A 115,343-nucleotide genomic window follows, 5' to 3' on the forward strand; every position below is an offset into this window, starting at 1 on the left:
ACAGAATGCAATCACCAATCGGAATGTATTTAAATTCCTCTGTTTTGACATGGTAAACTTCTTCTTCACGTTGAGTGAAGTTTGAAGCTCTATTAGCTCCTTGATTCTGAATTGGGGATGTATCAACTTCATCACCACTGCTACTAATACCTTGACCATTTCCCATTGCCCAAGTTGTTTGTTTATATAAACCGATCTCATCTGCGGCTTGTTGCGCTGATAATGTAGAAAGCTGTTTAAAGAAGATTTTGAACAAGGTGTTACCCATTACAACCTCAGACAGTGTTTCCAAACCGTTAGGTTTTAGGTTGGCGTAAGTCTGGTAACAAGGGGCAAGGAAGATTTTTGAAGAACGGGCTTGTTCGAATATCCGCCCCCATGTCTCATCGATATACGATCCTGCTTCATCCGGTAATATCATAAACGGTGGGTTTGGTAGCATGTGTGCAGGCAATCTTTGGAAATGTGAAATTGCTGTTCGCATATCCGCGATTAAGATTTTAGCAAGTGCAATTGATTGTTCATTTTTAGCCATCGTTGGAAGCATGACGTAAATGATTTTATTTTGAAGAATACATTCTTCAAAATCGATTTCAGGATTGTAGCTATTCATTACTTGCCCGAATGAACCTTCACTGAATTGTGATAAACGCGCTGCGAGACCTGAAAGTAAATTTCGGAACATATCGAAGTCAAAGAATTTGTTTTTAACAAAACTTTTCATCAAAGAGAACCATGCAACTGTCTCCGCAGAATCAGGATATTCTAGCTGTAATTTGCTTTCTACATATTTGAAAGCATCAAAGTCTTGTAAACAAGCTGTAATGTCTTGGAACGAATAGGGTAAACCAATTCGCTGAAAAGCTGCGACAATCACCTGTAGAGCAATTAAAGCACTATTACGATAGTGTTCCGCACCACCTGATACTTCGGGTAACAACATCATAATTCGGCTAGTTACTTCTTGTGGATCGCCTCTCAAAATAGGGTTAATGCTATTAGACATTGAGGGATCGCCGGCATTGATAATAAGTAGGTCTAATTCCCGTCCTGCCCAACAAGCAAGTTGCCACACGGCGAGTAATTCTTTGTTACTCAACTTACCATCAATAAAGCATAATCCGCCCCCATTTCTCATTTGCTGTGCCATCATCGATGTCGCCAGAACTGATTTACCGGTACCAGTCGATCCATTGATAGCTATATGTTGAGAAATAAGGCTATATGGAATAAAGACAGGTTCTCCAGTATCAGTTGTATAACCAACGCAAATACCATTACCGATATTTTCTTCTGGCGTTCCAACAGGATTACTTGAAGGTAATCTAAAAGGTCGAGCCTTATCCTGCTGCATTATAGGATCGAAAGTGAAAACTTTATCGTAGAAGTATTTAAACTTCCCATAAAAGAGCAACGTTGCGCACGGGACACCGCAAACTATAAGTACTAATAATCGATAATAAATATTTTCGATTAAATATGGATTTGCTGCTAAACAGCCAATAATAAACAATAACAGCATCCATCCATCTTTAGGTCCACCAAGAGCCAGATGGCGCAAATCTATTAGATTGAAATCAGCTTGTATTGAGAAGAATCGTTTTAAGCCATCAAATGTTCCTGCCATGATCACTTATACCTTTTCAAATTTAATTGTAGATTTGCCGTCCAATTGGATGGCTGTGAGTTTATCTGCGTATGGTGCTAAATCTTCTGAAATCTCATCTTTAAATTGTTCACAATATGAAAGGAAGCTATTTATATTCACACCGGTACGTCTAAATTGCCCAATATGGTGTTTTGGTATTAAGTACAGTTCTGAGTTCGGGTCCTTAAGAATTTTCAATTTTGCTTTAGTTGCGCTATCCATACTATTTAGGCGATTTTCAATTTCCTCAAACAGTGCTTGGGCTTTATCTTCATTCCACATTGTCTTGCGGATTTGTAGATAAATTTCTTCTTCTTTAGACTGGTCAATCGTTAAACATTCGATAACACTTATTTGATTGAACTGGTCCTTCGGATTAGTTCCTTTGATTTTGCAACTCTCTTGTTTCACAGACCAGAATGAACCGTTTCCTTTTTTCTGATATAGAGCCATTTGCTCAATAACATTAAATAATGTGAATATTTTGGTTTTATTAATCAAAATATTCTCACTAGACGTTGTATGACTTAAGTGTTCGGTTTTGTAATTTTTGCTTCTTGCAGCGTCAAGCACTTTTAGAATGGTAAAGTCTAAGTTTAAGGATGCTTCATTAATAGCATCACGACTACATTGAATGAGTTGCAGCTTGTGCTTATGGAACTCATTTATAGCGAATCGATAACCTCCATTTTTTGCACGTTCTTGTTTATCTGCTTTTTTAAGTGAAACGACTTGAACCTCACGGTTTATATATTTAAACGCATCTTGGGCATCGTCATCACTATGTTGTTCTAATGCATGGTTACTGATACCTAAATCTTTTTCAGTAGCAGATAGTGAAAACTCTAAAATCTGGTCTAAAAGGTCTGTGTCAGCTTCATTCAATTCAACCATTGCAGGGGAGTTGGTAACTGCCTCTATTGGCTTTTGATCAATGTTTTCGTGTTGTGTTGGCTGTTTACCGGAATTCACCGGTTTTTCGACTGGATTAATAAGATCGGTCGGTAGGGTTTGTTGCTGAGCCAGTGCCTTATTCATATCATTGACGATCGAATTATGCGTTTTATTGACCGAAAGCTGATCCTTACTCTTTACTGTTGCCATGATCTCTTTAACACGGCGTTTTTCGTTTTCTGCTGCTTCAATAAGAGGTTTAATTTTTTCAGCATAATTTGATAAAGGAATTGCCTTGGTTTGACTGACCCCTAAAATTTTGGCGTTGGCTTGATAATCCTGATAATTTGAAAGCAAATCTTTGAACATCTGAGCAGCATGAATGATCAACGTATGATCGATAGTGACAGTTTTATTTTCTTTAAACTCCCACAAAACCTGTAATAGCTCTCCATCACTTTTATGTGAGTATGTCTCTACGGCATTATCGGCATTATCATCTCGAATCCGCATAGCTAATAAGCCCATTTTCTTGATTTTGTCATAGAAAACTTTAAAGGCTTTTTGGTATTCAAGGTGATTTGCTAAATGTGGATATTTCTCTTTAAAACGACCATTAAACTTAGGATAAAAGTCATCAAAATCAACATAAATTAGATCATTCCTAATGATCCCAATACGATCAAATGCACTTGTTGTATTGAATCTATTTTTCTCAGAAAAGATCGAATATACAAGCCTGATGATGTCATTTTCAGTGTAAATGGGATTTTTCTTATTATTTTGATTTTGCTTATTTTTCACTTGTCGAATTGTTTGAGATGAACGTAAAAGTTCACATAATGCAACAGTTTCTTCAAGGGGATTATATTTCCTCCCGTTGCTATCAAAACTTACTGGCATGTTATAGACACTCTTACCATGAGCCGCAACATCTTTATCTCGATGAATATAGATGTCATACATGCGGCGTGCATTCCATAAAACACGTTTATCACGTAAGCTTAAACCGAGTTCTGAATTGTCCAGTTTATTTAATTCTTCACTAGAAAGATTCTTCTTAAACTCTGGGTCCAATGCATTTAAGGCTGCACTAGACCTTAAAGACAGCCAATCGATATACGGAAATAATGCCGCGAAAATAATGAGCTGATAGTCTTGTAAGTCCAGTTGACGTTTGGTTTTAATTTCTGGTGTAGTAGTGGTGATCCCTTTGTATTTAAACTTTGGCAATTCTTCTAGTATCTTTGCAAGCGTGTTTTCAATTTCTTTCTGTACTCGTAAAGACTTGTCTTTAAGCTGCTTCTTTTTTAATTCTAGTTCATCTTTTGAGTAAACATCCAAGCCTTTACTCACTCTATATTGTAGGTGAAAAAGATCAAAATTTACGACTTGGCTAAATAGCAGATTGAATTGATATTTATAAGCCAATATACCTTTATCTATTCTTCTACTTTCGTGATCATTGGTAAATTCACCTGAAATAGCCTTAAAACCTATATTTGCTTCTTTTCTAATTTCCTCTATCGATTGGTTTGTTGTGCTGTCATACGGGTTCCCTTGTTCCTCGTCACCATACAACTCTGAACCGCCTTCATTAGCCTTGAATAAGCTTTCTTCTGAAAAGTTGAACGTTGTAGCATCTGGGGTATCCAGAATTTCTTTTAATAATCGTCCCGTAGACTGAATGTAATCTCTTTTGGACTTTTCTGTATGAGGATTATTTTCTTCATATTTATTTAATATTTCGGATTCAATTTGAAATGCTTCTGGTAGAACTGGAAGAATTTTAGTGTGTCCACCAACCGTAAAGACCATCCCATCTTCAACTACATTTTTTGTAATCTTTTCTTTTGTATTGTTTTTCGTTTGTCTATAACTACTTGAAATAAATAGTAGAAACATAACAATGATACCAATGAATATGGACCATCCTACCAATGTCTCTATAGCCACACCAACGAATGAAACTTGGTACTTCCTGACTTCCAAGATGTAAAGAATAAAAGACCAAAAGCCAATGATGTATAGTGCTTTTTGGAATAATTCAAATGTTTTATACATGGCAAATAAATCAAATATAAAAAAAATATTTTATTATGTTTTGTGGAAAAGGTGAAATTATAATTATAAAATGTATTTAATTTTTATAATGGGTATATTTTTGAAATGTTTTTTAATAGAAAAAATGTTAGTAAAATATTATTGCTTGTATCGGCAACTGCACCATTGATTTTGCCCATTCAATCTGTGCAAGCCAGTGATCTTACATTGACCGATGTAGGCAACCTGATGCAACGTCCCAAATGGCTTCCTGAACTGCCAAAAATTGAAACAAGCGGATTTGCTCCAGATACGGCGATTTATTTGGCACTAAGAAAAAGAATTCTTGTTCAACGGGATAAAACGGCTATTCCTGAACTGCATAAGCTTGCTCAACGTGGTCATGCGAAATCCATTATTCTGATGGGCTATCTGTACGATCAGGAACCCAAATTAATTGCAACCAATTCTAAATATGCTGCTCAGTATTGGGCGATTGCCGCAAAAGCCGGTGATTCAGTGGCAATGTACAACCTTGGCATTCTTTATTTGAACGGACGCGGGGTCCCTCGTAACCTTCAAACTGCCCAACAATTATTTGCGCTCGCAAGCGAACAAGATATGTATCGAGCCACTTTTGTCTTGGGTCAAATGTATGAAGCTCGGAAAGACTGGATTCAAGCAATCAATGTATATTCCAGATGTATAGCCGCCCAATACATACCACAATGCAAAACACGCTATGGCATCCTTTCGATAACTAAAACCAAATTAAACCCTGCTGATGCTAAGACTGTAGTAGATCAATTGGTTGAAGCCTCCTCATCCGGCGACTTAGAAGCAACTTATACTCTTGCACGCTTGTCAGCCGAAGGGATTGTAATTAATCGCAGCCGTGTGGCTATGGTTTACTATCTTGAAATGATGGTCAAATCTCCCAACACTAATTCACACTATCGGAAATTAGCTGCCGATATGTACAACGTCTATAGACCAACTGAACAAGAAATCACTGAGGGTAAAAATAATTATCGTGTCGCGAATGCCGGTGGCATTTCAGATGCAAAACTTGGTTCATTCAGAGTTGTTGACCTACGCAAAACTGTAGTTGAGGCAGGGGGAAATCTTGAATGATCCAGACAGATAGTTTATTCCTCGCATGTGTGGACCAAGGGAAAATTCTTTCTTTAGTCATGCTTCCCAATCTTAAACACATACCTGATCCAGAAGCCCGTATGAGTATAAAGAATAAGCTAAATGATGTATTGGCATTTCATAGCACGCGCAAGGTAACTTCTGGTCGATTGGTTTTATGTTGTGATGATGACAGTCGGGAGGTGAATCTCTATGCAAATTCACCTTTCAAATCAAAAGAAATCAACAAAACTTTATTTGCTTTTCAAAAGTCTAAAAAGAGATTTTTAGCACATGATTTGATGGATGATGATGGTAATTTAGGGGCGATTCATCCCCGTCAACAATCATATCTTGATGGTAAATTAATTTCACATTGTTGGGCTGCTGTACACAAAGGGCATGTTGTAGGGCTTATCTCTTATCCTATTCTACGCAGCAATAAGATTCATGATAAGAATTTTGAGAAATATAAGACTCTGGCTCGAATTGCTCTACAGTCATTCGGTTATGTAGTCGCTTGTGACTTGGTTCTGAATGACGATAATGAATTAGAAATGTATAACATTCATAAAGCCTTTGAAAGAAAAGGGAAGGTACATTCATACTTCACAAGAATCCTCCCTTCAACTAGCCACTTAAAATTTAGTAATCAGGCACCGGCACCGGTTGATAGCGTAAAAATCCATCACTAAACGTAAATTTTTAAAAAGGAAATGTCATGGAAAATTTAATAAGTTTTGAAACCAAGAAAAATACATTTGTTTTTCCGCATAAATCTAGTAGCTCTGAATTAGATATTGAGAGACGTGCTTTAACAGAAGCGTTAAATGAAAACTTAGGAATTATTTATTCAACATCAACAACGGATAGTAAAGTCCTTGATTCAATTAAAAATCAATGTGAAGAAGCAGGAAGGAAGGTGTTTCTTGTCAGTTTTACAGAGCCATCCATACATCATGGTCTTAATCCATTCTTAAATTTAAAGCCCACAGAAATTGCACAGCTTTACTTTAGTCCAGATTCCAAAGAGCATAAGCTTTTAACGGCGGTATTTGAAAATCAAACGGGTCCTATCACCCCAGATGTAGTACTAAAAATAGTGCATCAAAACCATACTTTATTTAAATCATTTTTCGAGCCTTTGCTACAGAACATCAATGCTATCGTTTCTTCAATTAATCCATTTAGCAATATCGACAAAGACAGAAATGTAGATTTAAGTTCAATAATCAATAAAGGGCATGTTCTGATTCTTGGAGGGTTAAATGATGCTGATCCTCTATTAGCTGAACAGATTAAAACGTTTATTAATGACTATTTGATAAAACCTCTATTTTTGAATAATCAGATCAATTTTGAACGTTCCACTAGAACTTATACAATTACATCAAGTGAATCTGCAATTGATCCTACCTTTACAGAGAAAGTGTTTGCTTATGGTTCTCAACTTAACATGCAAGGACTATATACGGAACGCCGTACAAAACGATCTGAATATGAAAGTATGCATTTAATATACGCAAACAGTCATAATAAAATTAAAGGTGATTCTCCAAAACTGGACTTATTCCTTGGCGAAATGGGCTTACCTGTATAACCAAATTCAAAAATTAAAAGTTAGGAAATTGATTGATTTAAACGGGTTTTATGTAATAATAGCCGTACATTCAATATATTTCATTTTAGATGATCTATAAGTGGACATATTGTTCTTGTAGCAATATGAATGGTATTAACGTACCAATCGAAAAAAGCTCCTTCCTTGTGTTTGAGCTTTTTTTTTGACTTTTAGAAAATTGCGATGCCTGTTTGTTACACAAAATTACTTATTAAATAATTATTAGTATGCTATATATGCGGTATATGTTTGTGTTTTTGGAAAATAGTAAATCTGTTCTTAATTGTTTTGTTGATAGTGAGTAATGTAAGATGGCAGCTATAGTTTTAAATCAGCAAATTGAATCCATGGATAAGAAAGAAGTTCGAAATAAGAAACCATTCTTATATTTGCTACCTTTCATTGCGGTTGGGATTGCTTTTTCCCTTGGATTTAAATCCATAGTCATTCCTATCTTTGTCGCTTTTTTTATTATTAGTGTTGTTTTTGATCTGGCTATATCTGGTAAAGGGTCAGAATCGTACGGCGATTCCAATTTTCTTAAAAATGTAGAAGATCAGAAAGAATTTGATATTAATGCCGCTAAGAAGCTTTTAAAAGCTCATAACGCCGTGATCTACCGTATTGATAGTAAAAACCATACTATTCAGTTTTTCATCAATGACCAGAAATACACCATGCGTATTAAGCCAAAATCTTAAATTTTAGAGAAATATATGCTACATAAAAAAATCGTCAATTATCTTATGTATCCCGCAGCATTTGGTATGGCTCTAGTGGTATTCCTTGGGGTAGAAATTATACCTAATGTTCAGGAACCATTAGACAAGCCAGTGAAAGACTTTAGCACCATGGCTGTTGATCTTAATGAATTATTGATTATGGGATTAGGCAATAAGGCTTATACCGGCTCTGCCAGTGATGTTGTTAATTTGGGAATTATTAACAATTGTGTTGCTCAGAAGCAAATATATGCTACAGAGTACTTGGGTGGTAGTAAAAGTTATATTCGAAACAAAGAGCAGGCTATTGATTGTTTCAAGCGTGAGGTTGAAACATACTATCTTTCAAAAGCGATGGTGAATGAAATGTTGGTTGACGGCAGTGCATTTAAACGTACCTATGTGGATGGTAAGTGGCAGGCTCCTTATGACGCATCAAAACAATATAAGTACTTGAAATACACATCATTTGTAAAATTAAGCCAACAAAAAAAGAAAATGAATTTATCTCAGGAAGAATTGGTGGAATTGGTCCAAAAAGAAGCTGAACGTAGTTAAAATATTAGACTAAGAAAAAAAGCTCTATTGAGAGACATAGAGCTATGTTTTATTAAAAGTAGCCATCAAGAAAAGCGGTAATTATGTTACTGCTTTATTTCTTCATTCTTTCTACTTCCTTTATGGAGTAACTTTAATCCGACAAACCCGCCAATTACCATGATAATTGCGATACCTAAAAATATATAGCCCAATTGCTCATTATCACCAAGAAAAATAAACATCAGCGCAGTCAAGAAAACAATGAATGAAACTAGCATCGAGGTTAATGAAGCTAATGCCACAATCAGGTCTTTCTTATTTTTAATAAATGTAGGTTTAGGTCTTGACTCATCAGAGATGGGCATAAGTAGTTCCATATATAAATAAAAATAATTTAACAGGTTAACTGCTTACCCTCAATAAAATTCGAGCAATTAAACAAAAAGATAAAAAATATTAGCACTCTTTTAGAACCCTTTTTTTCAATGCCAACAATTGCTTAAAAAAGAATCTTACATTACTATTGACCTTGAAGATCGCTTAATTCTTTAAGTGTTTTTCATCAGTTGTTTCTTACATTAACTTGTACGGATAACTGATGATCGCTAAAGCGCATCTTCCGTTATCCGTACGCCAACGGAGTTCACAAAATGAAATATCTTTCCCTTGTGGTTTTCGCAGTTTGTTTTTTGGTTTTCATGTTGTTTACTGAAAACTTCATGATTGCAATGAATCAGAAAATCCTTTTCTGGGACTACATGACTACTGTACTTAATCGAGAATCATTTATGCAGGCTTTAGGTTGGGGTGTTGCTCTAATCTTCTGTGTTTTTACCTCGTTCGTACTGTTGTTTGCAGTGTTCTTAGCTCTGAGTTTTACTAAGCCTAAAATTGTAATTCAAGTTCGCTTGAATTCTCTTGCATCGGCTCATTTGCTCATGATCTATGCGATTTCGATCTGCTGTCTTTGTGGTCAGCCTGTATATCAAATCATTAGTAATGTTTTTATCCTTCATGGATTTGCAAACTACTTGATCTGGTTTATGTTGCCTATTGCTGCCGGTATCGCTTACTCTGCAATTGCTGCTCTCGTAGCCGCTTTTAAAGGTGTGATTAACGCTTTTAAAAGCTAATAATAACTAACACTTATTATTAATCTGTAATAAAAAAGCCAATTAGAATTTATTCTTTTTGGCTTTTTTTTCTGTCTAATTCATCGGAAAAAATTGCCTAAAAATAGAACCTCATTTAATATTCTTCTTGAAAATCACTCAACTTTTTATGTGTTCTCATCAGCTTTTATTCTTATCAATTTTTTGAACGGATAGCTGATGATCACACTATGTGATTTTCCGTTATCCGTATGTCAACGGAGATTTATTATGTTAGCTTGTTACAATAATTCTGGTTATCTTTTTTTCTGTATCATCAGTGAAGAAGTATTTAATGAAGATGTTAAAGCTGCTGCAAATGGTGACTGTGAACCTGTTCATCAGGCTCAATTAAGTGAGTTAGTTGCTGCAATGAAACATTGTCGTGATCCAGAAGAATACCAACAAATGTTGGAAGTATATTCTCAATTGTCTAGTGAATCTTTTCCTCATCCATCTGTACAGGATGTTAGAAAAGAAATGAGCAATACAAGAGACCCAGAGGAATGTGCCAGACTTGTATCATGGCATGACTCACTAATTAACCCAAACAATGCTTAACTCTCATTGTTTTTTTTAAAATAAAAGCCTCTTAGATTTATCTATTTGGCTTTTTTTCCGTTTTGGTCCCCCCAGATTTGCCTAAAATAAAAACCTCATTTAATATTGCTATTGAAGATCGCTCAAATTTTAAGTGTTTTTCATCAGTTTCTATTCATATCAAATTTTTTGTATGGATAACTGATGATAGCCAAAGCGCATCTTCCGTTATCCGTACGCCAACGGAGTCTTTACCATGAAAAATTTCAAAACTAATGCAGAAGTAAAATTTGCTGAACTTGTTGAACAAATTGAATCAAAATTCATTACTGGTCAATGGGTCATGCCATTCAAAGCTGCACGTCCACATTTTAATTTGTTATCAAATAAACGGTATAACGGCATCAATGCTTGGGTACTGTCTGTTATAGCAATTCAAAATGATTTCAAGTCAAAAGCTTGGATTACATACAAGCAAGCACAAACAAAAGGTTGGCACGCAAGAAAGGGTGAAGTTGGTACACCGGTTCAATTTTGGAATACCATTAAAGATAAAGCCGATCCAGAGAAAGAAGTATGGTTTGTAAAATACTATACAGTTTTCAATTTGGATCAGCTTGAAGATGAAGATGGAAAACCAGTCGAATTTGATACTGCGACTCTTTTAGACCTGCCTTCTTTTAATGAGCAGCTTACTATGTTGGAATGCATCATTAATGATATGGGTGTAAAAGTACATCATGTTGAAGGTATCGGTAGAGCTTTCTATCGGAGAACTGAACATGCTATCTATTTACCACCAGTGGGCGAATTTAATTCTCAAACTGCCTATTTAGCTACCTTGCTGCATGAATTAGGTCACGCGACTCACCGTTACGTTCGACCAAATTGGGAAAAAGGACCATTTGGATCAGTTCTTTATGCAAAAGAAGAATGCGTTGCAGAGTTAACTTCTGTATTCGTATCTTCCATGTTTGGAATTGAGAAGATTGCCTTAGATAGTCATGCAGGATATATAGCAGATTGGCTTCAAACTGCAAAAGAGGATGATCCAAAATTTTTCGCTAAAGCTGTTAAAGAAGCGACAAAAGCATCATTCTTCATGTGGGACATTCTGTATCCAGAAAAATCTATTGAGCCTTCTGATATGGAAAATATTGCAACAATTGAAGCTTAATAACTTCAATAACTTACTAACAAAAGCCAACTAAGATTTTTCTTTTTTGGCTTTTTTTATTTGAAAAAATATTATATATAATGATTTTAATGGATTATTTGGAATATTAATTTTAAATATTTAATATAATCATAAAATATATTATTAACTTTTTGTAAAAGTTAATGCAATTTAATAAAAACTATACTATGATTTGTCTTGAACAGTTGTTCCGCTTTCCGGCGTTAATGGAGTTCCTAATGAACAAGTGTTTGTAGGCTTACCTTTAAAGTATTGCGCTTCAAATACGATTGTTTGTGTACTTAGGTACATAAACAGAATTGATGGCTAATTCTATCAATAACTCTCTAATAGTCGCCCGTTGATTAACCTCTCGGGCGATTTTTACTGTGCCTACCATTCGTTGATAACAAGTTTTTTGAACAAAAACCTTTGAGATACACATGAGCGAAAAACAAAATACAAGTTCTGGATTTCCATTCTTCTCATTACTGATACTTATAACGTTTCTGGGCTATGCTTTGCTTCGTTTATATTTCTTTTTAGTACCGACCCCTGACACAACCTTATACTTTAAAAAAGAAGCGTGTGATCTCATCGAGATTATAGGTGGTGAAAAGAATGATCGCTGCATTATGAAAGGATCAGTTCGTCAAGACCTTTTTACGGATGGGTATTTGATTAAATTGGACAATGGGGAAGAAGTTTATATCAACAGCCAAGCCATTGTGTCTCGTTCTTTCCCTGTAACTAAGTAAGGTTACAAGGAAAGAATCTTAACAATACAGTCGGGAGATGGGATTATTTGATCTCTAATGTATTTCCTTCTTTTAAGCTATTAGAAAAACCTTGTCCAATGGCTCTACCAATATCGTTATACGCCGTATTAAATAAAGCCCCAAAACCGGAGTTTACATAAGTATAGTTTTTAACGGTATCAATTTTTAATTCACGTTTTATTGTATTCATGTCACCAATTTGATCAGCGATACCGATTTGAACAGCTTGTTCTCCAGTCCAGACTAATCCAGAAAACATATCATCCGACTCTTTTAATTTTCCATTTCTACCATCTCGGACATACTGAATAAATGTATGGTGAACGTTGTTCAGCATATTCTGGTAATAAGTCATTTGTTCATCAGTAACTTTTTTTGTGAAAGAGAATGCTGCTTTGTTGGTACCGGCAGTTAACGTTCTGTCGTTGACACCAATTTTATCCATCATCTTCGTTAGGTCGTAATTGCTCATAATCACACCGATAGAACCGACCAATGATGTTTTACCCACCACGATGAAATCACTCGCAGATGCGATTTGATAAGCTGCTGACGCACCTAAATCTTGAATCAGAGCATACACTTTCTTTTCCGGATACTTTTTCTTTAAAAATTGGATCTCGTTCCAGACCATTTCTGCTTGATAGGGCGATCCGCCGCCCGAATTTATTTCCAGAACAATATATTGACTGTCCTCATTTTCAAAAGCACTTTGAAGGGCTTTAGAGATACTTTCACCATTAGCATTAGTATCAGCAGAAATAGTTCCATTTATGCGTATAACAGCAATATGCTTCCCTTTGACAAATGAGTTTTTAATGTTTTCATAAATTTTAAAGTTTTGATTTAGGCTATAGATAACCAAGAGGGTGAGAAGAATGCCTAGCATAGTTGAAAGAATTTCAAGCCACGTTCGTTTCTTCACTTTATAAGTTACTGTCTTGGGAAGATCAGGTTCTCGATTAAAAATTCTTTTAAAGTATTCTTTTATACGGTTCATACGGCGCATCCATTTTTATAAGCACTTTTAGAAGTAATAACAATAATATTATTAAAATTTAAATATTACATTAAATATTAGGATTATCTTCCGCCGTAGAACAGGTTTTATTGTACAAAGAGTAGGGGGAGAATGTCTTTATTTTTCCACTTGGCAAAATTCTTGAAACGAAATTTGGGGTCTAGGAACCGAAAAGTATGGACCCCAATAGATGATACTACCTTCTTGTTCAATATGATTTTTTATATCCCCAAAGAAGGAATCATAAAGTTTGAAATAGTTATATGCATTTAGGTTTTTGGGATTTCCATTGCAGACTTGACGAATGCCTGATTGTAAATCAGGAGCTTGAAAGCTCGAATTTTTATCCTTTATTTCCTCAATGATTGAACTCAAATAGCCTATCTGGAACTGAGGTACTGGAACTAAAAAAAGGAAGGAGAAATAAATAGTTGCAACAACAGCTAATAGTTGAATAATGCTTTTATTTTTTTGGGCTTTATCCTTGTATTTTTTAATAAAAAAATAAAAAATGAGGCTCGGAATAGCCAGTATTACTAATATAAAGTACCAGTCTACATAAAGAAAACTTATTAAACCTTCCAATCTCTTTCTCAACTTATCGCGTCAATATAAATATTTGATTAACTACACCTAGTGTACACAAAACCATTAAGAGTAATGAGGGTATGTAAATCTTAAATTTACGATAAAACCATAAGGCTGCGATAAACAAAAAAATTAAAAACATCATAAAATTAACGTTCAACTCTGTAGGTCCATCTACGGCGTAAATTGATGTCCATGTTAAGAGCATGACTAACATTAATGTTAGTGGAATTAAGTAATAAATATGATTTTTTAATATTGCATATTTAAATTTCATTGAAGTAAAACTTTTTTAAAATATTAATAATTATATCACACCTAAAATTGCCCAACCAATTGTCAATTAACATTTGCGTGGTGCTGCGAGTTGAATTAACATTGGCTATGAAGAAAGCCTATTTCAAGTATTTATTTTCAACAACTATCCTTACCAAAATTTTAATTTTGTATGGATAGCTGATGATTGCTTTGAGCATTCTTTCGTTATCCGTACGCCAACGGAGTTTTAATCATGAACTATTCTGTATTCACTTTAGCTGTTGTTGTTCTTGTTGTTTATCTTAAAGATTCAATTCTTTTAAGATTGAAAAACGCTCATTTTCCTTTCTCTGGTGCCAAACCTATAGTATTGGATAGTGTTAACTTTGGTTTGAAATACATGATTTATATCCTTATAAGTTGTGTAGTAGTCTCAGCTCTTGTTGCTTTGACTCAAAAAATCAAAAAAGAACAAGCTTCTAGTAAAGTTATGAGTGTAATCAATACTCATGCTTTGTTAAGTATCATTTCTTTCCTTGTGGTCATTGTAATTATCCCATGTGTCAAAGGAATCTCTATCTTGTTAAAAGATGGTACCAATGATCTTTATACTGCTTGGATCGGTGTTGTACTTTTCCTTGCTTTTACATTTGCCGTTACAGTTTTCGTAAGTTTGAAAGCTGAATGGTTCAAGGTCATTGATAAAGCTACAGACTAAACATCTGTTTGCATTTTTTTTAAAAAACCATTTAGAGTTATCTATCTGGTTTTTTTTTGTTCTGAGGTAGGGGATTTGCCGATCGGCAAATTTTCACTCAACAAGAGAAAACGTAAACATTGGTTAAATTCCAATTATTACAAGTTTAGTTTATCTAGTGATTTACACTTACAACTTTAATTTTATGTTGCAAGCGAAAGTGACAAGTTTAGTTAATTAAACAGGTTGTTTCAAAAATGAAACTTTAAATTTGGCAGTAATATTTGCCTAATATTAAAACATCTATTAATATTAATTTTGAAGAATGCCAACGTAGACATGCTTTCATCTAATGCTATCAATCAAAAATCAAATTTTTGTATGGATAGCTGATGATCGCTTAACGCTTTCTTCCGTTATCCGTACGCCAACGGAGTTCCCCTCATGACTAATTTAGCTATTTCCGCAAAGCTTGAATCATCTTTAGTTGCTAATCGTGTAAAAGCGTTTGTTCAACATAAAGGTTTCTCAAAAGCACAACCTGTTGGTTGGGTAAAAGATAATGTTTTTGACCTTAACGCAATTCTTTGCAGCGTTAAAAATAATTATCCTTTTGGATATTGTCCTTCAAATGAACGTTATGTAAGTAACGTTGAATGGAACTGGACAAAACTTCCAAAAGATTTACCTATTACTAAACTTGCATTTAGCTTGGTTCTCGGTGTTGAGTGTTTTTCAACATGTGTCCTTCAAAATGTCGGACGCAAGAAGATCAAGCTTGATGATAAATGGTCACATAGACTATGCAAAACTGGTGTTTGGTATGAAGAATTAACTTCAACTGTAGATTTATCTAAGTTTACTGATGAAGCAATCATTCAAAGTACACAAATAGCACAGCAAATTATAAATGAGATTTGCACAGTAGAGTTTAGTGATGTTGCTCAACTTGTTGAAGAAGATCGAAGCTTTAAAGGATACAAATACGAAGCGCGTAGAATTCTTTCATCTTTATACATGTTGGATATTTCAACTGAAATGCCAATATCTATAAATGATCGAATTGATTTTGTTAAGTTGCCTAAGCCTTACGCTTATAAGACTCAATACTATTGCGAATCGGAGTATTCACAGTACTTTTCTAAATTATTGAATCGTTTGCCTGTTAAAACAGTTGCCGATTTAATGCTTGATTTGATCCCTTGTCAACATGATGCCGGATTAATTCTCGCTGTACTGACCAGTGTAGACAATGATCAGCTTTCAAAAGAGCTTTTTCAAAGTTTGCATCCTGTGATTATTCGTCAAATAGATGAGTATGAGCAGTTGGTACTAAATTATGAAAAGCCTTCTTCTAAACCAGAAGATGTGTTGGCAATGAATCGTAAGATGCCAACTCCTGTTCTTACTAATTATTTGAACAGAGTTTCATGATAAATAAAGCCTTTTAGAATTTTTCTAATTGGCTTTTTTTTTGATTCTATATCGGGAGAACTGTAAGAAAGTACTGGTATGTCAGGAACAGGAATGGGTGGTGGTTTCATCCTGTTATTTGTAGGCAAACCTGCCAATGATGATCTTAAGGCAGTATTATACCTGTCAGCTATTCAATAAAATGCACGAGAGCAACATGAAAAAATCTGTTTTAATTATTTCAATTTTTTTAGGAACGATGACAATGAATACATGGGCTGAGAGCAGCAGTAGTAGTAAGGAAAAGGTTATCGAAAGTACTAATATAAAAATTCAACCAGACAAACAAAAAGATGTTTTCGAATCGCCTAAGGAAGATGTGTTTGCTAGACCAGATCAAGATGTATTTGCATCACCTAAAGCTGACGTGTTCGCTGAACCTAATCAAGATGTATTTGCCTCACCTAAAGCTGATGCATTTGCTAATTCAACACCAGATGTTTTCGCTACTCCTAAAGTCGATAAATTTTCTGAACCCAAAAAAGACGTTTTCAAAAAGTAATGTTTTGAATTGATTCTTAAGATACCTCTTAGAAATTTTCTGAGAGGTATTTTTTTATAATATTTATTTAAAATAAAACATTAAATTAATATTTATATTATATACTGATATTTTAATAATATATTGGTGTAATTCATGAGCTATCTTACGAACAATCCTACACTGGCTGATTCAATTGAGAGCCTACACTCGGTGGCTGCAAATTTTGGAAAGGTTTTTTATCTTCCAGTTTTAGACCCACACAATGTACAAGATGATTTTATTGAATTTTTTGACGATCTTGATGATTACAATGTCGAAAGTTTAAATGAACAATATGCCGGATTTCAGGAAATAGCTGATAGTTATGAGAAATGTTCCCGTAATGATCGTAGAGATTTTTTTTGTGAATTTATCTCGGAGCTGCATCAAAAGTGCGAATTTCCAATGTTGGTCGAAGTTAGATTATGTCAGACAATATTAAGTGTAACCTTAGATAAAAATCAGGAACCAGTTGGTTTTGGCGGTGCATGGAACTCTTATCACTCTAACTGGATTTTAGTTGAAAATTGGGAACAGGCAATTGAAAAGGGGATTACACTCGGTAAGCAAAACTTGTTAGAACATCACAAACTAAAAACTGCTTAAGTCGGTAAAGTTGTTTTGACAGGATCAATTGATAGAATTATTCCAAGGCGCATTATTATGACTAATTTACCTGAAAATAGTCCAAAAGAAAGCGGATCAAATCATTTTATTCTTAAACATCACTATGACATTGGTGATCGATCTGTTCTCTTTTCTCTGGATGGATTAACTGAACATGAAGTTAAAGATTTGGCTGTCTATTTGCAATTTAAGGCTGAGAATCTATTAGATGTTACGATTTCTCTTGATAACATTACCATTGTACAATTCTTGGAACATTATGGTGCTGTTATTAAAAGTCGTGATCAATCGAATTTGATTGATCCATCAAACATAACGCCTATCGAAATGTATTACGAGCGAGAATCAAGAATCTGTGGTAATAACTGGTATGCAGAGCATTACTCTGAGTTCGATGCAAAATACGGCGTTCAGGCAACCGTTTTTTTAAAAAGTAAAAGTGATGGAAAAAAATTAGATGGTGCCTTGATCTAAGGTATTCTTAAATGTGAAATCCCAAGAGTGAGTTATAAATGATCAAATGTCAAAAGTATCAAATATCCCGACCTACTCTAAAAAGTAGCTTGGAAGAAGATTTGCAAAAAGTTAATGCGCTATTTGAAAATAACCCCGAACGAAAAATTATTAATATTGAACACGTAATTTCACCTTCTGAAACCACTTATGGTTACAATGACTATTTTATTTGTGTTTGGTATTCAGAGTAGTAATTTTAAATATCGTATTAAAAGTGATAAGAATCCCTATCTGTGAATAGGGATTCTTAATTAAAATAAACTTAAAAGTAGTTAAACAACAAGTGATTTCGTACATCAAAGTTTTAAACTTACAGAAAATAATTCAATAATTTATATTCAGATTGACCAAATAATTAAATTGAAAAACTGCTTGAGCTGATCCAAGATTTATTGCATTTTCTTCCATTACTTGAGGAGCAATTAAAAGAAACCGCTTAACCAATTCCTCATAGCTTTTGGCTTCTGTAGTTACATTGACTGCATTACAATCTGCGATCCACACTCCTTTTTCTATATCTCGCGTTACATCTACGTTTATCACTATGCTTAAAGTGGAGCTTTCATCACGTTCTAACTTTCCAATCGTAGTATCTGGTATGGAAGTTATTTGTTCTTTTGAATTGTGGGGTATATCAAGCCAACCATGGGGTTTTCCAAACTCAGCTTCAATCTGTCTGGCAATTTTATTACCAATACCCTTGATTGGTGTCTCACCGGCAAATTGGCTCGCTTGAGATTGGCTTTTTTGAATTCTCTTACCAAAATTCGTAATGCCTCCGGATTGTTTCACCAAGGTTCTAGTATTTTGGTATCTGATTGTTTTGCTATCCAAGTTTTGTTCCTTAAATGTCTTCACACATTAAATTCATAAACTGATAAAGCGTGAAATAAATAACTTACATCGAGTGTAACTGAATAAATTTACATTATAGTTCTAAAATCAATCTAAAGTGAATTTAGAACTTTTGGCAATTTTTGACATAATAGTTTTAAACTGGCTCGTTAGATTCAAACACTTATTTCTGCTGTTATCCATTTGATTGAAGATATAAAAGTCAGTGTGGCGAATACTGTAGCAAGAGCATTATTTAAAGCTTCATAAGGCGTAGCTAAATTCGTTTTTAGGAGCAAAGTAATGCCTAAAAATAAAGCAACTTTAATTCCAAGAATTAAATGCTGTTTTTTACTCATTTCAATATTTATGATTTTGCTCATAATTTGCAACTCTACAAATTTTAGTTTGAAAACTGGATTAGAATATTGATCGTAAACTTATTCAGTTTCAGTAATTTTGCCTTCTTCAACAAGACGTTTGAACTTTAAACGATTGAAATGATGTGCAGCCGCGCATAAATCACCATTTTTAAGCCATTGCTCGGTAGAAGGTTCCTTGCCACCTTCATAAGAAATCTTTCCATCTTTGAAGAAATTGTCCATATCTCTGTGATATGCATCAATGACATCTTGGTACTTGTAGCCACGTACACCTTTTAAATTTTTATCTTCACAAGCGAAAAGAATGTTATTGATCGCAGCATTTGAATCAACTTTGTTATGTTCAAGTTCGCCCAGAATAGAGATCAATTGACGATCGAGTGACGGAGGTAATGGAGAAAATTGAATTGCAAAATACAGTACGAAAGTGAAAGCAATGACCAACCCAAAATCAAGTTGACGTTTTAGTAATACTTGTAATAATGCAACGATTCCAAAAGATATAAAAGCAGCCACTAAAATGGCTGCAACTGTACTGGAATAAATTAAGTAAAAAAACGGTTCCATAAAATGCCTGATTGAATTTATCTTAATGTCACACGAACCGGTCCTTTGCATTGTTTGTTTAAGGGGATACCTTCTTCATTAACACGGCGAAAGTATCCACATTTCTTACAAACTGTTTTGCCAACCAGTCCTTTAGGGGTTTGCAGTATTTTAACCCATTCATGACCATTTTGGTCATCAATATCAAGTTGAAGGTAATTTGAATTATCCATTAATGATCAGACTCTCTATTCTGATAAAGACAAAGCAATCGGATCAAGCTCAGATGAAGCATGTTGCCGCTCCAACTTTTGAATAATGTCTAATAACTGGCTTCGAACATTCTGAATTGCTTTACGTGGGTCAGCGTCTTTGGCTGAGAAATAGTAGTTGCTTTCCAATTGGAATTGCAGAGTTGCACTAAAGCAGCCCTCCGGATGTGCCGGTCTTAATTCAAGATCGCCTTTTTCAATTTTCCAGTACCAACCTAGATTTTCAAACACTATAGGTTTCCAACCGGCACCAAGTAGAGAAGCCATTTCATTTGAATCAACTACAGCTTGATCGTATGCTGATTTTTTACATTTTCCACCGCAAGCCGGTGAGCAGTAAATATCTCCATTAAGTACAGGTACCCATCTCGGATTTGAGTCAACCTCGCCAACGGCGGTTTCATCATGTTCATAAATATTCATATTCCTAGTATCCTTAAACCTGTATGTATTAAATCGACCAATTAAGATTGCTTGCTTTCATTATCGTTCCATCCATAAATGATGGAGATACTCATAAAAAGGACGATGAATGCAGCGACAATGCATAAGAAACAATAGAAATAAGAGAATTGCACCGGTTCAAACTTATATAGATACGCTGCAAGTCCTATTAAGATAAATTGGACAAATAATCCACATATAGCAATATTTTTTAGCATGGTGAGGCTCCATTAATTTCTGTAGGAATTCATCAATTGAATGAACTGATCTTCATTTAAGACGGGTATATTCAATTGCTGAGCTTTGTCTAGTTTGCTACCGGCTTTTTCTCCTGCGACTACACATTTTGTTTTTGCTGAAACACTGCCTGACACCCGTGCGCCAAGCGACTGTAGTTGTTGAGTTGCTTCATCGCGACTCATGGTTGATAAGGTGCCTGTTACGACCCAACTTTCTCCATTCAGAGGCAGGTTGGAGGATGCCTGAGGTGCTTCCCACACAATTCCAGAGGCAATTAAACGAGCAATAATCTCAAGGTTATGACTCGCCCTAAAGAAATCATATATCCATTCTGCTGTTATATCGCCCACATCGGGTGTTTTCTTTAGTTCCTCTAGGTTGGCACTCATTAAAGCTTCTAAGCTTAAAAATTGATTTGAGAGCATTTTAGCGGTAGTCTCTCCAACTCCTCGAATACCTAGCGCATAGATAAAACGATGTAATTGAGTTTGTCTACTCGCTTCAATTGCTGCTAATAAATTTTGGACTGATTTCTCGCCCATTTTGTCGATCGTTAATAATTTATCCTGATGTTCGTGTAGATGATAAATATCTGAAACATTGTCGAGAAGATTCAGTTTTAATAAAGACTCAGCCCAACGATCACCAAGTCCATCAATATCGATGGCTTTCCGCGAAACAAAATGTCGGATAGCTTCGATACGTTGTGCTGAACAATACAATCCGCCAGTGCAACGAGCCAGTGCTTCGCCTTCTGGCATGACTACGGGAGATTCACACTCAGGACAATGCGTAGGTAACTGTACCATTTGAGTAATCTCAGGACGGTATTCATGCCAAACCTTCTCAATTTTAGGTATGACATCACCCGCACGGAATACACTAACTGTATCCTGAATTCGCACGTCTAAACGATGAATTTCACCTATGTTGTGGAGTGTGACATTTGATACCGTGACTCCTCCAACGGATACAGGTTTAAGTCGGGCAACAGGTGTTATTGTGCCTGTGCGTCCAACTTGCCACTCAATATTTTCTACTGTAGTGAGAGCAGCTTGTGCAGGGAATTTATATGCAGTAGCCCAACGGGGTTCACGGCTTAAAAAACCAAGTGTTTTCTGTTGTTCTAAGCTATCTACTTTAATGACCATCCCGTCAATCTCTACAAGAAGATCAGGGCGGATGCTCATAATGTACTGATAACACTCCTCTACCTCTTGAATACTATTTACAAGCCACTGGCGTTCAGCAATTTCAAATCCAAATTGTCTAAGCCAGTATAGGCTTTCAGACATTGAATCAAGACCGTGAGCAGGATTACATTGAGCAATGCCGTAAGCATAAAATGCTAGGGGGCGACTAGAGGCAATCTTAGGGTCCAATTGACGCAAGCTGCCCGCAGCAGCATTACGAGGATTTGCAAAAGTCTTTTCACCAAGTTCTATTGAACGGCGATTAATCATTTCAAAGCCGGCTTTTGGCATTAATACTTCGCCACGTACTTCTAAAAGATCAGGAACGTTATCAGCGTAGATATTCAAATCAATAGGAAGATTACGAATCGTTTTGACATTTTGAGTAATATCTTCTCCATTTTCACCATCACCACGAGTAACTCCACGGACTAGAACGCCGTGTTCATACCAAAGTGAAATTGCTAGACCATCAAGCTTTAGCTCAACGTCATATTGAATTTTTTGATTCGGCAAACGTTCGGTTATACGCTGATCGAAACTCTTTAATTCATCGAAGTGGAATACGTTACCAAGCGATAGCATTGGAACAGTATGTTTGATTGATTGAAATTTCTTTAATGGCTCTCCACCTACTTTCCGAGTCGGGGAGTCTTTTTGAGCAAACTCTGGATGTAATTCTTCCAACTGCTTAAGTCTAAAAAAAATTTGATCGTATTCAGCATCAGTGATTAATGGATCATCCATTACATAGTAAGCATGATTATGCTTTGAAATAGATTGAATAAGATTCTTCATTTGTAAGACAATGGGTTCAGAACTCATTTTTTTCTCCATTAAACGATTTGGAAATATTAATTTTTTACATCCCGCTAGAGAAAATTATTTTAGTGAAACAATAAATTGATAAGGACAATATTTATAAGAAAGTAAGTCGGCTGTAATCTTTTCTTTAGGCGTAAATGTCTTTATTACTTCGCCGTTTTTTGGGTTTTCTTGAATTAGTTCCAATTTTAAGGAGAATTTACGACCTTGACTCCGGATAAATTCAAGTATTTGAATTTCAGTTTGATTTAATTCAAAAATGCTCTCGCCATTAACAGTTGCAATAAAATTATTAAATAATTCTTTTGTAATTGGTGAATTTTGCTTAATGGCAGATAGAATATTAGAGTAGGCTGTATTGTTCATTAAAAATATCCTTTAAAAAATTAGGGAAACACTAATTTAATTAGACGCAAATTTGGCAATCTTATCGTGAGTTTTTTCTAAAGAGGATTTCTCTGCATCTTCTTTAGTACTTGGAGCAGCGATGATTTCGTTCATTGAACGGATGGTATCAACTGGAGTTGAACCAGTGAGGTACCAAAGGATAAAAATACAAAACGCTGCCGCTAAGACTAAACAACCAAAAAATTTCACTGCTACAGGTATACCAGTTGTAGAGTTTGGTTTTTTTATTGAACTATTATTCATAGAAATCAATCCTCATAATTTTTCAAAAGTGCCACTATTCTTTCTAAAGAATTTTCAATAATTTCAATTTGTTCAGTATTTAAAGTGGTTGATTCTCCTTTAATTTTGGAGTCATAAAAATTTCTAATAATCTTTTGCATAGAACTTGTTATACGGTGTAAATCATAAGGGTAAATATCCCCCCGTGACTTATAGAGATATTGAATAGTATTTACCAGTTTAGAGTCCTTACATTCATTAATTAATTCAAAAGCCTCCTTTTTCTTAATCTTTGGTCTGAAAGGATTTAAGATATGAAGTACCGGCGCATTGTAAACTTCTGGATTAATGTATAATTCTTGACTCATAGGACTATCCCATAAATGTAAATTAATTTGAGAATGGTAATGCTTGGATCATGGCATAAATGTCGGCACCATCTTCCTCTGAAACGTATTTCTTAAGATCGGGTCCTAGCTCAATCAAAATTTCTTCAATTTCTTTTCCATCCAATACTTGTTGTAAAACTTTTGCTGCAAGTTTGAAGGATGTGTGTTTTTTATCCAATTCAATCGAAGGGGAGACGATAGCAGGGGATGGGGGAGTCTGCACAATATCTTTATCATTCGCAGTGCTTTCGATATTACTGTTTTCATTTCCCTTTTTAGTTTCGCTTGAATCTTTTTCCTCAGAAATTTCTCCTTGATTACCATGGCTTTCAGGCTTTACTGAACTATTAGCCGGTTTGAGATCAGAGGGACCAGATTTGATCGCCGTTTCACTACTGCTTTCATTCTCAGAAGTTTCATTCTCTTTGAATGCGTTTGGGCTGATACCTTCTGCTTGAGGTTTGGCACTTGGTTCAACCGCTTCTTGTTCAGGTTCCGCAGGCTCAGTTAATTCTTTGATAATACGTGTCAGTGTACTTTCATAAATCAGTTCCGGATTAAACTCACCATCAGCATTTTGAGCGTATGGTTTAACTTTGGAGAGCCAATCTGAGTGTCCCATTTCGATTAATTTTGAAATGCCAACAAGGACCCGTTCAGAGTTAATGTTATGCTCAAGGACAAACTGATTGTCTTTTTCAGTAAAGTATTTTGCAACTCGTAGCAAACGACTCACCACTGAATTAGTAATACCTAAAACTTGACCGGCTTCACCTTTTGAACATTGCGCCGCATCCATATAATCAATTAGGGATTTTGCTTTTTCAATAAAATGCATGTCTGCACGAATATTGTTTTCAACAAACTGATACTTGATTACATCGGCTTTTGTTTTAATCAAACTCGGCGGTACGAATTTGAAGTCGTGTTCAGTGAAATTTAGTTTTGCCAATGCATGAAAACGATGTTCACCAGTTAATAGAACATACTCAAAACCATCAGGCACACTATCGCCGTCAATTTCTGGGTCTACCTTTCTAATTTCTGGATAGTTGCGCAATGGGTAGGTAGCGGCAATCTCATCAACTTTGTCTTGATGAATCTTAAGACGAATCTGTTTAGAAACATAAATCTTGTTGAGACTGACTTTGATCAGTTGTTCAGTATTCAGCAAAGACTTATTAAGCGTATCAGTAATACGTTCACCTTGTTTGGCTCCTAATCCACCAACAAGGTCATCAACATTTAATTTTCTTCCGCGCATTGTTTTCACCTTATTCTTGATCATCTAGTTCGTCTTGACGTTTTTCTTTACTTGCATTCTGACGAGTAGATTGCAAACTGGAGATGATGTCCTCAACAACATCACGCTTTTGGCTTTCAGAGATCAATCCTAACTGTTCACGGATTTCCAAAAGGGCTGAAACATAAGCCTCAGTAACACGTTCGATTTTGCGAGGAACAAAGGCATTGCCACCACGCTCGTGTGCTTTAACAAAAAGTCCGCTATATGGAATATAAGTTTTCATTACAGTCCATTCAGAATTTGAAGGAAGGCTTAAAATTGGCTCTAATAGAGCAAGAGCGTAATTTGTGCCTTTTTCCCCACCCTTAATATCGGAAAGTAATAATAATTTTGGAATATTAAGGTTAATGTTACGGCTGAAATGGTTGATGTATTCAAGGGTATCTTTTGTTGCGTTCAAATCAAATTTAGACGCTTTAAAAGGTGTAACTATAAGGTCAACTAAAGGAAGGATGTCATTAAGATACATTTGGGCAGTATCTTGCGAGTAACCTACAAAGCCTGCTGTATCAATCCAGATTTCATCCATTTGATCTAACAGACGATTAACGATCTGTGATGGCATTACATCTTGCTTCGGCGCAACCACCTGTGGAAGCACGTATTCAAAGGCTTTTACCTTATCATCACGATTATCATCTTGCCAGAGAGTTGCAGAACGCTGAGGGTCGCAATCTAAAATTACTACATTACGAGTACCTTGGAACATAGAAGCAGTCGCAAGATTGATGAGGTTGGTTGTTTTACCGCAACCACCTTTTTGCGAAACAAACAGGATAACTTTTGCTTTATTTTGAGTCATTTTGAAACCTTTTGGTAATAAGTAAACCTATCATACGATGGATATAAGTATAACTCAAAAATATGGGTGTATCAAAATTTAGAACACTCAAAAAAAGGGGTTTTTTTGATTATTTTGTGATTAATTGTAAATAACATTAATTTAATATTTGATTTTAATTGTCGTTAATTATTTGAATAACTATATTTATAAAACACTATCAAAAGAACGGTGAAATAAATGTCTGAGTTAAAAAATGTAGAAAATGAAGAATTTTGGAAAAACCGACCCGCATTTGTCATGGAGCCTAACCCATTAAAGCTTGATACTCTGAAAAAGACGGGGAAAAAAATTGGCTTATTTGTTGTCTTTGCTCTTGCATTCTTGTTTGTGATGGAAGAAATAGTTATACCAAAATTAAGTAAAGCCCAAGCTCAACTGAATAGCGACACTATAAAGCCGGAAATGCTTAAATTGGCAGATTCTGGAAAGCCACAAGCAGCTATTTGGATGGCGTTAAATTATCCAAAAACGGATGCTTATCGATTGGATCAATTGATCGCACAAAAAGATTCGAATGCGATGATGGCAAAAGCTACTTTGCTCTGGTCAACTGATCCTGATTCTGCAAAATTATATATTAAAGAGGCTGCTGCGGAAGGTAATCCTGCGGCAGTAAATTATCTTTCAGAAAAAAAACCTAATGATATTGGCTTTGGACGTTTCATTGTGGAATATGTATTGAAATAGAGCATAAGAAAAAAAGAGCCTTTAAGAAGGCTCTTTTTTTGTTTTAAATATTATCGGACAAAGTGACAGTAGCTTGGATTAACTCAGAATTGATCCGGTCTATTTGTTTTTTTAGAGGAGCAAAAATTCTCACGAAGGAATCTTTAGATTCTTTTGACGATGGTGATTCACCTGTAAAGGTAATACTAAATAGGGGTTTAACTAAATGTAGAAGCTCTGTTTGCAGCTCAATATATTTTTCAATAAATGGAAGGATAACTTTTGCATATTGTTTATCTAGTTCGATTACAGCATTAGTAATGGATAAGCTATCGTTTTTGAATTGCTGCACAACATCCTCAATTTTACAACTATCTGTTTCAACTGTTTTGCAAACATAAATCGAGCGGTCGGGGAGACCTAAGCTGTTTAATAAAATTTTGAAATACATTCTTTTAACAATTTGATACTTAACAATATCATTACCCATTAATCGTTTAATAGGTGAACTGGTTATACATGCAACTTTAAAAAAAGTTTGAAATGCAGAGTTATAATGCTTGATGTACATATCAAGTAAAGCATCAATTTTTTGGCTCGCTAAATTCTGAATTTTGATAACATTGGAGATTAGTTTTAACTGTTGAGCTAATTCATGAGACATAGTTATATTAACCATGGAGTCTTGATGTTTATCAAAATCTAAATGACCTGAACTTGCCTTAATAATATTAGAAGAATTTAGTAAATCTTCAAGGTCGATTACAACATCACGGACTTTATGTATATCATTGATTTTGTGTGGATAAAACAGACTTATAGGCAAGCCAAACATAGTGGTGTTTTCAAATTCAATAAACTCCAACTGGTCATAGTACTCTATGATCGTTGAGAAAATTACATTAAATGTAACTTCATGAAGTTTGTTTATGAAATATTTTGATTCATTGCCGGTCCATTCAAAGATAAATTCTAATGAATAGAATCGATTTGGTATTTTTATTTTATCTACCGTGGGATAAGCACGAAGGTATGGCAATACATTTCCTACATCCGTGATTATTTCACCTAAAACATCAGGGTTATTAATAATATTTATAATTTCTACAATACCTGAACTATGATTAACATTTTCTCGAATAAGAAACTTCGCAAGAGAATTTTCCATTCTTTTAGTATTGAAATCATTCAAACTAATTGCAGTCTTATCATCATTAGAAAGACTGCACAGACCATTGTATGTATTAAATCCATAGCCATGAGCAATAATTTCATAGCATTGTTTGAGAGTAGGTGATTTAAAACTTGGTTCTAATTGATTTAAGCAGTCGGTGTGTGGCAAGACTAATTTTAGTGTTGAATGTAAACGTTTTGCTTCTTTCTTTACACGACCATCTAAAGGGTGAATGTTAGTATTCATGACGAATCCTTGATATATTCTGCAAAGGTGTGAATTTAAGCTGAGCAGGGTCAAGGCTCGGCTATATTAAATGAAATAGCTAAATGACTTTTACGTTCACACAGGTAAGGCGCACAAAACCTTTAATCAAAATAATATGATTGTAAAGATTTTGCAAATCTTTTTATAAAGGTCATGGTATTTGAAAAAGGAAAATAAAATTAAAAGAACAAAAAAAAGCACTTATAAAAAGTGCTTTTATGGAAAGCCTACAAATAAGAAAAGGCTTAAATATAAGTTTTGTATTTTTCTAAATCTTCGCCAGATGCTTCAAGTTCTTTAAACCAAAAAGGCTTACGTCCCAAACCATTCCAACGCTGTGTAGGTTTTTTAGGATTGAAAAAGTACAATTTTCGTTGATTGTCATTTTCGTTTAATTGAACCGCAAAATCTTCAATATTTACACCTTGTTCAACTTTTTCACGAATCCAATCTGGACGGCGACCAACACCAGTCCATGTGTTCATAGAGTTGTTAGGATCAATATAAAGCTTACGATATTTACCATTCTCAGAATGACTACCGTACACGGCATCCGCACTTTCTAACACATGCGTGATCTCATCAAATGGAATATTGTAACGCTTTACAATTTCCAAAATTTTGAGAAGTGCGCCATCTTTTTCAATCAATTTGCGTTTTTCTAGCTCTTTTGCTGCATGAGCTAACATTTGGTCAATTACACTTGATGGTAACTGACTAACATTAACAATTATGCCGGCTAAGCTATTTTGGCTTTCATTGGTGTCGAAAACAGCTTGGAGCAAATTGCTAGAATCTGATGTCTGTTTATTCATGGCTAACCCTATCTATACTGCAAACAATCCATGGCATTAAATTACCACTTATTTGCTTTATGTTCACCTAAAATTAAACTAATTTTACCTAAAATAATTGACCCAATAATTTGAACCTTAAAAGAGAAGAAATTTTTTAATATTAGATCAAATAAATACATTCAAAACCACTTTACTTAGTTTAATTTAACATATTGATTTAATGTTTAATTAAAAGAAATGTTTGAAAAATTTTATTAATGTAAACGACCTATTAGGTCGGTTCTTGACAGAATTTGGCTCAAAACCTTATGAAAAACAAGACTCCCCCTAGTACTGCACATAACTGAAATTATATGCAGTACTCTACATTGCCTTACTATGTAATCTTATGTAATATAATTTGATAATAGTCGTCTACCTCTAAATTGAATCCAAAGTTTTAAAATTAGAGTGGAACGACCTGTATATTTTATTCTAAATTTATAAGCTGAATTAATACTCTAAAATTTCAAATTTTAGCTATTGCGAATAAAATTTAGCTAATGCTTTAAACAGAATTTTTAAACTATTTTTGAACGTATGATAATAAAAATATAATTAAATCGTTATTCGATTTTAATAATGTTTTGACCAAACTTTGTTCTTTATATGTGGATCAGTTCACGGAAATTTAATCTTATTTTAAGCTTTGTACATGTATGACCGCTACTCCAATGATTGAGATCGCATGTTCATTAGATGTAATCTTGGGGAAATCAGGATTAAGTGAAATTAGCTCAAATTCAGGTTGTCGATAATTCGTATAGCTTAAGACTCGATATTTCTTAAAAATAACTGAATTGTGTCCCTCACTTTCTGCTATAACAAAATCACTTGGTGCCGGCTTTGCTGTAGGATCGATGATTAGCTTATCTCCTATTTGGAAACGTGGATACATGCTCGGATCATTAACCAAAACACAAAATATTTGATCAATTGAAGCACCTGTATAATCAGTAAAAGTATAGCTCGTTGCTCTGAGTGTCCCTTTTGTATATTCTCTCCATTTCTTTGCTTGGGTCATGTTAAGAACAGGAATCATTTTTACTTGAAGTTCTGGAGGTTGTGTTTGGTCATGAACGCCTTGTATGGTTGTTGGATTATCAAGGCTTTTTGGTGTCAGCCCAATTTTTCCCTCTAAATTTCTTGCTGAACGTTCACCAATGTTTCTGTGTCCATGAAGTATCTGTGATAAATAACTTGCCTCTAGCCCTTTTACAGCACAAAACTCGGCGTAGTTCTTAAATTTTCCCGAATCTATATACTCACTAATAAACTTTTTTAGATTCATTCTACGAATAATCGAAATGTCCATTTGCCCGTATCACAGAATTAAAGCTAAATTCTTGCTAAATTGAATAAAATGTAAATTGCATAATGCTAATAAAATTAAGCACTTGCTAAATTATTATTGAAAAACAATGTGAAATATAAAAAATATATCAATAAAATCAATATAATAAAGTGACTAAAGGAGAACTTGAAAAAATATTCATGATCATATTTAAATGTATGAATATAAAGCAAATATAATTATTTCAATGAGGTATAGGTTATCCAGAAGGTTAAATACCTATACTTCATTATTTTTGTACTACTCTCTTTCTGATAACAATTTTGTTAATTTATCGTTTTCCTTGAGTCGATGTTCATCTGTTTCGCGTATATAGACCATGGTTGTGTTTAGATTTTTATGCCCAAGATGTTTTTGAGTAGCTACTACATCTATCCCCATATTCAGCCAATGAGTAGCACAAGTATGTCTGAATGTGTGTGGGGTTGCATTACCAAGCTCTTTTGCTATGAAGTAATCTTCACATTCCAAGGCTGCTTTTTTAAGTGATTCTTCAATAACGTAGTTGATCCCTCTATCTGAGATAGGTTTAGTTGCTTTTAAGATACTGTTGGGTTTAAGTTTCACCGCAGGGACCACAGGTATATGTTCTTCATTTTCACTAGGCAACTCTGTTAAACCGATACTTGTTCGATAAAATTTTAATTCATTCAACAGTTGTTCGGTCAGTAATACAGTATGTTCCCTATTACCTTTCATTAAGAAATTAAGGACCCAAACTCGCCGATTTGCTTTCTGCTCAACTGAGAAACAAGCCATATTAATTTTTGAAATAGATGAACGCCGCGCACCAGTGTAATACAAGAGATGCATTAGCCATCGATCTCTAACGGCTTTACTACGGTTATGATGGTTATTCGACTTTAAACTCTCATGCTTTAGCCAAGAGCTGAGGAAATCCCACGCATCAAAGCTCAGTGACTTGCCTGTAATGTTGTAAGAGGTATCGACTTTGATTATGGTTGATAACGCAACCGGATTTGAGCGAATAACCCCTGCTTCTTTTATGTAACTGTAAAAGCTGTTAAGCACCATTTGACTATATTTAACAGATTCACGTTTTAAACCTTTCAGAAGAATTTGGGTTTTTGCTGTCGGTTCACCATCTTTAGGCTTAAGCCAATCTTGATTTGGACTGAATAGTATTCCCAGATACTCATTAATATCATTAGCAGAGATATGATCGAACCGGATGTTCTTCGAATCGCAGAATATCAAAAAACGTTTAATCTCTTTGACATAACTGGCGAGAGTATTGTCTGAATTACTACAAGTGCGTTCGATCCATGCTTTGATGACATCAACACCCGATTTCGCCCCGATCGGATTGCTTACACTCCAGTAATCAAAATTCTCAGACAGTTCTTGCATTGTGTTAGTAGTCATAGAGCAATAGAAACATTAAAACTTTAAAACATGTTAAAGCATAAATCTAAATAATAAAAGATTAATAAATATTATCATCATGGATTATTTGTTAAATATATTTAAAATAAAATATTTTTTAAATATAATTATTATATTGTTGAGGAATAAGATTTTATGATGCCAATGTTCTTTAAAATTTTGGGAATTGTTGCTTTGATTTTGTTAATACTAATTATTGTATTTGGACCCAACTTTAAAGCTAAGGAACTTGAACCCAATGAAGAACAAGAAGATTCAGGGAACGAAGAATGTGCATCTGACTTTGACGGGAATGTTTCCCCTAAAAGAATTTTAACTGATAGTGAAGCTTACAATCTTGAACGAATCATTAACAACATGCCAGAAGGATTACTGATTTGTCCTCAGGTCAGTTTCAATGCTTTTATTAATTGCAAAATTACAAAACTCCGAAACCAATTTAATCGAAAGTCGGTGGACTATTTGATCGTAGATCATGATTTCAATCCACTTCTTGTTGTTGAAATTGACGATGATTCACATACAAGTAAAAAGGTAAGAATGCGTGATTTAAAGCGGGATGAGATTGCAGCAGCAGCCGGTATACCCACACTTAGAATAACTAATAAAACTCCAACGGAAAGTCTTGAGAATCTAATAAGGACCCATATACGAGAGGCTGCTTAATTATCAATCTTCGAGATATTCTGCTTGTGTTAGAAGTGATTGATAAATTGCTTCTCCAAGAAGCTGTTTGGAAAACATTAGTTGAGATAGATCAAAAATATACGAAATTTTATCTATGTTTAACCATAGTCGTCCTTTAGACAAAAATGAATCAATTTTGTATAAGTGTAAAGAGCTGACTAATTCTGTATCCAAGAAAGTAATACACTCCCATTCTTCCTTTTCCTTTTTTAGCAACTGGAAATAGAATAATGGAATAAAATTAATTAACTCATCCAAAAGGGTTATAAGATGAGGTGTACCATTTAAAGTAATGTTAATTTTAAAGACAATATTCCCTTTGGGATTTACAAATACCTCGCCACAAGCTCCATCCATTGACCTAAAACTTATAGCTTCGCCTATCTTGTCTATTAACATTTTCGTAACTCCTATGAGTCTAATAAAAAAGCGGAACTTATAAGTTCCGCTTTAAAAATTAGTTTGCGTTCGAGAAAATTTCAACAATTTCCTGAGGTTCCAAATAACGAGAAATAATTGGGTTATTCTCAATCAATTTACTCATAAGGACATGGTTTTGTTGAGTTTCCCTTGGAATTGATCTAACTTGGCTAGGATATTTTTTTAAAAATATTTCTGTACGATCAATTGTTTTGGCATCATCGGTGAAAGCAATGTATGACTCAACATTTTTTTCAAAAAATATTGCTGCTTTGTCAGTCGGGATGGATTGTTTTAATAATCTGTATTCGTCTATTGAGCAGTCAAATTTTTGTAGTTGGTCCCAATCCAGTTTATCCGCTTGCGTGATTAAATAAGCGAATGACTCTCGGCTTCCAAGAAGTGACTGTCGCAATTCTTCATTATTTACAACCTCATCAATGAAGAAATATTTTGGGAGCTGATCGATCCACCCTTCTTTAATTGCTTCTGCGACTGTTTGAACAATTCGATCTGCTCCAACAGATTTTAGTCTATTGTAAGGAAGATACCTGAAAGCCTTTTTATTCAACGTATAAGCACTGGCAATTATTTCACCGGTCCAATTGAAACTTTCTAATTTAGGATATACGTCATTTTGAATAGCGATTTCAAAAATGTCTTTTGTGATAAAGCATGGTTGTAAATGTACTATCCACTCAGGTTTTTGTGAGAACAAATGTACGAAGGCTTCGTATTTTTCGTGATGCATCAGGACTTTTGGATCACAGTTGTCAAAAATGTATTGAGGCGAGTAACTATCAAGATTTTCAATGAAATAAATTAATTCATTGATTCGGTGTTGATTGGGTATCAAATTTGCTGCAATGAGGTGGGTAGCCCCCTCAATTGGAAATTTTATAAGCTGCTCTATGTAAAAATCTGCATCCAATTTACTTCGATCTATTTTGTCGAGTAAGAATGCATCTTCACTTTCTTTGGCAATTTCAATTATTTTCGAATCAATAATATTTGGTGGTACAAACTCTATGGCACGCCAATCCAGTGAAACGGCTTTTTGACAAATATAGAAATATTTAAGGTCATCACGCACATACTGTAGAGCTAGTGGTTGTTTATTTATCACCTCTTGGACTATTTCTTTAGTCTGGTGAAATTCATTCAAAAGACCGAGCAATCTAGGCTCTAGCATGACTGCTGTAGCATACATTTTTGGTTGAATGTATGAGTCGTCTAAATTTATTAAACAAAGAGGATTTGCATAAATTAAATCCCAAACATCATTTTCATTGAATACTTCGGGGGGTACATAACCTAGAAAAAGAGGATTTTTTTTGATTTCGTTAATAAAATCAGCAGATTTTAAAAAGTAAATATTAAACGCCCGATTGCTTGGATCATAAAAGCGATTTGACGTGTATTCTTTGTAAATATTATTGCCATACGGAGGCTTGATGTTGGTCGCCAAAATTTTGCCACTGTGTAGTAGCTCGTTATAAAGCTCCTGATTTGTATTTGACTTCATAATATAATTTTCACAGCAAATAAATATAAATATTATAGTATTATTTTAATAATATAAAATAGAAATATAAATAATATTTAATAAAAAATCCCCATTACGGGGATTTTAAGGATTCCAATTTATTGCTTTGGTTCAGCACTTAGGAGATGTTTGGTTCTGTTGTGGACCTCACTATTCGCATCCCTAGCTTTCTCACTGTATGATTGCGGATCAACTGTAACCATGTTCGGATTAACCTTTTGAGGTGCGTGAACAGTATTCGAGCTTGGACCTTGTACATTGCTTGGTAATGATGTAGCACTCGGAGATAAATTGGTTCTTTCTTGTGCTGCTTCTATTTGAGACTGAGCATTTCCTGTCTTTTGATCAACACGGTTGCCAATGTCTTGGACTGAAACATTACCCACTGATCTACTCATTTCATTGTATCGTTCCGCACCTTGTGGATTTAAGAACTCCATTGCAGCATTATTAATTGCAGGGTTTCTGGATTGTAATGCTGCCGCTACCAACGCTACATTTTGTCTGTCATTCGGATTTCCGAGTGATGTTAAAGCGTCTTGTTGTCTACGCATGTCATCTTGGAATTTAGGATCATTAACACTATTCACAGATGATTTTAAATTCTCAAATGCTTGAGGATTCATATTAATCATCCCCTGAACATCTGGAGCTTTAGCTGAGACAGAGCTTGAGAAATCCATACTCTCTTGTTCAATGTGTTTAAGGGACTCAATTTTCTGTTGAATCTTATTAAAGTCACTAGAGAACTGTTCTGTATACCCACTACCTTTAGTTTGTGTAGCAGTATTTCTTAGCTCTTGTAGTCTTTGAGAATAGTCAGACGATGTGTGTGAAGTGGTTTTACTATTTCCGGTTGTAGCCGCCGTTGAGTTAAATTGTGCGTCATTTTTAGCAAGCGTGGTAGACTGATTTGTAGTCAATGCTGTACCGTCACTATTCACATTAGAGGTTGATCCAGAAACTTGCCCCCCAATTTGCGCTCCTGCCTGAACATTTAAAGCAGCAGGATTTTTGCCATTCTTTCCAGAGTTAGCATCATTTTTGTTGCCAGTATCGCCACCAAAATTTTTGTTCCCTGTGACACCACCAGAAGCCCCAACGCCACCACTAACCCCACTTGACGAAACATGTTGTTTACTTGCTGTAGTATCCAAGCTAGTTCCATCAGCTTTACTTAGTTGAGTTGTATCACTTGTTCCTCGTTGCGTTACACTACCGCTACTTATAGAGGTGCCAGAAGCGTAATTAGCTTGACTACCTGTAGTTGATGAATTAGTTGTTGAACTCCCAACTTCCACTCCCATGCGGCTCTCAAGGTTTGCTATATCAGAAGCAATTTCACTTCTGGTCGCACTGGCAGATTTAGAAAGTTCAGTTGCACTCTTTTGTGTATTTGATGAAGATAAACTGACTTGTGGAACACCATTTACAGTTGCAACATTTTGACCGGAAATTGTCACGGCTGAATTTGTTGTTGCTAATGGTGCTGACTTTGAAACATCCGGAGTATTTACTTTAGCGTCATAATTACCTGCATCAGCACTATTCATTCGGGCAGTGATTTGGCTCATACCCATCATCATGCCAGTAAATAGCATCATGCAGAGCATTGGGACACTGGCGAGTAAGGAATTTGCTAGGGAAAGTTTTTGTGACACAGCCGCATAAAATTGTGGACCTGTAATCAAGTTTAATGTGTGAATACCTGTGGAAGTTGCAACTTTGTACCACTCGTCAGCTAAGGTATGCTGAATATAAAAATTGATCATTGCTGCTACAGGAAGCCATAAATATGCTGATACAGTAAAAGCCATATAGTTGCCTAACAACTTAAATGAACTTGTTCCCTGAATCATCACGAATAACACCATAATCGGGAAAAATAAAAATGAAATCATTATGAGAACATTTTGACCATCTCGCATTACTTGTAAAAAACCTGTGCCTGCCGCCGCATTTTTTTCTTCCCATTGGCTACGTGAAGCGATCCAAGCAGAACATTTTGACATTCCAGACATGCCATCTGCTTTGTCATAACAGTAGCTTGCAGTTTCTAGCATTGGATTGAATATCGTAGCCATCATAAAGCTACGGGCATTATCCTGAGAAGTATTACCCATCAAACTTACATAATTGACCATATCATTAATGGTGTAATTACTTCCGCCTGCTGTTGGTTTTGGATTGAAGCCTGCAACTTCACCATTCGCTGTCATCTGACGTATCATTGCATTCCTCAAGTTGTACAATGTCACATCGCCAATAATCTTATTAACTTGTGTGGCACCACCAGTTGAGTTGTTTATCCCATCAACATAAGCTTCCATTGCTTTTTGGACTTCATCTGCTGCTGACGAGCAAGTCATAATATTGTCAGAAGTACTACCTGTAGCAGCTAAAGTTACATATACGACAGAGTTACTACTGGTTTTTGCAGCATCCGTAAAATATTTAACAGGATTCGCGTCTTTCTTATAGCTTTCAACATTAAAATTCGGATTGCCGGCAATACATGACTGATAAATATTTTTAGTAGTTTGTAATAAGGATTGTGACGGAACGATAGATGCAGAATCACGTAAAGCATTGATGAGCTTAAGAGGAGTTACATAACCTTCTTCTGAAATTTTAGGCATATAACCAGTAGGGCTGCCGCCTACGACTTGATAGGCTTTTTCAACAACTTCTGTAAAAACAATACTAAATCCACTAGCGACTGCTGCCGGCAAGCCCAAACCAATTGGAACATTCGCGACCGTCTTTACATTACCTGTTGAGATTTCTTCGATTGCGATTGTTGTTTTTGGTACCGTTAAGACCATGTAAACAATTAATGGAGCCAATAATGCTCTTAAATCCATTTGCTGTTTGAATGCAGCGTTATAAAGCCAAACAACAAATAATAGCATTACACCAAAGAAAGCCCCGATACCTAAGTTACCCAGACCCGTACCATGGAATAAACCCGTATCATTGAACAGCATTGCTACGCCGTTCAATGCACTAGCAAAAAGCCCTGATTCGCCCATCGTGTAAATTACAAAAGGATCAGCCATCAGAAATCCTATTAATATTTTTTAAAATTAATCAATTATAAATCTAATGTTATGGAATATAAAATAAAACAATAAAAAAACTTTAAGAAAATAATATAATTATTTTTTCATTTTTTATCTGTTATATTTTTACAAGATAAAAATACTTATTTATCAATCAAAAGAGGAATTCTATGAAAAAATCTACTAAAGCACAGCTTTGCGGCTTAATATTTTCACTATCACCACTGTATCTTTATGCGGAGCCTGTCAATGTTCAAGAAAGTCAGTACACTGACTCAAATCCAGAACAAAATTTTCGCACTTTACATAAAGATTTGAAAATTTCCTCTTTGTCAGGTAGGGAGAAGGCACAGAAATCCATACTTGAAGGTGTAAATAAGAAATTAGATGCCTTAGAAAAACCTGATCAAAAGTTTTCCTTTCTTATGGCAATGAACCAAGTTTTCAAGGACAGATTCCATGTAAATTACAATGCCTTTGTTCATCTGAATGATGAAGATAAAGCATTTATGGATGGTTATTACACGACAATGTTGGTTCTATTAGATAATGAAATTAAAGAAGGTAAGAAAACAAAAGCCGAACTTATTGAAGAATATGAAAGTAAATATCCTTTTAAAGTATTTAATCAAGACTTAGATAAAGTCCACGCCGCAAATCGATAAAAAAAGCGGCAAAGCCGCTTTTTTTATTTCTTGGGTTCAGCCCCAAGTTTTGTATCTAATTCACTCGTGATTTTGTTAACTGCTTCACTATTACCTAATTCTAATTGTTGCTTTTCATTTAACAAACGAATGATTTCTTCATTGTTCCCATCTTTCTGGGCATTCGCAATTTGTCGATCATACTCAGTTGGATAATCCGAAAATGACGTAACAGTCGGGGTGATTAGCTTACCATTCGAATCTTTTATTACTGGAGCATTTGATGCTATTTCGGAACTTACATCGCCATACTCTTTATTAATGTTCTGGATTTTCGCTTGTTTATCAATCGAAATTTGATTTACATTGACCTGTTTTATTGGGTCAAATTCTTGACCGGTCAGATTGTTTGATTTTTTGACTAAATCGCCAGTGCTTGAGATTAGCTCATCTGCCTTATCAAATGACGTGCCATACTTCTCTTTTGCTTTTGAAATGGTCTCAGCATCAATTGTTGATGAAATTGAATTAAACTTTTCATCTTCGGCTTTCATTCTTGAATTTGCGGAAGATAAGTTCGATAACGTGTCTCTTTCTCTAAAAGTATCAACAACTGTAGTAGATGGCGCAATTGCGTCCATTGCCGAAAGCATGACTTCCGAATTACCAGACTGCCGAGCAGCTAAAAAAATAGAAACACGTTCTATGGCATCAGGCGTAGATTGCCCACCAAGTCTAAGAATTTTTTCCGCATCACCTTTTAACTGATCCCAATTAGTAACATTTGATCGACCTAACTCATCAGTTTTATCCAAAGCGGCATTTACGACTTTACTATTTGGGGCAAGTACATTGGTTCTACCGGAAATATCACTATCACTGATACTGTTAGATATGACCCATTGTAATGCCTGAGATTTTTGTCCACTTAAGCTTTGCACTTCACTCGCTAATTGGGCAGCTTCTCTTTTTTCAGCTATTGAATAATTATTTGATTGATCTTGTTGAATAATTTCGTTCAAAGCTGTTGCTTTGAAGTTTGCATCTTTACTATTCTTGATTCGTGATATTAAGTTTTCAGTCGTTACAGCTTGATTATTCTTTGATTCTCCCCCCTTGATACCATGTTCATTATTGACGGTACTATCGAAAGTAGGATTCTCAGTTAATTGATTTACTACAGTACGTTTACCCTGCACTGCACTTGAATTGACAACATTAACATCTCCGCCAATTGATACGCCCGCAGCAGCTTTTACCTTATCTTTCCCACCTATACCACCCTTCGCCGTGGCTGCAAGTGTAAGGTCTCCCTTAATAACAGTATTACCAGATTTTTGAGAATTCGTACTCAAAGAATCTGATTCATTAATATCTTTAGTGGTATGCGTATTACCATCAGTAATAACCTTGTCAGAATTACCTGTACTATCATTATAAGTAGCTAGTTTTTCTGTTCCTGTTTCAGTTGAGTTCCGATGTCCTTGTGCATTTGATACAGAATTACTAAATCCATCAGACGATCGTGCAGATAACTGTTCTAATCGTGATAACTTTTGGCTGATTTGATCATCATATTCAGCCGCTTTTGATCTCGCAGCACTGATTGATTGATTCATTTTTATATCAGTTGATCCAACACCCTGAATAGTCGCGGCACCAAAACCATCCTTATTGATAATACTCGAATGCGAATTAAGAGGAGCAGAACTAATCGGTGTCTTACTATTTATATTTGCATCGTAACCGCCGTCTGCCGGATTGATACCTTTAGCGAATGCATTCATACCCCACATCATTCCGCCGAAAAGCATAGAGCATAATACAGGAACCATTCCCATAGCGTTATTTGCTACGGCAAGCTTGGTTGTAACCACGCTATATAATTGTGGGGCTTGACTAATTGTGAATATGCCATTCGGATTGGCTAATTTCAGCATGTACACAGCATCTTGAAACGTATATTGCCCATAAAAGTTGATAATGGCAGCCATTGGCAACCATAGGTAGTTTGATAAAATAAATGCTATATATCCGGCAACCATTTTTTTACTTGCCATACCTTGAAGCATTATCATGAAAACCATAAATGGAAAAAGCATGAACCCTACAAGTACCATCATGTTCTGACCATCTTTCATTTTCTTAAGAAAACTTGTACCACTCGCAGCAGATCGATCTTTCCATTGTTCGACAGTACTGATCCAAGCAGAACATTTTGAAATTTGGTCGAGTGAAAACTCAGATGTACACTTTGATGCTGTCCTTACCATTGGGTCAAAAAGAACATTTACTAAGAATGAGCGACTCTCGGATGCACTTTGACCAGTAAGGCTACTGATCATATTCGCTACCTGTGCATAGTCGTATTTAATTGTACCCGTTGGACCTTTTAATTTTCCATAAGTGTTATTCACCGCCATGGCTCTAGCCATTTTTTCAGTAAAAGAGTTCTTTTTAAAATTGGAGCCTAACAATCCCGTTGAATCGTTATTTTTATCAGTTAAATGAACATCTAAGGCTATTCGTATATAGGAACCCGCATCAGCACATGACATGGTTTTGATTGAGCCTTGTCCTGCTTCACTGACAGTGAAAGAAACTAATCTTTCCGTTGAGTTCAATACACTTTGAAAATATGCGGATACATCCTTCGAGCGAGTGTAGGTTTCTGGATTCCATTGATCATTCCCGACAATACATGTGGCATAAACTTTATTAAATGCTTGTTGTAATAATGGGTGATCCGTATTCAAGTTGTCATATCGAACAGAGTTCAATACTTGTAAGGGGGTTAAAAAACCATCTTGGGTTAATTTTGTTGGTGATCGCATTATGTTATCGACCGGCAAAACATAGAAAGCCTTTTCAATATATTGAGTGATTACTGAGGACATTCCACTGATCACTGAAACAGGAATTGCCAACCCAATCGGCACATTATCAACTTTCTTCGGTGCCTCAACATTATAAATATCACTAACTACAACAGATGTTTTAGGAACTGTAAGAATGATATAAAAGATGAGAGGGACAATAAGAGTGTGCCAATCGAATTTCTGCTCAAAAGCAGCTTTATATATCATTACTGCGAAAAGGATTACTATTCCTACGAAAGCCCCAAATCCTAGTTGTAAGGGACCATTTCCCTTAAAAATAGGGCTGTTACTAAACATCATGGCAATGCCATTCAAAACTTCTGCAAAAGTCTGGGTATCCCCCATAGAGAATATTTCAAACATATCTTATTCCTTATCTTTTGCTTCGCGTTTCGCGTTATATCGTTGAACAGCTTCGACCATGGTTATATTATCTGCGGTCAACATTGAACTATCTGGGTCTGGCGTATAGTTTTTGGCGACAAGTGCTGAGTTTAATGATGTAGGACCATGACGCTCTCTTGGAACAGGATTATCCCTTAGCTCATCCTTAATCACTTCAAACCTACGCTCTTTTTCTTGTTGCACTTTCTCATTTAGACCTTTCTGCAAATCCGCTCTACTTAGGTCATTATTTTCCTCAATTTTTCTACGGTCTTGCCCAACTTCTTGACGATTTAATCCTGTTGATTCCGTCAATTTTTGGTCATTCACTTGTGTTTCTTTTTCAACGTATTTTTGTCGTGAAAGATTAAAATCACTATATTGAGGAGTTTTTTCTTCATCAGTTTTTGACATAGCCCGATCTAGGTGCAAATTTGCAGGCATAGTTTTATTACGCTCAATAGTGTTCATAACATTTTCTTTGAGCATTTTTACTGCTACATCACCTGAAACAATCGGAGCATTCAAGTTCTCAGCTAGTTTTCCTTTGTCACCCACCGAATAATGCAAATCTTCACCATTTTTATCCGGAGAGACAGTTATACCGTGCGTCAACAATGTATTTTTATTAAATTGTTGTTGGCTTTGTTGCCTGTTCTGCTCATGACGTACTGCCAAATCAGACGCATTTGGTCCACGATAATCCGCACCATGTCCTTGGGGAATAAAGCTACCCACATCACTTTTAACGGGTCGAGCAATTTGTGTTCTGGTTAAATCTGCTTTATTTAGTGAGCTTGCAGCAGCAATTTGTCTTTCCTCGATTTCTCTTGAAATCTTATTCTGGTAGCCTCCATCACGTCCGAGGACCGAGACATGTAGATGCTGTCCAGTAAAGTCCTTGGATTTAGATTCATATTCATTAACAAAAGCTACTTTATAACCGTGTTTTTTGGCTAATTCCTGCATCTCTGAAATTGCTTTTTTTGCATCACTAGGATTACTAAGTACTATATCGAACGCTTTTCCTTGTACATGTTTGCCAGTACTGCCAACGTTTTGATGATATTCATCATTAAACCCAGAAAAGTATTTGATCTTCCCTCCAAGGTGTTGATTTGTAAGATGTGCAAATTCAACTGTGTAACCTCGGGACTGACCACCGCCGTAAGCTTGGTCCTTATTGTGACTTGGAGCTTTAATCGGAAGTCCTGCATTAGCAATGTATTTATTATCGACTAGCCCATCACCCAAAATTTGTCCTTTTAGCCCTGTTTTTGAAAGTGCTGATGAAAGGCTTGGATTATTTGCTGCCGCGAAATCTGCCGATGACATTTGACTTATATGACTAGGTTCAAATTTTGCTTTTGATTGTGAGACCAATTCATTATTTAGACGTTCAGCAAAATCCTTTCTATTTTTTTCGCCGTTTTCGCGATATTTTTCATCATCAATGCGCCAGACGATGTAATTCTTACCAACAGCATAATGAATTTGATCGATTGTATTGGTATCACTATTTAATGCAGCCCAAGCTGTTGCGTAACGTTTATTACCTGAAAGTTCTTTATGCATGAATTGAGCCATTGCATCTAAAGAAGCTTGACTCTCTACATAGGATGCAGAACCAACTTTTCCTCGTGAAACCAGTCCTTTTGCCATCATTTCTTGATCTAAGGCGATTTTACGATCTTGGTTAAAGCTGATCATTCCCCCATTGGTTAAATGTTGTTTTTCTGGGTCATAGTGTGTGCCATACAAAGATGATGAATTGAAGCTATTTTCGCGTCCTACTTCGGCTGTCAAAATAGCTGCTTGTTTAGGTGTAAAGCCTGCATGTAAAAAAGAGTTATACACCATAATCATATTTTGTTGCTGTTTATCCCCTCTAACCTCCAACTCTCCGGCTAAATAGGCATATTGCCCATCCAAATTAGCATTTGAACCAAAGTATTTTGCAAAAGTACCGGCTAAATCTCTATGGTCTACATTCATTTTAGACCAGTCGGTGTTAACTGATCTTAGATTGTCATTTAACTCATGAGATGGAGCATCAAATCCTGTTAATGCTTTATATGTAGCATTTGCAGACTCGTAGTTCATGCTCATGCCTGCCATTACTATTGTGTAATAAGCAAATTGTTCAGGGTTAGCAAATTGAGATACAGCTAATTCAGTTACTTGAGCATGAGCTGCTGCAATGCGCTTCGCATCTTCCCATTTATCCCCATAACGTTCTTTATTTTCACGATCGATACGGTCTAAGTCCGCACGTACAGATTCATGTCTTGTTATACGATGCATTACATCTGAATCAAGCATGTTCACAGTAAAACTAGACGCTGCTATTTGTGAAATAGCATTATTCACTTGCTCTAATTCTGCTTGGGTTTGTGATAGTGCTTGTGTGAGAGAAGCTTTATATGCTTGACTTTCCTTTGTCGTTTCATTTGATGCGACACTCACATTTTTATCTAAACCATGTGACTTTCCATCAAGTACTTTATTATCTTGATAACCGCCTGTTATCTGGTAGTGGCTATCTGAATATTCTTTCTGCTGATTCCCTGACCCTTTATAAATGGTATTTTTTTCGGTACCACTCATTACACCCCGATCCGCATCTTGATAGCCTGCCTGCGCAATTGTTGCTGAACCGGCTTTAACTTGTACGAAACCAAGAGAATAGGCATTATCTCCAGAACCTTTTGCAGCAGTTTGTTCTGTACTCGCATTCTGTAATGCAGCCGGTGTTCCATCTGCTGCTAATGTAGTATCAGCAAATGTGGTCCCTTTTCCTGCCTTTAAACCAATGCCTGCACCAGTATTTACGCCTACTTGATTTGTAGCAGTTACTACATCACTTTCATCACTTTTAAGCTGCGTGCGTTTCCCATTTTGAGTATAAATACCACTATCTGTTTCAGAGTATTGTTGGTTATAACCTGAGCCAGAACTTATATCTTTCCTAGTGTGATCTCGAACGTTACTTAGATTATTCTCAGTTGTTCCCCCATTTGTTGATAGGGAACTTAAACTATTAATTTGAGCTGTGAGACTATCAGAACGACTTTCTAAAATAGACTTCTTTTTTTGCAGCGCAACCATTTGAGAGCCTGTTGCTTCAAATGATTGAGATGATGACGTTGTAAAAGCTTTACCACCATTTGAATCAGTAACCGCCCCCAAGCCATTTGATGTTGTCATTGAAGTTTTATTTGCAAAAGGCGATCCACTAATAGCATCTGGTACATTTTGTTTAGCATCATAATATGAGGATTTAGTTACATCTGAACGTCTCATGAATCCAACAACAGCCATGGTCAGCCCAGAGAAAAACATCATAGAAAAAATTGGTATGATCGCAGTTAAACCATTGGCGAGTGATAGTGAATCACTTACGGCTTGATAGAATGCAGGATAATCTGAAATACCAAACAGATTTCCAGAATTAGAACCAGAAAAAGTAAAGATTGTGTCCGTAATTCTTATATAGGAGTAAAAATTAATAATGCTCGCGATCGGCATCCAAAGATATACGGATGCGAGATACATACAATAACTGGTTACAACTACTACTGATTTTGTTCCCATGTATACGATCATGATCACTACAAGTGGGAAAAGAAGGATTGCCAAAAATAGTAGAATATTTTGACCATCTTGTAGCATTCTTACGAAGCCTGTTGCTGCCGCAGCATTATCCTCTGCAAGCTGAGCTTCACTTTGTACCCAAGATGTACAATGAGCCATATTTGTTGAAGTAGAATCAGTTGATCCTTGATTATTTGCACAAAATGAAGCTGATTGAAGTGGCTGATTAAATAAAGTGTTTAATAGAAACTGACGACCATCTTGAGCTGTCAAATCTGTGATTTGAGCGAAACTATTCATGACATCGTTATAGTCACGGGTTTTACTAAGTGAACCAGAACTGTTTGAGAGCAATAGTGCGCCGTTTAATGCTCTTTTAAAATTATAATTTAGAGTTCCGGCTGTTGCCCCATTTCCATATACAAAAGATTCAAATGATGTTTGAAGTTTGTTAGCTGCCTCATAACAACTAAAAGTTTCAGAGGTACCATCAATATTGCGTAGTGTTACGATGCCGGCAGAGCTTGTATATAAAAAATTGATAAAATATGTGTACGCATCAGGTGAATTTTTATATTCATCAGGATCAAACCTAGAATTACCAACGATACAACTTTGATAGACTTGATTAATCATATTTGAAATATAAGGGCTTTCATCACTAATATTTATATAGCGCAATGCGTATAGTGTTTTTAAAGGTGAAGCGAAGCCGTCAGTCAGCAGTCTTGGACTATTAGGCGTACTGTATGCCTTCTCCATGGATTCTGTGAAGCCATACGCGACACTACTCGCTAAGTTGAGTGGTAAAGCTAACCCAATTGGAATATTCGAAACTTGTTTAGTAGGGGCTTGATTGTAGACATCAACTACTGTGACGGTAGTTTTAGGTAGAGTAAGCATGACATAGAATATCAATGGTGCGATCAACATTTTTAGTTCAAACTTTTGCGTAAATACCGACTGGTACAGCGCAATTGTGAAAAGAATAAAAACGCCTAGGAGTACACCATAGCCCAAGCCAAATGCAGCATTCCCCGAATATAATGGGTCCTGAAAGATCAACGCAACACCCTGCAACATAGCCTCAAAAGTATCAGTGTCGCCAAGTGTATAAATTACAAAATCTGCATTTGCCATCGCATATATTCTAAATTATTAGCACAATATTATATTATAGAATAATAAGCCCTTAATAAATAATTATTACTGAAATGTTTTTTAATTATTAAAAACAAAAAGCCTAATATTAATTAGGCTTTTAAGGAGTTGAACTTAGATTGAACTTAAAAAAGATCGTTACTAGAAGAATTGAAGTCACGCATGTCATCGTTGAGTGTCTCATTGATTGAGCCTGTAATTGTCTCATCAAACATGGTGGTGCTTGAGTCAACTGCACCCATCCCTAAGAACACGGCACCCATTGCAGAACCAGTTGCTAGGTTATATTGATTTAACGTGTGCAAACCAAATTTATTGGCTGCATGATATACGCCAAATGGTGCGAACATTCCAAAATCGTAAAACTCATTTAGTAATCCATCAATGCGTTTAGACTTGTTATGACTTTTCTTTTCTTTCAAGCTTAACCGGTTGTCCATAGCAGACTTCTTGGTGATTCGCTTTGCATTAGATTTGAATGCTAATTGATTTTGCAAATCTTGCTGTGATTTTCCATGCACATAATATACATAGTCATCAATGCTAAGATTTAATTTTAAAAATTGATCTAAATTTGGAACTGAGTTATCTCGATTACGGTACACATTGCCACTTAAGATAAAATGTTGTTCCATTAACGCAATTTTTTCATCAACAATAGATGTCTTGCTATTGTTTTCAACGCTTTTAAATAGTTTGGAAATAATACCCATAGTGACACCTCACAATTTAGTGAAATCGAAAAAAACTCCAAGTTTTGATATGAATGAATTAATATTATATAAAAGTATTATAAAAAACTAGGAAATTATTGTTATTAAATATTAATGTAATCTGAAAATTAATAAATAAAAAACGCCCTATTGGGCGTTTTGTTTTAATCCAATATATTATATCGCATGTACTTTGTCTTAGGGTCGATATAGTACTCAGCCTTTTTTGTCACTTCATTGCCGGTTCCGTCATCCACTTTTATTGAATGAGTGACAGTTTTTCCTTTGAATAATTTTGACATCTGGGCAGTTGAGAAAGGTTTAGTTGCGATTTTAGGCTTAGATGTATACCAACTTTCACATGTATTGCACTTGTAACGATTACCTGCGATTAAATAAAGTCCTGCACAACCATCCTGCATACATTTGTCTTTACTTTCTTCACCAGTATTTGCAGCGTCTACACCATCAAAACTAAAACCCACTCGCTTTTGTTCATGGTTTATAACCAATTTTCCTGCAAAATTATTTCCTTGCGCACTTTTAAAACCATTCAGCACGTCTGTAGTTCCGTTTTGAATTAGAGTCCTAATTTCATCTTCTGACAACTTTCTCTCATTGATGGTGCGCCAGACGCTAAAATTACAATTCTGGTTGTCTGTACAAACCACGCTCGAAACTGTAGATTCCATTTCAGACTTACACAACGGACAAGCTAAATCATATTTAGATTTAGGGAAATAAAACTGAATAAAGTAACTTCCATCTTCTTTGACTTTTAAATCCAATGCGGCACTAAAAACTTTATTTTTTGAACCTTTAATTTTGGGATCAGCTTTTTTTACAAAACCAGACAGAACGCCAGTTTGTTTATTTTTGATTAGGACCTGTAATTCTGCATCTGAAAGCACTTTGTCAGCCACAATACGTTGAATTTTGAAACGACATTTTGTATTTGAACACATTACAAATCGAGGTTCTAAATTCAGTTCATTTGCACATTCTGGGCACTCACAACCGGCTAATTTAAGGATTGGAATATTCTTATGAGCAGTTTGTAGCTTGGAAATGAAATCTGTAACAATATCATTAGTATGCTTCATAAAATCTACGGATTTTTCCGCATTTTTATTCACTGTTTCTAATTGTAGCTCCCAATCTGCTGTAAACTCTGGCATCGTTAGAGAGGAAATCCCATTTTCTTCCAAGAATTCAATAACCTGTTTTCCATATTCAGTCGGGATGATGTATTTATTGCTACCCGATTCTTGAAGCATAGCTTTTTTAGGACTGCCATTCGAAGCTGTTGTAGATAACAACTCGTCAATAATGTTTGCGCGGGTTGCCGGAGTACCAATGCCACAGTCTTTTAATGCTTTTTTCTGGTCCCCTTTCATTAACCGAGAAATGTTTTGCATTGTTCGTACTAACGTACCATTTGTGAATGGTTTTGGAGCTGTAGTTTTGCCATGGTTTAAGTTTACTGATAAAGTTTTAATTTCATCTTTAGTTGTAAAGGCTGGTAAAAGAACATCTTTCTTTTTAGCTTTTTTATCATTTTCTTCTTCATTCGCTTCAACTAAAGCTTTCCAACCTTTATTTATGATACTTTTCCCTACTGACCGGAATGCATTATTTTCGATAAAGGTGAACCGTTCAGTTTCGCTATATTCCATAGGTGGTAAAAAAGCAGCCTTGAACCTTTCCACGATTAAGAAATAAATTTTTTTTACCGCATCAGTGGCACTTGGATCTAATTCTTTACCAGTTGGAATAATTGCGAAATGGTCAGTAATTTTTGAATCGTCAAAAATATGTTTACCAACAACATTTATCCGATCTTTGGCTTCCTGAGCCATAAATACTACAGAAGCGTTATTCTTCTGTTTAGTCATAAGATCATCAAAAATACGAGCGACTTCAACAGGATAATCTGACGGTAGATGGGTTGATTCAGTACGAGGATATGTAACAGCTTTATGTTTTTCATAAAGCTCCTGTACTAACTCTAGTGTTACCTTACTACTAAATTTAAATTTTTTATTTGCAATGTATTGAATGGTTGTTAAATCAAATAAATTTGGAGCGTTAGACTTCTTTATAGCCTGATTTTCAATAACATTGGAAACAGCTTTAACATTCTTACCATTATGACATGATGCCAAAATCTCGTCTGCTTTAGCTTTATCAAAAAATCTCGAAGTACTGCTTTGATCAGAGTTGTTTTCCTCCTCCTCCTCATCACTCGATGATTCTTGATCGTCATTATGATTTTTTTGTTTTTTCAAAATTTCTTCATAATTTACCCATTTCCCTTCATAAGTTTCGCCTTTAACATCGAATTTGGCACCAATTTCCCAAAATTGTTCAGAAACAAAATTATCAATTTCCCGTTGACGATGAACTACCATGGTGAGAACCGGTGTCTTAACACGCCCTAACGCCGTGATCTGGGAAAGGTTCTGCATTCTACTCATTACTGCTGTAGCTGCGATTGAACCATTAATACCTACGATCCAATCGGATTTAGAGCGGCATCGAGCAGCTTGGTTTAAACCTTCATAGGCTGATGCATCTTTAATATTTTTATATGCTGTAATAAGACCTTCTTTTGTCATTGAATTAATCCACATCCGCTTAAGCGGCTTGGTGGTTTCAGACTTTTGATAGATCAAACGTCCTATCAATTCACCTTCACGCCCCGCATCACAAGCATTAACAATTTCTTTAACTTGGGGACTATCGAAAAGTTTTTTGATTACATCGAACTGAGCTTGATAACCATCTGCATCAATAATGTTTAACTGCCAATCTTCATCATTTGGCAGGATTGGCAGTTTAGAGATGTCACTGGTAGTTGGGTGATGTAGTTCTACTAAATGACCGATTGCCCAAGTGATAATGCAGTCTTTCTGATTTGTTAAAAAACGATTTGTTGGCGATTTTGTAAAACCGCCAAGTGCAAGTGCAATCTCACGTCCGACTGATGGCTTCTCAGCTAAAATAACTCGCATTATATTGACCTCAATCCTCTAGTTCATTAATAGGACAATTAAATCCTTTGTCAGTATTACTACCGCTATAAAAACGCAGGGTATTTCCGTTTTCATCATTTACCCAAAAACCAAATTCACGACCAAACCAATCCAAGTCCAAATTGTCGCCAACTCGCAAAGTTTTTTTTATGAATCTATCTAAAAGAAACTTGCACTCATTGTTCGAAAATGTTGAGGAAGCTCTTGTTTTTACAATTAAATCTTTATGAAAAGGAAAATTACTGACGTTCTTTAAGTAATGAAGATGTTTAGGTAAGTAATTTGGTACAAAGGTCCGGCTCTTATCTTTTTTGTTCTTATTTATATATCCATCAATGTAGTGTCCAGAGCCTAGAAAAACTGCTAGAGGAATTAAATCAAAAATGATTTCTTGGTTAAGTAATTTATGATTAAAAACAATAAATGGTTCAAACGTGTAGTTACCTTTTATTGAGTCAAAGAATCCATAAGCATCATTCTGGGACTGATCTTCATGAATTATTTTTAAGATTTGTTCAGACTGAACTACTTTTTTTATAGACCCACCACAGCGTAGCTCAAACAATTGGTTCAGCCTATAAAATCTGGATTTGTGCTGAGGTAAAGCAAAGAAAGTGCCTGACCGATTATCTTGATAGAGAGCGACTTTTTTAACGGCTCCATGCTGCATGAATGCAAGTCTTAGATTGTTTTGATACTCAACAACGTCCCCACCATTTTTTGGAAGAAATGGCAGTGTGATTACCAATTTGTCACCAATAAAAAGCCCAAAAGAAAGCCCAACGAAAATAGCATTCTCAAGTAGTGAATTAGGTACATCAATAACAAGTTTCAGCTTGCTTGCAATAGCCTTATATTCTTGAAATTTAGATGGCATAATATTATTACGTCAAATTATAAGGGATTAATAAATAATATAACATTTAAGAAATAATTTTAATATTTAAAATAAAATAAATCAGCAATTTTGCTGATTTATTTTTAATAACATTTAATAAATTTTAACTTTCATCACTGTTCGTATGACAAACTGGAACTTCGAAATCCTGCCAATAATCGACTAATGTTTGAACACCAAAATTATTTTTCATGGGTACATTCGTGACTGTGATGCGAGCAGAAATATCAACGCATTGGGAATATTCTTTTTTTTGATCAGTCTCGTTCGTAAATTCTTTTGGTTCATAGACTTTGTTGAATCTAGTACTTACAAACACTTTTCCATTCTTGCTATGGGTAAAAGCTAAAATAGATTTAGCATTGTTTCCGATCAATTCGGCATGAAGGCTTTGACGATAAAAATACTGCTTTTCAATTAAATTAGGTACTTCTTCAATAAACTGAGATGGTCGTTCAATACGATAATCTTTTTCGTAGATTAAGCCACTAGGATCGGCGGTTAATTTACCTTTCGCTTTAATCCATTCCTGTAAAGTAGGCTTGAACAATTCGTTGTAGAGTGGTTTTTCTCCAGAAGTTTGTTGTGCATCGTACGAAGTAATTAAACTTGGGTTTAATAATTCGTTAACTGGTAAGCCCTTACGGTTATCAGTCGAGGCTAAGCTTTTATCTGGTACTGGTTTTAAGGTTTTAGTTTCTGCATGAGTACCTACTGATACGATCAAAGCCGAAAAAAAACAAAAATTTGAGAAAAATTTATTGATCATCATAATCATTTTGTCCCATTGATAAAGTTTTGTTTTGCCTGATCTAAATCAGCCTGATTTACAGGGTTCTTACCTGTTTCTTTGGTCGTTGTTGTATTTGCCTCATTTTCATTTGGAACAACACGCCCATCTCTTTGTGCTGCCGCTTTACCATCAGTAGGTTGGCTTACAACTGAATAAGGATCATCAGCAGTAAGAATTTTATACTTCATATCTTCCGTATTAACATTTTGCCAAGTATTTTCCATTCTCACTTCATTTCGTTGTTCCCAGTACGCTTGATTCTTTGACGCACTCGCTTGTGACTTTGCCGTAACTTCCGCAACAAATTCTGACAAGTCCATTTTCGACAAATCGATCCGGTTAAACTCATCAATTGTAAAACCTTGGCAAGTGGCATTTTCTGGTCCACCCATGCCTCGTCCTAATTGCTTATTTCCTTCTGTATTAACAATCCTTGCCAATGTTGAATTGAAACAGCAATATGTTTTTTTCTTGGTACGGCAAAGTTTAACTCCTAAAATTTTCACCGTTTTAGAGCAGTACTCACCCACATATATACATAAATTTGCACTGAGACGATTTGGCAATGCTTTTTCTTCCTCAGACATTGCACTTTTACAAGTAAAAATCTGTTCAATGAGTCCAATGGCTTGCTGAGCTGCAAATGCACTAGGGCTAAACATCAAAGCTTGTGACATCCCCCCAATTGGGCTACCACCAGTACTCGGTGTACTAACATTGGGATCATTGTTTGCGCTCTCCTTCACTTGATCCTGAATTGTTTTCCATTCAATACATTCTTTATTTTGAGTATTTTCTGGTAAAGCGCAAAAGCTGTTTAGTTTACTTGTACATGCCTCCTCATCCATATCATCAGTACAAATTGGTGCCGGTTGTGTAGGCGTGGTCCCTGTTTCTGCTGCATAGGCAACTGGCATAAAACATAATATCGAGGTAAGCAATAAGCTGAATTTCATAGCTTGATTTTTCTTATGTTTAATCATTACCAGTCCCTTTTTTTGGTTGTGAACTATATTGGCTATAACTTTGTTGATCACCTGTAGCTGTTCCTGATGGTGAATAGCCATAACCCATTGCTGTCAGTTTAGACCCACCACCGCTTGCTAAAGCTTCTTTACCGGCATCTGTTTCTGCTACTGAGCTTGTACCCTGCAACATATACATGGCTTCATTTGGTGCATACATTGAGTCGTATGTATATGGATTTGCACCACCATTTTTAAACTCTTGGTTTGCAGTGGCATTTGGGTCACTATATTTTTTATCTACTGTAGAAAATGTGTCTTTAAAGGCATTTTCATTAGTAGGCACAATTTTATTTCCGCTACTATCGAGTGCTTTTGGTGGCGTTCCACTCCCACCTTTGCAACAAGCTGCTAATGCCCCAAAACCACGCTTTGATCTACATTGTGATTTAACACCATTGAATAACCGGATATTATCTTTATCCATGTATTTGCCTGCTTGGTTGCCTATTTCGAGCAATGCCAAAACATAAGGCATATCTTCATCTGGTTTATCTTTTTCTTGGGCAGTAATATAACAATCCGGTCCTACACATGTTTGTACAGGTTTACATGATAAGCGGCGATCAGCATTTTCTTTGTTATAAGCTGCTAATTCCGAAGGGGTCATATTTTTTGGATCGATTGGAATCGTACATCTAGTTTTTGTCTCGTATAAAGTACATCCTTTAAACTTATTAAACCCAACAGTGTATTCGTTTTCATCCAAGCAAGTTTTAGAGACAACTTCACAATTTCCACCAGTCGGAGGAGTTTCTTTACAGGTTGATTTATCCTCTAAAAAGTCATAGCAAGTTCTTTTGGTCTGATACTGCCAACAGCTTCTCGTAACATCAACCCCGTTGAATTGACGTGTATCAATAGGTTGGGTACAAACGACTTCTTCTACACAGCGTTGACTATCCTGCAATGGTGGAATTAATGGACGAGGTAAGTCTGTGTATGTACATCCTCCTTCCGAATATTCAAACCAAGCACCAATAGCCGCCCAATTAGGAATATCGTTTACCAGTCTAACCCGAATTGTATTTATTCCATTTTTAAAATATCTACCTACATCAATATCAGTATCATAACCATCAACCCCCCCACCTATTCGTCCAAAAATCTCTTGACCATTCACATAGATGTACATGTTATCATCATATTTTACACGTCTTAATCTAACTCTCACTTGATCGGCATTTGAGAGATTTGCAGTAAATTCCCAACTAGCATCGGTCGGGTATTCTTTCGCATTCCACTCAAAGCCAAACATCGTATCAGTTCTAATAACATTTACTGGTCTGTCTTGTCGGGTGACAGTGAAAGTGTCTCTAAAGTTATGCGTATATTTACATTCAATCCCACTTGAATCTGCATAAACGGTTTGCAATCCACCTAGAGTACTTAAAATTAATAATGTTCTATTAAGGAGCGTAGAAAAATTCTTCATGATCAAATCTCCACTTTTGATATAGAACAAGTCGTTTTCCAAGACTCTTTACACATACACCCCATATAACTAGAAGGATCAATAGCTACATTGAATGATATGCCTGCCGGTCCATGGTAGTTAGTCATTTCAACAACAAAGGTATTTTGTCCAACAACCAACCATTGTCGAAGATTTAAATTTAGTGTTTGTGATCCATCTGTTTTGGGACTGTCTGCCCCCGCTACGCGATTACCATTTACATAAAAATCAGCTTTATTGTCATAGTAAAAACTTGTAAATATCATCTGGACCTTATCGGGATTTTTTACAAGAAAATTAATTTCCCAACGCCCCGTGGATGATCTGTTACCATCATTCCATCGCTCATTGAGAGAAAACCCGCCATCGGTTGCGACAAAACTGCCGACCCTACCGTTACTACTACTTGACAACTTAACTGTGCCTCTATCCATTCCTGCTATGCATTCAGGTAGGTCTCTTGTACCAGTCACATTATTTCCGCAAATGATTTCACGATTTTGCATACAGATTTGTTGGCGACCTAAACTTTTTGTATTACAAGTAGTCGTGTGATATTCGGTTCGAGTTGGCTCAACATCACACGCATAAGCTTGGCTGTTTGCAGCGTTTACACTGGCTGAGGATTTGGCATCAACACTAGACACATAATTGTTTGTTTTAATATTTGTAGTGTTACGTTTGACAACGGATGTTCTTAATGGATCGGTCTCAGCAAAACCATTAACAATTGCACTATCGTTTGTGTTTGCAACAGTACGGATTACTAAACACTGATTTGCTAAATCTGATGTTGCACTATTCGGGCTTTGGGTCATTTCGCTTAGCTGTTGATCGCTATATTGCAGGCACTTATTTTTAAGTGCTAAGCCATCTTTATCTGGAACAACGTTTGTATTGTAAGTAGATTTTAATGAATCTACATTTCCCCCGCCACCATAGAGATCAGTAATGGTATTTTGTTGCTTACTTAAGTCGCGAGTATCGGAATATTTGACAATATTACGATTGTCATCCATCTGATTTATACCGAGTTTACTCGTATTTGACTGATCATAAATATCTTGGCTGTTATTTGCAGTTCGACCATCATTGGTACCTTTATTAATATTGTTGGCATCTGCATAGCCTTTCTGTACTGAAGGATTGCTACTGTCGCAGTTCCCGTTCGCGTAATTGTAACCACAATCAATTACTGAACTAATATCTACACCGGTTTGCTCTTTGGTCAAATTAGGATTGTAGTTGTGATCTGCCACATTAGCAGCGAAAGATACATTCTGCACTGCGATCGCGATACTGACAGCTAGTAAACTTTTTTTGCTAAACATTAGAAAAACCCAAAATTATATTTAAATTATTTTAATTACAAATAGTAAAAATTCAAACATTTTATAAATATTAATTGTTAGATAATAAAAACATTAAATTTTATATTTATTTAAATCAAAAAAAATAGCTTTAAAATTTTAAAGCTATCTTGGCAACAAAGTGTATGTCTAAGCAAATTTCTTAAATTGAGGATAACCAATGATGTCATAGACTTGCTCTAACGCTTTGAGTCCATTTGAGTTTAATCTAATTGGCTCATTTGAAAGTATTTGTGCATACGGATACAACTCACGGATTAAATGGAAGTGATAGTCACTTAAAAATTCCTTGGGAATTAGATCAACATACTTTTCGCCGGCATGTATAACATGCTCCAAAATTTCATCATCAAGATGTTGCGGAGGAATGAATTTGATAGCTATTGGGTTAGAGTATACGGCAGTCGCACACATTACATAATCACGCATTTCTACCTTAATGAACTTAAGAAATATGCCATTTCGTTTTAAAAGCGATAGCTTATCCATATCCAGTCTCCTTTAGTTCGCAGATTCACTTAAAGATGAAACCAGTGAAGTATTATTTTTACGTGCTTTTTCTCTGGCGATAAAAATACGAATTGAATCACTTTGTTGATCTAGTGGTATGGTCTTATAAAATTCGGGTTTTTGTTTCAAAGCAATTTCCCAAAGTTTGCCACTTCTTTTTAAGGAAGTAGGCGTATTCAAGATGTTGTCAGGATTATACTCCACCGCAGCCACCGCCATATCCCAAGTTTTTGAAGCTAAAGGTAAACGATGGTAATACTCTGGATTTTTCGTGAACAAATATTCAGCCAGTGACTTTCTTACGATTTCCGAATCAAAAACCTCTTTGTCATTCGGGTTACTGAAATACTCTAACTGTGACATCTTTTCAAGCATAGCAGGCTTGTCGTATACAGGCTCGGGAAAATATGCAATCCATTTAGGATCATGTTGCATAATTGCCTCACAAATTTCAGGTGTACGATCCGGCATAACCATGAATTCAATTACGAAAGGATGATCCAAAACTACTTGTTTCAATATTCCTGAGTCACGTTGTTCAATATCGATTCGGCGGACGTACTCTGGTGCCTGTAAAATTAACTTATTGATATAAGACGCATCACGTAACTGTAAAGGGACGTATTCATGCGCTTCCACATTTTGTTCAATAGCTATAGTACATAATTCAGTAGTCAACATCGACTCAGGAATAAACTGAATAGCCAAACCTTCAACTTTTAGTAAATTAAGCAAATGCTTTGGCTTAATTAACGATAAGTTCAGATTCTCAAAAACCCTTTGCGGATTATCAAGAATTAGTCGATTAACCAAGTCATCAGAGAAAAATATTCGATTGATCATGCCATAAACACGATGGTCTCGTCTAAGTGCCTCAAACAAAACATTATCAGTAAGTAAATTTTCAGGAAAGCTTGCAACAATTGTTGGTTCAGACTGAACAATCAGTAAGGCTTCTTCTTCTGATGAAACCTCTGTAAATTTTAAATCATAATCTTTATTCATACGGAATACCCTTATTGGTCAGCCTTTGGGTTTAACTCTAATGTAATTGAGCCAGAAAGCCCTATTTTCTGTGCAATTAACAGTAAATTATAGAGAGTTGAGTCTCCACCTCCACCCAAATGATAGTGAACTTTACCGACACTCGATCCTACTAAAGAAGCGAGCTGCCGAATACCAATTTCGTTCTTTTCACAATGGGCTTGAATTGCTTCTATAAGTGCTAACTCAATTCCTGCCAGTTCTGTTTCAATTTTCTCAATTGGAACAGAAAGTTCAAAAGCACTTCCTGACATTAATTTTTCCCTTTTGCAGAAATTGCTTTTGGCGGTCTACCACGAGGTCTTTTCACTTTTTCATCAACTGGAGCAGAGTCAATTGGATATTTACGTGGTCTACCTCGTGGGCGTTTAACTTCCTCAGTTGCTTCTTCTATTTCATCATTGTCTTGAGCGATCTTTCTAAAATTAGAAAATGCTTCAATTACACTATTCTTTTGACTTGTAGGAATGCTATCCCACTGATCTTTCCAATTTGTAATGAAGTTGTGAACTGCTTGACGCAATGTACTATTTCGGGAACGTAATGAAGCTCCGCATATAGTAATTAACCAATAGAAGAATGATGCCGGAATAGAAAAGAAAATTGATTGTGGCTTTTCGTTATCCATGATATTCGTCAAAGTCGGATAATAGATGAAAGTTTCATCCTCAAATGGATCATTGACCTCAAGATAAAGTACGTGTTTATAGTACTCCAAGTTTTGTGCGAAAAGCGCATCTAAGTTTCGGAGGTTAAATTGAATTGGAACTTTATCTTCGTGAACTAGCTGACCATCTGCACGATAGGCACTTATCGTGTAACGAAGTTCGTCATATTTATCCTGAAACTTTAAATTAGTTTTATATTCAGCAAAAGTCTTTCTTGCTTTTAAAATGAAAGCATTAATTTTCTTTTCGTCACAACTATTTTTGCCAACGATATTCTTTAACCCGTCAGCAATCTCTGTCCACGACAGGTTTTTGGGTTCATGAGAACAGTCAAACTCTGGCTTTTCTACAGTATGAGATTGTAGGTTCATGGCACAGTCAATCAAGCTTTCAAACGGAGCTGTTCTATCACCCGACCATGGATTTGGTGAAAACTCAGTCAAGGTTGCAAGTACCATCAAATGAGCTTTCTTAATTTTCATGGTTTTACTAGCTTTATCAATTTGTTTGACCAAACTCTCAGTTAGCGGCAAAGATAAATAACTGGTTTTTTCAGAAGCACGGAAAAGCTCAGTGTATTCAATTTGATTAAACCAGAACGGTTTGGAAACTAATTTATCATGGGTGATAAATAAAGTTACCCCTGCTTTATAAGTGTAGTATGAAACATGAAATGGCTCATCAGATTGCTGAATTGCAAAATTGAGTAATTGGATGAGCGTTTCTTCTGGGACCTGATGACAGTCAAAAAAAGGGATATTTCGTTTACCCACAAAACGAATAACTGAGTCTTGGGAATACTTAAAATTTAAACTCGTAAACAAAGGAGATTTCAATACTAGGTCGGACATAGATACTCTAATAATTAAAATAAATGATTAACAAGAGTATAGTAAATATTTGCAGCTAAGTCTATATCATTTTTGCGGTATATATTTTGATTGAATTATTTTATTTAAGTACATAATTTTATAATATATTTATAGAAATCATTGAATCTTAGGAATTAATATCAACTTGAAAGGAAAAGGTATCACCTTTTCCTTATCATGATGGTCACTAGAAAATTTTAGAAGCTGCTCGTTTCGCACGGTTCATATCAACAAAATCTTTCCAATTTTTCTCGGTGACAATCTCATTTTTGATGCGGTTTTCTTGTGAGGCAATAGAGAAAACACCATTTCGATTGAGAATATTTTCAGCAGGAGTTCTATTCTCATACCGTAGAAATGTTGTGATCGCAAAAGTACGGGATTTATTCTTTAGATCAATATTTGTGGAAACTAAGGAAGCAAAGGGAATGTAAAAGCTTTGCCCTAACATAACTGGATCAAGCGTAATGAAATCTACTACTGCAATTTTATAACATTTGTCATCTTTAACATGACCATGCCAGAAACCTTTAGAAGCATTGAGATTTTCAATGGTTTCCTCAAGACCTTTCCCGTGTTGAGGCTTGTATGCGCCATAGACTACTTTTAACGGCAAATTTTCTTCATCTGGTTCTGGTACATCTGTAATTTGTCCCTTGTATGTGTAAAGTGCTTGAGCTTCACTGGCATCCATTAATACCATTGCGTTATCAGAAACTTTCATAAGTGCATATTGCATGATTTGGTCCTTATTTATTCAATCAAACGGAATAAAACAATGAGTTAGTCGGTGGAGAGTAAATTAATTTTTGACTGCGCAGCGATCATCTTTCTATACCGGATTTTAAAGTTTTCAACTGCTCGTTCATGTGAACCCATGACGGCGGGCAAAACTTTTCCTTCCATTTCATTATCGATTAGTTCTTGTGTTGGCTCTTTAGGCATTAAGATGTATCCATCTGGAATCATTTTAGTTTTTGCACACTCTAACCAACTTATTAAACAACCAGTTACTTGTTCCGCCAGTTGAGAAATCTTCTCTTTATATATAGGATCATCATTGTCTATTAAGGACCAATTGGGATCATATCTACCAGTACCATCATCGCTTTGCTTCCAAACAAGAAGGCTTATATCACCACCTTTTTGTATGTAATTTTTTTCAAATGCTTGTCGTTCGAAAATTGCATTCATATAGGTAACAATATGTTCTGCATTCATAATAAACGTCCTACTTTAAAACTTTATTCCAGTTGACCTTCCAGATTGATAATTTCAAAATAATCATCAATTCTTAGGGCGTAAAAATCCATATTTAGTAAGCCATCTTCTCGATATTTAATGAATTTTGATAGTTTATCCAACAAGACCATGTTATCGATTTCATTGATAGCTAAATAATTATCAGCTAACATTTTTTTTGTACTTATAGAACCTATCTCTAATCCATAAGGAAGTAGTGTCGCCGTGTATTTCGAATGATGACGATAGTCGATGATCCAAAGTATGCTGAATATTAGCAGTGTACCCATGCAAAGCAGTAAGCTTCGTTGACCTAATGAGACATGCCCGAAATATAGGAAAAGACCTATAATTAAGATATGGAACAAAATAACAAAAATTGCCATGAATTTGATTTCATACCTATTCTGTTTTTTCTCTAAATCTTTAGCTAATTCAATTGGTAAAGGCACGACACTAAGTACATAGTTTTCATATTCTTTTAAGCTCATTTTTTTATGTTTACTAAGAGATAGCACTCGCATGATACACCTCATTCTTAAGTCTTTAAGGACTAAGTAATGGTTAATGTTAAGCTAAAAAAATAAATCATTAATAGCTTAATTAATATTAGAATATAATAAAACGTTTTTTTAATGTTTTTATATATAAAATATTTGCACATAGTATTGGGTGATGTTTGATTTGCATTAGAATCTAAATGTTGCTCAATGAACTTGTAGAAATTTAACGAGATTGTGCATTTGGACAAAAAATCGAGGTATAAAAAAGTATGGGAAGCAGTCTAAATAATGAATTTTATGGGCATTTTTGTCCTGTAGAGGAGTATATTTATATTTTTGGGCAATGCCTTAGCAAAGATGGATATATTTTAGTTTCAATCCTCACAATTGCACTTGTTTTTTATACAATTTTCAAATTAATTCACAGCAAAAGAAAAGATATTGAACCAGAATTTTTGAGTAATCATTATTCTTTCACATCATACAAACCTCTTGAAAAGGGTGATTTAAAGCAAATTACTGTTCATGAACTTGGTCATGCACTTGTGGCAATGAATTTCAAATCTTTATTTCAAGACCTTTCCCTTCAAATATTTGATAAAGATTTAGAAAGTTTGAGGCAAGGTTATATTTTTTATCAAATCAATTCAGAGATAGATGATAAAAGTCCAAAGATTCTGGAAGTAAAAATGCTAATTTTATTGGGTGGGATGCAAGCAGAGAAGCATTACTTTGATGGTAATTGTCTTGTACATGGGTGCAAAAGTGATTTAGATCATTGGTTCAAACTTGCCAGAACTTATCTGCGTCATAAAGACGATGATATATTTTACAACGATCCGGAAAATTCGTTTGAACAACAACATAACACCCAACTTTTGTTAGATTTAAAAAAAAACCAAATTCGAGTCCTGTCCGAATTTTTTAATGCTAACGGCGCAGTTTTATCCAAGCTAATCGATTCAACGATGGAAAAAAAAAGATTATCATTTACTGAGCTAAAAGAATGCACCAAAGATATTGTGCAGACATCCAATATGCCCCATGAAAGTTAAAGTAAACATGAACCATGCTTGGCATGGTTTTTTTTCATCAGCCAATTGACAAAAATAGGCACAAATGCCTATATTCCTCAATAGGCACAAATGCCTAAATAGTTTCCTTTGCTCTGGAGCGATTACATGGAAAAAGCGGAAATTAGGATTTCTGATGTGGCACGGATTTATGTGAATTCAATTGAAGTAGGATCGATACCACTACAAGATTATTTAGATATGAGGAGAAAGGCTTTTCGAAACTATAAAAACTATATAGCTCAAGCATTTAATTATTTGCATACAGTTTTTATTGTAATGAGTAGAATTATTATGAGTGTTCCTGCAATTTGGTTTGCGATTGCATTAATTTTTACCCTTTTTGATTCAAGTATAATTACAGATTTTTTTTCGCTTGTTCAATCTAATAGCCCGCAGCAGAATACAGATTTATTCATTTACATACTAAATAGATCATTGATCTTGAGTTCATTTCTAACTTTGCTGATGTTTCCTCTTACTGGTTGTGATCTAACTAGGTATGGTTTTCAAGACAAATTTCAATTATCTGTAGCAAAACAGCTAATGAAAGAATTAGGAGAACCCGCATTGGGGACAATCGAAATTACATACACAAAAAAATCTGCATTGTAGGTGAATGAACCTATGCCGACCAGTAGAGAAAGATATATAGAATTGCTCGAAACTTATAAAATAACCCAAGCAGAGAGTGCGGCTCTGATATGCGCAGAGACTAAAAGACCTTGTTCAGTTCGAACAGTTCGATCGTGGATTAACGATCCTGATAAGCCGTCATCCCGTCCCTGTCCTGCATGGGCGGTTGAAGTATTAGAAAATGCTCTTTTGAACAATGCAACTACGAACATTAACTCCATGGCAGATAAATGAATTTACTTAACTTTATAGAAACTTATCCTTTTACTACCGGTCTTATTATAGGGACTGTATGCCTTGTTTTGCGTTTACTCAGACCGTTAATCATTAGATTCGATTTTGTAGGAACACCATATTTTCACTATGCAGTTGTAAAAAAAATTCTCGAATCGGATCACACTGTTGTTATGTATGAAGTGAGTTCCAACGGGCACAAAAGTGTAATAGATGAAGAAAAATCCCAAAGAGTTTTTATCGAGGACCCATTAAGAGTCGAAGATGACTTTATGTTCTCAAAAGTCACCCCGCATATACACTATGATCCAAAAACACTCAAAATTAAGGGTTATTTTCACTTATTAAGTCCTAAGATGGCTAAAGATAAATATTATGAAACCGTCTACGAAGGTCAATTAGTACTGATAGAACATATACCGGCTTATAAAGAAAATTCTAAGGTTGAGGACAAATAATCATGATTACTAAAATTTTTGTGAACTCGCTGCTTATATTCGCCGGTTTCTATTGCATGTACATAATTGTTTATAACCTGATCCAGAAATTTATATTTCAACCTAAGCGAGATTTCGTTCATGCAATGAATGCTCAAGTAACCAAATTATTAGACAAATCAGCTAATAAATATGGCTTAAAATCAGCATATACAATGGACGAAACTGTTGGCTCAACTACAAAAACGAAAGAAGCAGCCCAAGAAAAGTATGCCGTAGAGCTTTTAGCAAAATGCAAAGAGGAATTAAAAATGCACTCTTTTTACGTGGCTAACCAAGACGCAACTAAAGTAAGTGCGATCTGCATGGTGCCATTAGAAGATGAAAGCATAAAGGTTTATCACATTGTATTAAGCCCTAAATCCAAATCATGAACCGAGGTTAATTTCATGAGTGACATGGAGCAACCTGATCTTATTAAAGAGATGGGTGGTATAGAAGCAGCCAGAGCCGTGGTAACTGGAAAAGCCTCTCAAGATATTTTTTTTGATATTGGTTTAAAGACTTTTTTCCAAATGGATAATCACGGCGAATGGAAGTATTGGGATGCAAAAAAAGAATCATGGTTGATATGTGATCCAAAGTCAGAGGATGATCTTATTGATCACTCCCGTCTTTGGGTCGCAATTTGCAACTATACAAGGTCATTAACACTTGGTTCAAAAGTCGTTGCGTTCAAGCCTATGGAAGCTGAAATAAGGACAATTACACTAATTTATAACGATACTGGCATGGCGATGTTAGATGATTACTACCTCGTCCCTTTAGACCAAATCCGGCACCCTACAGAAGAAGAACTTAAATTGGGCAAACGTAGTGATACTGAGCCTTAAAAAAACTTTCAAGCATCAGTGGTCAATATGAATTCCTTTGTTGTGAGTAGCGCACTTGATTACCAATGAGTTGATAATTATCAATTGAATAATAATCACGACCATTATGTTCGATCCGTGTTTCGAGCCACTTATCATCTATAAGAACTTCAACCACATCACCGCTTGTGAATTCAACACCATCACATTCAATACGACCAATAGCATTTTTTATAGCAGACATACATTACTCCATGCGAACGATTAATTGATTGTTTCAAATAAACTAAATCAAAGTTTTATTTTATGATTAGTAATGCTTGCACCACGATTGATAGTTTCCTCAGCTTTTTTTCTTGCTTCACTGTATTGGTTTTGACCTTCTTTCAATGTTTTTTTAAAATTTTCAGCAGTCTCATCGAGCTTATTTGGAGAATCATTAACCTTTGTACTCATACTAGCCACCTTTATGGATTGATTAGCCCTTCAAGTGAAGGTAGTCGATAAATCATACTAACATGTTAAAATTGGTAAATACCAATTGAGTCCAGACCTTTTATAGACTCAAAAAACGGATGGTTTTTAAATTGTTTTTCAGCTCCCATTCCCCTACAAAATCTTCATTAGAGATGCCATTGTTTTTTGATGTTATATCCATCCATTCTTCAAAAGCGGCTTGGTCCACGTACCGTAGTTGATCCAAATGAAAATTATCCTTTTTGAAAAATACAGCGACAGTTTTTGTTTCAACCAATTCATTTAAGATTTTTTGCGCGGTATCAATACCGCCAATCCGGTCAACTTCGAATTTTGCTTGTTGAAAATCCATATCATCGTAAACGTCAGCTAAATCTATTGCTTGCTTAAGATCGTCAGCCTCAGCAACTTCGATAAACATGACCTTGTTTTCTTTATTGATAAGCCATTTACCAATCTCGAAGGTACCATCATCTTTTTCACGAATCTGATTACGCATAACACATCCTTTGAATCATTAGTTTTCATGAACTGGAAATAACGCTAAACGTACGCTTAACTTTATTCTTGGTAATATATAAAACAAATAAAGAAAGCCCAAAAGAAAAAATAGCTTTTTTCAAGTCTGGTACGTTGTTGTTGTAGTTATACTCAATGTATAGCGTGAAAGACAGCCAAACCATGAAAATTAAAGCCAGTGCAAAAACTAAAAGATTAAAGATGAGTACTAGCCAGTGTTTTGTCATTTTTTATGTCTTAAGTAAAGTTTAGACCATTGTATCCTAAAGGCTATTGTTTGGAGAGACTGTTGTTTCCTGATCCGGATAAGATTAGCGATCGAGGTAAAGTTCACAACGGTTTTTGGAGATAGGACTTCTCCGGAAAAAGACCTGGTGTAAGCTTCATTGAAACCAGTTAAAAAATAAACCAGACCACGGTGTGAGAATTGTTTCGCTCTTAAAGATTTACAGTTATGAGTAAAAACTAAAATCGATAAAAAATATATAAATAGATTAATGATTGAGAAATATTTAGCAAATTTAAATGCCACTATGGATTGAAGCCTAAAAATTTCGTGGATTAAATCAGCGACTTTTATAAATCCTAGATGGGTAATGGCATCACTAAAATAGCTATTTTAACCCACTTAAAAACTATCAGGAAAAGCCCCAATTTTTTTCAAAATGATAGCCTACTTGCTGCGATCGCCACGCGCATTTTTCCGACCGCTCTGGTAAGGTCCACGGCGGGAAATTTTAAAAAAATTTTCGCCGCGCCCTACCAGCATATACCACAAATATGGGAAAACTCAAATAAACGCATTTAAACCATACAATCCCGACTGCTATAAAGCACCATGGTTTTCTATAAAAATGGCATAGGAATTCACAATGCCTTATAGGTATCTATAAAAATCAAATCGGGAACCATAACTTTAAAATAGGAAACTATCCCCTATCCTTTAGAAATCTATAAATACAAATATAGCTGACTATATAAAGCAAGGAAGCACCCTCACATGCGATGTAACAACAGATAAACGAAGCAATGTGTCAAATCATCAACTCATATATAGAAAGCTAATACAAAGCGAATAGGAGGCAATAGAGCAGAATATAGGTAACTCTTAAGGATATAGCCATCTAAATATAAACAACTATTGAAATTTAAAAGTAGGCAGTAGATCGGGCGCGGTGCCGCCAGAATTTAGCAATATAGAAAGCCGTAACAAGAACAATAGAAAGGTATTTTATAAGTATAGAGAGCTAAATTTTTAAAAATAGAAGACTATAAATAGATAATAGGAAGCTATAAGTGGGATAGTGGCGGCGGCGGGGCAAACCCTAGCTCTAGGGCGGATTAAATCTAAAATTAAATTTAATACTAGACTTACACTAATTCATGCTCATGAACGCTATGCCCCGCCGCTAGATAAGTATAATTAAATATTCACAAAGATTTATATAATTGCTGTAAATAAATAGCAAAAAACTAAAATATTAAACCAAAAAAACCACTGCGCATGCAGTCGGGAAAATGACCAGAATTTGCGAGTACTGCACATAATAATTATTTTTTTCAGTAGGTTAACTACCCCCACAGTTAATAATTTATTTGATTTTAAGCAATATATATAGTATTTTTATTCTAATGCTTTTTATTTCCGAAATATTAATTTCAAAATTAATCTTTTCCCGATTTTAAGAATGAGGCTTTTAAAATGAGTAAAGAAGCAACTCAGATCGCTCAAGATAATACGGACTTAACAGAACAGTTCAAAGAACTCTTGAAGGACCGTGATGTCAATGACATCGAAAGTGTTATCAAAAATTTAAACATGATGGCTGATGTAAAACGAAAAGAAGATTACCTCGCTATTTATAATGAATTTGAAGAACGTGTGATTGCACTTGGTTTCGGTAGCTTGCCAGACTTTTTGGTCGCGATCGAAGCGCAAGGGCTTGTTAAAACCGCACGTAAAGAACGTAAGAAAGTTGATGTTCGCTATATCGATCCAGAAAACCAAAACAATACATGGACTGGTCGCGGCAAAAAACCAATCTGGATTCAAGATTACCTTAGTAAAGGTCGTGAACTTGAGGAATTCTTGGTACCGGCAGAGAAAGAAGATCAGGAATAAATTTTCAAATCATTTCTACATCATTAAAGCAGCCAAAACTGGCTGCTTTTTTTAAATTGTACTCAAACTGGATTATCTTGAACTATGAGCCAATTAAGTGACCCGACACCATCATCAACAATATCTAAATGACCACTACCCTGATGAATATGTATATTTTTAAAAGCTGTTTTTATAAAACCAAACATCTTAGTTTGATTGACCTCAAGCCATGCTTCAAGTGCAATGTCTAAGTCAGTTTTCAAATCGTTTAAATTTTGTGTGTAATCAACATCTAATTCATCTATTAGCTGACCACGAACTACTCTTTTTATACCACTCAAATTTATCACTTTAACTTTCATAGAAAACCTATCTGCTTATAATTTGATTATGTATCATTAAACATTAATTATTAAAAACAATAAAATATATCTGTAAACTATAATTTTACTCAGTGCTTATAAACTACTCGGCTGCATGAATATCTTAATCTTTCTTTAGAATTTTCCATGGCTTAACCAGTGATTCTACCCAATTTTCCATTGCCATAACTATTTGCTCTCGTTCAACTGATTCTGGATACATGCTTACTTTAGCATTCCAACTTGACGGCGTTTGATCTGTCCCATAAACCAAAAATTCATTTATTTGTCCTTCTTCAATTAACCGATCACTCATCCATGTCTCAAATGCCCTAGCAAAAAGTTCAGTTGGTTCTGCCCAATAAAGCTTTTTGGTTGCAGCATCCAATCGTGCGGCATTATTTGAATATTCACTTATTTTACTCAATGATCCATTGTATTTTTTATAAACTATATTTTGCATCAAAAACATAAAATCTGGGATCATTGTTTGGTCCTTTATATTTCTTATATATCGAGCTTCCTCTCTAAGAAAAGTCCGATGGTCCTTAATACTATAAATAAATTCTTCTGATAGGAATTTTGAGTTTGTTTTGTTTCTTTTGGCTAAATACGCATCAAGAGCATGTCCAAATTCATGTGCCAATGCCCCCACACCCTTTGTTTTAGTCAAATGGATTAACCATTGATCCAGTTCAAAATGTGCGGCAACACTATCTCCTTTCCCACGACTCCCAAAAGCAATCCCCAGAGTCCCGCCCAAAGAAGCAAAAGTCGGTGGTAAACCAAAAATACGAGTTAGGTCCATAAATGCATCATAGGTTGCATCAATAAATCCTTGTCTTTCTGATTGAGTTACCCAATTACCAAATTCAACTCCACGAAATTTAAAAGTTTCAGCAAATGTTTCAACTGATATAAGCCCACCTTGTCTGTAATCTGGACCTTGACGGATATATGGTCTATCGAAACATGGGCGAACTGGTGGTTTGGTTCTCTCCTTTTTTTCCTTTGGCTTATTTTTTCGACCAGTCAATACTTCTTTATCGAATATCTTCTTCGCTTGTGCCATAGCCTCCTTAAATGTTGAAAATTCAGTCCACCCATCCAATGTCTTTACTGTTTTAGGTGTAGCAGATTTCACGGCGAACCAAGCCTTTTTTTTGGTATTACTATCTATCAGAATACAGGCTCCATAATTATCACTATCCAATACATCTTCATCATCAAACCAACCTAAAGCCTCTAAACTATCCAACCTTAGTTTGGACTCCATATTTAAACTCAATGGATGTGCTACTTTTCTTCTTGTCGTTTTACCGGCTGCGTAACGCTCTATATCATTTTTTGAATTAGGGTATTTGTTTTTTATAAAGGAATTAAAATGATTTCTCAGAATATCAATTGATTCATAATGCGAATTTTCATAAGCATTTTTCAAGAATTCAATGCTTTCTATGTAGGCTTCACGCCAGATCGTTGCCGATAAGTTAAACCAACCTCCATCTAAAGGCTTATTAGATAAATTTTCATAAATTACCATGAATAAAACGGCGTGTTTACCGGTATTTAACCCCCCCTTAACATCATCTCGAAAGTTTGGTCGAGTCCAGAGGCTCCTTTTGGATATTTGACCTCCAGTCTGATTCAATGTGAAATGAACAGGTAATGCCAAATCTTTCTTAGCACCTTCAAATTTTTCACCTATATCACCGATATAGTCACTTGAATCCTGTAAATTTCCGTCATTCATCTGGCTATTACCATCCCATTAAAGCCAAATCAATTTTGCTGAGGGGTTATCTAGCATTTTACTAAAATGAATCGCATGTTCTAAAGCTGAATTGACATCAAATACTATTCCTAGTTCCTTAAGAAATTTAAGTTCATCCTTGAAGGTTCTTTTATTTACACTGTCCCTTGATGTTGAAGCATAGTATGCGTATTGACCCGCCAAATACTCGACAGTGAAGTTTGTATGCTTACCGGTATGATTATGGTCAAAAAAACTAACCAACTTTGAACAGTCTATTTGCCATAGTCCGGCACTTACAATAAATTCAGATGCCATTGTTTGCCTAACCTAATTCATCAACGAAACGGATGTATTAAAATCTGGTAACGTTAAATTCTGACTTGTGTAAATCTCAAAGTGTTCCGAATCATCAGTGAACACTTTCAGTTCATCAAGCAAATCATTAACTTCTTGTAATATATAGTTTTTAAATATATTGTACAGTTCTTCACTTACATACTTATTCCGAGTAAGAATATTTGTAGTTTCTACGAGGAAGGTATATAGAACCTTTTTTAACTCGAATATTAAATTTGCCTCTGATACTCCCTCAATATTGAACATTCCAGATTCTTCACTGAAATACCTAACAAATATTAATGATTGATGTTGATCTAAGAACCGTCTTAATGCTGAGTAAGACTCCACATGCTTTTTATAAACCTGTATATCTTTAATGGAATCAGTTATATAAACATGGTACCGACTTGATAGTAGGAATGAATGATGATTTTGTGTTTCCAAATATTTGGAAACATTGGTTTTTAGATTTTGACCAACATATCGATTTTGCATACTTTTTCCTTAAGAAATCTTTAGTTATTAATTATCTAACTGATTTACAGACATACTTTTGAATTGCGCCTGAAATTTTACTTTCATTTGCTATACGGTACTTGATTTCAGAAAATGAATATCGTTCTTCTGAGAGTTGAGTTCCATTCCTATCATATTTTGAAACATACAGACGAGCGATCGTCCCTTTTTCACAATCAGCCATATTTTTTGCAATAAAATATTGTCCCTTACCTAAGTAAGATGAATTATTACTTTTAGATGTCATTTTACTTGTAAAGGCTACCATCTTATTTTTTGTATTCGCCGAGATAGATGCTTCATCTACCTGAACTAAAACATTCTCATCCTGCGTAACAAAGGACCAGATATTTTTATTATCTGTTCTGAAATTCGGGACCGATTGTATAACCTCTTTTTGAGGATTATTTTTTGGCAATAAAGGGCATAAATAGTTCATCACATCTGAGTAGATTGTGTTTGGACTGACTTTAACCACATTAATTGCGTTGCCATCGTCAGTAGATTTATATGAAATTTGACCGGCAGGGTTATACTTAATTAGAGCAAAAAGTGTTTTAGTACCTGTTGCGCAATTTATCGTTTCTTTAGCAACTAACAGCTCTCCTTTTTTCAACCCGTCCTGATCGCTACCTGACTCTAAACGGCTTTTGTAGAGAATTTCATTGGGATCATTCACATTGATCAAGATGGAATCTTTATCAACAAACATTTTCGTGCCAGTTTTAGTGATAGCGATTGGTTGCCAAGAAGCAGCGCCGACTTGAACAGAGAGTGCCGTGATTGCACCAAATATCACATATTTTTTCATATTGGCTCTCATTCTTGAATGATCATTAGCAGTACAATATTAATATAATTATAAATCATTAATATAAATATTTAGTAAAATATTCTATAAATAATATATGCAATTAAGATTGCTATAACAAAATATAAGTATCGTAAAATGAAAGAGCCAGAGTGGTCCCCCTTCATTTTTCGCACATAGTCAACATGGTTCTCTCTCATATTTTCATCAGCTTGTTTAATTTTTTCTTCTAATTTTTCCACAAAACCTAAAACTTCATCCTTTGTATAATCATTATTAGATCGCAGCCATAAACTAAAAATGAACCAAGTACCTTTTTCAATTGCCGCTTTTCCAAATAACGGCTGGATATTTCCTTTTAATTTCGCATCACCTACATTCGTCACAAAACCTTCAATTGAACTTGGATCGACCTTCAATACTTTGGCAAGATGATTGATGTGTGATTGATTTTGGAAAATAGGGTTGTAAATTGTATTTTTATTTCCTTTCCTATTGATATGAATCCAATTTTTCTCATCCACATTCCCTTTTAACACACCATTTAGATTTTTTGTTTCAATACAATAAATTCCTTTTTTACTGATAACGATATGATCAATTTGAGTTGTGTTTCCTGATACCGTCATAAATGTCACATCATCATAGATTTTGGCACCACCCCACCCCAACCAGAATCTTAATTTTCTATCAACGATGATCTCGCCTTGGCGACCAAACTCTTTTTTTCTTTTTTGATCAAAGTAGTTCTTAATACAGAGAATAATGCCGAGCAACGCAAGACCGATAAACAGAAAATAAATATCCATACAATGCACCAGTTAAAGCAAATATTAAAATAATAATACTAAATTTTATAATAAATGTTATTATAAAATTAATGTTTATCTTAATATTTAAATGCTATGAAAAACCGTCATCGTGTTAATTTTGTTTGCGCAATTTCTATAACTTTGGTGGGCTGCGGCACAAGTGGCTTAGGCGAAATCAGCAAATATCAAGCTGCCCCCCTCATGACTGATTGCTTAGATAACTCCACATCATATATCTACAACAATGAGCAAAAGGAGTTCAGCACAGCAAGTATCAACCTAGACATGCCAAAACCTAGCGACTTGACATACATTGCTAAAAGCATCAAATCCTACTTATCTAATGAAACCGAGTCACTTAAAGAATATCAATCTACTTTAAGAAAGAACCCTTTAGTAAAAATTGCTCGAGTTAATTTAACTTCCCTGAACGATAAGATTTCTTGTGATTACATCTATTTAACCGATAAAAATAATCTTATTATCCAACAGCCATTACTCTATAAAATTACGGGACCACACCAAACGCATTTCATAAATTCTGAACAACTTGTCCACGAGATAAGCCCTATTGAATACCTTTTCGAACTGCCAAAAAGCCAACATGGAATTCGTCTATTTCATTTAAATTTTACAGATCAAATCCGCAAAGTTACAGTTAACAATTCGGATGTACTCAATCGAATCAGTAATGTAATCGCAAGTAATAGTTTATTGGAGTTCTATGACTTGGATAAGCCAATACAAGACAGTCTTGCGATAGAGTTGGCGAATTCAGCAACTACAAATCTTAAGATTCCTACTTTTGTGCCTCAGAATCCGATATATATAACCCCATCACTAAAATCAAAACCAATGACCAGTTTGGACATTGCAGACGATGAAAATATCAATGCTAAACAAATGGATCAATACAATAACGAACGCTATGTTGATGCAACTACAGGTATTAATACTACACGTCATATTTTGAATCAGATGCGTCAAGAACTTGGTATAAGTGATGATCGATATACAGTTGGTGGAAAACAAGAAAGTACCCAATTGAGTATCAATACAAACAACTTCACTCGGGAGGAAATCCAACAAGGGAACAGACAGATGCAGCAAGAACAAGAAAAAAAATGGGGTAAATCTCAGTGAACTACTTTGAGCGATTAACCACGTATGTAAAGGCGATCAGGGGCAATTCCAATGCTCAATTTAGCATTGCCAAATATATGATGGAGAATGATGATCCAGATTCAAAAGATAGAGCTATTACTTGGTTCACAAATTCTGCTAATCAAGGTCATTCAGAAGCTTGTCTTTATATAGCTAAACACTTCATTAGAAGTAATGATACAGATAATGCAATTAAATATTTACGTTTAAGTATTCCATCTCCAACCGGTATTCAAGAATCCTTGTTAGGGCAAATGCTGTTAAATGGTTTTACTGCATATATAGACCAAAAAAGAATGGATCAAAGTTCAGGCGAACCTGTCAGTGATTTGGACAATTATATAAAGTCCCTCTATCCACAAATCGAAAAAACACATCGTTTGTGTACCTCTGACAAAAATGCTCAAGAAAACTTAGAAGAAGCTCTGAATCTACTCAATCAGGGAATCGAAAAAAACAACCCATTAGCATTACATGCTTTAGCTATTTATACACTCGAATATAAAGATGGCTTGACTAAACCAGAAAGGAACATTGCTTTAGATTGGCTGCATCGTGCTGCGGAAGCAAACTTTGCACCTTCATTACAAGTATTGGCAGGGATGTATGAAAACGGCTTGTTTGGCATAAAAACTGATATTGGGAAAGGTTTGGACATGCGTATCAAAGCAGCAGAAACCGGCTCTAAAGACGCGCAATATGCACTGGGTATGTTAATTTACAAAGGTAATGGTTTTGAGCAGAATAGAAAAAAAGGGATCGTTTTAATGAAAATGGCGGCTAAACAAGGTCATCGAGAAGCGATAGACTTTCTTGAATCAATTGATTCGAAAATATAATTTAAAATTTTATGAAGGGAAAATGTAATGGAACAAGAAACAATAGAAATCAAAAAATTACGAGATGAAAGAACACCAGACCTATTTCACACTTTAACTGAGAGTGATATTGATATTATTAGTCTAAAATTAAGTGAAGAACCCAAAGCAAGATTCAAGAATTACTTGGACAAAAATATCATACGTGAGTTTATTGTTTATATCTCGGATCGAAACCCTAGTATTGTCACGAAACTTCAAAAGTACAAAAAAAGTAGAAAATCTAAAAAAAATATATCGGCTGCCAATAAAAAAGACGAAATTCTTATATAATTAATAGCTGTTAAATTAATCGATGCCACATAGATACAGGAAAACTATTATTAGGCAGAAACCCTTTATTATTACGTTTAGCAGGGATTAAAAGGTTGTCTCCATTTAAAGTGAAATATTCTTGTTTAAAATAGCCACCCATATTCAATAAATCATCAACTACCCAATGTTTTAATCCATACTTCTCAATGGATTTTGATCTTAAAGCTTCCTCTGTATGCCAACCATAACTAAATATTCCGTAGACCTCTCCACTATCATCTGAGCTAATAAACGGAGCTAGAGTTGTATCAATACGCATAGGGACCTCTGGTATCTGGTGCAGTGTAATTAATTTATATAAACAAACGATTGAGGTGCTTTGAGTCCTTCTTTAAGTTCATTTAGACTAATAGGTGTTTTATATGCTTTTACGTTAGCAATTTTTATAGCATGAGCTAACGATCTACCCTTGAAATACTCATTGAAAAAATCTTCACTAATCCCTGAATAATGCTTTGTTTCCTCCCATACCTGATTTGGGGAATTTGAAATTATTTGATCAATTTCGAATTCCCCAATAATTTTTCCAACGGGAGCAGTTGCATATATTAATACTTTCTTTATATCAGTTTTCTTGAAAATTGTTTTACGATATTCAAAATGTTTTTTACCGTTTAAAATTTTATCTGCGTAATCTGGTTTTATTGAAATTAAAATTTTCATCATTATTTCTCACAGGTTCTTCAAATCAGATTTTATTTCAGGTAACTCTTTATCGTCTATGGTTGATGAAAAGTGCCTCAAATCATAACGCATAAAATCTACCACAGACAGGCTAAAAAGCTCTATATCAATGAGATCATCCTTATCACATTTATCTTGTTTTATTAATTCATTAGGATCATATAATGTTACATTTTTTTCTTTTATGGCTAAAAACCTAGAATTATTTTCATGGGAGTTTTTTAGAAACTCTTTTGCCTCACTCTCATTTTCGAAATGTAAATATATGGGGTTTGCTTTTATTACAGAATAAAGGAATCCATTATCCTCTAATGTTTCACAAATTGGTTTTTGGGGGAATTGACGGCACATCAAATGAAAAACATCATCGTGTGGATTGTATGTGTCGCTAATGTCATTCGTTATATTAAACATCTGCTGATAAATGGTGCTTGTACTATCATTACTTTCAACCCTGATAAATTGTACATCTTGAATAGACTGAACTTTTGCAATTTTTTTTATCAATTGGCTAAGAGACTTGATAGTTCTAAATTGCTCCTTAGAATAAAGAAATATGATGATTTTATACTTATGTAAGTGTGATCTTATACTAATATACGACCACAAGAAGCTTTGCATATCTACTAACAGAATTCGCTTCATGCAATTAAAATCCTTTTAGTTGATATTTAAATAGGAACTAGCTCGATCATTAATTTGATCGAGCTTAATTTTTTAAGCTGCTCTATTTTCTAATAAAGCCAGTGCCTTGAATTTAACATTTGGATAGCACTGCCATACAGTTTTCTCATCAGTAATTTCATCAAAAACAGGCGCGGACCAATTGTAAAATTTCAGAAATTTATCTTTACTAATGGTTTCACCATTAAAGAATTGTTCTTTGCTCGAAAATATAGCATAACCGTTATTAGTTTTTTTGAAATATGTTTCACATCCTTTTTTCGCATACACTTCAACGGACTTTTCCGCATCATCAATTGTTGGGCAAATCTTAGACAAAGAAGATGCCGTGATCGCTACCAAATCATCTCTTATCGTGAATTTTGCAAATTCTGGTAAACCATGGTAAGTGTGCGCAAGAATTCTTATAATTTGTGACTTCACCTGAGTTAAATCTTTTTCTACTATCGCTTTTTCTAAAAGAATAACACCATCATAAATATCATCTACATAACCCAAATAATCTTCTCTTGGAAAAATTGTTTCTTTGAAATAAATATCTTTTAAATCCTTTTCTTTTATTTGCATATCAATCAAGTATGCTAGAGCTAAGCTAGTGGTGATCACATCGCCAATCCCATCGCGCAACTCTATGTAGTCTTTTTCATGTACCGCTTTTACTAATTCCTTAAATTCAGACAAGAAAATATTAAAGCTACCGAGTGAAGCTGCTTGATTTTCCAAATTAAACGACCCCTTCACTCTTGTAAATTCTTCCTGCAAAGCAAAGATCATAGGATAGTCATGTAACTCTAAGATTGAAGATAGTGAACTCACAATTTCCACTCAATAAAAAAACTCATTCGCATGATTATATCATACAATTAATATTAGATTAATATTATTAAATAAGTTAATATTCGCAAATATTTTAAATTAATATTTTATTACATTATTGAATTTCAAAAGCACCTGCTATTTTTATAATACTCTATTCTCTTTAGTCCCTTACCATCAGTTGTGACTGGAAAAATTGGCTAACTTTGTGAAAATTGGCTTTTAAGCCCGAGAGCTGCCCTTTAAAATAAAAATAATTTTCAGTCGGGCAGCAATTGAATTTTTACCGTAATCAATGGCTTATGGTTAGCTTAAAAGCCTTCATTTCTCTACCTACTTAGAACCGCCGCCACAATCAAATAAGACATCAAGCACAGTTTCTTCAATTACCATTTGAATTAACTTCAAGATCAAATGTTTTTGCCTTTAAAATTTTAGCTGCTTCGGTATCACCCTTAATCGCAGCATCATTTAACAATTCCAGACCCTTCGAAGTATCTTGCTTTACTCCAATTCCGTTATAAAAGTATAAGCCTAATTGTCTGGTGGCGGGTTTATAATCTTGCGCAGCAGCCATAGCTAAGTATTCGGCAGATCGCCTCAACAAGCTTTGTTTATCTAATACAACATCTTCATTTAATTCACCGAACCTTAAGGTGTTTGCCATCTCGAATTGAGCTTGAGGAAAACCTTCATCAGCAGCACTCATCATTAGTTCAACACCTTTACCTATATAGTTTTTATCTTTTTTGGCTTCCTCTATGTATATTTTGGCTAAAATATATTTGTATTCTAATTTTTTATCTTTAATTAGCTCTAACAACTGAATTGCCTTTTGTGGATCAGCTTGCGTTGCCTCACCATAGTAGTTCATTCGCGCTAAAATAAATGTCGATAATTCGTCTTGTTTTTCAAATCCTCTTTTCGCCCAGAAAAGTGCTTTTTCATCGTTACGCTTAATGTTCACACCATCATAGTATTCACGAGCCAATTTACCCATTGCGATGGGTACGCCTTCCTGCGATAAATCATATAGTGACTTTAAAGCCGTGTATTTGCTGTCTGTGATTACTTCTGCTTTTGTGAAAGAATCTACTTTCGAGTCAGTTGATAAATAATAACCTAATCCACCAAAACACAATGCTACTGCTGCCAATACAACAATTGGCTTTTTATTTTTCATTTACTTTTATCCAAAATATTTAAAATTAAATAATTCTTTATCCAATAAAGAGCTTTCAAAAGCCTTTAGATCAACATCTGTATCAATATCCAAAGCTTTTATAAATTCTCCATCTTTCCATCCGATTTCACCACATGGAAAGCCCTCCGGATGTGAAAAATTATGTTCTGTAATTTTCCAGAAAGGTTCGACTTCTCCATAGTTATATGAACGACCACCTCCTACTCGAAATAATGGTAGTTTACTGATTGTCCAAAATAAGAAATGCAAGGACCCCAAATGGTTTCCTGTTAATTTCATGGTATGTTGTGCTACAGAGTCCGCAGCGATAACATCAAGCCCATAGTTAACACGGCGAACCGATTCTTTAGAACCTGTCTTTTTTCCCTTAATATCTGCAACCCTATCTTGCAACTGCTGTATTTGTTTGTTTAGTTCAGTTTTTTGCTCAAAATTTGGCGCATTTCTTTTTTCATGTTGAATTATTTTAATTTTGGCTTTTAATTCTTGTATTTGTGGTGCTGTCTCTGCATCTTGTTCCATAATATCTAAAAGCAACTGTTTATCACCCTCAGTTATATAATGGTCAAAATCATCAAACGAATCAGCTATATGTCCTCTACTAGAATTTGCAGATTTAACTAAAGATGAAATTGGTGCAATTGCACTGCCAACCCCTAATGCCCCAGAAATACCCCATCGACCAAATAAATCCATCATTGGATTTATCTTGCGAACATCAATATTGAGACCTATCGTTGTTGCACGTTCATTATTTATTAAGTTTCCAGTATCAATACCCTTCGCAAGAAGATAATGTTCATGAATTGAAAATAGTTCACCTCTTTGCTTCATGACTTCTAAAAGTGAACGATAACTGGCAAACCTTAACCAACCTCTTAGTGTCTGAGAGGGCATCAGGGGGTTTCCATTAGTATCAACAGGAAAGTGAATTGTATTTGGCAGGTTCACTGTGAAAGGCTGAATTAACTTAATACCTCCTTTAAATTGATAATACTTCATAGGTTTACCTCTCGTGATCCTATATAACAATGACGTTGTTAATTGGAATGTAACAGTCGGTGGTATCACCACTTTTATAATTCGGTTTATACCGGCAACATTTAATTGGCTCATTCCGCGCCATGTTAAAGATACTTATTGGGAGGATTCGATTCAATTTATCATCATAGAACCAACTATAATCTTCCATAGAATCTTCAACTGTGACTTTCGCTATCTCTCCAAATCCTGCATTTGCTGACCGCCCTATGCCAATTAAGCTATTAAGATAAAATTTAATTTTCTCTGCATCACCATGTGCAAAAAATATGATTTTGTTTACTTTGGTAGCAAGTTTCTCAGTAAATAACCGTCTAAATGGACCTTCATTTTCCTTGATACTTTTTTTAGGTTTGGTAAATTTCCCTGAAAATTCCGTCCATTGAAAATGTGTCGCTCTTACCACCTCAGTTGCAATAATTTTTGAATCTCTACCTTTCACGAACAAAGCTTGTGATGCATGATATACCCCACTAGATTTCGAAAAAACTTTATCAACTTCTTCTATTGCAATAGGATGTGTATCAGAAAAATTACGAACCGCCCAATAGATAAGTCCATCCAAGTGTATTGGATAGTAGTTACCATGAATGATAGAAGTGATTATTTCTATCTCAATTCTTAAGGGATGAAATGATGACATAGTTCACCACTTGTTTGGCTTGATTAAAATTTAATCTTATTATATTTCAGAATTATTATTTTTTAAACATTAATTTAATATTTCACCACACAAATAATAAAGAATAATTATTTAAGCGGTAATCAAAATTAATATACAAACAAATAAAAAAGGACAAAAAAATTGTCCTTTTTTTAAATCAGCCTAATCTATACGGCGAAACTTTCAAGTGTAGCTCCGGCTTCAATCGCAGCAACCAACCATTTAGGTTTTAATCCACGTCCAGTCCATGACTGTTCATGATTTTCTGGATTGCGATATTTCACTTCCGCCTTCTTAACTGCTTTTTTATTTGGTTTAGTTGGTTCCGCAAATAATTCCTCTAAAGAGATACCCAAAGATGCAGCCAATTCGCGAACATGAATACGAGCATCATTAACTTCTTTTTCTTTACGAGCTTCAATTGCAGAAGCAATGTCTTTTTGTAGTGCTTCAAGGTCTGAGATTGAGGAATCCGCAATAACTTGATCTAAGCTTTCTTTCATTTACATCTAACTCATTATGTATTGTAGGTAAATTTGATTATATGCAATTTAAAACTTAAATAAAGTTTTTAAATACAACATTATCAAAATATTTACATATTTATTGATTTATAGACTAATTGCAAGACTAAGATTAGCCCAAAGCAAACTACTCCAAAATTAAACATCTGATTAAACCGTTTTACCTTATCCACCAACATTGCTGAAAGATTAGCTTTTTGGGTCTCTAATTGAGATAAGGTTTTTTGAGTAATTGAATGAGCAAATAAAGTCAGCCCTCCAAAGCACAACAGTAACAGTACAAAGACATCACTATATGGCAAGCTTGGACCACGAAATATCTGTTCTGAATAATTCTTATCCACAAAAATCGCCAATATTAGTATTACATTAAATGTAATAGCTACCGATCCCACGGCGATTTGCTTCGCTATAAAATTAGATCGCCACAACTGTAGTTGGAGTCTCGTTATTGAACTGGCATAAACTGGACTATTGAAATCGAATGACTTAAAAGATACAACGATCCAGACAACCAAAAAAACAGAAACAAAACTTAATAAAAGTAAATTCAACATATTTGACTCTTTTTCTTTCAATATTTGGTGAATAATTTCGATGGAAATTAAAGTAAAAATTAAATCTACAATACAACGCTAATTTCGCTATCCATATAAGCTTCCACCTCACCCTCACTAGAAAATATGCCTGCTTTTGCGTAATTGCTTAAAAATCTAACAGGAATTGCATTTATGAGAGGTTTAGATTTCGGAGAATTAAAATAAGGCATTCGTGGATCAGCAAACCAAATAATTATTCGATCTTCCGGTGCCCGCAAGCCTCGACCCAAACCTTGCTTAAGCACACGGACGCAATAATTATTTTGTTTAAGCCATAGGATATTATCGATAACATGTGGCGGAATATTTTTTGAAGTCATGTATTCTCGTGCTACATATTCTTCCAACTCATTCTTAGGTGGATTAGGAATTCTTGTTATCACAATATTCTGCAAAAACTGACTATTGTCAGCAGAACGAATATTTAAACCATCCCATCCAGAAGGTGTGATTAATACATCAGAATGCCCTGCAATAAACTCCGGTAAGCATTCCATCAATCGCTTACCGGCTTCTTGAGTTATACATTCAACACCTAAGCCTTCCATGTGTTCTTTGATTAATCTGGTTTCCTCAAATGAGTAAGTCAGTACCAAGGTGGGACCTGTCTTAACAGCCTCCTTAATCATAGATGCAGTGTATTTCAACCAATAACTATTGAATCTGTTACATCTATTATCGCGGTCATAACTTGTTGGTACCGAAACATTCTTAGATGGTAGAATGAATCGCATATCTCCATACATAGACGGCGTTAAACGCAATAGGCATGTTACCGCCTCATGGGAAAAGCCAAGATCGCCTGCAACAGCTATTGCCTTATCATCTACCCGATTATCAAACAGGGTTGCAGACGTTATTATCATTCGTGTTGTTAAACGTTTTAAAGTATGTGCAAAAAGTCGAGAAGCAATTGGATTTACAACTGCTAGACTTGGATTTCGCATATTATCGCTGTATAGGATCGCTCTATATAAATAATCATTAGAGGACCGCCATTGCGCTAAAGTTATTAATGCTTCGTCTAGTTGCTCTAAGCATTCAACCTGAAAATGATCCAAACTATTCAACTTTTGAAATTCACGAAAATCTTTCTCTAAATGACGTAGATTTGCTTCAATTTGAGCAACATAATCAATCTGATCTGTTAACCACTGCTTATGACCACCAGAACTAATGTAAAAGTCCTGATATGAGCCATTTGCTTTATCATATTGAATAACATTTGCCTGCCAATGTTTAAGAAACTGGCGTGTCTCTTTTACATACGGCGCATGTATATCAAAATCTTTTGCGCTACTAAGCAAGAAATTTATCCTTGCAAATGGCAAGATTTTATTTGATCTTTCTGACATGAGACGATCTAAATGATGTGCTTCATCGGTGATTACTGCATAAGCCGATTCAGTAAAATCTGTAACATTGTCATGCCCAATTAATGTTGCATGATTGGTTAATAGTAGTCTTGCGGAGGCTGCTTGATTGATATGTTTTATATAAGCATCATTACTGATCCGCCCATCATACAACAAACATATATCTCTACTATGGATATGGTCTGGGAACATAAAATATTCCTCCAACCAATCTAGCCACAAACCTGATCCACTGTTACAGCTCTTATGTGCATAAGATAAAAATTCTTCTAACTGTTGACAGTAATCAACATCATGCGAATACTTCGCTAAGAGCTGCTCCACAAGATGCTGAGTTCGTTCCATACAATAAAAAGCTTGCCGACCCATTCTGTAAGCGCACGGCACCGGCTCCAAGCCTAATAGCTCAATTACACGAATTGCGAACGGCATATCCTTATGCATGATTTGTTTCTGGAGCAACCGAGTAAATGTTGAAATAATAATTTGATTTGCTTCTACGTGGGTACTAAGAAAAATCAAACATGGTATCAAGTAACCTAAGCTTTTTCCTACGCCGGTTTCTGCTTCAATAATTGCAAGTGACTCATCTGGGTACATCAATGACTCACCGACTGCTTGGGCATATTGATATTGCTCTTTGACATATCGTCCACCAAGCGATACCACAACACCATGCGGATTAAATGCTTCATGTATGTAATCTGATAATTTTTTATTAGTCATGAAGAACCCTCACGCAACCCAATCCATATACTCTTTTATTCCCGACACCAAAATTCCATGCCGAATCAAATTTTTCGTGATGAAGTATTAAACCCTCGAAAATCACATTCATCGTGGGTTCTACAATAAATAAATTGTCACGTTTATGATAAATCGGCACATCTATTCCCTCATGAATCTCAAAATTTGTACTAGATGGATCGAAACCCAATTCATCCATTACCTTGTGAACACGTACCTTTTTTTCTGCTTCATTCATTAGACGAATAGAGTTTTTGTACCTTGGGCTTGTTTGTGCCTCATATTTCAAATTCGGTGTTTTTATTCTTTTCTTTGTAGATAATTGCACTACCACTCTTATAGGCTTATCCAGATTAATGGCAAATTCATTATGTTCAACGATTGGGTGTTGAATAGGTACAGAACTCTTGCCGATCAACCCATAATCATCTCCATATTGAAAGACAACATAAGTGATTGCCTTATAATTCTCCGAAAAAAGATCACTCAATCCATTACGGCGTAACCAATGTACAAGCGTATAATGAGCATCCTTACCCTTTGGAACGCTTATTTCGAATAACCATTCATTAAGCTGCTTCATTAACCACCACCTTAAGTAAATTCAATATAAAAAGCCGAGAATGAATATCCATTGCTAACAGATCATTAAATTTGATCATTAGAATTTGGTTTTTTTCTACGAACATCCTTACATCATTATCCAAATTCGATAATTCTCCTTTGGCAATTTTTTGCATCAAGCTAATCGCTTTATCAACAATTTTTTTATCGTTGAGTTTTACAAGCTTTGTAAGCTTTCGCCATATATCTAAATTTATGCAGTACCCCCCTTTTGAAGTCGAAATATAAACAGAACGCTCATCTGATACCATTAAATTTTGAGCATATTCTGCATACCGTATTGTGGGTCTTATAATAATTCTTTTTCTAGGATTGTTTAGTAAATTTATTATATATTCATTTACACCATATACCACAAATTTAACGAATTTTGTATCGGTTACTTGCCTCGCATAACGTTCACTTACAACCAAGGTCATACAGTCATTTTCTTCTATTACTAAAAGCGAATTTAAGAAGCTTATAGGGCTATGTGCGCGAACATGAGTTAACATTCCAAACAGCTTTGCATTTGGTCTTTGAAAGAAGTCACATACCATACAAGTATTTGTATTATTATCATTTTTGCAAACTTCAACATTATTCTCGCCACATACATCGCAGCATGAAGTTACCTTGAATTTTTCTTCAATAATTAGCGGAAAAATGCATTTTTTTATTAAGCCGTTAGCAGTCATAATCAGCTCTCTTAAAATATATGTTTTATTATATATTAATTACCTTAAATCACTAATATTTTATTGAAAAAAACATTAAATAATATAAAATATAATAATCAAACTTTGGTTGGAAAAACTATGACAGATAACCTGATGAGTACCCTTACTCAAATAGCAAAAACTGGCAATAATGACAATTCAAACTCACTTAACATCACTAATATCTACCTCAAGGTAATAGACATATCCAATGATCCTTCGGGTCTAACTTATGCTACTGGCACAAACCTTGTTACTGGCGAAAATATTAGAGTCCGGTTAAGTACGATTGATGAATCTGCACATGATCTAGTTAGCATGAAAAAAGAAGCATCTCTTGCCAATGCAAAGCACACGGTCACGAGACTTTATGCCGGACAAAAGCCTAGAGAAGAACTCATGGCTAAAAAGTTTAAGAGAAATGCTAATTTTCTATTCTTTGATCGCTGTTTTTTTATGGGCAATATTAATAATATCCCCACTTTTCGTAGCCATTGGGCGAACACCATCTCTAAACAACCAAGCATTGAAACAGTTACAGGCTATGTAAATATCCAGTATAAGGATGAATCCCATACACCTAATGGGAAAATACGTGCTTGGGCAAACGTACTTGAATTCTGTCGATACTTTACTTTAGAGGACAAATCTAAAAATTTAGATATGGTTGTATATGCCCTCAGAAATACACTTAATAAAACAAACAACATTCTGCGAGAAGGTCGCTTTCAAGCCGAGATCATTGATGGGAATAATAATACCGTAGCATTATTTAATATCCCTCAGAAGTACATTGAAACTAATGGCAAGGACTCGTATGGTCAATCATCAGTATTTCTTGCCCCAAGTGAGCCACGAGATTCAATAGCCACTTTTTTAATGAAAGACAGCAATTCAGCAAATTCTTTTTCAGTATCAAAAGACATTGCCCGAATTGTACTCAGTGTTTTTTGTGATTACCCATACCAGAAAGAAGATTTTCTTTCACAAGATTTAGATTATTTGCAAAATCTCGAGAATTTGAAAAATCAGCTTTTAAACGGTGAATTTAAAGTAAAAGTGTTTGGCAGCCGGACCTATCGCTTCGGTCGTGAAACTATCCAAGACCTCTCACCACGAGGCAATTACAACCCCTTAAAAATATTCGCCAGAGAAATCTATCAAGATAACAATCCAACTGGCAATTATGAAAACTTATATGTACCAATGCTTTTAGTAATGCAAGTTGCTGAAACCGGTCGCCGTTTTATTGTTTTCCACAATCGTATTAACTACAACACATTAGGTGAAGGCAAACCCAAAAGCCTAAAAGAATTATCTGATGATTTAGATACTGTTCAACCCTTAAAAACCAAAAGCTATTCAATTTAATAGGGACAAAAAATGACGAACGAATCCGTATTTGCAGCAGCAATGGACCATTTAAATAACAAGAAATATGGAGATGCTGAAAATCTATTTCGCGAATTGATGAATCAAGGAAATATACATGCTCAGATTAATCTAGCAACAATGTTTCTTGACCCCAATTTGTCTTTGCGTAGATACAAGGAAGCTTATGAATTATTGATTGATGCTGTAGAAAAAGTTGATGGTATAAGTGCAGCAAACAATATTGGCATGATGTATATGGCGGGCATACATGTTGAACAAGATTTTCACAAAGCATTCGAATGGTTTCAAAAAGGAGCTGACCATCAAATTGGTGCATGTTTCGTGAATCTGGCTAAAATCCATGTAATCGGAGCAGTAAACAACGGTAAACCTGATCTAAAATCTGCTATCAAATGCTTCATCCAATCATACAAGTTTGGCTATCCAATGGGATTAGACGAAATAAGTACCGTCTTATCACGTCAAACCCCAACCACACTCTCAAAAGAAAAAAAAGAGGAGCTTGTTGATTATATAAAACGCACTTATATCGAAGAAAATAGCCTTGACCCTAAAAGTGGTGATGGGTCTCATGAAGTCGAATTGGCAGAGATGTTCGATCGGATTGACGGTACATATTCATATAAATCTGATGCAGCAGAATGGTATGCTGCTGCACGAGAAAAAGGTTGTACTAAGGCAATAAATAACCTAGCAGCAATGTTCCTGACTGGCGAGCATGTACAACAAGATTTGAAGCAGGCATATTGTTACTTCAAAGAAGCTGCCGAACTTGGTGATGCTTTTGCAATGAAAAACTTAGGTTGCTGCTATCTTGAAGGTAATGGGACAGCCGTGGACCTTAATGCTGCATCACATTGGTTAATGAAGTCAGTCGAGGGAGGTTGTAAACATGCCATACCTCCTCTAGCCTTTACGTTATATTCAATAAACCCCTTGGACTCGTCAACTTATATTGGCTATATGGAAAAGGCATGTGATCTAAATCACCGAGAATGTCTGCTAATACTCGGAAAAGAATATTTAGAAGGTGAAAATTTAAAACAAGATTTAAACAAAGGCATCTCCCTTTTGAAAAGAGCGAGTTCGTTGGGTGAAGAATCTGCACCATTAATCCTTGGTCTACATTACATCTCAACCGAGAAGCCTGAAAATTATGCAGATGCATCAAAGTATCTTTTGAAAGCCGTCAGTGCAAAAGATAGACACCCAAAAAGCTTGTCTTTAGTAGCCCAAATATTTTTTAATAAGAGGGAATATGAGGAATTTGATAAGAGCCAAACATTAAGGCTAAATAAACTACTTGCAGATAGCGGTGATTCCGAAGCTCAGGCGCGTGTAGCAGCTTTATATCTGGAAAATTGTGAATCTAACCAAGACATAGAACAAGCATTGAAATATGCGATTCTCAGTGCGGATCAAAAGTGTATAGCAGGGCTTTCAATTTTAGTAACCATGTTTATTACTGGTGATCTTCCAGATAAGTCAATACTTCCAAAAGCATTGGATGACCTTGAAGAAGCAAGCAAAAATGGTTCTGCAATTGCTACTTTCGCTCTTGGGCAGTTTTATGAAGTTGGTACAACGAATATTGCCATGGATAAGCAACTTGCTATTGAATACATTAGTCAAGCGGCAGAAATGGGTTACGAACCGGCTAGTCTAAAAATCAAATCAATGCTTAAGAATTGAATCTCAAGGGCATATCTTTCTTGGATATGCCCTTTTAATTATAGGTCGTTTCAGGAGGCTAATTTATGGAACCTAGTCTAAAGAAAATAGTATATATCGGTTCTCTTTTTCTTGTATTATTGATAATGGTACCATTAACAAAGTATGTAGCGGCTCAAAATCTTAGTGATATTATCCTTTTCATTACAACAATTAGCCTTGCGAACATTTCCTGTTTACTTCATATATTTATTTATAAAAAAATAGAAACGAAAGCAAAATATAATGATTACAGCCAGAGAAATATAATTTTTGCGAGTACAGTTGTTTTTTTAGAGTTAAATGGAATATCTTATACTATTCAAAAAAAAGAAAATAAAGAACAGTTTTCTTTTTCAGTTAATTGGAAAAAAAAAGATGCTGCAACCGAGCAATTACGTGCTATTTTTTGCAGTTTATGCATACACAATTTCAAAGGAATTACTCCAACTCAACAAACAAAATGGGCGATTCAAAACGATTGGGAGGAAAATCTGGAAACAAATCTAACAATTGAAGAAAAAAAACGGCTCTGGAAAAAGCAATCCAAAAGCTTACAATTCCATTTTAAGAATAATAAAAAAACAGTAAATAAAATTCATAAATTTATTCAAAAAAATAGTAACAGTGAAATGATAAAAAACTTTGTTGAAGAATTGGTTAAAAAAAAATAATAAGTCATACTTTTTAAAACCTTAAATAAGCAGACTTTTTTTCATACTGCTGAAATACAATATATTTTTCCACATGCGCATCATGCTTTTTTATTTTAAAATTTGATCTATCAAAGTTTTCATCAAACTCATTAATTAGCACTCCCTCCCTGTGATACAGATAAATAATTAATAGAAAAAAGAGGACGGTCCATAAAATAATTACATAATCATAGTAGTTCATTTTTAGTTCCAAAATATATATTAGCCTAATAAAGTGACAAGATAAACTATAGGGAAAGGCACAATATAAACTAAATTAATTAATTTATTATATTTAGATTTCCGTAAGTACATAAATTGAAGTATCAATAAACAGATTTCTACCAACATTAAAATAAAAAATAAACTCTTGAAACCATATACAACTAGAAGTGAAGTGCCATTAAGAATTATCATAATTGTGATAAAAATTGCTATTACCTTAAAAATTTTTACTAATTTTTCCATGTAGACACCTAAATTATTCATGGTTTAATTTAACTGATTTTAACATTGGCAGAGTTACTTAATTTCTCTTTTAGAAATCACCTGAAATTAAAAGGCAATTGAAAATCTGGATTACATGATTGGCAAGATTCAATGTAACCAAACCCATCTTCTCGAATAAATTTCTTACTATTACATTGCTTACAGATAGAACCTTTTTCTAAAACTTTGTAAGAAAATCCATTCTCACCTTGATCTTTATCAAAGAAAATTTCAATTCCGTTTTTATAGTACGCCCTAATCGGTTCATGAAGCTTAAAAGTCTTTATAATGCGACTATGATTCACTGTGTTGAATTCATAACCACGATCTCCACCAAACTTAAAAAAGTATACGAAATAGGACTTTCTCAACTGCAAGTCATAAAATTTATTTTCCAGTAATATTTGGCAAAGCCTAGCTTTGAGTATTTTCATACTCAATGACATTTCATGATCATCATAATGAATATCATGTGAACCATCGCCAGTATTTATCCTTGTCATATTTTCAGTATCCCATATAAACCCACGACTGAAATTATACTCCCCCATAAAAATCAATTTTTATGAGGGGCTAATGTACTTATGCAACCGATACGAAAGTATCTTCAATCTGCTGATTTGCTTCTGGTAAAGGAATACCTATATTCTTAAAAATCAAATTAGAAGATAGAATAATATTCTGCCTAGCTTTAGAAATCCTACCGGATATTACACATCGTCCCTGCCACTGCGGATCAGTTCTGGACCAATTGATATGTTGTAATCGTTCAACATACTGCATCCAGTCGGTAGGTCGGTTTTTTATTAAATAACATCCCACTTCTGCTATTGCTAGCCAAATAACACTATGCGCATGTACAAAAGAATCTCTAAGCTCCACTGGCTCTATATGCAGTTTACCCAGATTAGCCCATTGTTGTATGTTGATACTTACTTCCTGCCAGAAGGTATGAATGATTTCTGGATTGTCTGAGATTTTTTCCTCTTTGAGCATCGTTTTAGTCACTTGGTAGATTCCACTAAATGTGAAAAACATCTTGGACTTGGATGGTAAATTTGTTCTTTCGTAATCCACATATTCTTTAAAAAGTGGTACGGAATCTATCACCTCTCGTGTTACTTTATTTAGTCTATCTCTATGGTTGAAAAGCAATTTAATGGATTGTGCCGGTTTAGTTGCATTAATATTAATATCAGCAAATACTTGTTGAGCAGCTTCAATACTACCGTTGCTATAAAGCATTACCGCTATATATTCATCACCAAGGTATTTTGAAATTTTTACTGCTTCCTCAATAGCTGCACGTCTATGCTGACCATCAAAAAGACGTACATCGGCATCAAGGGATATTTTTAAACGCCCTAGATTGACAGTGCCATCAAACCGTTCAAAATTTACCTCACCGGCACTTATATACGCAACAAGAGGAGGTAGAATATAGGAATCTGGATTATCCACCATATATTTCACGATTTGTGACACTCGAGCTTTATTAAGTATTCTTTGACTTCTCTGCTCAACTGGAAGCTGTGTATTTTCTTCCCTTAGAAACTTTGATAAAACTTTCAAAGGAACCTGTATTAGATAGTTTCCTTTTCTACCCTGAATGCCTGAAAGTGCTGCAAATGAAAAATAGTTCTCGCTCATAATAATTCCTTCAATTTCATAAATTTTTGAATGCTTTGTATCAATCTTCAATCCAAAACTTAAATTTAGGAACATTAGCTTTAACTTTCACAACACTATTTGGACCCATAAAAATAATTTGTTTTTCGTGTTCTACAAGTTGACGATCACTAAAACGGTTTTCATTAGGTACAAAGTTAAGAGGATTTTTTGACATTACGATCTCCAAAGTTATATATACAATATACAACATATACCGCAATAAAAACATACTTTAAATTATTAATTATTGTAAAAGATGCACCGAACTAAATGCAAGTTATTGATATTTTTTGTTTATTATAATTTTAAAAATTTTAATTGTTCAGAAATTTACGACTTAGATTATTTTAAACTTAAAAAAAGCTTTAAGCGATTTCTAATACTTAGATTTCCCTTAAAGCTAATTTGTATTAGTAAGCATAAGAACGTAGTACTTCATCGAAATAACCTTCGTAATCCGCGCATTTAGTCATCGATAAATCTACTTCATTACCTACGATAATTGTATGATAAAAAGATCGGTCGGGCTGGTTATCCGAACCTATTAAAACATAACTGTCACCAACTCTTTGGAGTACAAAACCGATGTCACTAAACATCGTATCATTACAGTCAAGTCCAACAAGGATATGGCAATTTATCAACAACTCTTTTACGAAATCTTTAGAAAGCGATCCATAAGAATATCCTGCCTTGAGATAATTAGCCTCATTTTCAAATCGCATAAATGCACGAAATACATCCAATTTCCTAATATCATCGATCCCGCAATCCAAATTATTGATATAACGGTCCACATTACCGGAATAAGAACAATTCCAATTCATGCTGTTAAAGATCAAGCTATACCCAATCGCATAACTCAAATCAGATGTATTGTTTTGAAAGCTTTTAGACTGGAAAAAACTGAAAATTGCTTCTACATACTTACGATTCTTAATACAACCTTTGAGACCAATTTTCATGAACTCCTTGAATAGCAGATGAATATCATGAAATTTGCAATTACGTGCAACCTTCGAAAAGAACTGGAGCCATGGAATGAAGGTTTTTTTATCCTGCGATAATTGCTGTAGTGTTAAATGATCACAACTTATAAAAAACGCAATGTCGCTGTTATCGAATCGGGCTTGATCATCAATATTTGATAATATCAATTTAGCGAAGGACGATTTAGACAAAAAATTGCTTGTCTCTATAACTTTCAACAGTTCTGGCGAGATATGGATAAATTTTGCCATAGCCAAATGATTAGGTAAGAATTTATTATAAATTTTAATGGCTTCTGAATGGATCGTTAAATTTAGAAGTGTACTGATTCTTATTTTATCCGGCACATACGGGAATACTTCTGACAACGGCTTTAACGAAAATAATTTATCTTGGAAGAATGAGTGAAGCATTGAAACAAGACAAGCAAATTTTTCTAAATTTAATGAAACCAATTTATTATTTATAAAATTCAGTATTTTATTATTGGTAATTTTAGTTCTACGATAGTTCAAATAATCATAACAAGTCGTTATTTTTTTAAATATGGCTTCTGTGAAATATGTTTTCCACTTTAATAAATTGTGTTCATGGTCAAGCATCTCCTCAAAATTTGAAGAATGTCTCGTATCAAATACAACACGTCCAGATTCGATAAATAATGGGATGTGGCAATTACTGAGTTCAACCTCCTCCCAGACTCCAAATGCATTTTTCTCTTGAATAGTCAAACACTTATTTTGAGAAATTTGAATTTTCCACAAATCAAATAAAGCCACTTCATTAGAATTGGAAAAACTAATACTTTCTTGAATTTCTAATCGCTCTAAGAATTGATCTAATAAGCTCATTTTAACCCTTTCAATTGCTCTTTCATTATTTCAACATTACGTCTAGTATTTTCAATAGATTTCTTTTCAGCACTAGAAAGACCCGTATGTTTATCATCGAATTCTACATTTATATCTGAATATCCGCCATACCCTTTTTGTACTGCATCGAACATTGCCTTATTATAATTACTAGATGAGTTAATAATCTCCGTCTGTGACTTACTTGCTAATTCACGCATCTTGAGTATGCTCTTATTTTTTTCAGATTCACTATAGTAAGGAGCTTCATTATTAACTTGGGCTTGACAAACACAACAGATAAATCCAAGCGAAATAAATAAATTTTTTTTATAATTCAAAATCATATTATTCTCCATTTAGTACCGGCAAACCGCGAATCTCGTAAGTATAGACCCCTACATTCTTCTTCTGTTCAAATTTTGCATCGGATATAAGCTGAAAATTGTAATTTTTCTTGAAATTCTCTCCATTCTTCAATTGGACCATTTTCTGCATTTCATCTTCTGATAATTGTTGCGAAAAAACAGTTTGAGCAAGTACTGCGGAGTAGATAGCCCAACTTTTCTTTGCTACTACAGCCTCCTCAGTGACTTGACTTCCTACGATCTGCATTACTAATTTAATATTCGTAGCTTTATCATTAAAACCCGTCACGGAATATTGAAGGGTTTTCTTGCTTTTTTGATTTGGGATTTCTATTTCCGATGTACTACAACCGTATAAGTTTTTTTCAGCATCTAAGAGCGTATAAGGGGTTGTTACGACATTTGCATTAGCTAACGCGGCACAAGCACTTGATGGTATGGCACCCCATACCCGATCGCTTTCACTAACGGGTCGTTTTAAATTTTGAGTGTTTATAGACGTAGTATCTTTTAAAGGTTTGCCAGTAAGATATATTTTATAGCCGCAAAAGACTGTAAATATAATCACTGGAATACCAACAGTACTCACTATCACTATTTTCTTTGTCTTTTCTTTCATAAGGCTCTCAATCATTCATCCAAATTGGCTGTATCCATTTAATCAACTTGCGTTCTCGCCCATTGGGAAGTTTTTCTTTATAAGTATGCCAATGAGCTTTACGCCATTTCCCTTCTTTAAATTTATGTTGCTCTATCTTTTCCTCGAATCTGAAACCTAGATAATCGGTACCATTCTGAGTAATAACATCCTGCTTATGCAAAAATTCGCTTAGAACATACAGAAGAACATAAAATACAAAGGCAATATTGCCCCAATCAGGGATTGCCTTTAAGTCCTGAAATGGATTGAACTTCTCTACGGTCGGTAGTGGAATAGAGAAATATTTTGAATACCGCCCATCATTAGAAAATAGTGAAATATTGAGTGAATACTGATTAGCTATCCCCTCATCTAAACAGTCCTTACAAAATAGAATTCCATCATAATTGCCAAACTTCTGATTAACCAGAATTGCTTGTGAGGGAAAAGCGAAAAGTAATTCTGGACTTATATAGTCTAAAAGACTTGTTTGATAGATGAAGTCCATTACAGACTCAGACACAACAACTGTGCGAGGATTCATGGACCAAACAAATAATGAATGGATGAAGTCTAAATTTTTATATGGTAGCCCGAGTAAACTATCATCAATTTTATTTATATATTTTTCATAGTAGGAATAAAAAATGAAACTAGGAACGATGAAAGATTTATTATTATCAATAGCTTGCTCAACTTTCCACAAGCCAATCATCTTCTCCACATTTGGGATTTTACTGTTAATTTCTAAAACTGCCTCATAAATATTCATAATAATATAATGCATATTGATTTAATTTATTATAATAAATTAAAGTTTATTATTAAAGTATTATTTTATTAATAAATAATTAATTATATTAATAATAAAATTCACAACTCGATCTGGCTTACCACATAGATACACATTGAGATTTGTGAGAAAAATGCCAAAAAAAATGTCAACTCTACGTTGTCTAAAAATTAATATTAGACTAAAATTAATTTTGAAGAATACTCATATTAAGTTGTTTTTCATCAGTTTCTTTCCTTACAAAATTTTTTGTATGGATAGCTGATGATTGCAAATGCATTCTTCCGTTATCCGTACGCCAACGGAGTCTTAAAATGTCTAATTCAGCTCAAACTACATCTATCAATTTCACTAAGATTAAAAACACTTTAGCTCTTAATGAATTTGATTTACCGATACTTGGGGAACAAGGTTTGAATGCTTTAATGCATACTGATCTAAACCTTAAGCTAGAAGATGTTTTCTTCTGCTATATAGCTCCTGAACAAGCTAAACCATTGAAAGACTATATCAATGGTTTTTCACGACCAGAAGAAAGAGAGTTTTTAAATGATTACGTCAACTGGCGCACAAATGCACCTAGAGATTGTTTTTCTTACTCAACAGTAAGAATCACTGCTGCACTACATCATTTGGAAAAAGTTGATATGTACTTAACATATCGTTATTAAACAATGCCTTATCCGCATTATTAATATTTAATAAAATTAGCCACTTAGAATTTTTCTATTTGGCTTTTTTTACACTTAAAACAAACATTTGCCTAATATTTAAACTTCTATTAATATAAACATTGAAGAATACCTTTCTATTCTCATCAGATTCTATCCTTACATTTTTTAATTTAAAGTTCGGATAGCTGATGATCGCTCAAGCGTTTCTTCCGTTATCCGTACGCCAACGGAGTTCAATATGCTTTTTTTCTTACTTTCTGAATCAGACATCGCAAAATTTATTTGCCGTGACTATGACAATATTCCTGTCTCTAAGAGAAATCAGTTTACATCTCTTGAAGAAGCAGAACTAGCTAAGAAAAGGGATGCCAAGCATCACCTTAAGATTCTAAAATTATTGCGCAATGGTGGTTATTCTATCATTGACCTATAATTTTGATACAACGACTAAACATCGCTGTATAACTACCATAAAAGCCACTTAGAATTCTTCTATTTGGCTTTTTCTTTTTTCAAACAGCCTGATGTTTGAAATATTTGCCTAATATTAAAAGTTGAATTAATATTACAAATGAAGAAATCAATTTTTTTGTGATTCTTATCAGATTCTATCCTTACTATAATTTTTTATGTATGGATAGCTGATGATCGCTCAATGCTTTCTTCCGTTATCCGTACGCCAACGGAGTTCTTCTCATGCAAAAGTTAAACGCTACCAAAACTGTCAATACGCAATCAATCATTAATCTAATTAATGGCGGTATTCACTTCCCTAAAATGAAGAATGTTTTTGTTGTTAATGAGCATAGTTCTTGCCCAGATCACAACAATAACCTACAAGTTTATAAGGACTTAAATGCTGTATATTTTGCAATGCAGTTCAGAGGAAAAATGAAAACCTGTGCAGCATGTACAGTTACTCAGAATCCTTCTGTTGATAAGCGTGCGCCAATCAATACGATTCGCCTTTCTCGAGACGGAAACGAAGTATATACGCAAAGTCTATTTGCTTATAATAAGGAGTTTGATGTCAAAGTTCGTCAAACTGCTGCACTTCCTAAGTTTCAAGATAGTGGATTAACTCAAGCAGAATATAATCTTCTTGTTGATTGGGTTAAATTCAGAACTGATCGCGAAACCTCCAATCTTGTTCACAAACGTGGATTAGGTTTGGTTAAGATTAATTCTGTTTTGAAATTAGCTGAATCTTATCTAACATACGAAATAAGTGCTAAAAACACTTATTAATTAATAATAAAAGCCTTTTAGAATTTTCTAATTGGCTTTTTTTTCACCGGCAAGTTTGTGAGGGCGATAAAAAACATTATGCTTAATTACAATCAAGTATCAGAATTTAAAAATTATTTTTTATGTGAAATACCATACATAAAATTGTAAGTTACAAATTTATGTATGGTGATTATATTTTATTTTTGAATTTAAAAATCCCAGTCTTACACCTAGTCCGTTTCTTCTATTGTTTCAACCAAACCTAATTTTGATGCTAGTTTTAATATTCTAGGATTTTCTCGTAATTGAACTGGTACAAAATTATAAAGAGTTTTGTCTTGCTCCAAAGCTATCAGACATTGTTCAACTGTACGCATATCAGTTGGTACCAACTTTAAGACATCAGGGATTTGTTTTATGGCAATAAGAAAGAATTCATTGCAATGCAGTTTTTTGGGTATACCATAAATTGCATGAGGATTTTGCAAAATAGCATTCCTACATAGGACCTCATCAATAACATCTTCTGGCACGTATGAAATCGCTTCACCATTTTGTGCAATAGCTAATGATGGTATTTCATTATCTCGATAAGGTGTAGGTACATATTTAAGGGATAATCCGTCATTAGAAACCGCAACTTTATATAATTCATCATTCTTCAAATGATTAGGTACCGCCCCCAATGCCATTCCGCAGCGAGCTACTGCATCTGTACATAAATCTTTAGTTCTAAACTTAGATGGAATTCCATACAACATCATTGGATTACAATTGATCAGTCGATGGCTAAGATTTGCGTTAAACAAATCCTCCGGCACATGGTGTAAAGTTTCGTACTTATTTAGAAATGGTGCTATCTCAAAAATCATTTCTTTTGTGATTTTTTCGTACGGTACTTTGCTAAAGGAAGATTCATCTTTGCGCACACTCATTATTACTAGATCGACATCAAATTCTTTAACTGGCAATAAATCCAGTATGGCTTGCACTTCTTCTTTTTCACATTTCTGAATAGCTTCTTTTATTATTTTAAGATCGATAAATTTAGTTGGGAAACTAAATATTTCTCTATAATTTCTTTGCAATGCCGTAATACAGATCGATGCCGTACGCCATATTTCTGGTATACATGCCAAGGTAAAATGTGGAGACTCCATGGCAAGTAAACATAGTTCACGATCCTCTTGGTCCCTTAATAGAATGCTTAATATTTTGGGATTACATACACATAATTTTTTTATAAAAGCACGATCACTCTTAAGTATTTGAGGTAAGTAGATGATGTTTCTATGATCAAGAATTACAAACTTTTCACAAATCAATTGAGTTTTATTTTCTTCATCGAGCTTACTTAACAACGGTTCATTGATTTGAGAACTAACCCAAGGCATTCGCTCCTGAGGAATAGTCAGCAAATTTGTACTTAACAATTGGCAAGCAGCTAGACAAGATAAGTTATCTAACTTTGAGAATGGAATGTTAGATAAACACCCATCTTGCGCAACAATGATATGCATTGCAACACGTTGGGATACAAACAATTCAGGTATGTCCTTGATCAAGCACTGCCCACTTTGGATGTCTGCGATGATCTCATGTTCAATATCTTTTATTTTCTTAAAAAGTTCTTTATAAGATAAATCCATAAGGAGTACCAAAATCACAATAATATACAGGTTTAATTATACAAAATTTTAATATTCAACATATAATAAAAGAAATGTTTTATTAAAAATGAGCTAATATTTTGAAAATATTATTTAGAAAAACATGTGTTGTAGCGGTCCTTTTGGCTGGATGCTCGCTTGTTAACGCAAAAGAATACCTACCGCCTAATATGGCTTTCAAGCCTGTTTTAAGTGGTAATATTATTACTATCAACATTGCTGAGGGGTACTATCTGTACCAAAATAAAATTCTGTTACAGAAGCAAAAAACGGATGTAGAGTTTAAATTCATGAACAAATCGCTCCAAAAGAATTTCCCCCAATTTGGAACTTACTCTGTTTATTTAGATAGGGTTCAGCTCAAGATTGCGCCAGACGTAAAGCCGCCTCTTACTATAAGATTTCAAGGCTGTAGTGCCGAAGGTCTATGTTATCCACCACAGCAAGTAACACTTACATCAATTAAATGATGCATCACCTTTTTGGTAGGATCATAGAAGTCTTAATTGGATTCATCATAATTAAGTACATAAGTTTCTACCTCTTTACATTTATATTCCCATCAAATTTCTGGCTAATTTTAGTCGTTGGCAGTTGGCTCACTATTGGACATATATTAAAGAAAAGATTAAGTTATCAAGGTCTGCTTTCAAACTGGTATGCTCCGCTAATAGTACTAAATGAAACTTTATTGAGCTATTTTTTTGTTCTATTAACAATTTACTTTTTAGTTAAGAATAAATTATATTTTTCAGTAGATTTAGCATTAACTTTAACATTAAGTGCAATAGTATTAGTATTCATAAATTATTTATTTAAAATTAATAGAAATCCACCTTTACTAAAGACAATTATATTATTCTCAGCAATACAGATTTATATCATACAAACGAATTTCTTTCAGGAAATTTATTTAAAAAAAGGGTCTCTCTTTTACCACATAATAGTCGAAATCATTATTTTATCCGTATTATCTTATATAAACTATCTTAATATGCGAAATTTCGTTTTTTACCAAAAACTAATAATCCAAAAAAATAAAGATTCTTATTCAAACTATAATCAAAAATTAAATATTGCAGTACATGAAGCATCACACTTATTATTCTATACATACTTTAAAACATTACCTAAAGATATAAATATATTTTTATTTAGCAGAGCAAAAAAAATAAGCAAAGATGCAGAAGGAATAGTTATCGCAAGAGTACCGATACATAATACAAAAGAATTTTTAATATGGCGAATGATGCTATCGATTTCAGGAATTAGAGGTGAGCTTTTAATCTTTAATGCTCATAGTCATGGGTCTGAATCAGATTTTCAGCAATGGCGTGAACTAGCAACAATATATTTAATAAATTTTGACGGAAGATACATAAGTCAACCAATATCCACCACGGATTTTAATAATAACAAATTGATTGAAACAGAGCTATATGGTGAACAAATTGAAATTATTGACCGCTTTTTAAAAGAAAATAAAAATTTACTAATGAAAGTAGCCAAGAAAACCTTAGTCTTAAATAAGCTAAACTATCATCAGATATACCCTTTTATGAAACAGATAAAATGCACAAAAGGGATTCCGAAAGAAAAATAATCAAACAACTTACTTTTAGTACAAGTTAGATGAAGTTTTTTACATACTTCAAGACGTAATCAGAGTTAAATATTAGCAACTGCACATAATCTAGTTGTGCGTGAAAATCCATAACCATCAGGTTTACTGTACTGTGCAATTTTTAAAAAATCCATTGAGGTAACTTTATAATAATATCGTATCAATTTTTTACTTCCATGGATACTTGAACTAGGCATCAAATAAATGTAGTTACAGTCGGGCAATGACTCTAGTAGAGACCTCTTTACCTCGTATGATTTCAATTGTTTTTTCTTAGTAGGAATTCTTACACGAATATATGCTGAATAGCTATTTGTGCTTACTGGAACCTCGTTAATTTCGCTTAAGCTGTATATATCTTTAAAAAATCTAACATCTTGAAGAACTGAACGGAGATGTTCCAGAGAAGTTTTCTTTTTTGTATAGACTCTTATTTTAGATTGAACTGAAACTGAGTTAGAGGGATCACAATCAAAATTTGTCTCAATAATAGCAATTGCATAACCACTTATGCTTTTCTTTACTGAGATGTGATGCAGTGTATTTATGGCGACAGAAATTGCTCTCCTAAAGGCATCTTGAATCTTAAGTTGAGTATTTAATTCATTTACTTTAAGCTTTGATTGCAAAGGAACAAGCTCAAAATAATATCCATAAAGTGCCATTTACTTCCTCCATATAATTTCGTTTCCGGACGAAAGATTAATAATATTCTCAACAACTAATTCATTTATTATTAAATTGATCATTTCATCAGAAAATCCACCATCACTTTTAGATATTTGATTAATTGAGTTTTTTAATTTCTCAACTGTTTTAGGCTTTTGAACCAATAACTTAATCTTTATTCTCTTATAATCTATTTCCCGTTTTGTTAAAGATAATAAAGTCAAAGGCTTTTTCAAACCTTCACAATTAGTTGAATTATTGTTATCAGATACAACCATAAATTGTTTATTTGAGATATGTGTAAGTTCAGAAATCAAATAATTGATTTCCTCAGTATTTAAGGTTTGAACAAGAAAATTTGATAGTAAATTTATTTTTTCCATTTTTACAACTAGCTCAGTTTAATTAATTTCTAAAAAGGTAAATTCAAAATATCAAGATGACCGCCAGAGCCTACACCTTTAAAGAAATCAAATTCCTCTTTCCATATACAACTTGAATCAAGAACGTGATCATATTCCATCAAAAACTTTGTAATAAAAAAATCTATTTCATCATTATTTGTAGGTATATTATGTGATAAGTATAGATTATTAAATCTTATTTTATCTCTATAACCTACTACATGTGCGATTGCGCTTTCCAATATCAATTCAATGATTCTGCACTGAACTACTATTCGATTTAAATTAGATAAATGAAGTTTTAATGTTAAAAACTGCCTTAATGCCGGATGAAAGGTACAGTATTGATGAATAAAATTGATTTCATTTTGATCAAAGTATTTACCAAATCCAACTAAATCTAAACCACTGGATGTTCTTGCCAATTTATTTACAACAGCAAAAAAGTAAGGGTGAAATAAAGGAATACCACTTTTTTTATCATCCCTGTTTTTTGGCAAAATAAAAGTTATATTTGAACGGTTAAGTTGATTAGATTCCCATAATAAATAAGCTTTTTGTAGTTCAATCGAATTCTCTCCTGAAATACTAATACCATTATTCAATAAAAATGATCCAATATATATTTCATCACTAATATTTGAAATTGATTCACTTTTGAATATAGGATTTAAATCTGAAAGTAAATATTTTTCCCCAGATATAAATATATCGATATTATCTGAAACTCGATTAATGCTTAATTTATTATTAAAACCAATTGATATGTCAAATCCATTCTCTTTAAAACTAAACATATTTCAACCTTCATTATAGATTGGTGAATTTACAATATATACCGCAAAAATGCAACACTTCATCCATATTTAAAATTTATTTTCTGTGAAAGCAATCTTCTGAAATATTAAGAATATTACTATTATTGAATAAGTAATTACATTAGAAGGCATTGCTTCCAAATCACGATTAGTTACCGTAAGAACATTGTCTGTCAGCAAAGCTAAGTTGTATACACCTGTAATAAAAACAACTGTTAACAGTACTTCCTTCAAGGTCAGTATTAGGTTTTTCTTTCGCGAAAATCTATATAGTAAAATAAAAGTATATATTATGCCTAAACAGACATATACGGCTCCAGTTGTCTTTACTAAATTTTGTGCAAAACTTGTCTTGAACTCAGTAGTACAAGATATAGCAAATGTAATAAGAATAATTGCTATGCCACTTAGAACTTTAAAAAATTTGGCATTACTCATTCCAAAATTGTACATGTTATACCCTACTTAAATTCGTCTGCATCTTTCTTTTTACGATTAAAATACTTAAAGTGTCTCGATAAATCCAAGTCAATTCCCAAATTATCAATATAGAATAAACTGAATAGCAACAACACACCTAAAGCAACACCCAATACAATCGAGCGTAAACTATAACCAAATCCATACTTATCTCTCTCAGCAACAAATTCATATTGTTCAGAGATTGGAACTTTCGCACTTGACGCCAAGCATTCTTTAAAAAAGTAACTTGGTGTCAAACTTATGGAATTGAACTGGAAATGATGATCAGGATTAAACAATCCAGTCTTGATTTTTTCATTATTTTCTTGAATAAGCCTATATCTAGCAGGCGCGTTGTTCTTATTAAATAACCATGCATACCCCGTTAACAACAATGCTTCGTTAAGGTTAACACCATCACTTAGCAGCTCACCATGTACACAGCCATTATTTGGATTATTATTCGTGACTACATTAACAGTTCTGCCTAAAAAAATACGTTCATAGACCAAACGTGATTGGCTATAGAGATTTTGATTTGGATATGGCGTGACAATCGAATTCAATTTAACAAGGATGTCTTGACCATTGGTGTTTACGATTACACTTCCACCATCTCTTACAGCAACTACATTACCCTTAAAATCAGCATGAGCTTGTGCGATGCATAAAAATGTTAATGGAATAAGAGTTAGATTTATTTTCATAAAAAAAGCCAAAAAAATAATATTTATTTTATATTAAATTTAAAGTTAAAAAAATGTTTTTATTTTAATAATAAATATTAAGAGAATGTAATAAAAAAGGGCTTTTTTAGCCCCTAAAGTTACAATTATTTGCGACTTCTTAAATGATCCAAAAGTTTCTTTGCATATTCCTCTGGTGTATTGTTTTTTATGACTTCCTGAACTGTAAGAAATTTTTCAGGGTGTTCAGGATGGACTTGATTTGCCAATGAATCAAACAAATACCAAATTAGTGGCGTTGCCAGTTTATGCTTTTGCCAATAGACCAAGCTTGTAGCCTGTGGTTTATTTGTATTTGAGAAGTTTAATGCAATTGCTTTACGCGAAGTCCTATGACGTGTGTGAGTCTCTGGTTGATCTTCATTTATTAAGCCTTCAAGATTTAGAGTTAAAGTCATTCTACTACCTACTTTTTCAAAGCTAATTTTTGATAATTTGCTTTCGCAGTTACCGGATCAACACCTAACACTTTTGCCGAATCTTTGTATCCTCTTTGATCCAAGTATTTATTCTTGGCTAAAAGCTCTAACATCTCCGATGCATCAGTGTTTTCAAACAAATACAACAATGCATCCCCAATAAAATCTCGCCATGTAGGGTCCTTAGCTTCTTTAGCTTTTTCAAATATATCATTTCGAAGCGCATTTATTGGTTTTGTCAAATCTTGAGATATATGTCCACTCCAATTAGCTTTGAACTCTGGGTCGCCGACTGGACCTTGGTGATTCTGCTTAGTCATTATACCTACGCCATAAACAAGATTTTTTTAATGGTAAAACATATACCGCATTTAAGCAATACTTTTTTATTTTTTAACAATAAAATAAGTGTTTAAATCGACATTGAAAGAAATAAATTTTCAAAATAAAATATTGAGCTAATGTTTTATTATTTGGATCAATTAATGAAAAAAAATCAGGGAAATATAATTATTCTTTTCGTTTTAATTTTGCTAATTATTATTATTTTTTCCTTTCTTTCTCTTAAAGCAAAAATTGAACATGCATGGACCCCACCTACCAATCGTGATAACCACTCTTTGCCACCTAAAAGAAACGAACAGCAAACTTCAACACCTTCATTAACGGAGACTGAGTTAAGTACTTCCTCTACGGAATCAAAACAAGAATCTCAATTCTATGAGTATTATAATGATTTAAGTGTTATTCAAGACAATGAAATTACGAATCCTTTTTTAAGTAAGTTTAATGAGCAGAACCAAGCAAGTAATTTGAAAGAACATGTCCAAATAAATTCTAACGAAGACGTTAAAACCAAGGTATCTATCTCAAATATCTTAAAGAAAGCCCCGAATGGGTTTAATTTCCCGAATAAAACTGGACTACTTACTGGTTATCCCACATTAAACAGTAAAGGAAAATTAAATATTTCAATAAGTAATAAACGTGGACATTCAAATTTAGCTGTGTTTCTTTACCTAATAAAGCCATTTAATGACCAAAGTCAGATAGACCTTAATGAACTTTTAACAGGCATATATTTAAAAGCCGGTGATGAATTCTCATTTGCAAAAGTGCAATCGGGTTACTATCGAATCGTATGGGTAAACCTAGCTAATAAAAAAACGTATCGTTCAAAAGAATTCGTTGTTTTTCAAGACAATAAGTATGCCTATGATAGAGTTTTTACATTTTATCCCAATAACACATCAATAAAGAACAAAGCTACAGAGATTTCCATATATTCACTTTATAAATAAAGCATGAATCATTTTAGACTCGTGCTTTAAAATTAGTATAAACTGCATATAGTACAATGCAAAGTGTTGAACAAAGTCCAATTACTGCTCCTAAATACACCGTTTTACTTACGTCTATCTGTAAGCCCATAGCGGCGACACCTAAGGCAATAATAAAACTTAGTAAACCACCACCTCCAAATCCCAAGAAAAATAATGCAAAAGCTCCAATCAACTTCATAGTAAAATCATCATTAATAATACTCATTTGAACTCCCTGAATTGATTAGTTTTATAACATTTACACCGATTTAAATTTTATCTTTATAAATCACAACATCGATAATACAATATCAAATATACCGCATATATGAAATACTTTATTTATTAGTCATACCCATTTTCGCTCTATATAAATAGATGTTATAAAGTGCTGAAAGATATAATAAAGCTGCTAGAACGCTGTACAAAACTACCTTTTGATCAATTTTTTCAGCTACAGCTTTAAGCTCCGGCAGCTCATCCTTGCTGTTAGATAGGTTATATATTTTATATAATACATTCGCGTCCGTCTGACCAATATTACTATCATTTTGTTTGATGACGCTATCAAGCTGAGTGGTATCTGCTTTTAATAACATTTCATTGTCACGGTTTGGAATTTGTTTGAATTGATCAGCAGAAATTTGAACATTGAGATAAGCTTTTTCAAGGGGATTAATCTTTTCAGCAGCAACAATTCCATAGGCTTCTACGTATTTGTTAGAATAAACCATACTCCCTACTTTAAAACTTGTTAAGAAACGATTCTCAAATTTCTCTATAACCGGATTGATTGTTGAAACCCACCCATAGAACCCCAAACCTGCTATAAGAACTAAGATCAACCATTTTTTACTCTGGTCATTCATGTATGAACTCATCATAACTAATTGGAACATGATAAAAAATACAATAATTCCAACAAGAAGTATGGAACTTAAGACACCACTAAAATCTAAAAAATAAGTAAAAAAGATATTTGAATTTGATCCCAAAACATCATCAAAGGGAAGAATCACAAAGGGAGACAATGGAGCTAACCCAAAGAGTTTCAACATTACAAAAGTACCGGATGCGATTAGTAAAGTCGCAATTTTCAGATTATCGTAAGATAAACTCGAAAGTAGAATTTTTATGGTGTTGTTCATAACAATTAATCATAATATTAGATTATCATTATGATATTATAAATAATAAGTTTTAAAAACATACTTTTATCAAATTAACAATAATTTGATAAAATGTTAAATGCATTTAATGTTCATTGTGATGATAAGCAACCATGGCTAAGCTTGAAATATTAATCCTCAACTATCTTGCCGTCTTTTTTTTAACAATTGCTATAAGTATCTTTATCTCTAAACCAGAAAAAATACTGAAAGCATTTTCATTTTGGACGTTAATTGCTCAGTCTATCTTAGCACTACTTCTTTATAAAGTGATCCAGATTTATGATCAATTTCAAATAATTTACATTGTTGATGTTATTGTTTTTGCTATCTATTTATTTAGCAGAATTCCTAAAAGAACAGATAAAAAGAGCAAATTTGATCATCTTGCAGATTCCCTATCTAAACTACATAAGCTCGCTGAGGATGACTTCACAACTTATATTACAACTTTGTTTAAAGCCTATGGATTCCAGTCGGTGAGGCAAGTTAAAGTCGAAACCGATGATAGTGAAAACCCATTAGACCAATATCTTCTTGCAAGGCATGAGGCAAGCTTAGTAGAGATTCGGGTATTAAGCCAAATTAAAAATCTATCCGAAGAACATATCAATACAATTGCTAGCAGCTTTCGTGAAAGTACGTCCCAAGCAACAATTAGGTTGTTAGTAACTTGTGGTTGCACTAATGAAAATACAGAGATTCATATCAGAAATAGCGGTGTGGACTTAAAGGTCTTTGATTTAAATGCTATTACTGACCTTGTTTATGTTCTTGCTCCAGATCATCAACCAAAAGTTAATTTTCTTACACACACTTTCATTAGAAGCATTGACTATATGTTGGAGGGCTTAACCTCTCTTAGAAACAAACTCGAAATTGATGACTCTTTTATTAACAAGACAAATGACTTAAAAACCTCAAAAAATTCTATCAACAATATTTTAAATACGGCTAATGATACATGTAGCACTATTGAATTATTTGAAGAAAACTTATCTGAGCCTTTAGTAGAAACTGAAACTATAAAAGTTGAAAAAAACCGAAAGCGAAAAAAGAAACGAGCTGAAACACCCAATAACGAAAATCAAGGAAGCTTAGTTTTCGCTGAGACGAATGAAAAGGGTAATAATGATGTATTGAATGAAGGTACACCATCTAGTGTATCAGAAAAGTTAGGGACCAACGATCCTAAACAATTTAATGAAGAAGTTACTAGCCCTTTAATAAGTAATCAGGAAAATTCTCCGGTTCCTATTAACGAACCAATTATAGAATTGATTGTAGATTCAGATAATAAGACTTCCAATATAGCATTGAATGATGTCGGTCTTAATATTTCTGGTGATACTCTTGGTGTAGACTCTGAGGAGCCGGCGACCAATGAAGATAATTTTGCCGTAGGCTCTGAGGAGATTCAAGATAACGAAGATATTCTTATTGAGGAAGCAATTGATCCCCTGTCAAATTTTGATGCGCTAACTCTGAATACTGTTTCTGAACCTGTGATTGATTTTGATAGTGATTTTCCAACTAGCTTAGAAGATTTTCCGGAAGTAATTCAAACTGATAGTCTACTCAGCAACGACTTAAATTCAATTGATCTTCCATTTCCCCAAGATAAAGTTAACAATGTCCAAAATGATAAGTTGGAAGAACAAATACTCGAAAATTTGGATCTGCAAACCGGTTCTGGTCAAAGTATTGATATTCAAATTGATCTTAGCGATCTAGGGGGAGCAATTCCTAGCCCTCCCAACTCCAATAAAATGAAAAAAGAATAATAATTAGTTGTTATTCTTTTTTTTATTTTTTTCGATTAAGTCTTTAGCTAATAAGTGCTTTCGTTGTTGGTCTGCAAAGTTGTCACGTAAAAAATTAAAAAAACCCGAGCAAAAAACCACACATAGCATGATAAAACCACTCAATGAACTTAAATGTTTTGTATTGAAGGATAATATAATTATAAATACCAAACTGGTACAGATGAATGCAAAATACATCCCATACAGTCGTGAATAGTAAAAACCTAAGTCAGAAACTTCTACTGAAAAAAAAGATTTAATGTGAAGATGCATAATGCCTACCACACCTATTCCCAACAACCAACCCAACCAAGTCGTAAGCTTCAAAGAATCTGATAAAATTAGGATGCTTGCGAAGCATATTGAAAAAATTAAGGATAAAAGTAATGACATGAACTTTAAGTCCCTAGTTCTTAAAAGGAAATTTTTCACAATCAGCCCCCAATCAAACATTATCCGAATAATAACATTATAAATATCTATTTGTATAAAGGTTATTAAAATAATATAATTATTTAGCCAATGTTTTGGTGAACTCCGTTTGTTGTCGTAGTCACAACCCCTTTCTATAAAGGATGGAGTAAAAAGGGCTGTATTATCGATACAGCCCTTTTTTTGTCTTTATATTTATAAAATATTAATTTAATATTTATTATTAAAAATCTAATCAAAGGCAACCCAATGTCTAAACCATTAAATCCTTACGAAGTTTTACAAATTGAAGACTTCTCGACCGTTGAAGAAGTCGAGAAGGCTTTTGCAATTAGAGTGCGTGAGTTTGATGGGATTGAGAAATTCTCAAAAAAACAAGCCGAACTATATTCGAGTATTCATAGTGCCTATGACGTTTTGACCAATCAGAACACTAAAAATATGGTGGATGAGGACCTACGGTTAAAGAATACAAAAAACCAAAATATTCGTGTAGCAGAGAATCTATCCCCTCATGACGAAGCCAATATTGAAGAAATAAATGAAGAAAGAGAATTAAGCCGAAAAAAAACAATTGGAATTAAAGGAAAAGGTACTAGCTCTGCACCTAAGTTTATCTTCTACAGCCTCTTTGCTTGCTTAATTGCATTTTATTTTTTAAATTTTTCAAAAAGTAAAGATACCACCAATAACCAAGAGCAAACGACTCAAGCTGAAAAAAAACCAACAGAAGAACAACCTAAGTCTCCTCCTCAACAAATCAACCTCATTGCTAAAGCAACGGAGATTAGAAATAATGTTCTTTACCCTGATCCAAACTTATTCAAGAAAGCAAATTTAATTCATGCCCCTGATGGCAGTGTATTTCCAATCGAAGCCGGACTAATACCCACCCTTCCACAAACTACTGATGGTCAAGGATCGATAGTTATACAGAATCCGCATCCTACTGCTGTTTTTGGAAAACTTATCGTTCAATTTACTGAGTCAACCGAACCAATGGTTATTCGGTATTTTTATATACCGGCTAAGCAAACACTGGAATTATTTAAAACGCCGTCAGGTCGTTTTCAGATTCAAATACTCACACTAGACAAACCCGTTGCCTACGTTTCACCTGTATTCACGATTCCTCTTTATAATGAATCTAGGGTTATCCAAAAAGCTGATTGGGCATTCCCTCATAGTCCTGATTCTGTTTTCTAAAATGTGAAAGTATTTTGTATGTTCTCAGCCGCAGGTCCACCCAAAGCTGAGAATTTACCTGAGTAATAAAGATCATAAAGTTTGTTAATAAGTACACTATTTGTTTTAATGAATACTAATTCTTTCTTTGTGGAACAATCGCAAATACTTATTCCAGAACTATTATCAATATACGAATCAACACATAAGACTTTCACGCCGGCTATATTTAAAAAATTTTCTACTCCTTTTGCCTTACATTTTAAGCTGCTTAGCATAGGTTCTGCTTCTAATGCTAAGCGAATATAATAGAGTAATAAATCATTGTTTTTTTCCTTAATTTTTAATCTTTGATCTTTACTATATAGTAAGTAATCATCGGGAAATATATCTTTTCTTCTATTTGACATTTCACATCCACCACCCAAAACGCATAAAAATATAGAACACCAACCATATCAATGCTACGCATGCTATCCAAAAGATATTTAAATACTTTAATTTTCTTTCTTCTAAATAAAATACTTTATTGTTAACCTCATTTTTATTATAAGTTAAAGAGATGTCACACAAAGATTTATTATCACAAATAAATGTATTTGCAGTAAAAACAACAGAAAAAAAACCACATAAAACTAAGGTAGAATATGATTCCTTGGTTATCGGTACCAAATCAAATTTTCTTAATGCTATCCATGCAGTTGCAATTGTAAAAAACAAATAACCAAACAATGCACCCAAATCCATCCTATACCTATATGATGGTGCATTAGCAAAAAATGATGCAATCAGAATATAAAGCTGATTACTAACATAAGAAATATTTATAATATAGAGAACAAAGAAAAAGAAACCCAATTTACCGAAGTTAAATAGGCTTGCTATACCATAAGTGATCAAAAGAATCAAAATGGCAATACTATTAAATGCTAGAGAATAAGTAACACCTGCAATAAAGCTTTGATGCTTATCTTCAAAAAAAAATATTCTCACTATTCCACCTTACTTTATATCTATATCAAGATAATGATTAAAAAAAGCTTCATGCTTTTTATAATCATCTCGCTTATGGTAATCTAAAAAAAATAATATTTTATCTTGATCAACAATATTTCCTTCTAAAGATTTCATAATATGAAGTAAAAAGTTTTGATAAAAAAGTGACATTCTAAATGGGTTTTTAAACCCTTGTATTAAAGCCCCTAAAATATTCTCCCTACATGCTAGGATAGGAATAAGTAATGAAAGCTCTGTATGGTTAAATTTAAATATCTGATCATCTTTTCCTTTAACAGTAAAAACCTCATTATCATTAACAATATATAAAATACCAAATTGACTAAACCTCCAATCTGAATCAACCTTTTTCTCAGTAGCCATTAGGGTAAGTGAGGTGCATAACACCCCCATATTAATTGAAAATTCAGCATCCAGTACCCGCGCAACATCTTGTCTAAGACCAAGGCTTATCAGACACTCATTTAAGTCAGTTGCAAAACCTTGTAAGCTTACCAAGTCGGATATTTGTGGTTCGAATTGAGATATATGAAACTTTCCACTAATCATTTTTTAAATGATCCCTGCAATTTTACAAACCTTTCAGATCGCTTCCAACTGCTTTCAACAGCAGATGCTTTGGGATTGTCCATTTGTTTCGCTTTATCCAACCACTCCTTTGCAAGAGCCATATCTTTTGCATATCCATAATTTCCATAGAAATATGCATTAGCCTTTAGAAGCATTGCATCACTGTCATCTTTATCAATTGCTTGGTCCAACCATTCTCTTGCTTTTACATTGTCTTTTAAAACGCCCTTCGTTCCAGTTGCATACATATCTACAACTTTAGCGAATGCAGGCAAATATCCATTATCAGCAGACTTAAGATAAAGTTGCCCTGCTTTTTGGTTATCAATGCTTTCTCCCATTCCGGCTTCATAAATAACACCAAGGTTGTAATCACCCATTGCACTTCCGTTAGCTGAGGCTTGTTCTAGCCATTTTTTTGCTCGCTTCAAATCTTTTGGTACCAACTCTCCCTTTAAATAAAGCATACCTATGTTGTTTTGTGCGTCTGGTAAATTCTTATTGGCTGCATTTGTCATTAATTGCACGCCTTTTTTATAATCTTTTTCGACATACATACCCGTTAAATATAAATATGCTAATGAATATTCTGCTTCTGGGTAGCCCAATGCAGCAGATTTCTTTAGATATTCAATTGACTTATTATTATCTTCTTTTACATAAAATCCATTTTGATATAACAAGCTTAGGACGTACATTGCTTTTGCATTGCCTTTCTCTGCAACACGCTGAAACAATTGAACTGTTTTAATGGAATTTTCTGTGTCATCAGATTCTACTTCCATACCGTCTTGCAGAAGATATAACAGCGAGAGTCTATCGATAGCTAGATCATCGTTAAGATCAGCAGCTTTTAAATAATTTTCCTCAGCTTTTTTTACATCATGAGTAACACCTTTCCCCATCGCGTACATATCACCCAACGCAACAAAAGCCGGAGAATATTTTTTGTCTGCGGACTTTTGATAGAAGTTTAAAGCTTGTTTGTTCTCCTTACCGTTGAAACCAATAAAGGACAGGTTTCCAAGATTAAAATTTGCTATTTCATCTCCCTCAAGAGCGGATTTTTCAAAGAAGTTTTTTGCTTTATCGTAGTCACCTTTACCTAAAAAAATAACACCTAGCGCATTCATCGCATCCACTGATCCACGATCAATGGCTTTTTGATAAAACTGCTCAGCTTTTGTAAGATCGACTTCAACTCCTTTACCTTCTTCATACTTAACGCCGAGTTTATAGAAGTATTCTGCTGATCCATTATCGACAAGTATTTCTTCTTCGGGTTCCTTAACGTCATCTACTTGAACTTGATCGAAATTTTCAACAACAGTCGGAGCTGCATCCTCCATCGAACTATTGTACAAATTTGGAGTGGTACAACTTGAAAACATTAGAGAGGAAAGAACTATTGATAAATACTTTTTCATAAAACCACTTAATAAAGAATATTAATTTAATATTTATTATAATACATAAATTTTATTATAATGTTTTAATAAACTATATTTACAAAATTAGGATCGTGGTATGTGTTTTAAAAATCTCTTTTTCTTATTTTTTGCAGCAACACTAACTATTTCCGCTTATGCCGCACCGATAAATTTCGATAAAGAAGTAACGGTGCTTTATGCCCCTACAATTACAATCACTCCAGATCAGGATTCAAGTAAATTTCCTCATTCTCTGCTTGTGAAATTGCTCATAACCAATGAGGGATATGTTGAAAAAGTCTATTTTGTTAATGGTATCAATCCTTTGGTAAAAAAAAGAATAGAAAATGAAATGCGTTATGCGAGGTTTTCACCATACTTAAAGCAAGGGATTGCAGTTAAAAGCATAGTTCCCTATGTCGTAAATTTTTATTTTTTAACAGAAGAAGAATATGGCGGGCATTAAAAAACCCATTATGAAAATGGGCTTCGATCAATTTAATGATCCATCAACTTTGGTTGAAGTAAGGTCAAACCTTTACGGCTAATCTACTGCATCCGCTATAGATTATTAAACATTAAAAAATATTTGTCAATCAACTCTCATCAAAACCTTTCATCGATTTTCTGACTTTATCTAATAAATGGGATGGAGGATTATATTTCTCTAAAAGATAATCATCTGTTCGCCCTAAATACATTTCAATAAGTAAGACTTTCTCCAATACCATTAGGCTGTGATTTTTCTCATATACCTTTGTAAAAAAAGGCAATAGTCTTCTAAACTCTGCTTTTATTTCTCTAAATTTTGGTGTTAAGTAAAATATTTCATCCCGATAATCTTCAAGTATTTTTTTAACTTCATTCCGTTCTAAATCGAATTTTTTTGCAACCAGATCATAACTTTTTACTTCATCGTAGTACGCTAGAACGACAGCCTTTTCAGCCAACTCTTTTGCATAATCTTTAATTTTTAAATCACTTTCATAACGCTCTATCCAATACCTAACTGTATGAAGATTAATGTTATACTTTTTACTGACGAAGCTTTTGTTCTTGGTTCTAAGATAACTTTTTACCACTTCATCAATAAATTCATCTGAATATCGCATGAGTTATCAAATTAATATAAAATAATAGACAATATACCACATTATTGCAGTACATCTATGAAGAATAAAATTGGTTTTTTGCTATTTGCCTTTTCTACTCTACCGCTTCTCAGTTTTGCTCAAGCACAAGTCGATGCAAACTTAATTCCTGTAGTATCATCTCAAACATCCGGATATGATACTTTCAACGCTTACGTGCTGAAAAATTCCATTAAACGAAAAGGGAATAAAAGCACCTTTAGTTTACTCTTAACGGGCGTGTCTACATCAGAAACTACTCAAAACTTCGACCCCACTCCCGTATCTTCTGATAACAAAATTGACGAATATGATTTGGATGATGGAAGAATAGTATTGAATGTTGAAATGAATTGCGCAGCAAAAAAAACAGTTGTTAAAAAAATTCTAAGCATAGACAATGAGACGGGGAAATTCAAAGAACAAATTAATGAAAGTACTGACCAAGACTTCGATATGAATACAGCTTTACACCCTATTGTTTGTCAATAACTATCGGACCGCCGATTTATAGTTCTGAAATGTAATTGTTGGACCAAATTTCTTTTTTATATCGATTCTTTCGATTTTATGGACCATCCATTTCTATAATTTACAACTTACCCCCTTTTGCTTTTTTACTCTTTTTTTTGTCGTTAGCTAAAACTTTTAGTGACATTCCTAAGATTTTGGAATGCCACTAGGGAGCTAAAATTATTGATATGTTGGTGATATATTCTTCATATAACCTCTTGCTATATCTTTAATATCAGGACTTGACGCATTTTCAAAAATTTTTCGGATATTACTTGCCAAGCTCAGGTCCCCACGCATGATGTCATAATCAGTCGGTGCGGCGCAGCCTTGCTCATCAAGGTTATCTTGAACATGCGATGCTGCAACAACCAATGCAGGCACACGATCAATTTTGAACATCTTGAAAGCATCAGGATGTATAAATAGTTCAGGCGGAGTTTTAATGTCCATCGTATTCATGAAAGCTTGAGTACCTGCAAATTTCAAAGGATCAGGACCAATATTTCCATTCAGAAAGACAGCTATACCAAGTTTTCCCGCATCATTCAATAATGCCTGCAATGTTTCTTTAGGCATCGATGATGAAATGAATAGGTAGGCTCTACCAGTCGTAAAATCGCTTTGTCCCCCTTGCCCATTTTGCGAACTTTTGTCTTTCAAAAGAGCCTCATTATATTGTTTGGCTATTTTCTCAAGATCAATTTGTCCCACCTGATTTTTCAATTTTTTATCATTTATATAATCAGGAGTTGTTTGAGGAGGAACTTCTATTTGACCCAATTCAAGACGTTTAGCTACTGGATCAGGTAGCTTTTGTCCTTCTGCAATTTTTACGCGCTCAAGTACACTGGTGGCTTCTTTCTGTTGCTGATTTAAATCTACATTTGGTACAGGATTTTCTCGTCTCACTCGTTCTATATCAATATAACCAGTGGATTTTAAATCTTTAACATTTGTGCCAACTGCTCTGTTTTGATCTACAGGGGCAGAATGAATTTCCATAGCTGCTAATAACATTATTAGAGCCAAAAACGATTTTTTATGTTTTTTCATGTTTAATCACCATATCCATACACTTTTTGGCAACAATCTCTCTTACGGTAAATTTGGAAAGACATATCTTCACCTTTTACTGGATAGTAACGTCCTGTACCCCAAATAAGAGTTGTGCGACCGAATGGCTGACAACATTGCTTTGATTTTTTCATTTCAACATCTGCTATACCCGCTCCATCATTTACAGCTCCAGTTTCACCACCAGTACTAGAATTCGAGCCTGCAATTGCCTGTGACATAGCTTTTGCAATAGATTTAGTCTGACTTACAGGATAAGTCATACTATATTTGTATTGACGCTTATTCATAAGCAACTGACGATAACCGCCACAAAGTCCATTGTTTCCGTAATAGCTCAAATTAATTCCAACACGATGCATCTTATTCAATAATCGCAACATGACGACACCGCTCGAGTCCATTGTAGATACTGATCCATCAATTTTACCCGTCATTGGATACATCAAACCATTACATCCTACACACCAATGAAGTGGAGCTATGCCAAAATGCGCAGTGGCAGCTACACAATCTCCAGTACAAGCTAAGACCGCAGGAAGTGTTCCGTATAAGTACCCGTCTGGTGAAAGCAAGTTTGCATACTCAGCCAACAACCAAGATGGATCAACTTCGGTTAGGTATCCGACATCAAACCCTTTTTGTTCAAAGCATTTAGAGTTATCCAACATTTGTCCAATGATATACATCACCGGATTAATGTAGTAGTGAGCTTGGAAAAATGTGCTTGTATGCTGTTGATCTTCCTCTTGCCCAACGAATCCCGCAGTATCTCCTGTGAATGAACCAGTATCAGCGAACGAAACCCCTCCAAGTGCAACCATACAATAGGGTTTGGTTGTTACATCCATCACACGCGCCGGCTCGTAGAAACTTATAGGAACGCCGATATACAGATCACAAGTGCAAAGGTACTGTTTCCACCCTGTTAAATCCTTTGTCCCATCTTGACCGCCTTTGTAAAAAATGCTCGATATTCCAATAGGCATAATACAGCTCCAACACATACCTGTAATTGGATTCGTAAATTCTCCAGTACAAACAAGATTTTGTTTCGTACTTCCACTCTCCTCAGCATAGGCATTTGTGGTACCCACTAATACCAAGGCACTTATAATAAGCAAACAAGCTGAGAGAAAATTTTTCGTATAACGGCAAATTCCTTTTATGGCGTATACAATCGCCACATTAAAATTAAAGAGCGATTTCATCTACTTTCAACCTCATTTCTTGTTGCGTTACATAACTTGGCGTTTTTTGAATATCTAAACGATTAATAAATTCGCCAGTTTGATCAAACCAAAACTGAAATTTGTGCTTAACGCTTAAGTCATACCAATTACCGCTTACTAAAATGATGAATGTTTTTGGGTTTTTTTCACGTAGTTTTACAGCCCATTCAACCTGTTTTGGATCATCACCATCAATGAATGCCATAGGATGTGAGATACCCATTTGCTTAAGTGGATTAATATAATCTCCTTTTCGCGCAATATATTTCCCGTCTGGCATTTGAATATCCATTTCAAGAATAATTGAAGGATCAACTAATCGAGTTTTGTTTGACTTGGCGTGAGGTAGCTCCGTGCCTTTCGGTCGCTTAAACCCTTCCATAGTTTCTTGAATATATTTCTGTTTGAAGGTTTCCCATTCACCAGAATCAATCATGCCTTGCAACTTACCTTGGATAGCTTCAATAAAATTAATCTCTGCAACGGGATATGTATCACCGTAGGTACCAAAGTCTTTAGCAAGTACAGAGTGGCTAAAGGAAAAACTAGCACTAACACCGATAACCAATAGAATATTTCTATATCTGGGTTTAAGCATTTTTATATCCCTAATCTTATTTCTTATTCGCTTTAGAAATTGCTACTTTATCCAGTTTGTAATCAAGCTCTCCGGCAGATACAGCCCCCGCAACCACGGACCCATCTTCTAAGATCGTCATAGGTGTACCATCAAAACCGAGTTCGCGTGATAATTGAACATTGGAATCAACTGGATTTTCACACATACCATCTGATGTTGGTTCTATACTTGATACCAAATATTCTCTCCAAGCTTTTTGCTTGTCTTTAGAACACCAAATCTTTTTAGAAATATTTCTTGCGTCTGGATGGAGACTTACTAAAGGATTTGTGAATACATAAATCGTAACATTATCCAGTTTCATCAATTCTGGTTCGAGACGTTTACAAAATGGACATTGAGGATCACTGAATACTGCTAATTTCCGTGATCCATCACCTCTCTTATAAGTAATAGCATCTTTAATAGGTAGAGAACTGAAATCAATTTTCTTTAACTCATCACGTTTAGGAGAAGTTAAATTAGATTG

General features: G+C 34.5%; 122 protein-coding genes (1 of these 122 running past the window's edge). 39 read left to right on the forward strand and 83 right to left on the reverse strand.

The window, feature by feature from the left end:
* Positions 1-1,627, reverse strand: a 1,627-nt coding sequence (locus tag E2583_RS03380; protein WP_291593242.1) for a DUF87 domain-containing protein, incomplete at its 3' end; no start/stop codon positions are given.
* A 6-nt stretch (positions 1,628-1,633) separates the two neighbouring features.
* Positions 1,634-4,606 carry a hypothetical protein gene (locus tag E2583_RS03385; protein ID WP_194596627.1) on the reverse strand — a complete coding sequence of 991 codons (2,973 nt, stop codon included), beginning with the start codon at positions 4,604-4,606 and terminating at the stop codon, positions 1,634-1,636.
* Between the two features lie 228 nt (positions 4,607-4,834).
* Here E2583_RS03385 and E2583_RS03390 point away from each other — a divergent pair, with 228 nt between their 5' ends.
* The 5 genes from E2583_RS03390 (at position 4,835) to E2583_RS03410 (ending at position 8,620) form a co-directional block, all read left to right on the forward strand.
* Positions 4,835-5,719, forward strand: a complete 885-nt coding sequence (locus E2583_RS03390; RefSeq protein WP_291593246.1) for a tetratricopeptide repeat protein — start codon at positions 4,835-4,837, stop codon at positions 5,717-5,719.
* Positions 5,716-6,414 (forward strand): hypothetical protein, encoded by a 699-nt coding sequence (locus E2583_RS03395; RefSeq protein ID WP_291593248.1) that lies wholly within the window; start codon positions 5,716-5,718, stop codon positions 6,412-6,414. The genes E2583_RS03390 and E2583_RS03395 overlap by 4 nt, the downstream gene beginning before the upstream one ends.
* A gap of 26 nt (positions 6,415-6,440) precedes the next feature.
* The gene (locus tag E2583_RS03400) at positions 6,441-7,319 is read left to right on the forward strand and encodes a hypothetical protein (protein WP_291593250.1); all 879 of its coding nucleotides are present in this window, start codon (positions 6,441-6,443) and stop codon (positions 7,317-7,319) included.
* A gap of 368 nt (positions 7,320-7,687) precedes the next feature.
* On the forward strand, positions 7,688-8,041 hold the full coding sequence (locus E2583_RS03405) for a hypothetical protein (protein WP_291593252.1): 354 nt from the start codon (positions 7,688-7,690) through the stop codon (positions 8,039-8,041).
* Between the two features lie 15 nt (positions 8,042-8,056).
* Complete coding sequence (locus tag E2583_RS03410; RefSeq protein WP_291593254.1) at positions 8,057-8,620, forward strand: hypothetical protein; 564 nt, start codon at positions 8,057-8,059, stop codon at positions 8,618-8,620.
* Between the two features lie 86 nt (positions 8,621-8,706).
* Here the strand turns inward: E2583_RS03410 and E2583_RS03415 are convergent, their stop codons facing one another.
* Positions 8,707-8,967 carry a hypothetical protein gene (locus E2583_RS03415; RefSeq protein WP_291593256.1) on the reverse strand — a complete coding sequence of 87 codons (261 nt, stop codon included), beginning with the start codon at positions 8,965-8,967 and terminating at the stop codon, positions 8,707-8,709.
* A gap of 285 nt (positions 8,968-9,252) precedes the next feature.
* On the opposite strand from E2583_RS03415, the gene E2583_RS03420 reads away from it, so the two are divergent.
* The 4 genes from E2583_RS03420 to E2583_RS03435 all read left to right on the forward strand — a co-directional run bounded on the left by E2583_RS03420 (position 9,253) and on the right by E2583_RS03435 (position 12,228).
* The gene (locus E2583_RS03420; protein WP_291593258.1) at positions 9,253-9,735 is read left to right on the forward strand and encodes a hypothetical protein; all 483 of its coding nucleotides are present in this window, start codon (positions 9,253-9,255) and stop codon (positions 9,733-9,735) included.
* Positions 9,736-9,984: 249 nt separating this feature from the next.
* Positions 9,985-10,314 (forward strand): hypothetical protein, encoded by a 330-nt coding sequence (locus E2583_RS03425; RefSeq protein ID WP_194596635.1) that lies wholly within the window; start codon positions 9,985-9,987, stop codon positions 10,312-10,314.
* 235 nt (positions 10,315-10,549) lie between these two features.
* Positions 10,550-11,470: a zincin-like metallopeptidase domain-containing protein gene (locus E2583_RS03430; protein ID WP_291593259.1), complete on the forward strand. Its 921-nt coding sequence runs from the start codon at positions 10,550-10,552 to the stop codon at positions 11,468-11,470.
* A gap of 443 nt (positions 11,471-11,913) precedes the next feature.
* Positions 11,914-12,228, forward strand: coding sequence for a hypothetical protein (locus E2583_RS03435; protein ID WP_291593260.1), 315 nt, complete (start codon positions 11,914-11,916; stop codon positions 12,226-12,228).
* A 43-nt stretch (positions 12,229-12,271) separates the two neighbouring features.
* Here E2583_RS03435 and E2583_RS03440 read toward each other — a convergent pair whose 3' ends face one another.
* Positions 12,272-13,249 carry a S49 family peptidase gene (locus E2583_RS03440; RefSeq protein ID WP_291593261.1) on the reverse strand — a complete coding sequence of 326 codons (978 nt, stop codon included), beginning with the start codon at positions 13,247-13,249 and terminating at the stop codon, positions 12,272-12,274.
* A 138-nt stretch (positions 13,250-13,387) separates the two neighbouring features.
* On the reverse strand, positions 13,388-13,855 hold the full coding sequence (locus E2583_RS03445; RefSeq protein WP_291593263.1) for a hypothetical protein: 468 nt from the start codon (positions 13,853-13,855) through the stop codon (positions 13,388-13,390).
* Between the two features lie 514 nt (positions 13,856-14,369).
* Here E2583_RS03445 and E2583_RS03450 point away from each other — a divergent pair.
* The 5 genes from E2583_RS03450 to E2583_RS03470 all read left to right on the forward strand — a co-directional run bounded on the left by E2583_RS03450 (position 14,370) and on the right by E2583_RS03470 (position 17,910).
* Positions 14,370-14,834, forward strand: coding sequence for a hypothetical protein (locus tag E2583_RS03450; RefSeq protein ID WP_194596640.1), 465 nt, complete (start codon positions 14,370-14,372; stop codon positions 14,832-14,834).
* A 423-nt stretch (positions 14,835-15,257) separates the two neighbouring features.
* Positions 15,258-16,247, forward strand: coding sequence for a hypothetical protein (locus tag E2583_RS03455; protein WP_194596641.1), 990 nt, complete (start codon positions 15,258-15,260; stop codon positions 16,245-16,247).
* Positions 16,248-16,443: 196 nt separating this feature from the next.
* Positions 16,444-16,788: a hypothetical protein gene (locus tag E2583_RS03460; protein WP_291593266.1), complete on the forward strand. Its 345-nt coding sequence runs from the start codon at positions 16,444-16,446 to the stop codon at positions 16,786-16,788.
* Between the two features lie 135 nt (positions 16,789-16,923).
* Entirely contained in the window at positions 16,924-17,415 is a 492-nt protein-coding gene (locus tag E2583_RS03465; protein WP_291593267.1) for a hypothetical protein, read from the forward strand.
* A 57-nt stretch (positions 17,416-17,472) separates the two neighbouring features.
* Positions 17,473-17,910: a hypothetical protein gene (locus E2583_RS03470; protein WP_291593269.1), complete on the forward strand. Its 438-nt coding sequence runs from the start codon at positions 17,473-17,475 to the stop codon at positions 17,908-17,910.
* Positions 17,911-18,276: 366 nt separating this feature from the next.
* On the opposite strand, the gene E2583_RS03475 is transcribed toward E2583_RS03470, so the two are convergent.
* From E2583_RS03475 to E2583_RS03520, 10 genes are all read right to left on the reverse strand, one after another.
* Positions 18,277-18,810, reverse strand: coding sequence for a DUF1902 domain-containing protein (locus E2583_RS03475; RefSeq protein ID WP_291593270.1), 534 nt, complete (start codon positions 18,808-18,810; stop codon positions 18,277-18,279).
* Positions 18,811-18,962: 152 nt separating this feature from the next.
* Complete coding sequence (locus tag E2583_RS03480) at positions 18,963-19,169, reverse strand: hypothetical protein (protein WP_291593271.1); 207 nt, start codon at positions 19,167-19,169, stop codon at positions 18,963-18,965.
* A 57-nt stretch (positions 19,170-19,226) separates the two neighbouring features.
* Complete coding sequence (locus E2583_RS03485; protein ID WP_291593273.1) at positions 19,227-19,736, reverse strand: hypothetical protein; 510 nt, start codon at positions 19,734-19,736, stop codon at positions 19,227-19,229.
* Positions 19,737-19,963: 227 nt separating this feature from the next.
* Entirely contained in the window at positions 19,964-20,410 is a 447-nt protein-coding gene (locus E2583_RS03490) for a hypothetical protein (RefSeq protein ID WP_291593275.1), read from the reverse strand.
* A 251-nt stretch (positions 20,411-20,661) separates the two neighbouring features.
* Positions 20,662-22,689 carry an NAD-dependent DNA ligase LigA gene (gene ligA / locus E2583_RS03495; protein WP_291593277.1) on the reverse strand — a complete coding sequence of 676 codons (2,028 nt, stop codon included), beginning with the start codon at positions 22,687-22,689 and terminating at the stop codon, positions 20,662-20,664.
* A 57-nt stretch (positions 22,690-22,746) separates the two neighbouring features.
* Entirely contained in the window at positions 22,747-23,055 is a 309-nt protein-coding gene (locus E2583_RS03500) for a hypothetical protein (protein WP_194596651.1), read from the reverse strand.
* Positions 23,056-23,091: 36 nt separating this feature from the next.
* Complete coding sequence (locus E2583_RS03505; protein ID WP_291593279.1) at positions 23,092-23,340, reverse strand: hypothetical protein; 249 nt, start codon at positions 23,338-23,340, stop codon at positions 23,092-23,094.
* A gap of 5 nt (positions 23,341-23,345) precedes the next feature.
* Positions 23,346-23,687 (reverse strand): hypothetical protein, encoded by a 342-nt coding sequence (locus E2583_RS03510; RefSeq protein WP_291593281.1) that lies wholly within the window; start codon positions 23,685-23,687, stop codon positions 23,346-23,348.
* A gap of 22 nt (positions 23,688-23,709) precedes the next feature.
* Positions 23,710-24,996 carry a ParB/RepB/Spo0J family partition protein gene (locus tag E2583_RS03515; RefSeq protein WP_291593283.1) on the reverse strand — a complete coding sequence of 429 codons (1,287 nt, stop codon included), beginning with the start codon at positions 24,994-24,996 and terminating at the stop codon, positions 23,710-23,712.
* A complete protein-coding gene (locus E2583_RS03520; RefSeq protein WP_194596655.1) occupies positions 24,983-25,816 on the reverse strand; it encodes a ParA family protein in 834 nt (277 codons plus the stop codon). Before E2583_RS03520 ends, E2583_RS03515 begins: the two co-directional genes overlap by 14 nt.
* Positions 25,817-26,035: 219 nt before the next feature.
* On the opposite strand from E2583_RS03520, the gene E2583_RS03525 reads away from it, so the two are divergent.
* Entirely contained in the window at positions 26,036-26,545 is a 510-nt protein-coding gene (locus E2583_RS03525) for a hypothetical protein (protein WP_194596656.1), read from the forward strand.
* 43 nt (positions 26,546-26,588) lie between these two features.
* Here the strand turns inward: E2583_RS03525 and E2583_RS03530 are convergent, their stop codons facing one another.
* From E2583_RS03530 to E2583_RS03545, 4 genes are all read right to left on the reverse strand, one after another.
* Entirely contained in the window at positions 26,589-27,944 is a 1,356-nt protein-coding gene (locus tag E2583_RS03530) for a hypothetical protein (RefSeq protein ID WP_291593286.1), read from the reverse strand.
* A 266-nt stretch (positions 27,945-28,210) separates the two neighbouring features.
* Positions 28,211-28,780, reverse strand: a complete 570-nt coding sequence (locus tag E2583_RS03535) for an H-NS family nucleoid-associated regulatory protein (RefSeq protein WP_194596658.1) — start codon at positions 28,778-28,780, stop codon at positions 28,211-28,213.
* Positions 28,781-29,438: 658 nt separating this feature from the next.
* A complete protein-coding gene (locus E2583_RS03540) occupies positions 29,439-30,116 on the reverse strand; it encodes a S24 family peptidase (protein WP_194596659.1) in 678 nt (225 codons plus the stop codon).
* 279 nt (positions 30,117-30,395) lie between these two features.
* Entirely contained in the window at positions 30,396-31,526 is a 1,131-nt protein-coding gene (locus E2583_RS03545) for a tyrosine-type recombinase/integrase (RefSeq protein WP_291593288.1), read from the reverse strand.
* A gap of 171 nt (positions 31,527-31,697) precedes the next feature.
* Here E2583_RS03545 and E2583_RS03550 point away from each other — a divergent pair, with 171 nt between their 5' ends.
* A complete protein-coding gene (locus tag E2583_RS03550; protein ID WP_227592119.1) occupies positions 31,698-32,228 on the forward strand; it encodes a DUF2726 domain-containing protein in 531 nt (176 codons plus the stop codon).
* A 3-nt stretch (positions 32,229-32,231) separates the two neighbouring features.
* Here the strand turns inward: E2583_RS03550 and E2583_RS03555 are convergent, their stop codons facing one another.
* From E2583_RS03555 to E2583_RS03565, 3 genes are all read right to left on the reverse strand, one after another.
* Positions 32,232-32,648: a hypothetical protein gene (locus E2583_RS03555; protein WP_194596661.1), complete on the reverse strand. Its 417-nt coding sequence runs from the start codon at positions 32,646-32,648 to the stop codon at positions 32,232-32,234.
* Between the two features lie 58 nt (positions 32,649-32,706).
* On the reverse strand, positions 32,707-34,194 hold the full coding sequence (locus E2583_RS03560; protein ID WP_194596662.1) for a hypothetical protein: 1,488 nt from the start codon (positions 34,192-34,194) through the stop codon (positions 32,707-32,709).
* Between the two features lie 119 nt (positions 34,195-34,313).
* Positions 34,314-37,274, reverse strand: a complete 2,961-nt coding sequence (locus E2583_RS03565; protein WP_291593293.1) for a conjugal transfer protein TraG N-terminal domain-containing protein — start codon at positions 37,272-37,274, stop codon at positions 34,314-34,316.
* A gap of 173 nt (positions 37,275-37,447) precedes the next feature.
* Here E2583_RS03565 and E2583_RS03570 point away from each other — a divergent pair, with 173 nt between their 5' ends.
* Complete coding sequence (locus E2583_RS03570; RefSeq protein WP_194596664.1) at positions 37,448-37,942, forward strand: hypothetical protein; 495 nt, start codon at positions 37,448-37,450, stop codon at positions 37,940-37,942.
* 23 nt (positions 37,943-37,965) lie between these two features.
* Here the strand turns inward: E2583_RS03570 and E2583_RS03575 are convergent, their stop codons facing one another.
* The 16 genes from E2583_RS03575 to E2583_RS03650 form a co-directional block, all read right to left on the reverse strand.
* Entirely contained in the window at positions 37,966-41,163 is a 3,198-nt protein-coding gene (locus E2583_RS03575; RefSeq protein WP_291593295.1) for a conjugal transfer protein TraG N-terminal domain-containing protein, read from the reverse strand.
* A gap of 3 nt (positions 41,164-41,166) precedes the next feature.
* Positions 41,167-45,918: a conjugal transfer protein TraG N-terminal domain-containing protein gene (locus tag E2583_RS03580; RefSeq protein WP_194596666.1), complete on the reverse strand. Its 4,752-nt coding sequence runs from the start codon at positions 45,916-45,918 to the stop codon at positions 41,167-41,169.
* Positions 45,919-46,064: 146 nt separating this feature from the next.
* Positions 46,065-46,652 carry a hypothetical protein gene (locus tag E2583_RS03585; protein WP_194596667.1) on the reverse strand — a complete coding sequence of 196 codons (588 nt, stop codon included), beginning with the start codon at positions 46,650-46,652 and terminating at the stop codon, positions 46,065-46,067.
* A gap of 164 nt (positions 46,653-46,816) precedes the next feature.
* A complete protein-coding gene (locus tag E2583_RS03590; protein ID WP_291593296.1) occupies positions 46,817-49,666 on the reverse strand; it encodes a DNA topoisomerase in 2,850 nt (949 codons plus the stop codon).
* Positions 49,667-49,676: 10 nt separating this feature from the next.
* Positions 49,677-50,564 (reverse strand): hypothetical protein, encoded by an 888-nt coding sequence (locus tag E2583_RS03595; RefSeq protein WP_291593297.1) that lies wholly within the window; start codon positions 50,562-50,564, stop codon positions 49,677-49,679.
* 124 nt (positions 50,565-50,688) lie between these two features.
* A complete protein-coding gene (locus E2583_RS03600; protein WP_291593298.1) occupies positions 50,689-51,363 on the reverse strand; it encodes a hypothetical protein in 675 nt (224 codons plus the stop codon).
* A complete protein-coding gene (gene traN / locus E2583_RS03605) occupies positions 51,360-52,415 on the reverse strand; it encodes a conjugal transfer protein TraN (protein WP_291593300.1) in 1,056 nt (351 codons plus the stop codon). Before traN (E2583_RS03605) ends, E2583_RS03600 begins: the two co-directional genes overlap by 4 nt.
* Positions 52,354-53,838 (reverse strand): conjugal transfer protein TraN, encoded by a 1,485-nt coding sequence (gene traN, locus E2583_RS03610; RefSeq protein WP_291593301.1) that lies wholly within the window; start codon positions 53,836-53,838, stop codon positions 52,354-52,356. Before traN (E2583_RS03610) ends, traN (E2583_RS03605) begins: the two co-directional genes overlap by 62 nt.
* A gap of 2 nt (positions 53,839-53,840) precedes the next feature.
* The gene (locus E2583_RS03615) at positions 53,841-55,190 is read right to left on the reverse strand and encodes a hypothetical protein (protein ID WP_194596673.1); all 1,350 of its coding nucleotides are present in this window, start codon (positions 55,188-55,190) and stop codon (positions 53,841-53,843) included.
* 168 nt (positions 55,191-55,358) lie between these two features.
* Entirely contained in the window at positions 55,359-55,718 is a 360-nt protein-coding gene (locus tag E2583_RS03620; RefSeq protein ID WP_194596674.1) for a hypothetical protein, read from the reverse strand.
* A 12-nt stretch (positions 55,719-55,730) separates the two neighbouring features.
* Positions 55,731-56,744, reverse strand: coding sequence for a hypothetical protein (locus E2583_RS03625; protein WP_291593303.1), 1,014 nt, complete (start codon positions 56,742-56,744; stop codon positions 55,731-55,733).
* 11 nt (positions 56,745-56,755) lie between these two features.
* Entirely contained in the window at positions 56,756-57,037 is a 282-nt protein-coding gene (locus E2583_RS03630; RefSeq protein ID WP_194596676.1) for a hypothetical protein, read from the reverse strand.
* A complete protein-coding gene (locus tag E2583_RS03635; protein ID WP_194596677.1) occupies positions 57,037-58,302 on the reverse strand; it encodes a hypothetical protein in 1,266 nt (421 codons plus the stop codon). Before E2583_RS03635 ends, E2583_RS03630 begins: the two co-directional genes overlap by 1 nt.
* 208 nt (positions 58,303-58,510) lie before the next feature.
* Positions 58,511-59,062, reverse strand: coding sequence for a hypothetical protein (locus E2583_RS03640; RefSeq protein ID WP_194596678.1), 552 nt, complete (start codon positions 59,060-59,062; stop codon positions 58,511-58,513).
* Between the two features lie 44 nt (positions 59,063-59,106).
* The gene (locus E2583_RS03645) at positions 59,107-59,544 is read right to left on the reverse strand and encodes a hypothetical protein (RefSeq protein ID WP_194596679.1); all 438 of its coding nucleotides are present in this window, start codon (positions 59,542-59,544) and stop codon (positions 59,107-59,109) included.
* Positions 59,545-59,567: 23 nt separating this feature from the next.
* On the reverse strand, positions 59,568-60,089 hold the full coding sequence (locus tag E2583_RS03650) for a hypothetical protein (RefSeq protein WP_194596680.1): 522 nt from the start codon (positions 60,087-60,089) through the stop codon (positions 59,568-59,570).
* A gap of 248 nt (positions 60,090-60,337) precedes the next feature.
* Here E2583_RS03650 and E2583_RS03655 point away from each other — a divergent pair, with 248 nt between their 5' ends.
* The 5 genes from E2583_RS03655 to E2583_RS03675 all read left to right on the forward strand — a co-directional run bounded on the left by E2583_RS03655 (position 60,338) and on the right by E2583_RS03675 (position 63,341).
* Positions 60,338-61,123 carry a hypothetical protein gene (locus E2583_RS03655; RefSeq protein WP_291593305.1) on the forward strand — a complete coding sequence of 262 codons (786 nt, stop codon included), beginning with the start codon at positions 60,338-60,340 and terminating at the stop codon, positions 61,121-61,123.
* Positions 61,124-61,249: 126 nt separating this feature from the next.
* Positions 61,250-61,756: a hypothetical protein gene (locus tag E2583_RS03660; RefSeq protein WP_291593306.1), complete on the forward strand. Its 507-nt coding sequence runs from the start codon at positions 61,250-61,252 to the stop codon at positions 61,754-61,756.
* Positions 61,757-62,007: 251 nt separating this feature from the next.
* Positions 62,008-62,469 (forward strand): hypothetical protein, encoded by a 462-nt coding sequence (locus tag E2583_RS03665; protein WP_227592120.1) that lies wholly within the window; start codon positions 62,008-62,010, stop codon positions 62,467-62,469.
* A gap of 2 nt (positions 62,470-62,471) precedes the next feature.
* Entirely contained in the window at positions 62,472-62,882 is a 411-nt protein-coding gene (locus tag E2583_RS03670) for a hypothetical protein (protein WP_194596684.1), read from the forward strand.
* Positions 62,883-62,897: 15 nt separating this feature from the next.
* Complete coding sequence (locus tag E2583_RS03675) at positions 62,898-63,341, forward strand: hypothetical protein (protein WP_291593308.1); 444 nt, start codon at positions 62,898-62,900, stop codon at positions 63,339-63,341.
* Between the two features lie 22 nt (positions 63,342-63,363).
* Here E2583_RS03675 and E2583_RS03680 read toward each other — a convergent pair whose 3' ends face one another.
* The 3 genes from E2583_RS03680 to E2583_RS03690 all read right to left on the reverse strand — a co-directional run bounded on the left by E2583_RS03680 (position 63,364) and on the right by E2583_RS03690 (position 64,296).
* Positions 63,364-63,564 (reverse strand): DUF5348 domain-containing protein, encoded by a 201-nt coding sequence (locus E2583_RS03680; protein WP_194596686.1) that lies wholly within the window; start codon positions 63,562-63,564, stop codon positions 63,364-63,366.
* A gap of 47 nt (positions 63,565-63,611) precedes the next feature.
* On the reverse strand, positions 63,612-63,776 hold the full coding sequence (locus E2583_RS03685; RefSeq protein ID WP_194596687.1) for a hypothetical protein: 165 nt from the start codon (positions 63,774-63,776) through the stop codon (positions 63,612-63,614).
* Positions 63,777-63,876: 100 nt separating this feature from the next.
* Positions 63,877-64,296 (reverse strand): hypothetical protein, encoded by a 420-nt coding sequence (locus E2583_RS03690; RefSeq protein ID WP_291593311.1) that lies wholly within the window; start codon positions 64,294-64,296, stop codon positions 63,877-63,879.
* Between the two features lie 1,722 nt (positions 64,297-66,018).
* Between E2583_RS03690 and E2583_RS03695 the strand changes: the two genes are divergently transcribed.
* A complete protein-coding gene (locus tag E2583_RS03695; RefSeq protein ID WP_194596689.1) occupies positions 66,019-66,438 on the forward strand; it encodes an H-NS histone family protein in 420 nt (139 codons plus the stop codon).
* A gap of 62 nt (positions 66,439-66,500) precedes the next feature.
* Here the strand turns inward: E2583_RS03695 and E2583_RS03700 are convergent, their stop codons facing one another.
* The 5 genes from E2583_RS03700 to E2583_RS03720 all read right to left on the reverse strand — a co-directional run bounded on the left by E2583_RS03700 (position 66,501) and on the right by E2583_RS03720 (position 71,013).
* Entirely contained in the window at positions 66,501-66,782 is a 282-nt protein-coding gene (locus tag E2583_RS03700; RefSeq protein ID WP_291593313.1) for a hypothetical protein, read from the reverse strand.
* A gap of 124 nt (positions 66,783-66,906) precedes the next feature.
* On the reverse strand, positions 66,907-68,535 hold the full coding sequence (locus E2583_RS03705; protein ID WP_291593315.1) for an LPD1 domain-containing protein: 1,629 nt from the start codon (positions 68,533-68,535) through the stop codon (positions 66,907-66,909).
* A gap of 18 nt (positions 68,536-68,553) precedes the next feature.
* Positions 68,554-68,853, reverse strand: coding sequence for a hypothetical protein (locus E2583_RS03710; protein ID WP_194596691.1), 300 nt, complete (start codon positions 68,851-68,853; stop codon positions 68,554-68,556).
* A gap of 550 nt (positions 68,854-69,403) precedes the next feature.
* Positions 69,404-70,204: a hypothetical protein gene (locus E2583_RS03715; RefSeq protein WP_291593316.1), complete on the reverse strand. Its 801-nt coding sequence runs from the start codon at positions 70,202-70,204 to the stop codon at positions 69,404-69,406.
* Positions 70,205-70,275: 71 nt separating this feature from the next.
* Entirely contained in the window at positions 70,276-71,013 is a 738-nt protein-coding gene (locus E2583_RS03720; protein WP_194596694.1) for a nuclease-related domain-containing protein, read from the reverse strand.
* A 96-nt stretch (positions 71,014-71,109) separates the two neighbouring features.
* Between E2583_RS03720 and E2583_RS03725 the strand changes: the two genes are divergently transcribed.
* Genes E2583_RS03725 through E2583_RS03735 form a run of 3 tightly spaced genes read left to right on the forward strand, consistent with a single transcriptional unit; the run spans position 71,110 to position 73,331 of the window.
* On the forward strand, positions 71,110-72,159 hold the full coding sequence (locus tag E2583_RS03725) for a hypothetical protein (protein ID WP_291593319.1): 1,050 nt from the start codon (positions 71,110-71,112) through the stop codon (positions 72,157-72,159).
* Positions 72,156-73,019: a tetratricopeptide repeat protein gene (locus E2583_RS03730; RefSeq protein WP_291593321.1), complete on the forward strand. Its 864-nt coding sequence runs from the start codon at positions 72,156-72,158 to the stop codon at positions 73,017-73,019. Before E2583_RS03725 ends, E2583_RS03730 begins: the two co-directional genes overlap by 4 nt.
* 27 nt (positions 73,020-73,046) lie before the next feature.
* Positions 73,047-73,331, forward strand: a complete 285-nt coding sequence (locus E2583_RS03735; protein ID WP_194596697.1) for a hypothetical protein — start codon at positions 73,047-73,049, stop codon at positions 73,329-73,331.
* 10 nt (positions 73,332-73,341) lie between these two features.
* Here the strand turns inward: E2583_RS03735 and E2583_RS03740 are convergent, their stop codons facing one another.
* The 12 genes from E2583_RS03740 to E2583_RS03795 all read right to left on the reverse strand — a co-directional run bounded on the left by E2583_RS03740 (position 73,342) and on the right by E2583_RS03795 (position 83,013).
* The gene (locus E2583_RS03740; protein WP_194596698.1) at positions 73,342-73,632 is read right to left on the reverse strand and encodes a hypothetical protein; all 291 of its coding nucleotides are present in this window, start codon (positions 73,630-73,632) and stop codon (positions 73,342-73,344) included.
* A 29-nt stretch (positions 73,633-73,661) separates the two neighbouring features.
* Positions 73,662-74,036, reverse strand: a complete 375-nt coding sequence (locus E2583_RS03745) for an ASCH domain-containing protein (protein WP_194596764.1) — start codon at positions 74,034-74,036, stop codon at positions 73,662-73,664.
* Between the two features lie 9 nt (positions 74,037-74,045).
* Complete coding sequence (locus E2583_RS03750; protein WP_194596699.1) at positions 74,046-74,702, reverse strand: hypothetical protein; 657 nt, start codon at positions 74,700-74,702, stop codon at positions 74,046-74,048.
* Positions 74,703-74,774: 72 nt separating this feature from the next.
* Positions 74,775-75,557 (reverse strand): hypothetical protein, encoded by a 783-nt coding sequence (locus E2583_RS03755; protein ID WP_194596700.1) that lies wholly within the window; start codon positions 75,555-75,557, stop codon positions 74,775-74,777.
* A gap of 382 nt (positions 75,558-75,939) precedes the next feature.
* Positions 75,940-76,740 carry a tetratricopeptide repeat protein gene (locus E2583_RS03760; protein ID WP_291593327.1) on the reverse strand — a complete coding sequence of 267 codons (801 nt, stop codon included), beginning with the start codon at positions 76,738-76,740 and terminating at the stop codon, positions 75,940-75,942.
* 6 nt (positions 76,741-76,746) lie between these two features.
* Positions 76,747-77,763: a hypothetical protein gene (locus E2583_RS03765; RefSeq protein WP_291593328.1), complete on the reverse strand. Its 1,017-nt coding sequence runs from the start codon at positions 77,761-77,763 to the stop codon at positions 76,747-76,749.
* 19 nt (positions 77,764-77,782) lie between these two features.
* Positions 77,783-78,445: a hypothetical protein gene (locus E2583_RS03770; protein WP_227592122.1), complete on the reverse strand. Its 663-nt coding sequence runs from the start codon at positions 78,443-78,445 to the stop codon at positions 77,783-77,785.
* A gap of 188 nt (positions 78,446-78,633) precedes the next feature.
* Entirely contained in the window at positions 78,634-78,969 is a 336-nt protein-coding gene (locus E2583_RS03775; protein WP_194596703.1) for an H-NS histone family protein, read from the reverse strand.
* A gap of 92 nt (positions 78,970-79,061) precedes the next feature.
* Complete coding sequence (locus E2583_RS03780) at positions 79,062-79,547, reverse strand: hypothetical protein (protein ID WP_291593329.1); 486 nt, start codon at positions 79,545-79,547, stop codon at positions 79,062-79,064.
* Between the two features lie 65 nt (positions 79,548-79,612).
* Positions 79,613-81,691, reverse strand: a complete 2,079-nt coding sequence (locus E2583_RS03785) for a helicase C-terminal domain-containing protein (RefSeq protein WP_291593330.1) — start codon at positions 81,689-81,691, stop codon at positions 79,613-79,615.
* Entirely contained in the window at positions 81,684-82,295 is a 612-nt protein-coding gene (locus tag E2583_RS03790; protein WP_194596706.1) for a hypothetical protein, read from the reverse strand. Before E2583_RS03790 ends, E2583_RS03785 begins: the two co-directional genes overlap by 8 nt.
* Positions 82,282-83,013 carry a hypothetical protein gene (locus tag E2583_RS03795; RefSeq protein ID WP_291593332.1) on the reverse strand — a complete coding sequence of 244 codons (732 nt, stop codon included), beginning with the start codon at positions 83,011-83,013 and terminating at the stop codon, positions 82,282-82,284. Before E2583_RS03795 ends, E2583_RS03790 begins: the two co-directional genes overlap by 14 nt.
* A gap of 120 nt (positions 83,014-83,133) precedes the next feature.
* Between E2583_RS03795 and E2583_RS03800 the strand changes: the two genes are divergently transcribed.
* From E2583_RS03800 to E2583_RS03810, 3 genes are all read left to right on the forward strand, one after another.
* On the forward strand, positions 83,134-84,405 hold the full coding sequence (locus E2583_RS03800) for a hypothetical protein (protein ID WP_194596708.1): 1,272 nt from the start codon (positions 83,134-83,136) through the stop codon (positions 84,403-84,405).
* Positions 84,406-84,417: 12 nt separating this feature from the next.
* Entirely contained in the window at positions 84,418-86,121 is a 1,704-nt protein-coding gene (locus E2583_RS03805) for a tetratricopeptide repeat protein (RefSeq protein ID WP_194596709.1), read from the forward strand.
* A 65-nt stretch (positions 86,122-86,186) separates the two neighbouring features.
* Entirely contained in the window at positions 86,187-86,813 is a 627-nt protein-coding gene (locus E2583_RS03810) for a hypothetical protein (protein ID WP_291593335.1), read from the forward strand.
* A 566-nt stretch (positions 86,814-87,379) separates the two neighbouring features.
* Here E2583_RS03810 and E2583_RS03815 read toward each other — a convergent pair.
* From E2583_RS03815 to E2583_RS03845, 7 genes are all read right to left on the reverse strand, one after another.
* Positions 87,380-87,826, reverse strand: a complete 447-nt coding sequence (locus E2583_RS03815; RefSeq protein ID WP_291593337.1) for a hypothetical protein — start codon at positions 87,824-87,826, stop codon at positions 87,380-87,382.
* Between the two features lie 79 nt (positions 87,827-87,905).
* Positions 87,906-89,024, reverse strand: a complete 1,119-nt coding sequence (gene dndB / locus E2583_RS03820; RefSeq protein WP_291593339.1) for a DNA sulfur modification protein DndB — start codon at positions 89,022-89,024, stop codon at positions 87,906-87,908.
* A complete protein-coding gene (locus tag E2583_RS03825) occupies positions 89,014-89,169 on the reverse strand; it encodes a hypothetical protein (RefSeq protein ID WP_194596714.1) in 156 nt (51 codons plus the stop codon). The genes dndB and E2583_RS03825 overlap by 11 nt, the downstream gene beginning before the upstream one ends.
* A 235-nt stretch (positions 89,170-89,404) precedes the next feature.
* Positions 89,405-90,835: a hypothetical protein gene (locus E2583_RS03830; RefSeq protein ID WP_291593341.1), complete on the reverse strand. Its 1,431-nt coding sequence runs from the start codon at positions 90,833-90,835 to the stop codon at positions 89,405-89,407.
* Positions 90,832-91,182 carry a hypothetical protein gene (locus tag E2583_RS03835; protein ID WP_291593343.1) on the reverse strand — a complete coding sequence of 117 codons (351 nt, stop codon included), beginning with the start codon at positions 91,180-91,182 and terminating at the stop codon, positions 90,832-90,834. The genes E2583_RS03830 and E2583_RS03835 overlap by 4 nt, the downstream gene beginning before the upstream one ends.
* A 1-nt stretch (position 91,183) precedes the next feature.
* The gene (locus E2583_RS03840) at positions 91,184-91,822 is read right to left on the reverse strand and encodes a hypothetical protein (RefSeq protein ID WP_194596717.1); all 639 of its coding nucleotides are present in this window, start codon (positions 91,820-91,822) and stop codon (positions 91,184-91,186) included.
* Positions 91,823-91,829: 7 nt separating this feature from the next.
* On the reverse strand, positions 91,830-92,615 hold the full coding sequence (locus E2583_RS03845; RefSeq protein ID WP_291593345.1) for a hypothetical protein: 786 nt from the start codon (positions 92,613-92,615) through the stop codon (positions 91,830-91,832).
* A gap of 335 nt (positions 92,616-92,950) precedes the next feature.
* On the opposite strand from E2583_RS03845, the gene E2583_RS03850 reads away from it, so the two are divergent.
* The 3 genes from E2583_RS03850 (at position 92,951) to E2583_RS03860 (ending at position 94,558) form a co-directional block, all read left to right on the forward strand.
* The gene (locus tag E2583_RS03850) at positions 92,951-93,307 is read left to right on the forward strand and encodes a hypothetical protein (protein ID WP_194596719.1); all 357 of its coding nucleotides are present in this window, start codon (positions 92,951-92,953) and stop codon (positions 93,305-93,307) included.
* Positions 93,308-93,548: 241 nt separating this feature from the next.
* The gene (locus tag E2583_RS03855) at positions 93,549-93,743 is read left to right on the forward strand and encodes a hypothetical protein (protein WP_194596720.1); all 195 of its coding nucleotides are present in this window, start codon (positions 93,549-93,551) and stop codon (positions 93,741-93,743) included.
* A 263-nt stretch (positions 93,744-94,006) separates the two neighbouring features.
* Positions 94,007-94,558 (forward strand): hypothetical protein, encoded by a 552-nt coding sequence (locus tag E2583_RS03860; protein WP_194596721.1) that lies wholly within the window; start codon positions 94,007-94,009, stop codon positions 94,556-94,558.
* A gap of 212 nt (positions 94,559-94,770) precedes the next feature.
* Here the strand turns inward: E2583_RS03860 and E2583_RS03865 are convergent, their stop codons facing one another.
* Positions 94,771-96,189, reverse strand: a complete 1,419-nt coding sequence (locus E2583_RS03865) for a DUF4116 domain-containing protein (RefSeq protein WP_291593349.1) — start codon at positions 96,187-96,189, stop codon at positions 94,771-94,773.
* A gap of 191 nt (positions 96,190-96,380) precedes the next feature.
* Between E2583_RS03865 and E2583_RS24640 the strand changes: the two genes are divergently transcribed.
* Positions 96,381-96,680: a protein-disulfide reductase DsbD N-terminal domain-containing protein gene (locus E2583_RS24640; RefSeq protein WP_367158580.1), complete on the forward strand. Its 300-nt coding sequence runs from the start codon at positions 96,381-96,383 to the stop codon at positions 96,678-96,680.
* A 221-nt stretch (positions 96,681-96,901) separates the two neighbouring features.
* Complete coding sequence (locus E2583_RS03870; RefSeq protein ID WP_291593351.1) at positions 96,902-97,813, forward strand: hypothetical protein; 912 nt, start codon at positions 96,902-96,904, stop codon at positions 97,811-97,813.
* Positions 97,814-97,878: 65 nt separating this feature from the next.
* Here the strand turns inward: E2583_RS03870 and E2583_RS03875 are convergent, their stop codons facing one another.
* From E2583_RS03875 to E2583_RS03900, 6 genes are all read right to left on the reverse strand, one after another.
* The gene (locus tag E2583_RS03875; protein ID WP_291593352.1) at positions 97,879-98,499 is read right to left on the reverse strand and encodes a type I-F CRISPR-associated endoribonuclease Cas6/Csy4; all 621 of its coding nucleotides are present in this window, start codon (positions 98,497-98,499) and stop codon (positions 97,879-97,881) included.
* On the reverse strand, positions 98,500-98,886 hold the full coding sequence (locus E2583_RS03880) for a hypothetical protein (protein WP_291593354.1): 387 nt from the start codon (positions 98,884-98,886) through the stop codon (positions 98,500-98,502).
* 29 nt (positions 98,887-98,915) lie between these two features.
* Positions 98,916-99,704: a hypothetical protein gene (locus tag E2583_RS03885; protein WP_291593356.1), complete on the reverse strand. Its 789-nt coding sequence runs from the start codon at positions 99,702-99,704 to the stop codon at positions 98,916-98,918.
* A 482-nt stretch (positions 99,705-100,186) separates the two neighbouring features.
* Entirely contained in the window at positions 100,187-100,894 is a 708-nt protein-coding gene (locus E2583_RS03890; RefSeq protein ID WP_194596729.1) for a hypothetical protein, read from the reverse strand.
* A 125-nt stretch (positions 100,895-101,019) separates the two neighbouring features.
* A complete protein-coding gene (locus tag E2583_RS03895; protein WP_291593357.1) occupies positions 101,020-101,331 on the reverse strand; it encodes a hypothetical protein in 312 nt (103 codons plus the stop codon).
* Between the two features lie 8 nt (positions 101,332-101,339).
* Positions 101,340-101,672: a hypothetical protein gene (locus E2583_RS03900; protein WP_194596731.1), complete on the reverse strand. Its 333-nt coding sequence runs from the start codon at positions 101,670-101,672 to the stop codon at positions 101,340-101,342.
* A gap of 165 nt (positions 101,673-101,837) precedes the next feature.
* Here E2583_RS03900 and E2583_RS03905 point away from each other — a divergent pair, with 165 nt between their 5' ends.
* The gene (locus E2583_RS03905; RefSeq protein ID WP_291593359.1) at positions 101,838-102,653 is read left to right on the forward strand and encodes a hypothetical protein; all 816 of its coding nucleotides are present in this window, start codon (positions 101,838-101,840) and stop codon (positions 102,651-102,653) included.
* 13 nt (positions 102,654-102,666) lie between these two features.
* Here E2583_RS03905 and E2583_RS03910 read toward each other — a convergent pair whose 3' ends face one another.
* Both E2583_RS03910 and E2583_RS03915 read right to left on the reverse strand, forming a co-directional pair.
* The gene (locus tag E2583_RS03910) at positions 102,667-102,900 is read right to left on the reverse strand and encodes a hypothetical protein (protein WP_194596733.1); all 234 of its coding nucleotides are present in this window, start codon (positions 102,898-102,900) and stop codon (positions 102,667-102,669) included.
* A gap of 112 nt (positions 102,901-103,012) precedes the next feature.
* Positions 103,013-103,822 carry a hypothetical protein gene (locus tag E2583_RS03915; protein ID WP_291593362.1) on the reverse strand — a complete coding sequence of 270 codons (810 nt, stop codon included), beginning with the start codon at positions 103,820-103,822 and terminating at the stop codon, positions 103,013-103,015.
* Between the two features lie 134 nt (positions 103,823-103,956).
* Between E2583_RS03915 and E2583_RS03920 the strand changes: the two genes are divergently transcribed.
* Together E2583_RS03920 and E2583_RS03925 are read left to right on the forward strand one after the other, a co-directional pair.
* Positions 103,957-105,627 (forward strand): hypothetical protein, encoded by a 1,671-nt coding sequence (locus tag E2583_RS03920; RefSeq protein ID WP_291593364.1) that lies wholly within the window; start codon positions 103,957-103,959, stop codon positions 105,625-105,627.
* 702 nt (positions 105,628-106,329) lie between these two features.
* Positions 106,330-107,286, forward strand: a complete 957-nt coding sequence (locus E2583_RS03925) for a hypothetical protein (RefSeq protein WP_291593366.1) — start codon at positions 106,330-106,332, stop codon at positions 107,284-107,286.
* Here E2583_RS03925 and E2583_RS03930 read toward each other — a convergent pair.
* From E2583_RS03930 to E2583_RS03945, 4 genes are read right to left on the reverse strand one after another with little or no spacing between them, the layout of a single operon-like run.
* Complete coding sequence (locus E2583_RS03930) at positions 107,283-107,675, reverse strand: hypothetical protein (RefSeq protein ID WP_291593368.1); 393 nt, start codon at positions 107,673-107,675, stop codon at positions 107,283-107,285. The genes E2583_RS03925 and E2583_RS03930 overlap by 4 nt on opposite strands.
* A 1-nt stretch (position 107,676) precedes the next feature.
* On the reverse strand, positions 107,677-108,258 hold the full coding sequence (locus tag E2583_RS03935) for a hypothetical protein (protein WP_291593370.1): 582 nt from the start codon (positions 108,256-108,258) through the stop codon (positions 107,677-107,679).
* Between the two features lie 9 nt (positions 108,259-108,267).
* Positions 108,268-108,831, reverse strand: a complete 564-nt coding sequence (locus E2583_RS03940; RefSeq protein WP_291593372.1) for a hypothetical protein — start codon at positions 108,829-108,831, stop codon at positions 108,268-108,270.
* Complete coding sequence (locus tag E2583_RS03945; protein ID WP_291593374.1) at positions 108,828-110,279, reverse strand: tetratricopeptide repeat protein; 1,452 nt, start codon at positions 110,277-110,279, stop codon at positions 108,828-108,830. The genes E2583_RS03940 and E2583_RS03945 overlap by 4 nt, the downstream gene beginning before the upstream one ends.
* A 100-nt stretch (positions 110,280-110,379) precedes the next feature.
* Here E2583_RS03945 and E2583_RS03950 point away from each other — a divergent pair, with 100 nt between their 5' ends.
* Positions 110,380-110,748 carry a hypothetical protein gene (locus tag E2583_RS03950; RefSeq protein ID WP_291593376.1) on the forward strand — a complete coding sequence of 123 codons (369 nt, stop codon included), beginning with the start codon at positions 110,380-110,382 and terminating at the stop codon, positions 110,746-110,748.
* 130 nt (positions 110,749-110,878) lie between these two features.
* Here the strand turns inward: E2583_RS03950 and E2583_RS03955 are convergent, their stop codons facing one another.
* Positions 110,879-111,394 (reverse strand): hypothetical protein, encoded by a 516-nt coding sequence (locus tag E2583_RS03955; RefSeq protein ID WP_291593378.1) that lies wholly within the window; start codon positions 111,392-111,394, stop codon positions 110,879-110,881.
* 57 nt (positions 111,395-111,451) lie between these two features.
* Here E2583_RS03955 and E2583_RS03960 point away from each other — a divergent pair, with 57 nt between their 5' ends.
* Entirely contained in the window at positions 111,452-111,904 is a 453-nt protein-coding gene (locus tag E2583_RS03960; protein WP_194596743.1) for a hypothetical protein, read from the forward strand.
* Positions 111,905-112,105: 201 nt separating this feature from the next.
* On the opposite strand, the gene trbC is transcribed toward E2583_RS03960, so the two are convergent.
* The 4 genes in view from trbC to E2583_RS03980 are tightly spaced (at most 16 nt apart) and all read right to left on the reverse strand, a layout consistent with a single transcriptional unit that may run on beyond the window.
* Positions 112,106-112,981 (reverse strand): type-F conjugative transfer system pilin assembly protein TrbC, encoded by an 876-nt coding sequence (trbC, locus tag E2583_RS03965; protein ID WP_194596744.1) that lies wholly within the window; start codon positions 112,979-112,981, stop codon positions 112,106-112,108.
* Positions 112,982-112,983: 2 nt separating this feature from the next.
* Positions 112,984-114,213, reverse strand: a complete 1,230-nt coding sequence (locus E2583_RS03970) for a TraU family protein (RefSeq protein ID WP_227592124.1) — start codon at positions 114,211-114,213, stop codon at positions 112,984-112,986.
* The gene (traW, locus tag E2583_RS03975) at positions 114,197-114,832 is read right to left on the reverse strand and encodes a type-F conjugative transfer system protein TraW (RefSeq protein ID WP_194596745.1); all 636 of its coding nucleotides are present in this window, start codon (positions 114,830-114,832) and stop codon (positions 114,197-114,199) included. The genes E2583_RS03970 and traW overlap by 17 nt, the downstream gene beginning before the upstream one ends.
* A gap of 16 nt (positions 114,833-114,848) precedes the next feature.
* A protein-coding gene (locus E2583_RS03980) for a DsbC family protein (protein ID WP_194596746.1) crosses the window boundary here: on the reverse strand, positions 114,849-115,343 show its 3' portion. It continues 240 nt past the right edge of the window; the window shows 495 of its 735 coding nt (coding positions 241-735); its start codon lies off the right edge, out of view; the stop codon is at positions 114,849-114,851.

Source organism: Comamonas sp. (genome assembly GCF_009360615.1).
In the GTDB taxonomy this organism is placed as follows: domain Bacteria; phylum Pseudomonadota; class Gammaproteobacteria; order Burkholderiales; family Burkholderiaceae_C; genus Comamonas.

Excerpts from the sequence above, each read along its gene's own strand:
- E2583_RS03385 (WP_194596627.1), bottom strand. The coding sequence starts at position 4,606 with ATGTATAAAACATTTGAATTATTCCAAAAAGCACTATACATCATTGGC.
- E2583_RS03390 (WP_291593246.1), top strand. The coding sequence starts at position 4,835 with ATGCAACGTCCCAAATGGCTTCCTGAACTGCCAAAAATTGAAACAAGC.
- E2583_RS03395 (WP_291593248.1), top strand. The coding sequence starts at position 5,716 with ATGATCCAGACAGATAGTTTATTCCTCGCATGTGTGGACCAAGGGAAA.
- E2583_RS03400 (WP_291593250.1), top strand. The coding sequence starts at position 6,441 with ATGGAAAATTTAATAAGTTTTGAAACCAAGAAAAATACATTTGTTTTT.
- E2583_RS03405 (WP_291593252.1), top strand. The coding sequence starts at position 7,688 with ATGGATAAGAAAGAAGTTCGAAATAAGAAACCATTCTTATATTTGCTA.
- E2583_RS03410 (WP_291593254.1), top strand. The coding sequence starts at position 8,057 with ATGCTACATAAAAAAATCGTCAATTATCTTATGTATCCCGCAGCATTT.
- E2583_RS03415 (WP_291593256.1), bottom strand. The coding sequence starts at position 8,967 with ATGCCCATCTCTGATGAGTCAAGACCTAAACCTACATTTATTAAAAAT.
- E2583_RS03420 (WP_291593258.1), top strand. The coding sequence starts at position 9,253 with ATGAAATATCTTTCCCTTGTGGTTTTCGCAGTTTGTTTTTTGGTTTTC.
- E2583_RS03425 (WP_194596635.1), top strand. The coding sequence starts at position 9,985 with ATGTTAGCTTGTTACAATAATTCTGGTTATCTTTTTTTCTGTATCATC.
- E2583_RS03430 (WP_291593259.1), top strand. The coding sequence starts at position 10,550 with ATGAAAAATTTCAAAACTAATGCAGAAGTAAAATTTGCTGAACTTGTT.
- E2583_RS03435 (WP_291593260.1), top strand. The coding sequence starts at position 11,914 with ATGAGCGAAAAACAAAATACAAGTTCTGGATTTCCATTCTTCTCATTA.
- E2583_RS03440 (WP_291593261.1), bottom strand. The coding sequence starts at position 13,249 with ATGAACCGTATAAAAGAATACTTTAAAAGAATTTTTAATCGAGAACCT.
- E2583_RS03450 (WP_194596640.1), top strand. The coding sequence starts at position 14,370 with ATGAACTATTCTGTATTCACTTTAGCTGTTGTTGTTCTTGTTGTTTAT.
- E2583_RS03455 (WP_194596641.1), top strand. The coding sequence starts at position 15,258 with ATGACTAATTTAGCTATTTCCGCAAAGCTTGAATCATCTTTAGTTGCT.
- E2583_RS03460 (WP_291593266.1), top strand. The coding sequence starts at position 16,444 with ATGAAAAAATCTGTTTTAATTATTTCAATTTTTTTAGGAACGATGACA.
- E2583_RS03465 (WP_291593267.1), top strand. The coding sequence starts at position 16,924 with ATGAGCTATCTTACGAACAATCCTACACTGGCTGATTCAATTGAGAGC.
- E2583_RS03470 (WP_291593269.1), top strand. The coding sequence starts at position 17,473 with ATGACTAATTTACCTGAAAATAGTCCAAAAGAAAGCGGATCAAATCAT.
- E2583_RS03480 (WP_291593271.1), bottom strand. The coding sequence starts at position 19,169 with ATGAGCAAAATCATAAATATTGAAATGAGTAAAAAACAGCATTTAATT.
- E2583_RS03485 (WP_291593273.1), bottom strand. The coding sequence starts at position 19,736 with ATGGAACCGTTTTTTTACTTAATTTATTCCAGTACAGTTGCAGCCATT.
- E2583_RS03490 (WP_291593275.1), bottom strand. The coding sequence starts at position 20,410 with ATGAATATTTATGAACATGATGAAACCGCCGTTGGCGAGGTTGACTCA.
- ligA (WP_291593277.1), bottom strand. The coding sequence starts at position 22,689 with ATGAGTTCTGAACCCATTGTCTTACAAATGAAGAATCTTATTCAATCT.
- E2583_RS03500 (WP_194596651.1), bottom strand. The coding sequence starts at position 23,055 with ATGAACAATACAGCCTACTCTAATATTCTATCTGCCATTAAGCAAAAT.
- E2583_RS03505 (WP_291593279.1), bottom strand. The coding sequence starts at position 23,340 with ATGAATAATAGTTCAATAAAAAAACCAAACTCTACAACTGGTATACCT.
- E2583_RS03510 (WP_291593281.1), bottom strand. The coding sequence starts at position 23,687 with ATGAGTCAAGAATTATACATTAATCCAGAAGTTTACAATGCGCCGGTA.
- E2583_RS03515 (WP_291593283.1), bottom strand. The coding sequence starts at position 24,996 with ATGATCAAGAATAAGGTGAAAACAATGCGCGGAAGAAAATTAAATGTT.
- E2583_RS03520 (WP_194596655.1), bottom strand. The coding sequence starts at position 25,816 with ATGACTCAAAATAAAGCAAAAGTTATCCTGTTTGTTTCGCAAAAAGGT.
- E2583_RS03525 (WP_194596656.1), top strand. The coding sequence starts at position 26,036 with ATGTCTGAGTTAAAAAATGTAGAAAATGAAGAATTTTGGAAAAACCGA.
- E2583_RS03530 (WP_291593286.1), bottom strand. The coding sequence starts at position 27,944 with ATGAATACTAACATTCACCCTTTAGATGGTCGTGTAAAGAAAGAAGCA.
- E2583_RS03535 (WP_194596658.1), bottom strand. The coding sequence starts at position 28,780 with ATGAATAAACAGACATCAGATTCTAGCAATTTGCTCCAAGCTGTTTTC.
- E2583_RS03540 (WP_194596659.1), bottom strand. The coding sequence starts at position 30,116 with ATGGACATTTCGATTATTCGTAGAATGAATCTAAAAAAGTTTATTAGT.
- E2583_RS03545 (WP_291593288.1), bottom strand. The coding sequence starts at position 31,526 with ATGCAAGAACTGTCTGAGAATTTTGATTACTGGAGTGTAAGCAATCCG.
- E2583_RS03550 (WP_227592119.1), top strand. The coding sequence starts at position 31,698 with ATGATGCCAATGTTCTTTAAAATTTTGGGAATTGTTGCTTTGATTTTG.
- E2583_RS03555 (WP_194596661.1), bottom strand. The coding sequence starts at position 32,648 with ATGTTAATAGACAAGATAGGCGAAGCTATAAGTTTTAGGTCAATGGAT.
- E2583_RS03560 (WP_194596662.1), bottom strand. The coding sequence starts at position 34,194 with ATGAAGTCAAATACAAATCAGGAGCTTTATAACGAGCTACTACACAGT.
- E2583_RS03565 (WP_291593293.1), bottom strand. The coding sequence starts at position 37,274 with ATGGCTGATCCTTTTGTAATTTACACGATGGGCGAATCAGGGCTTTTT.
- E2583_RS03570 (WP_194596664.1), top strand. The coding sequence starts at position 37,448 with ATGAAAAAATCTACTAAAGCACAGCTTTGCGGCTTAATATTTTCACTA.
- E2583_RS03575 (WP_291593295.1), bottom strand. The coding sequence starts at position 41,163 with ATGTTTGAAATATTCTCTATGGGGGATACCCAGACTTTTGCAGAAGTT.
- E2583_RS03580 (WP_194596666.1), bottom strand. The coding sequence starts at position 45,918 with ATGGCAAATGCAGATTTTGTAATTTATACACTTGGCGACACTGATACT.
- E2583_RS03585 (WP_194596667.1), bottom strand. The coding sequence starts at position 46,652 with ATGGGTATTATTTCCAAACTATTTAAAAGCGTTGAAAACAATAGCAAG.
- E2583_RS03590 (WP_291593296.1), bottom strand. The coding sequence starts at position 49,666 with ATGCGAGTTATTTTAGCTGAGAAGCCATCAGTCGGACGTGAGATTGCA.
- E2583_RS03595 (WP_291593297.1), bottom strand. The coding sequence starts at position 50,564 with ATGCCATCTAAATTTCAAGAATATAAGGCTATTGCAAGCAAGCTGAAA.
- E2583_RS03600 (WP_291593298.1), bottom strand. The coding sequence starts at position 51,363 with ATGATTATGATGATCAATAAATTTTTCTCAAATTTTTGTTTTTTTTCG.
- traN (WP_291593301.1), bottom strand. The coding sequence starts at position 53,838 with ATGAAGAATTTTTCTACGCTCCTTAATAGAACATTATTAATTTTAAGT.
- E2583_RS03615 (WP_194596673.1), bottom strand. The coding sequence starts at position 55,190 with ATGTTTAGCAAAAAAAGTTTACTAGCTGTCAGTATCGCGATCGCAGTG.
- E2583_RS03620 (WP_194596674.1), bottom strand. The coding sequence starts at position 55,718 with ATGGATAAGCTATCGCTTTTAAAACGAAATGGCATATTTCTTAAGTTC.
- E2583_RS03625 (WP_291593303.1), bottom strand. The coding sequence starts at position 56,744 with ATGAATAAAGATTATGATTTAAAATTTACAGAGGTTTCATCAGAAGAA.
- E2583_RS03630 (WP_194596676.1), bottom strand. The coding sequence starts at position 57,037 with ATGTCAGGAAGTGCTTTTGAACTTTCTGTTCCAATTGAGAAAATTGAA.
- E2583_RS03635 (WP_194596677.1), bottom strand. The coding sequence starts at position 58,302 with ATGTCCGACCTAGTATTGAAATCTCCTTTGTTTACGAGTTTAAATTTT.
- E2583_RS03640 (WP_194596678.1), bottom strand. The coding sequence starts at position 59,062 with ATGCAATATGCACTTATGAAAGTTTCTGATAACGCAATGGTATTAATG.
- E2583_RS03645 (WP_194596679.1), bottom strand. The coding sequence starts at position 59,544 with ATGAATGCAGAACATATTGTTACCTATATGAATGCAATTTTCGAACGA.
- E2583_RS03650 (WP_194596680.1), bottom strand. The coding sequence starts at position 60,089 with ATGCGAGTGCTATCTCTTAGTAAACATAAAAAAATGAGCTTAAAAGAA.
- E2583_RS03655 (WP_291593305.1), top strand. The coding sequence starts at position 60,338 with ATGGGAAGCAGTCTAAATAATGAATTTTATGGGCATTTTTGTCCTGTA.
- E2583_RS03660 (WP_291593306.1), top strand. The coding sequence starts at position 61,250 with ATGGAAAAAGCGGAAATTAGGATTTCTGATGTGGCACGGATTTATGTG.
- E2583_RS03665 (WP_227592120.1), top strand. The coding sequence starts at position 62,008 with ATGAATTTACTTAACTTTATAGAAACTTATCCTTTTACTACCGGTCTT.
- E2583_RS03670 (WP_194596684.1), top strand. The coding sequence starts at position 62,472 with ATGATTACTAAAATTTTTGTGAACTCGCTGCTTATATTCGCCGGTTTC.
- E2583_RS03675 (WP_291593308.1), top strand. The coding sequence starts at position 62,898 with ATGAGTGACATGGAGCAACCTGATCTTATTAAAGAGATGGGTGGTATA.
- E2583_RS03680 (WP_194596686.1), bottom strand. The coding sequence starts at position 63,564 with ATGTCTGCTATAAAAAATGCTATTGGTCGTATTGAATGTGATGGTGTT.
- E2583_RS03685 (WP_194596687.1), bottom strand. The coding sequence starts at position 63,776 with ATGAGTACAAAGGTTAATGATTCTCCAAATAAGCTCGATGAGACTGCT.
- E2583_RS03690 (WP_291593311.1), bottom strand. The coding sequence starts at position 64,296 with ATGCGTAATCAGATTCGTGAAAAAGATGATGGTACCTTCGAGATTGGT.
- E2583_RS03695 (WP_194596689.1), top strand. The coding sequence starts at position 66,019 with ATGAGTAAAGAAGCAACTCAGATCGCTCAAGATAATACGGACTTAACA.
- E2583_RS03700 (WP_291593313.1), bottom strand. The coding sequence starts at position 66,782 with ATGAAAGTTAAAGTGATAAATTTGAGTGGTATAAAAAGAGTAGTTCGT.
- E2583_RS03705 (WP_291593315.1), bottom strand. The coding sequence starts at position 68,535 with ATGAATGACGGAAATTTACAGGATTCAAGTGACTATATCGGTGATATA.
- E2583_RS03710 (WP_194596691.1), bottom strand. The coding sequence starts at position 68,853 with ATGGCATCTGAATTTATTGTAAGTGCCGGACTATGGCAAATAGACTGT.
- E2583_RS03715 (WP_291593316.1), bottom strand. The coding sequence starts at position 70,204 with ATGAAAAAATATGTGATATTTGGTGCAATCACGGCACTCTCTGTTCAA.
- E2583_RS03720 (WP_194596694.1), bottom strand. The coding sequence starts at position 71,013 with ATGGATATTTATTTTCTGTTTATCGGTCTTGCGTTGCTCGGCATTATT.
- E2583_RS03725 (WP_291593319.1), top strand. The coding sequence starts at position 71,110 with ATGAAAAACCGTCATCGTGTTAATTTTGTTTGCGCAATTTCTATAACT.
- E2583_RS03735 (WP_194596697.1), top strand. The coding sequence starts at position 73,047 with ATGGAACAAGAAACAATAGAAATCAAAAAATTACGAGATGAAAGAACA.
- E2583_RS03740 (WP_194596698.1), bottom strand. The coding sequence starts at position 73,632 with ATGCGTATTGATACAACTCTAGCTCCGTTTATTAGCTCAGATGATAGT.
- E2583_RS03745 (WP_194596764.1), bottom strand. The coding sequence starts at position 74,036 with ATGAAAATTTTAATTTCAATAAAACCAGATTACGCAGATAAAATTTTA.
- E2583_RS03750 (WP_194596699.1), bottom strand. The coding sequence starts at position 74,702 with ATGAAGCGAATTCTGTTAGTAGATATGCAAAGCTTCTTGTGGTCGTAT.
- E2583_RS03760 (WP_291593327.1), bottom strand. The coding sequence starts at position 76,740 with ATGAAAAATAAAAAGCCAATTGTTGTATTGGCAGCAGTAGCATTGTGT.
- E2583_RS03765 (WP_291593328.1), bottom strand. The coding sequence starts at position 77,763 with ATGAAGTATTATCAATTTAAAGGAGGTATTAAGTTAATTCAGCCTTTC.
- E2583_RS03770 (WP_227592122.1), bottom strand. The coding sequence starts at position 78,445 with ATGTCATCATTTCATCCCTTAAGAATTGAGATAGAAATAATCACTTCT.
- E2583_RS03775 (WP_194596703.1), bottom strand. The coding sequence starts at position 78,969 with ATGAAAGAAAGCTTAGATCAAGTTATTGCGGATTCCTCAATCTCAGAC.
- E2583_RS03780 (WP_291593329.1), bottom strand. The coding sequence starts at position 79,547 with ATGTTGAATTTACTTTTATTAAGTTTTGTTTCTGTTTTTTTGGTTGTC.
- E2583_RS03785 (WP_291593330.1), bottom strand. The coding sequence starts at position 81,691 with ATGACTAATAAAAAATTATCAGATTACATACATGAAGCATTTAATCCG.
- E2583_RS03790 (WP_194596706.1), bottom strand. The coding sequence starts at position 82,295 with ATGAAGCAGCTTAATGAATGGTTATTCGAAATAAGCGTTCCAAAGGGT.
- E2583_RS03795 (WP_291593332.1), bottom strand. The coding sequence starts at position 83,013 with ATGACTGCTAACGGCTTAATAAAAAAATGCATTTTTCCGCTAATTATT.
- E2583_RS03800 (WP_194596708.1), top strand. The coding sequence starts at position 83,134 with ATGACAGATAACCTGATGAGTACCCTTACTCAAATAGCAAAAACTGGC.
- E2583_RS03805 (WP_194596709.1), top strand. The coding sequence starts at position 84,418 with ATGACGAACGAATCCGTATTTGCAGCAGCAATGGACCATTTAAATAAC.
- E2583_RS03810 (WP_291593335.1), top strand. The coding sequence starts at position 86,187 with ATGGAACCTAGTCTAAAGAAAATAGTATATATCGGTTCTCTTTTTCTT.
- E2583_RS03815 (WP_291593337.1), bottom strand. The coding sequence starts at position 87,826 with ATGACAAGGATAAATACTGGCGATGGTTCACATGATATTCATTATGAT.
- E2583_RS03825 (WP_194596714.1), bottom strand. The coding sequence starts at position 89,169 with ATGTCAAAAAATCCTCTTAACTTTGTACCTAATGAAAACCGTTTTAGT.
- E2583_RS03830 (WP_291593341.1), bottom strand. The coding sequence starts at position 90,835 with ATGAGCTTATTAGATCAATTCTTAGAGCGATTAGAAATTCAAGAAAGT.
- E2583_RS03835 (WP_291593343.1), bottom strand. The coding sequence starts at position 91,182 with ATGATTTTGAATTATAAAAAAAATTTATTTATTTCGCTTGGATTTATC.
- E2583_RS03840 (WP_194596717.1), bottom strand. The coding sequence starts at position 91,822 with ATGAAAGAAAAGACAAAGAAAATAGTGATAGTGAGTACTGTTGGTATT.
- E2583_RS03845 (WP_291593345.1), bottom strand. The coding sequence starts at position 92,615 with ATGAATATTTATGAGGCAGTTTTAGAAATTAACAGTAAAATCCCAAAT.
- E2583_RS03850 (WP_194596719.1), top strand. The coding sequence starts at position 92,951 with ATGTCTAATTCAGCTCAAACTACATCTATCAATTTCACTAAGATTAAA.
- E2583_RS03855 (WP_194596720.1), top strand. The coding sequence starts at position 93,549 with ATGCTTTTTTTCTTACTTTCTGAATCAGACATCGCAAAATTTATTTGC.
- E2583_RS03860 (WP_194596721.1), top strand. The coding sequence starts at position 94,007 with ATGCAAAAGTTAAACGCTACCAAAACTGTCAATACGCAATCAATCATT.
- E2583_RS03865 (WP_291593349.1), bottom strand. The coding sequence starts at position 96,189 with ATGGATTTATCTTATAAAGAACTTTTTAAGAAAATAAAAGATATTGAA.
- E2583_RS24640 (WP_367158580.1), top strand. The coding sequence starts at position 96,381 with ATGGCTTTCAAGCCTGTTTTAAGTGGTAATATTATTACTATCAACATT.
- E2583_RS03875 (WP_291593352.1), bottom strand. The coding sequence starts at position 98,499 with ATGGCACTTTATGGATATTATTTTGAGCTTGTTCCTTTGCAATCAAAG.
- E2583_RS03880 (WP_291593354.1), bottom strand. The coding sequence starts at position 98,886 with ATGGAAAAAATAAATTTACTATCAAATTTTCTTGTTCAAACCTTAAAT.
- E2583_RS03885 (WP_291593356.1), bottom strand. The coding sequence starts at position 99,704 with ATGTTTAGTTTTAAAGAGAATGGATTTGACATATCAATTGGTTTTAAT.
- E2583_RS03890 (WP_194596729.1), bottom strand. The coding sequence starts at position 100,894 with ATGAAAATAAATCTAACTCTTATTCCATTAACATTTTTATGCATCGCA.
- E2583_RS03895 (WP_291593357.1), bottom strand. The coding sequence starts at position 101,331 with ATGACTTTAACTCTAAATCTTGAAGGCTTAATAAATGAAGATCAACCA.
- E2583_RS03900 (WP_194596731.1), bottom strand. The coding sequence starts at position 101,672 with ATGACTAAGCAGAATCACCAAGGTCCAGTCGGCGACCCAGAGTTCAAA.
- E2583_RS03905 (WP_291593359.1), top strand. The coding sequence starts at position 101,838 with ATGAAAAAAAATCAGGGAAATATAATTATTCTTTTCGTTTTAATTTTG.
- E2583_RS03910 (WP_194596733.1), bottom strand. The coding sequence starts at position 102,900 with ATGAGTATTATTAATGATGATTTTACTATGAAGTTGATTGGAGCTTTT.
- E2583_RS03915 (WP_291593362.1), bottom strand. The coding sequence starts at position 103,822 with ATGAACAACACCATAAAAATTCTACTTTCGAGTTTATCTTACGATAAT.
- E2583_RS03920 (WP_291593364.1), top strand. The coding sequence starts at position 103,957 with ATGGCTAAGCTTGAAATATTAATCCTCAACTATCTTGCCGTCTTTTTT.
- E2583_RS03925 (WP_291593366.1), top strand. The coding sequence starts at position 106,330 with ATGTCTAAACCATTAAATCCTTACGAAGTTTTACAAATTGAAGACTTC.
- E2583_RS03930 (WP_291593368.1), bottom strand. The coding sequence starts at position 107,675 with ATGTCAAATAGAAGAAAAGATATATTTCCCGATGATTACTTACTATAT.
- E2583_RS03940 (WP_291593372.1), bottom strand. The coding sequence starts at position 108,831 with ATGATTAGTGGAAAGTTTCATATATCTCAATTCGAACCACAAATATCC.
- E2583_RS03945 (WP_291593374.1), bottom strand. The coding sequence starts at position 110,279 with ATGAAAAAGTATTTATCAATAGTTCTTTCCTCTCTAATGTTTTCAAGT.
- E2583_RS03950 (WP_291593376.1), top strand. The coding sequence starts at position 110,380 with ATGTGTTTTAAAAATCTCTTTTTCTTATTTTTTGCAGCAACACTAACT.
- E2583_RS03955 (WP_291593378.1), bottom strand. The coding sequence starts at position 111,394 with ATGCGATATTCAGATGAATTTATTGATGAAGTGGTAAAAAGTTATCTT.
- E2583_RS03960 (WP_194596743.1), top strand. The coding sequence starts at position 111,452 with ATGAAGAATAAAATTGGTTTTTTGCTATTTGCCTTTTCTACTCTACCG.
- trbC (WP_194596744.1), bottom strand. The coding sequence starts at position 112,981 with ATGAAAAAACATAAAAAATCGTTTTTGGCTCTAATAATGTTATTAGCA.
- E2583_RS03970 (WP_227592124.1), bottom strand. The coding sequence starts at position 114,213 with ATGAAATCGCTCTTTAATTTTAATGTGGCGATTGTATACGCCATAAAA.
- traW (WP_194596745.1), bottom strand. The coding sequence starts at position 114,832 with ATGCTTAAACCCAGATATAGAAATATTCTATTGGTTATCGGTGTTAGT.